Source organism: Mesorhizobium sp. P3_A2 (genome assembly GCF_056403115.1).
The window spans coordinates 1-109995 of record NZ_JBFUGC010000006.1; the positions used below are offsets into that span (position 1 = coordinate 1).

Below are 109995 nucleotides of genomic sequence, written 5' to 3' on the forward strand. Positions count from 1 at the left end.
CGCATGCGACTTTGCGCCATCCGCTATCGCGGCCTGGCCAAGGCGGCAGGACAGGTCCTCATCGCGGCCATGGCCTTCAACATGCGCCGCTGGGTGACGCTGGCCACCTGATCCTGGGTCGCACTGCGCCCCGAACCCACCGAATACGCCAACTCCTACCCTATCCGGCCGCAAACCCGCGCCGTAAAGCACCTCGCTGCGCCCCTGCAGTCCCTCCAGGCGTCCAAAGCCTAATAACGCAACAGGCCCTAGATGGGGGAGGTCGCCGCGAAGCGGCGGGTGGGGGTGGCAGCGCGACGTCCCATGCCAAAACTCGATCGGTTCAAGCTGCAGTCTGCAAAAAGGCTCCGCGCGGCGATGACAGACGAGGAGCGCACCCTGTGGCGACATCTCTGGCGCATTCCTGTCGAAGGTACGCATTTTCGCAGGCAGGCGTCGGTAGGGTCTATTTCCCTGATTTCATCTCACACCGGCTGAAGCTGATCATCGAAGTTGATGGCGTCCATCACAGTTTTGATGACCAGCAGCGCCATGACGAGCGCCGCACGAAATGGTTCGAGAGTCAGGGCTACCGTGTCATCCGCTTCTGGAACCATGAAATCAAAAACGAACTGGATTCCGTGCTCGATACGATCTATGCGGCGGTGGAAGAACAGAAATCACACCTGCATTTGCGCGATGGTGCCGAAGGTATCGGCGGCTGAGAGGCCGCCACCCCACCCCGGCGCTGCGCGCCGACCCTCCCCATCAAGAGGAGGGTGGGAGCCTGACCATGCCTGACCTGCTTCTAGAACTTCGCTCCGAGGAAATACCGGCCCGCATGCAGCGCAAGGCGGCGGGCGATCTCAGGAAGATGCTGACCGACGGGTTGGTCGAGGCGGGTCTGACCTATGACGCGGCGCGCGAATATTGGACGCCGCGGCGCCTGGCGCTCGACATCAGGGGCCTGACCGCGCGCTCGAAGGACATCCACGAGGAGATCAAGGGGCCGTCGACGACGGCGCCGGACCAGGCGGTGCAGGGATTTCTGCGCAAGGCAGGCCTTGCCTCGGTTGCCGAGGCGCATGTCCATTCCGACCCGAAGAAGGGCGATTTCTACGTCGCCCATATTTCGAAGCCGGGCAGGGCGGCGGAAGCGATCATCGCCGAACTGGTGCCGGCCATCATCCGCAGCTTCCCCTGGCCGACATCGATGCGCTGGGGGCCGGCTTCGGCCAAGCCCGGCTCGCTGCGCTGGGTGCGGCCGCTGCAGACGATCCTGTGCACCTTCGGCCCGGAGACCGAGGAGCCGGTCGTGGTCGATTTCGAGATCGACGGCATCCGTTCGGGCAACGTCACCTACGGCCATCGTTTCATGGCGCCCGGTGAAATCACCGTGCGCCGCTTCGACGATTATGTGACCAAGCTGGAAGCGGCCAAGGTCGTGCTCGATGGCGACCGTCGCAAGGAGATCATCCTGGCCGACGCCCGCAATCTCGCCTTCGCCAACGGGCTCGACCTGGTCGAGGACGAAGGGCTGCTGGAAGAAGTGTCGGGCCTTGTCGAATGGCCGGTGGTGCTGATGGGCGAATTCGAGCAGGCTTTTCTCGCCATTCCGCCTGAAGTGGTCCGGCTGACCATCCGCGCCAACCAGAAATGCTTTGTCACCCGGCCGCAGGGCGATGGCGAAAACCTCTCCAACAGTTTCATCCTCACCGCCAACATCGAGGCCAAGGACGGCGGCAAGGAGATCGCGCACGGCAATGGCAAGGTGGTGCGCGCGCGCCTGTCGGACGCGCTCTATTTCTGGAAGACCGACCAGGGCGACCTGCCGGATCTGGAGCAGCTCGAGGCATCGGCGAAAAAGTTCGGGCTCGACCTGAAGAAGCCGCTCGACCAGCGCATGGCCCGCCTCGACCATCTCAATGTCACCTTCCACGCCAAGCTCGGCACGCAAGGCGAGCGGGTGGAGCGGATCAAGCGGCTGGCCGAGGAGTTGGCGCCGACAGTGGCGCAGTCGATCTCCCCCCTTGAGGGGGAGATGGCCGGCAGGCCAGAGGGGGTCGCTTCGGCTGGCGCGACGCGGTCTGGCCTCTCGAAGAAGGAGGGAGTCAGCGCTTCACGCGAGACGCCCCCCTCTGTCGGCTTCGCCGACATCTCCCCCTCGAGGGGGGAGATTACCGCGCTCGCCGGGCGCGCTGCTGTGCTGGCCAAGGCCGATCTGACAACCGAAGCCGTGGGTGAGTTTCCCGAACTGCAAGGCGCCATGGGCCGCAAATATGCATTGCTGCAAGGCGAGCATCCGTCCGTGGCTGCGGCAATCGAGGAGCACTACAAGCCGCAAGGTCCGTCCGATCGTGTGCCGACCGATCCGGTGTCGATTGCCGTCGCGCTGGCCGACAAGCTCGACACGCTGGTCGGGTTCTGGGCGATTGATGAAAAGCCGACAGGCTCGAAGGACCCTTATGCGCTACGGAGAGCGGCTTTGGGTGTGGTGAGGATGCTGGTCGAGAACGGCATCCGTCTGGCCCTGTCGTCCATTTTCGATCGCGCTGCCGCCAATTTCAAGGACAGCGGTGCAGGCCAGTCGACCGATCTGCTCGCTTTCTTCCATGACCGCCTGAAAGTCTACCTGCGCGATCAGGGCGCCCGTCACGATCTCATCGACGCAGTGATCACGCCGCAGTCCGATGACCTCCTGCAGATCGTCCGCCGCGTCGAAGCGCTGGGCTCCTTCCTCGACACCGAGGACGGCAAGAACCTGCTCGCCGGCACCAAGCGCGCGGCAAACATTCTGGCGGCCGAGGAGAAGAAGAAAACAGTCGTCGCCGCGACCGTTGAGCCGGCGCTGTTTCGCGAGGAGGCCGAGAAATCGCTGTTTGCGGCGGTGAATCAGGCTGAGAAGCAAGCCGGCGAAGCGATTCGAAAGGAAGACTTTTCCGCCGCCATGCTGGCGCTTAGCGTGTTGCGTGAACCGGTTGATTCATTCTTTGAACGCGTTCTCGTGAATGATGAGGACCAGGCCGTGCGCGCCAACCGTCTGGCGTTGCTGGCCCGCATCCGCGCGGCCACTGACAAGGTCGCGGACTTCTCCAGAATAGCTGGCTAAAGGCGCGGGAATAACGCTAAAAATTTTCTCCCCCGCCGGCCGTTCGAGCCGGCTTACAGTCATATGGCGATGGTCTCTCCGTGGCAAAAAGGACATGTTCCCAACCCCCACGGAGGCTTCCATGAATTCCGCTCACGACATCGAAGTGACAGAAGAAACCTCGGGCACTCCCGAGGCGCTTGAATCCGCTTCCGAAAATAGTCTCGACCATGCCGCCGCCACGGCGGTCGAGGCCGCCGACCTGTCGGATGACGAGGAAGGCGATGACGAAGACAGCGACGAATCGGACCAGGAAGAAGGTGCCGAAACCATCGCTTCTTCCGACGACGATGAGGACGAGGAAGACGACGAAGATGAAGACGACGACGGCGTGAAGGCCGAAGCCGGCGGCGCTGACGAGACCGAGGAATCCGACGACGAGGAAGAAGCGGCCTGAGCTTTCAGGCAACTGACATCAAACGAAAAGGGCGGCGTTCACACGCCGCCCTTCTTGTTATCGAGGCCGACCTTGTCGGCCCTCTTGAAACCGACTCCGTCAGTCTTCCCGGAAACTGACTCCGTCAGTCTTCCCGAGGTTGACGAAGTCAATCCTCCAAAATGCTGACATGCACGCTGTCTGAATAGACGTCGACCTGGATCAGCGGCTCGCCGTTGACGATGGCGCGCCGCGTCGAGGAACTCATCGCCCCGCCGCGCTTCAGCAGGCGTTCCAGGTACGCGCGATCATCGTTGCTGCTGAACCAGTCGTCGCCCTGGTCGTCGGCGTCGCGGCGGTGGAACTTGTGCCAGTTGGCGCGGTCCTGTCGCACCATCTGCGCCGCGCTGCTCAGCTCGTAGCCGTCGCTGGCATGGTGGTCGCGATCGGAAATGCGCGCGACATAGGACCCCAGCATGTCGTCACCGGCCTGCGCGCTGCCGACGCCCAGAAATGACGCCAGCAACAGGCCGGCAATAGTCAATGATTTCGCCTTGTTCATGATACCCCCTTGCTCACTTGGAACCCGGCGCGCTCGTGCCAAAACCGATTGGCGAAATTGGGGACGCCGCCGCCAGGCCGATCGTGCGCCGGGGCGTCGATCGGCGTCAAGCGGACTGGCCGACTGTTTCGGCCGAATGGCTTACTCGGCTTTGCCGACGCCCTGGATCGGCTGCTGCGGCGTTGCCGCCGGCTGTGGCGCTGCCGGTTCCGACTCCGGCTTGCCGTTCGATGCCGTCGCAGTTCCTGCGGGTGCGGTCTCTGCCGCGGGCTTCGTATCCGCTGTGGGTGCCGCGGTAGCGGTGGCGGCTGGCTTGGCCGGCGCCGGCGAAGCGAAGGCGCCGCCGACGACGCCGCCGCGAATGATCATCGGGGCCTGTCCGTGCCTGGGCTTCTCGGGGATCGCCGCGACCTTTTCATAGGTGACGTCGGGCTGGGCATCGCCGAGCGCCACGATCGATGGCGCCGAGGCGATCTTCATCGGTTCGGGTGTGCCGACCTTGATGACCGATGGCGTGGATTTCGAGACGCCGAGAAAGACGATCGACGAGGCCTGTGCCCCACCGGTCATCGCCGCCAGGGTGAAACCAAGCGCTCCAAGCACACGCATCGACATCGAAACCAATCCCCTTGCCCAACAAGCCGGTAGCCTACCCCCAGTGGATTGACGCCGGCTTGCAGGGAAACATAGCATTTTAGGCATTGATAATTCACCAACGCCGGCTTGCCCGAAAATCACTGCCGTACTAGGTCCGGCGCCTGTGAGGTGAACAGAGTGGCTGAGATACTACCCGTCGGCGAAGCGATGGAGCGGGCGCTGGCGCTGCTCGAGGGCGGCGACGTCGTCGCCATCCCGACGGAGACCGTCTACGGACTGGCCGGCGATGCGACCAATGGCGTTGGCGTCGCCCGCATCTTCGAGGCCAAGGGCCGGCCGCGCTTCAACCCGCTGATCGCCCATGTCGCCGATCTGGCGATGGCCGAACGCATTGCGACCTTCGACCCGCTGTCGAAGCGGCTGGCCGAGGCGTTCTGGCCGGGACCGCTGACGCTGGTGCTCGCACTACGGCGCGGCAACGGCATCCATCCGCTGGTCACCGCCGGGCTGGATACGATCGCGCTGCGCATGCCCAGGGGGTTCGGGGGCGAGTTGATCGCCAGGCTCGGCCGGCCGCTGGCGGCGCCCAGCGCGAACTCTTCGGGCAAGATCAGCGCCACGACGGCCGAGGCCGTGGCGGCCGATCTCGGTGCGAAAATCCAGCTTGTCGTCGACGGCGGCGCCACCCCGGTCGGGCTGGAATCGACCATCGTCAAGGTCGAAGGCGATACAGTGCGGCTGCTGAGGCCGGGCGGGATTGCCGCCGCCGACATAGAGGCGGCCGTCGGCACCAAGTTGCTGCGCGGCGCCATATCAGGCATCGAGGCGCCAGGCATGCTGGCGTCGCACTATGCGCCGGGGGCGTCGGTGCGCCTCAATGCGCAAAGCGTGGCCGAAGGCGAAGCGTTGCTGGCCTTTGGCGCTGACCGCGCCGAAGGCTGGCAAAAGGCCGTCGCCTTGCGCAACCTGTCCGCGTCAGGGGACCTGCGCGAAGCCGCAAGCAATCTCTTCGCCTATTTGCAGGAACTCGACCGCAGCGGTGCGGCAACGATCGCCGTAGAGCCGATCCCGATCGAAGGCCTGGGCGAGGCGATCAACGATCGGCTCTTTCGAGCCGCCGCCCCACGTGACAAGCTCGACTGAGCGCCATAGTTTCTGCCCATGAACGATACCCCCTTCGATCTCGATCCCGCCCTCATCGACCGCTTCGCCGCAATCGTCGGCGACAAATATGCGTTGCGCGACCAGGTCGATATCGCGCCCTACCTCACTGAGCGGCGCGGGCTGTGGCACGGCAGGACAGGGCTGGTGCTGCGTCCCGGCAGCGTCGACGAGGTCAGCCAGATCATGCGGCTGGCGAGCGAGACCAGAACGCCGGTCGTGCCGCAGAGCGGCAACACAGGGCTGGTCGGCGCCCAGGTGCCCGACGCGTCCGGTAGCGAGATCGTGCTGTCGCTGTCGAGGCTGAACCGCATCCGCGAGATCGACGTGTTCTCCAACACGGTGACCGTCGAGGCCGGCGTCATCCTGCAGACGCTGCAGGAAGCCGCCGATGCCGCCGACCGTCTGTTTCCGCTGTCGCTTGCCGCGCAAGGGTCCTGCCAGATCGGCGGCAATCTCTCCTCCAATGCCGGCGGCACCGGCGTGCTTGCCTATGGCAATGCGCGCGAACTCTGCCTCGGCGTCGAAGTGGTGCTGCCGACCGGCGAGGTGTTCGACGATCTGCGCAAATTGAAGAAGGACAACACCGGCTACGATCTGAAGAACCTGTTCGTCGGCGCCGAAGGCACGCTCGGCATCATCACTGCCGCGGTGCTGAAACTGTTCCCCAAGCCCAAGGGCCGTGAAGTCGCCTTTGCCGGCCTGTCGTCGCCGCAAGCCGCCCTTTCACTGTTCAGCCTGGCGATGGACCGGGCAGGGGCGGCACTCACCGCCTTCGAATTGATCGGACAGCGCCCTTATGATTTCACGCTGCGGCACGCGCAGGGCGTCGCCCGGCCGCTGGCCGAAGACTGGCCCTGGTACGTGCTGATGCAGATCTCATCGGGCCGCTCGGCCGAGGACGCCAGGGGGCTGATCGAGGAGGTGCTGTCGGAAGGCCTCGAGCAAGGCATTGTCGGCGACGCGGTGATCGCCGCAAGCCTGGCGCAGGGCGACGCCTTCTGGAATTTCCGAGAGGTGCTGCCGGATTCGCAAAAGCCTGAAGGCGCCTCGATCAAGCACGATATTTCGGTGCCGGTGGCATCCATACCGGCGTTCATCGCCAAGGCTGCCGGCGCTGTCGCCTCGGTCAGCCCGCAGGCGCGTGTCGTCTGCTTCGGTCACATGGGCGACGGCAATCTCCACTATAACATCTCGCGGCCGGAGGGTGGTGACGACGAAGCGTTTCTCGACCTCTACCACGCCATGAACCATGCCGTGCACGATGTCGTGCGCGCCTTCCACGGCTCGATATCGGCCGAGCACGGCATCGGCCAGTTGAAGCGCGACGAACTGATCGCCACCGCGCCGCCAATGGCGATCGATCTGATGCGCCGGGTGAAGGCCGCCTTCGATCCGGCGGGCATCATGAATCCCGGTAAGGTTATCTGATCCTTTCAACATCTTGGGGCTGGTCTCATTCCGATAACCATCCCCTGAGATCAGCAAAATTTAACTGACTTTCTTAAGCGCAGCGGTAAGGAGCCCGCGCTACTGTTTCGCATAACGAGGCCGGGAAAACTGGCCCGGTGAGAACCGCAAAACGGCTCTCAGGAGAAACACAGGAAGGCAGTTGATGAACAGTGTACTGAAGCCCGTCTGGGCCGGGCGCAACATGCGTCTTGACCCATTCCGCCTGCCGCAAGTGGTGAGCTATGCCACGCGCGACGACTATGGCGACGTTACCTTCACCATCGACCAGCGAGGCGCCGTCATTCGCCGCACGCTCGAGATGAGCGGCCTGCCGGCGATCATCGCGCTGCCCGCCAATGCGTTTCGCGGCGTCGCCGCCCGCGCGATGGAGGATCCGGAAGGCAATGTGACGGTAACCCTGGAACTGCTGCACAACGACCCGATGCTGTCGGTGCCGCTGCTGGTGGCCGACGATCTCGACGACGTCGCCGCCGACTGGCGCGCCTGGGCCGATGCCTATCGGCTGCAGATGCTGCTGATCGAATCCGACGGCATTGCCCGCACACTGGAAGAATCGCTCGGCGCCGCCATCAAGGCGTTGCCAGCCAAGGATCGCCGCAAGGGCCGGGTCTCGACCACGCGCCGTCCGCGCTTCCTCGCCCGCCGCAGGGCCGGCGATCTCGGCCTGCGACTGGTTATTGATGGCGAAGAGATTATTTCGAGAGAGTAGTTTTTGCTTTACACGCGTTGGCGATTGGCGAAACCGCCAATGACCGCCTCTTCTCCCCGTCACTATACGGGGAGAAGTGCCCGGCAGGGCGATGAGGGGCGGCGCTGACCAAGCCGGTTGTCTACTTCAAACACCTGATCTAATGCGCGTGCCATCGCCGCTGTGCATCTCACCTTAACTGCAAAGGTTGGCGCTGCCCCTCATCCGGCTGCCGCCACCTTCTCCCCGTATAGAGACGGGGAGAAGGGAGCCTACACCAGCGGCTTCAGCGCCACCCACAGCGATCCGCCGATGAGGCCGAGGAAGATCAGCCAGCCGACCTGGTTGTTCGATTTGAACAGCCGCAGGCACTGGTCGGGATCGTTGATATCCAGAACCGCAATCTGCCGCGCCATATGCGCGCCGGCGGCAATCAGCCCGGCCAGCGCCACCACCGGCGCCTGTGCCGAGGCAAAGGCAATGGCGAAGCAGACCAGCGTGCCGCCATAGAGTCCGACCAGCCAGGTCTTGGTGTTGTCGCCGAACAGCCGCGCCGTCGAACGTACGCCGACAATGGCGTCGTCTTCCTTGTCCTGGTGCGCATAGATCGTGTCGTAGCCGATCACCCACAGGATCGAGCCGATATAGAGCATGATGGCCGGGCCATCGAGGTCGCCGAACTCCACCGCCCAGCCCATCAGCGCCCCCCAGGAGAAGGCCAGCCCAAGCACGAATTGCGGCCAGTTGGTGAAGCGCTTCATGAAGGGATAGACGGCGACGATCACCAGCGAGACGATGCCGAGCGGAATGGCGAAGTCGTTGAACTGCAACAGCACGACGAGGCCCAGCAACGCCTGGATGACCAGGAATACCCAGGCCTGGCGGCGGGTCACCTTGCCGGCCGGCAGCGGCCGCGAGCGCGTGCGCTCGACCTTGTTGTCGATGTCCTGGTCGACAATGTCGTTATAGGTGCAGCCGGCGCCGCGCATGGCGACGGCGCCGACAAAGAACAGGAACAGGAACCACGGCGACGGCAGCAGCGTCAGCAGCGGGTCGGTGGGGCGAGGATAGGCGCTGGCTGCAAGCGCTGCCGACCACCAGCAGGGCCATAGCAGCAATTGCCAGCCGATCGGCCGGTCCCAGCGCGCAAGCTGCGCATAAGGCCACAGCCAGCGCGGCAGTATCTTGTAGACCCAATGGCCGCTCGGCGCGTCAGCGACGCGGCCCTGGGCCGCTTTCGACTGGATGGTTTCCATCGTGCTGGAGTGGCAGCAGCAGCGAGCGCCGTCAAGCGGCCGCATTGTCGCTCAGGCGGTGAAAACATCGTGCGTGGCGAACCACGCCTTCGCCACCTCGATGAAGGCCAGCGCCGCCTTCGACAGCCTTTGCCTTGTGTCATGGGTGAGGATGATGCGCTGCATCGGCAGCGGATCCGACAGCGGCTTGCAGACCAGCGGCAGGCCGTCATAACTTCTGTCGCCATAGGGCCTTGTGTAACTCACCGCGACGCCGAAGCCGTTGGCCACCATGCTGCGCTGCAGTTCGAACGAACTCGTCGTCGACTGCGAGACCGGCGACAGGCCGCGGCTGAGGAACAGGTCCAGCATATGCTGCCAGCTGTGCGGCTGGTCGGTGGTGACAAGTGGATGGGTCGCCAGCTCCGCCAGGCTGACGCTGGTCTGGCTGGCCAGCGCGTGGCCTTGCGGCAGAAGCGCGTGCGGCCGCAGCTCATGCAGCAGGATGCGGGCGAAGTGCGAGGGCAGGCCGAGATCGTAGGTCAGGCCGAGATCGATGGCGGAATCGCCGAGCCGCCGGCCCAGCGTCTCGAAGGTCTCGTCGCGCACGACCACTGTGACCGCCGGGCAGCGCTGCGAAAACGCGCGGATCAGCGCCGGCGCGAAATAGGGCGCCAGATCCTCGAAGCAGCCGAGCACCAGCTCGCCGCCGACATCGGCGTCACGCGTCCCGAGCCCAACCAGTTCGTCCGCCTCGGCCAGCACCTGCTTTGCTTTGGCCACCGCGCTGCGGCCGAACGAGGTCAGTGCGATGCCGCTGCCGCGCTGGCGCACGAATAATTTCTGGCCGAGCGTCGCTTCGACATTGTCAATTGCCACCGAGATCGACGGCTGCGAGACGTTCAGCATCCGGGCGGCCGCGGTGACGCTGCCATGCCGGGCGACGGCAACGAGATAGCGCAATTGGGTGAGAGTCAGGTTCATAGGCCAAAGCTATAAGAGGGATGAAAGGTTATTATTTTACGCGATGTACGGCGGCTGCGATAGTCGGTCATCGAAACAGGGGAGACTGAGATGGCCGCCAGACATATCGGTGCCGCAGCGATTACCGACTACCAGCGCGACGGCGCCGTCTGCCTCCGCGGCGTCTTCAAGGACTGGGTCGACACCATCGCCGCCGGCATAGAGCGCAACATGCAGAATCGCAGCGCCACGGCGTCTGACATCGCCAATGGCAAGGGCAGCTTCTTCGACGATTATTGCAACTGGGAGCGCATTCCGGAATTCGTCGATGTCGTGCGCAATTCGCCGGCCGCCGAACTCGCGGCGGCAGCAATGCAGTCGCGCAGCGCCCAGTTCTTCCACGACCATGTGCTGGTCAAAGAGCCCGGCACGCAGAAGCCGACGCCCTGGCACCAGGACATCCCGTACTACTTTGTCGACGGCAGCCAGACCGTCAGCTTCTGGATCCCGATCGATCCGGTCAGGGAAGCGACGCTGCGGCTGATCGCCGGCTCGCACAAATGGGAGAAGATGGTTCTGCCGGTGCGCTGGCTTAACGATGACAATTTCTACGCCGGCGAGGGCGACTATCTCCCGGTGCCCGATCCCGACAACGACCCGTCGCTGAAGGTGTTGGAATGGGAGATGGAGCCGGGCGACGCCATACTGTTCGACTTCCGCACCGCGCATGGCGCACGCGGCAATCCGACGGCGGCACGGCGCCGGGCGCTGTCGCTGCGCTGGGTCGGCGATGACGCGCGCTATGTCGAGCGCCCCGGCCGCACCTCGCCGCCCTATCCCGGCCATGACATGAAGCCCGGCCAGAAACTGCGTGAGGACTGGTTCCCCGTCATCTACCAGAGTTGAGCGGCTCACTTCGATTGCCGGTGCGCTCGACGTTCCCGTGCGCAACCGGCAAGCAGTAGACCAAAAGTCTTGACCCGCGCCGCGCAGCGCAATAGCGCAGTCCCTGTCGTGAAATGACAAGGGACATCGGCATGCGCGTTTTGTTGATCGGCTCCGGCGGCCGCGAACATGCCCTGGCCTGGAAGATCGCTGCCTCGCCGCTCTTGACCAAGCTCTATGCCGCGCCCGGCAATCCCGGCATCGCTCGCGAGGCGGAACTGGTCAAGCTCGACATCGCCGATCATGCCGCCGTCGCCACCTTCTGCAAGAACAACGCGATCGACCTCGTCGTCGTCGGGCCGGAAGGCCCGCTCGTCGCCGGCATTGCGGATGATCTGCGCGATCAGGGCATCCGCGTCTTCGGCCCGTCGAAGCGGGCGGCACGGCTCGAAGGCTCGAAAGGTTTCACCAAGGACCTCTGCGCGAAATACGATATCCCGACCGCCGCCTATGGCCGCTTCACCGATCTCGCCGCGGCCAAGGCCTATGTCGAAAAGGTCGGTGCGCCCATCGTCATCAAGGCCGACGGGCTCGCCGCCGGCAAGGGCGTCACCATCGCCATGACGCTGGATGAGGCGCGCTCAGCACTCGACGCCTGTTTCGATGGCGCCTTTGGCGAAGCCGGCGCCGAAGTGGTGGTCGAGGAACTCATGACCGGCGAGGAGGCGAGCTTCTTCTGCCTGTGCGACGGCACCACGGCACTTCCTTTCGGTACCGCGCAGGACCACAAGCGCGTCGGTGACGGCGATACCGGCCCCAACACCGGCGGTATGGGCGCCTATTCGCCGGCGCCGGTGATGACGCCTGAGATGGTCGAGCGCACCATGCGCGAAATCGTCGAGCCGACCATGCGCGGCATGGCCGAGCTTGGCGCACCCTTCGCCGGCATTCTGTTCGCCGGGCTGATGATCACCGACAAGGGGCCGAAGCTGATCGAATACAACACCCGCTTCGGCGATCCCGAATGCCAGGTGCTGATGATGCGGCTGAAGGACGACCTTTTGGTGCTGCTCAACGCCGCCGTCGATGGCCAGTTGGCGCACAGCTCGGTGCGCTGGCGCGACGAGGCGGCGCTGACCGTGGTGATGGCGGCGCGGGGTTATCCCGGCACGCCGGAGAAAGGTTCGGTCATCCGTGGCCTCGAAGATGCCGCTGGCGACGGCGTTGAAATCTTCCATGCCGGCACCGCCATCAATGGCGGCGCGCTGGTCGCCAATGGTGGCCGCGTGCTCAACATCACCGCGTCAGGCAAGACGGTCGGCGAAGCGCAAAGCCGCGCCTACGCCGCGCTCGACCGCATCGACTGGCCGCAGGGCTTTTGCCGCCGCGACATAGGCTGGCAGGCGGTGGCGCGGGAGAAGGCCGGCGCGGCCGGTTAGTGTTGGCAGTCAGCGCTCGCGAACGAGCTCCGTCGAAGCGGTGCTGACCGGATCGGCGGCTTGGGAGAAGGCGGCCTCGAGCAGAGCGTCCGAGCGATACGCGGTCCGCTTCCAGGCGACATACTCGGCAATGCCGAAGCGCGCGCGGCGCGGCACCGTTTTGACCACCGGCATGCGGAAGGCGGCGCGGAATGTCTGCCAGCGCGCGCCGAGCACCGCCACCATTTCCTCGACGGTCGGCGGCGTCGCCACATCGGCATAGGTGATGGTGACTTTGCCGGCCAGCCCCGCCGCCCGCGAAACCGGCACCGGGATCGAGGCGAGGTAGTCGGCCGGCACATTGATCAGGCCGCCAAAGGGCCACTGCTGGCGCAGCATGGCTGCATCCATTGGCGCGACGTTGACGTCGATGTCGTTGGGCGTGCCGGCGACCCGGTAGGGGCAGCGCAAACGTCCGCAATTGGCCTGCGCCGAAAACTGCCACAGCGCATAGCCCTGCCAGTTGCCCATAGGAAAATGCACGTCGATATCGGGCTTGTAGCGCGCATACCAGAGCGGCAGCCGCGACAAGAGCCGATATTGATAGCGGTTGTCGGCGATGAACTGGGCGGTCTTGCCATTGGCGTAGAGTATCGGGAAACGGCCGATACGCCGGTGCACCTGGCGCACGAATTCCTCGGCATCGTCCAGCGACATCCACTGTGTCGGATCATTGCCTTCGAGGTCGAGGGCCATGAGATCGTCCGGCGCCGGTTCGGCAAAATCGATGAAATTGTTGGCCTGCTCAACCGGATTGCCGGGGCGGGCAAGATGATAGGCGCCCCATTTCAGGCCGAGCGCCTTGGCCACCACCTTGCGTGTCTGGAACAGCTCGCGCGTCACCGCATAGCGTCTCCACAGCGTCTTGCAGAGTTTGACCGTAAGCTCGTCGCCATAGCAGAAATAGGGCGGCGGCAGCCCGTCGGAGGCCTTGTTGATGAAGCCGATAACGCGCTTGTCGGTAGCAAGCTGCGCCCAGTCGATTGAATTGTATTCATAGGCGTCGACAACGAGCGCGCGGTCGCCGTCTCGCCACGGCTCCGAGAAATCGGAAGCTTGTGCCGCAGATATCAGCGCCATCATCGCCGCGAGAGCGATCGCTGAGCGGCGAAGAAGATGCGCCGGCGTTTTCAAACAGGGAATCCCCGCTGACCAAACACCGATCGTGAACCGGTATGGTTAAGGAAGTGCTTTCGGGGCGACAGCCGATCTCCCCCCTCGTGGGGGAGATTGCCAGCTCCGATGCTCACCGCCGCCCGACCGTCTGCACCTCGAACGGATCCGGCGCGGGCTGCTGCTGTAGCGTGCCTTCGGCGGCGCGCTTGCGGTGATGGGCAAGCGAGCATTTGGGCGAGCACAATATGCCGCGATCGGTCCAGTAGGCGGGGCCTCTTTCGAGCTCGCCGTGATAATACGAGAAGCCGTTTGCCTGATACGGCAGGCCACATTCGATGCAACGGTATGTCTCGGGTCTGGCAAGCATGTTGCCCCGGTCCAATCTGTCTTTTGTCTGCCGACGGATCATAGCAGCAGGATGTCGTTCCTTGCTGCAGAAATTTTGACAGGCAACGGCAGCGTTGCAAACAGGCTGTCGCCCCGCGATTTCGTCATTCTATGGCGAAGCAAGGAGCGAAGCGACGCGGCGCAGACCATAGAATCCATGCCGCGACTTCAAGGTGTTGCCACGGTCCAGAATTCTGCACCGCTGCATCCTTCGCGGGAGGTCGCGGCATGGATCCTCGGGTCTGCGCGTCCGCTCCGCCCGTGGATGACGAAGTTCAGTGCAAAATCCGCGTGACAAAGTTTGACGTTTACGTAAAAAGAAGGCTGGAGGCCGCCCAAAGGCGGATGGTTTTGCGTCGTCCCGGGTCCTAGGATCGAGAGGGCGAGCAGCGGAGGAGAAAGCGGCATGTACAAGGCGCCGGTCGACGACATTTCGTTCACGCTGAAGCATGTCGCCGGCCTCAAGCCGGCGCTCGACAGCGGCGCGTTCGGCGACCTCGGCGAAGACCTTGTCGACGCCGTCCTGTCCGAGGCCGGCCGCTTCGCCAGCGAAGAGGTGGCGCCGCTCTACAAGATCGGCGATGAGCACGGCGCGGTGCTGAAAGATGCAGCCGTCACCACGCCGCCCGGCTGGAAGGCGCTCTACCGCAGCTGGGTCGACGGCGGCTGGAACGCGCTGTCGGGGCCGGAAGAATTCGGCGGCCAGGGCCTGCCGACCATGCTCGGCGTCGCCGCGCTCGAAATGTGGAACTCCGCAGCCATGGCCTTCGGCATCGGCCCGACGCTGACCATGGGCGCGGTCGAGGCGCTGGACAAGCACGCTTCCGAGGCGCTCAAGGCCAAATATCTGGCAAAGCTCGTCTCCGGCGAATGGATGGGGACGATGAACCTGACCGAGCCGCAGGCCGGTTCCGATCTCGCCGCACTGCGCAGCCGCGCCGAACCTGCCGGCGACGGCACCTACCGCATCTTCGGCCAAAAAATCTTCATCACCTATGGCGAGCACGATTTCACCGACAACATCATCCATCTGGTGCTGGCCAGGCTGCCCGATGCGCCGGCCGGCACGCGCGGCATTTCGCTGTTCCTTGTGCCGAAACTCCTGGTCAATGATGACGGGACGTTGGGCGCCCGCAACGACGTCTTCTGTTCGGGCCTTGAGCACAAGCTCGGCATCCATGCCTCGCCGACCTGCACCATGATCTATGGCGATGGGTTCCGGGGTGCTGCGCCCGGCGCCATAGGCTGGCTGATCGGCGAGGAGAACAAGGGGCTCGCCTGCATGTTCACCATGATGAACAACGCCCGGCTTTGCGTCGGCATGCAGGGCGTGGCGGTTGCTGAAGCCGCGACGCAGAAGGCGATCGCCTATGCCAATGAGCGCCGCCAGGGCAAGGCGTCGGGCTATGCCGGCCCCGGCATGGCGCCGATCGTCCATCACCCGGACGTGCAGCGCAATCTGCTGACCATGAAGGCGCTGACTCAGATCGCCCGCGCCATCTCCTATTCCTGCGCCCACGCCATCGACCTGGCGCGGGTTTCGGCCGGCGATCAGGCCGCGCATTGGCGCGACCGCGCCAATCTCCTGACGCCGCTGGCCAAGGCCTTCTCCACCGATGTCGGCGTCGACGTCGCGTCGCTCGGTGTCCAGGTGCATGGCGGCATGGGCTTCATCGAGGAGACGGGCGCGGCAGCGCTCTATCGCGATGCCCGCATCGCGCCGATCTATGAGGGCACCAACGGCATCCAGGCGATCGACCTGGTAGCGCGCAAATTGCCGCTCGGCGGCGGCGAGCATGTGCATGGCTACATCGCCGAACTGAAGACCATCGCCGATGAGGTGCGGACCTCGAACTTGCAAGGGTTCGGCCGCACCGCCGAGACCCTCGACCGCGCGCTCGACGATCTGAGCGAGGCGACGCGTTTCCTGCAGAAGCTGCTGGCCGAAGGCCGTCTCGACGAAGCGCAGGCCGGTGCGACGCCCTATCTCAGGCTGATCTCGCTGGCCGCCGGCGGCGCCTATCTGGCGCGTGGCGGGCTTGCCGAGCAAAACCGCATCGCGCTTTGCCGCTTCTTTGCCGAAAACCTGCTTGGCGAAGTCGGCGCCTTGAAGGAACGCGTCATCGATGGCGCCGACAGCCTCGCCGCCGCCGGCAAGACGCTGATATCAGCCTGAATACCTAAAGCGCTCACCAGGGAAAGATGACCGTGACAGACCATATTCTCGTCGAGCGCCAGGGCGCCATCCAGATCATCCGCATGAACCGCCCGGACAAGAAGAACGCGCTGACGCGCGCCATGTACGCGACAATGTCCACGGCACTGGCCGAAGGCGACGCCGATCCGGCGGTCCGCGTCCATGTCTTCCTCGGCATGCCGGGCGCCTTCTCGGCCGGCAACGATCTCGCCGATTTCCTGGTCATCGCTACCGGCGGCGAGGGCGGCAACGAAGTCTGGGACTTCCTGATGGCGCTGGCCAAAACCGAGAAGCCGATGGTCTCGGGCGTCGATGGCATTGCGGTCGGCATTGGCACCACGCTCAATCTGCATTGCGACCTGACCTTTGCCACGCCGCGCACCGTGTTCCGCACGCCCTTCGTCGACCTCGGCCTGGTGCCGGAGGCAGGTTCCAGCCTGCTTGCGCCGCAAATCCTCGGCCGTCAGGGCGCCTTCGCGCTGCTTGGCCTCGGCGAAGGCTTTTCCGCCGAGCGCGCCAAGACTGCCGGTCTGATCTACGAGGTGGTCGAGGAGAGCGAGCTCGAAGCTGCGGTGCTGGCTGCGGCCGGCGCAATCGCCGCCAAGCCGCCTGAGGCACTGAAGATCGCCCGCGACCTTATGCGCGGCTCCCGCGACGACCTCGTCGCCCGCATCAAGGTGGAGAGCGAGCATTTTCGCGAGCGGCTGAAATCCGACGAGGCGCGCGCCGCGCTGACCGCGTTCATGACGCGGAAGAAAGGCTGAACACGCGTCAGGGATAGAGCCGCGTCTTGTCCCAGCCGCCTTCGGCGTTGCGCGAAAAGACGACACGGTCGTGCAGCCGGAACGGCCGGTCGTGCCAGAACTCGATCGCCTGCGGCACGATGCGGAAGCCCGACCAGTGCTTTGGCCGCGGGATCTCGCCGATCGGGTAGCGCGCTGTGTACTCGGCAACCGCTTTCTCCAGCGCAAAGCGGCTTTCCAGCGGCCGCGACTGCTTCGAAGCCCAGGCGCCGATGCGGCTGCCGCGCGGCCGCGTCGCGTAGTAGGCGTCCGCTTCGGCGTCGCTGACGATCTCCACCGGACCGCGTATGCGCACCTGGCGGCGCAGCGATTTCCAGTGAAAGCACATCGCGGCCTTCATGCTGCCAAGAATCTCGCGGCCCTTGGCGCTCTCGAAATTCGTGTAGAAGACAAAGCCGCTTTCATCGAACCCCTTGAGCAGCACCATACGCACATCCGGCATGCCGTCGGCATCGACGGTTGCCAGCGCGACGCCGTTGGCATCGTTGATTTCGCTCTTTGTGGCGTCCTCCAGCCAGGCGGCAAAGAGCCGGAACGGCTCGGCGGCCTCGGTAAAGTCACCAGTTGTTAACTCGGTGTCACTCATAGTTTTTCTCAAATTGTCTCGAAACTCAGGAGGTTGCCGATTGTCGCGTATCGCGCAAGCTTTTGACAGCGGTCAATGGAGCGCTTTCGCTTCGGCCAGTTCGAAAGCCGTGATCGTGATCGTCGCCTTGCCGCTTGCCGCCTGCGGCGCCGGCGGCTTCAGCCTGGAAAAAGCCGAGGTCGACCGCTCCATCGTCACCTCGAGTGCGCCGGCGCAGGCGACATCGACGGACGCCGATAACGCTTCCGACCAGACCACGATCGGCAATGCGGTCTCCTCAGCCGACTTAGAGGAGCTTCGCGGCCAGGCCGTGCCATGGGCGAATGCCGGTACCGGCTCGCGCGGCTCCATCACGGAACTCGCCGAGTTGCAGGACAATGGCCAGACCTGCCGCAGCTTCACCGCCTCGCGTGAAAGCTTCGACGGCGTCGCCTTGTTCAAGGGTGAATTGTGCATGGCCGGCGCCGGCGGCTGGCACATGCAGGACTTCAAGGCGCTTTAAGTGTTCCAGACCGCATGTGTGGCCCACATCGATAGGCGACTATGCGCCAAGAGCCGACCTCAAGTGGCCTCGACATCAATGTCTGCTTTCCGAAGGCCTGAGCGAGTCATTGGCTGTCCGTTCGGCTCGCCCAAATCCCAGTAAAGTCCTGCCATGAGCCCCAAGCCTTCTCGGGCAATGGCAACCGGCAGATGCTCATTGGGCGCGTGCTGCGAACATCCCGGATATGAATGCGGAACCCAAATGGTCGGCATTTCAAGAATTTCGGAAAAGACGTCGTTCGGCAGCGACCCGCCGAGGCTTGGCAGAATAGCGGGTTTCTTTCCCGTCGTACGGGCGATCGAATCTACCACCCAATTGACCCATGGATGGTTCGGATCGAGCCGCGTCGCGTGAAAAACTTCGTCGCGTGCTTTCGCAATCTGCACGGTCGAAAATCCGTTGCGGTCCAGATGACGGCGCAAGGCAGGGAGGATTTTCTCCACGTCCACGCCGATGACGAAGCGAAGCTGGCAACGCGCCCAGGCTCGGGATGGGATGGCGCCAACAGGCGTCCTTGGGTTCCCCGCCTCGAGAGCCAGAACCGAATATGAGCACCACGCAAAAACCTTCTCCGCAGAGGTCAGCCCAGGCTCGCCCCAATCGGGATCGATTTTGGGCTCGTCCGTGCCGTTCTCCACCTCACAGTCCGCAAGTACGCGTCGTACATCGTCGGGAATGCTTGTCGGAAGCCACTCCGGAATCCGAATTTTTCCAGTCGGCTCGGTGATGCTCGCAATGGCATGGGCAAGTTGAATGGCGGGATCCGAGAGGAGACCGCCCCAGTTTCCCGAATGATGGCTGCCCTTGCGCGCGTCGATCCAGATGTCGAAGGAGATAGAGCCGCGCGAGCCCAAAAAAACGGTCGGCCTTTCGGCGGAGAGGCGGGGACCATCCGAGGCGATCAGCACGTCCGATCGGAATAATTCCTTGTGGGTCTTGGCCAGTTCCCGCAGGCCAGGCGAGACCCGTTCTTCCCCCATTTCGAGCAGATACTTGGCATTGAAGCCGAGCCTTCCGCGCGTCTCGATCACGGCTCGAAGAGCGCCGACGTTTATCGAATGCTGACCCTTGTTGTCGGCGACGCCGCGTCCGTACCATTTGTTGTCACGTTCGGTCAGACGCCACGGGGAAAGTCCCTCGTCCCACTCGTCATCCAACCCGCGAATCACGTCGCCGTGGCCGTAGCCAAGTACCGTCGGACGTGCCGTGTCTTCTGTGCGTTCGGCGAAAAAGAATGGCCAGCCGTTCTGGCTAAGCGTTCGGCAGGCAAAGCCAAGCAGTTCGAATGTAGGCTTTATCTCCGCCTCGATATATTCAACCAGCACATGTTCGCGATCAGGGTTCTGACTTTCTGTCGGCATGCCAACCCGACGGGCCAAATCCTCCCGAAAAGCGCCTGAATCGAAGTAGGCCTCCGATCGAGCTATCGCAGCTTCGCGTGTCATGCCTTCAGCCTAGCATCGGTGGTCTTGGACGGCCAGTCGTGCTTCAATTTCGCCGTCTATGTGGCTATGCGCCACTGGAATTTCTTCCTATGCGAGCGCATATAGGGGGCAACGTGGATTCACTCTTTTTCCAGGGCAGGACGCATGCGCGACCCCTATGAGGTGCTGGGCGTTGCCAAGAACGCATCGGCCAAGGACATAAAATCGGCCTACCGCAAACTCGCCAAGAAGCATCATCCGGACCAGAACCCGAATGATCCCAAGGCGAAGGACCGGTTTGCCGCTGCCAACCAGGCCTATGAAGTGATCGGCGACGAGAAGAATCGTGCGGCGTTCGACCGCGGCGAGATCGACGCCGACGGCAAGCCGAAATTCCAGGGTTTTGAGGGCGCAGCCGGTGGCGGCGATCCGTTTGGCGGCTTTCGCCGCCAGCAGGGCGCCGGCGGCTCGCGCTTCGAATTCCGCTCGGGCCGTCCGGGCGGCGATCCGTTCGACGGCAACAGCGACATCTTCAGCCAGATCTTTGGCGACGCTTTTTCCGGCGCGCGCGGCGCCGGCGACCGCCGCCAGCCGGTGCAGGCAGCGGACCTCAACGTGACGCTCGACGTCACCATCGAGGAGATGGCGACCGCCGAAAAGGTGACGGCTATGTTCCCCGACGGCCGCAAGATCGCGGTCAAGCTGCCGGCCTATGTCGAGGAGGGCCAGACCATCCGGTTGAAGGGCCAGGGCGAGCAAGGACCGGGACAGCCGGGCGATGCGTTGGTCAAGATCCATATCCGCAGGCACCCGCGCTATCGCATCGAGGGCCGCGATCTGCATGCCGATCTGGAGGTGGCGTTGGCCGATGCGGTGCTGGGCGCCAAGGTACCGGTCGACACGCCCACCGGCAGGCTGGCGGTCAATGTCCCGGCCTGGTCGAGTTCGGACAAGGTTCTGCGTCTCAAGGGCAGGGGCTTGCCGGAAAAGGCCGGCGGCCATGGCGATCTCTACGCCCATGTCCGCATCATGCTGCCGGAAGGTGGCGACAGCGAGCTCGAAGCGCTGATGCGCGGCCGCAAGGGCTGACGCGGCTGCTTTTCGCCTGCTGGCTAGGCGTCGGGCGCTGCTTCCTCCATGCGCCGGATGGTTTCGCCGAAGCGGCGCAAGGCCTGCCGCACCGGGACATGCGAACTCTCGATCTCCAGCAGGATCATCGTCTCGCTGCCAAGGAAGGCAGCGCTGACCAGGCTGGTCACCTCGGCGGCGGAAAATGGTCCAAGGCCGCCAAACCGCCGCTCCGCCTCTTGCGCCAGTCCGTCCAGCAGTTCGAACCAGCCACGCAGGTCGCGGCGCACCGCCTTGGCGATTTCGGGGCTCGACAGGCTTGCAGCGATCATCTCGTGCAGGATGCGGACATAGCCGGAGGCCAGATCATCATCGAGGAAATCGCAGGCACGCTCCCAACGCCGCCACAGCGGCATCGGTGCTGCAAACGTCTCCGCCTGGCGCTTTAACAGCCCTTCGTTCAGATGATCGAGCAGGGCCAGGAACAGCCGTTCCTTGGAGCCGAAATGATAGTGGATTTGGCTGAGCGGAACGCCGGCGATCTCGGCGACCCGGCGCGTCGACAGATCGGCATAGCCACCTCGATACAGGCATAGTTCGGCTGCCGAAATCAGTTCGGCACGCGTGTCGCGCTTTGGCTTGTTCTGGGGTGGGGCGGCGGCTTTGACAGCGTCCGTCATACGGCGTGCCTGCCGTTGGAATCGGCACAATCTGGGCGGGTCATTGGTTCTCCTGTCCGAGGCTGGGCGTCTCACCACCATATCTCGGTCGAGCGACCGATCAAGTTGACTCGCTATCAAGTTTATGGTTTTTGACATGAATTCGGTCGACCGACCGAATTTTGATGCTTGCATGGAGGGGCAGTCATGGCGGGAGCAATCACCCTTATCTACGGCGTTGCCGCATACCTGATATTTCTCGGTTCGTTTCTCTATGCGGTTGGTTTCGTCGGCAACATTGCCGTGCCGAAATCGATCGATTCAGGGATCGTGGGAAGTCCGGTCGAAGCTGTCATCGTCAACGCATTGCTGCTCGGCCTTTTCGCCGCCCAGCACAGCATCATGGCGCGGCCGGTGTTCAAGCGCTGGTGGACGAGGATTGTCCCGCACGCGGCCGAACGCAGCACCTATGTGCTTTTGGCCAGCCTCATCCTGCTTTTGCTCTACTGGCAATGGCGGCCGGTCCCCGGCCCCGTCTGGACGGTCGAGAACCCGTTCTGGGTCGCCGTCCTCCATGGCGTGTTCTGGCTCGGTTGGGCTGTGTTGCTGATCAGCACCTATCTGATCAACCATTTCGAGCTGTTCGGCCTGCGCCAGGTCTTCGCGGCTTTGCGCAAGGGCAAACTGCCGGAGCCGGTGTTCAGGACGCCGCTTTTCTACAAATGGGTCCGGCACCCGATCTATGTCGGCTTTCTCCTGGCCTTCTGGGCGACGCCGTCCATGACATGGGGCCATCTGCTCTTCGCAGCGGGCAGCACCGGCTACATCCTGCTCGGCATCTTCCTCGAGGAACGCGATCTCGTCGCGATGTTCGGCGATCAGTACCGCCTCTACCGCAAGCAGGTGGGCATGCTCATTCCCTGGCGCAAAGTCGCGGAATAGGGTCGCATCCGGTGCCGACCGGCCGATTCGGCTGGTCGGTCGCGGACCTGTGCCGTCGAGGCGCGCTGGCCGCAGTGAACCATTTGAAGCTCACAAACACGTTACATACCCCCAATCGTTGTTTGCCCAGTGTCTGAATTGAACGCGCGGCCCGTCTGCGCTTGATGCGCCTTTCTGCCTGTGCGATAGGCACTCCAAAGCAGAACATCTTTCGGAGAGCGCTGACATGGCGGGTGGACAGGGCCTTATGGCCGGCAAGCGCGGGCTTATTCTGGGCGTCGCCAACAACAGATCGATCGCCTACGGCATCGCCAAGGCCTGCGTCGACCACGGCGCCGAGATCGCGCTGACCTATCAGGGCGAGGCGTTCAAGAAGCGCGTCGAGCCGCTGGCTGCGGAACTGGGCGCCTTTGTCGCCGGCCATTGCGATGTCACCGACCCGGCGAGCCTCGACGAGGTTTTCGCCAATGTCGCCAACCATTGGGGTGGCAAGCTCGACTTCCTCGTCCATGCCATCGCTTTTTCCGACAAGGACGAGCTGACCGGCCGCTATGTCGAGACGACTCGCGACAACTTCCTGCGCACCATGGACATTTCGGTCTATTCCTTCACCACCATCGCCAAGCGCGCCGAGGCCTTGATGACCGATGGCGGCTCGCTGCTGACGCTGACCTATTATGGCGCCGAAAAAGTGATGCCGCATTACAACGTCATGGGTGTCGCCAAGGCCGCGCTCGAAGCCAGCGTGCGCTATCTCGCCGTCGATCTCGGCGGCAAGAAGATCCGCGTCAACGCCATCTCGGCCGGGCCGATCAAGACCTTGGCTGCTTCGGGTATTGGCGATTTCCGCTACATCCTGAAGTGGAACGAGTACAACTCGCCGCTGAAGCAGACCGTCACCCAGGAAGAAGTCGGCGATTCCGGTGTCTATTTCCTGTCCGACCTGTCGCGTGGCGTCACCGGCGAAGTGCACCATGTCGATTCCGGTTACCACGTCGTCGGCATGAAGGCGGTCGACGCGCCGGATATTTCGACCGTCAAGGATTAGTTCTGCCGCTATCTCTGCCCGTCTGTCCTGCTTTCCGGAAGACCTGATGGTTCCGCTCGTCTACATCGTGCGCCACGGCCAGACGCAGTGGAATGCCGAGTTCCGGCTGCAAGGGCAGGCCGACACCGATCTCAATGAACTCGGCCGCGAGCAGGCGACCCGCAATGGGCGGCGGCTGGCCGAACTGATTCAGAATCCCGAAGATTTCGACTTTGTCGCCAGCCCGATGAAGCGGACGCGCGAGACGATGCAGCGGCTACGCTTGGCAATGCAGCTCGATCCCGACGCCTTTCGCACCGACCCGCGCCTGGTCGAGGTGCATTTCGGCGACTGGCAGGGGTTCACCTTTGCCGAACTCGAGGCACGTAGCCCCGGCTCGGTCAAGCCGCGCCGGCGCAACAAATGGAATTTCCAGCCCCCGGGTGAGGGCGCCGAAAGCTACCAGATGCTGCTCGAACGGGTGAAGCCGTGGTTCGAAGCGCTGGACCGCCAGACGGTCTGCGTCACCCATGGCGGCGTTGTCCGGACCCTGTTTCGGATGGTCGAAGGTGTTTCCGAAGACGAAGCGGCGAGGCTGGAAGTACCGCAGGACCGCGTGCTCAGGCTGCAAGACGGGCGTCTGGAGTGGCTTTAGGCTAAGCAATTCCAGGAAAAGTGTGAAACGGTTTTCCGTCCGGAATTGCGTGAATCAAAGAGATAGCCGGAGCATCGAGCGGCCGAACAAACAGGACGTCCGTCCTGTTTTGTCCGCAGGGCGAAAAACCCTGTTCGATGCTGGTCCTATTCGGTGTCGGCCTTACTCAGTATCAGGCAGTTCCATGTCGGTGACGACGTTCTCGCCATTCGTCACGTCATAGGCGATCACGATATCCATGCCGGGCTTCAGCGAGTCGAGATCGGTCTCGGCGTTGAGCTTGTAGGACTTGCCGTCCTCCAGCGTCAGCGTCAGCGCGTCCTTGTCGACCTTCTTGATCAGGCCTTCGGTCTGGCCGGCATAGGCGGCGGTGGAAATCAGCAACATGGCGGCAGCAGCGCCGATCAGGGTACGCATCGTCGTCCTCTTTGTCATTGCGCCTGCACGGGTGGCGGCGAGCTTTCAACGGGCGGATGGAAGAGAGCAGAAACCAACCGAATGTGTCAAAACTAAAACCGCCGGATCACAGTTTGACCGCTGTGGAAAACGCCAATAGAAGGCACCCTTGATCCGGTTCCGCTGCCGGGCAGGGCAAAATTCCATGTCTCACAACACGTTCGGCCATCTCTTCCGCGTCACCACCTGGGGCGAAAGCCATGGCCCGTCACTCGGCTGCGTCGTCGACGGCTGCCCGCCCGGCATCCGCTTCACGCGGGCCGAAATCCAAGCCGAACTCGACAAGCGCCGTCCCGGCCAGTCACGTTTTGTGACCCAGCGCCGCGAACCGGACGAGGTCAAGATCCTGTCCGGCTTCATCCTCGACGAGGATGGCGAGACGATGATCACCACCGGTACGCCGGTCTCGATGCTGATCGAGAATGTCGACCAGCGCTCCAAGGACTATGGCGAGATCGCCCGCCAGTACCGTCCCGGCCACGCCGACTACACCTATGACGTCAAATACGGCGTGCGCGACCATCGCGGCGGCGGTCGTTCCTCGGCGCGCGAGACGGCAGCGCGCGTGGCTGCCGGCGCGCTTGCCCGCAAGGTGGTGCCCGGCATGGTGGTGCGCGGCGCGCTGGTCTCGATGGGCGAGAAATCCATCGACCGTGCCAACTGGAACTGGAATTTCATCGGCGACGCCGAAAACCCGTTCTTCACCCCGGACCCGGCCTCGGTTCCGGTCTTCACCAGCTATCTCGACGGCATCCGCAAATCCGGCTCCTCGGTCGGCGCGGTGATCGAAATCGTCGCCGACGGCGTGCCGGCCGGCCTCGGCGCGCCGATCTACGCCAAGCTCGACCAGGATATTGCGTCGGGCCTGATGTCGATCAACGCCGTCAAGGGCGTGGAGATCGGCAATGGCTTCGAGGCCGCCCGCATCACCGGCGAACAGAATGCCGATGAGATGCGCATGGGCAATGACGGCAAGCCGGTCTTCCTGTCCAACAATGCCGGCGGCATTTTGGGCGGCATCTCGACCGGCCAGGCGATCGTCGCCCGTTTCGCCGTCAAGCCGACCTCGTCGATCCTGACGCCGCGCAAATCCATCGACAAGGACGGCAACGACGTCGATGTCATGACCAAAGGCCGCCACGACCCCTGCGTCGGCATACGCGCCGTGCCGATCGGCGAGGCCATGGTTGCCTGCGCGATTGCCGATCACTATTTGCGGCACCGAGGACAGACGGGAAAGGGAGGGGCATAGGGCAGTAAGGCAGTAGGGCAATATGTTACGCAGCCCGCCGAACACAGCCAGATTTTCCTTTTCCCTACTGCCTTACTGCCCTATTCCCCTACTGCCCTGTGAGCGAAGCGAGCCAATGCCTTACGACCAGAAGAAAATCGTCGAAGCCCTCCGCGCTTTCGAGCGCGGTGAGATCGTTGTCGTCATGGACGATGACGGACGCGAGAACGAGGGCGATCTGATCGTTGCCGCCGTCCATTGCACGCCGGAGAAGATGGCCTTCATCATCCGCCACACCTCCGGCATCGTCTGCACGCCGATGCCGCGCGAGGAGGCGAAGCGCCTGAACCTGTCGCCGATGGTCGCCGACAATGATTCCGCCCACACCACCGCCTTTACCGTCAGCGTCGATTTCAAACATGGCACCACGACCGGCATTTCAGCCGACGACCGCACGCTGACCGTGCGCAACCTCGCCAACGGCAATGTCGGCGGTTCGGATTTCGTCCGTCCGGGCCACATCTTTCCGCTAATCGCCCGCGAAGGTGGCGTGCTGATGCGCTCGGGCCATACCGAGGCCGCGGTGGACCTGTGCAAGCTCGCCGGCCTGCCGCCGGTTGGCGTCATTTCCGAACTCGTCAACGACGACGGCACCGTCAAGCGCGGTCCGCAGGTGTCGGCCTTCGCCGAAGAACATGGCCTCAAGCAGGTTTCGGTCGCCGACCTTATCGCCTACCGGCAGCGCAAGGAGACACTGGTCGAGCGCGTCGCCTGTTCCGAAATCGACACGCTCGGCGGCAAGGCGCAGGTTTTCACCTACACACTGCCCTGGGATTCCATGCACCATGTCGCGATCGTCTTCGGCGATATCCGCGATGGCGAGGACGTGCCGGTGCGGCTGCATTCCGAGGATGTGGTGACGGACGTATTCGGCACCAGCCACCGGCTCGACGGCATCATGAAGGCGATGGGCGAACGCAAGCGCGGCGTCATCGTCTATCTCAGGGAGGGCTCCGTCGGCGTCGCCCATCAGGAGCGCAAGCGGCCGCTGAGCGGCGACCGCGAGGACCATGAAGAGGCACGACGCCGCGAGAACGAATGGCGCGAGATCGGCCTCGGCGCGCAGATCCTGAAGGATCTCGGCATTTCCTCGATCAACCTGATCGCCTCGCGCGAACGCCACTATGTCGGCCTCGAAGGCTTTGGCATCCACATCGCCAAGACCGAGATTATCTAAAGCAGAAACGCCCGGTCTGTTCGAACCGGGCGTCTAGCAAGTCACTCCGCAGGAATGGCGGCCGCGTCGCATCCGTCCAGCTCGCATTCATGGGTGGCCAGGCTGCGCTGGCCGGCGAGCACCGTGACCAGTGCGATAGTGCCGGCCGCCACCGAGACCCAGAACCCGTTCCGGGCGCCGAACTCATCCACCACCGCGCCGGCGGCAAACGAGCCCAGCGCCATGCCGATGCCGATCCCGGTCATCACCCAGGTGATGCCTTCGGTCAGCATCGCTTCCGGCACGTGCCGCTCGATCAGGCCGAAGGCGGTGATAAAGGTCGGCGAGATCGCCACGCCGCTGACGAACACGGTCAGCGCCAGCTGCGGTACCGTGCCGGCTGTGAGCGGCAGCAGCGTGCCGAGCGCGACGAGGGCGACCGCGATGGCCAGCTGGCGTTGCAGCGGCGCCTTCAGGCTGACGGCGCCGACGACGAGGCCAAGCACGAACGATCCCAAAGCATAGACACCGATGACAAGGCTGGCAGCACCTGGCTGGCCGAGCTCCTTGGTGATCGCAACCGTGGTCACTTCCGTCGTGGCGAAGGTGGCGCCGACGAAGATCAGGGCGAAGGTGATGATCTGCACCGGCCGCAGCCGGATTGCCGAGCCGCTCGAGACATGATCGACCGGCCGGACTTGCGGTTCGGTCGAGCGCTGCAGGATGAAGGCTGTCGAGCCGATGGCGAGGAACAGCGTGCTCACCAGAATACCAGCTTCCGGGAACAGGGCGGCACTCAACCCCACCGACAGTGATGCCCCGGCGATGTAGACCAGTTCGTCCGCCGCCGACTCGAAGGCGAAAGCGGTGTTCATCTGCGGCCGGCCGCGAAAAATCTCGGTCCAGCGCGCGCGCACCATGGCCGGCACGCTGGGCATGGCCGCGGCCGCCAGCGCCGACACGAACAGTGTCCATACCGGCCAGTCCTGATTGGCTGCCGCAATCAGGATCGCAAAGGCGAGCACGGTGACGATGGTGGTGGGAGCAACGATGCGCGTCTGGCCGAGCCGGTCGACCAGCCTTGAGATTTGCGGTGCAACGAAAGCATTGCTCAGCGCGAAGGTCGCCGCGACGGCGCCGGCCAGCCAGTATTCGCCATGCGTTTGCGACAGCATCGCCACGATGCCGATCGGCGCCATGGCGATCGGCAGGCGGGCCAGGAAGCCGGCAGCGGCAAAGCCCTTGGCTCCTGGGGCACGAAAGATTTCGGCGTAGGGGTTTTGCATGGCTTGGTTCCTCGACAAAGGCCAATTTGACAATTACATACGATGCGTATGATTATTAGATAGAGCATACGCATCGTATGTCAATTGGCATACGACGCGTATGTTAATAAGGCCAGAACCATGCACAGACCCCGCAAGGAGATGATCGCCGAAACGCGCGCCAAGCTGATCACGGCGGCCCGCCACGCTTTCGGCACGATCGGCTATGCCGAGGCGTCGATGGACGATTTCACCGCTTCGGCCGGGCTGACGCGCGGCGCGCTCTACCATCATTTCGGTGACAAGAAGGGGCTGCTGCAGGCGGTCATCGCCGAAATCGACGGTGAGATGGCGGTTCGCATAAATGAGATCGCGTCGAAAGCGCCGACCCGCTGGCAGCATTTCGTCGACGAATGCACGACCTATATCGAGATGGCGCTGGAGCCGGAAATCCAGCGCATCATGTTCCGCGATGGTCCGGCCGTGCTCGGCGACCCGGCGCAATGGCCGAATGCCAATGCCTGCGTCGGTTCAATGACCGATCATCTGACCAGTCTGCAGCAGGAGGGCGTAGTCGTCCCCGGCGTCGATCCCGAAACCGCCGCGCGGCTGATCAACGGCGCCAGCAGCCAGGCGGCGCAGCGCATCGCCAATTCGAACGACCCCGAAGCGACGTCGAAGACCGTGGTGGCGGCCTTCAAGCAGTTGCTGGAAGGGTTGCTGAAGAAGCAGGATGCGCGGCCGGTCTGAAATCTCATCGGCCGAGACCCGGCATCTGCCGAGATTGACAATTTTCGGCCCAAGTTCATCCTCCCCACCCATCTCTGAGGGGAGATTCGGGCATGTGGGATTTCGAGATCGGCAGGTCGGTGTCCATCATGATCAGGACATGGCCGTTCATCGTCTTTCGCATGATCGTCTATTTCGGCATCACCCTGGCCTATATCGTGGCGACCGGCAGCGGCGCCTCCGTCGGCTATGGCGTCGGCCATATCTCCACCGATCCCGACGGGCCGCTTTCTTTTGCGCTCTGGGGCGGCATCGTCGGCATCGGTGTCGTTTCGATCGCGCTTTATTGGATCCGCGAGTACATCCTCTACGTCGTCAAGGCCGGCCATATCGCCGTCATGGTCCATCTGATCGACGGCCGCGACGTCCCCAATGGCCAGGACCAGATCGCCTATGCCCAGGATGTGGTGAAGGAGCGTTTCGCCGAGGCCAACATCCTTTTCGTGCTCGATCAGCTGGTCAAGGGTGCCATCCGCGCCATCACCGGCCTGATCGGCGGCATCGCCGCCTTCCTGCCCATTCCCGGCCTCAGCGGCCTGGTCGCCTTCATCAACACGGTGATCCGCCTGTCGCTGACCTATGTCGACGAGATCATCCTCGGCTACAACATCCGCATCAACTCGTCCTCGCCCTTCGAGACGGCGCGGCAAGGCGTCGTGCTCTATGCCCAGAACGGCAAGACCATGGTCAAGAACGCCGTCTGGCTGGCCGTCATCATGTGGGGCGTGTCCTTCGTCATCTTCCTGCTGATGCTGGCGCCGGCTGCCGCCATTATGTGGTTCATTCCGGGGCAGCTCGGCGGCTGGGCCTTCGTGCTGGCGATCTTGCTGGCCTGGGCCTTCAAGGCGGCCTTCATCGAACCCTTCGCCATCGCCTGCCTGATGCAGGTCTATTTCAAGACCATCGAAGGCCAGGTGCCGAATGCCGATTGGGACCAGCGGCTGGCCGAGGCGTCGTCCAAGTTCAGGGAACTCAGGGATAAGGCGCTGGCCTCGTTCGGTGGCTCGCGCTGGACGCAGCCGAGCACCTAATCCCTGTTGAACGTCGCGACAGTGCGGCGTCAAACCATGGTCAAAGCGGCCGGGCGCGCCTATATCGGGTCATGGTCACCAGGCTCTACACCCATCCGATCTTCCTCGAACATCTGACGCCGCCCGGTCATCCGGAGCGGCCAGATCGCTTGCGCGCCATAGAGCGCGTGCTCGACGACGAGGCCTTTGCCGCGCTCGACCGGGTCACCGCGCCGCAAGGCGACGAGGCCACCATCCTTTACGCCCACCCTGAGGACTTTGTCGCCCGCGTCCGCGCCGCGATCCCCGAGAGCGGCATCGCCTCGATCGATGCCGACACCAGCGCCAGCCCGAAAAGCTGGCAGGCGGTGGTCACCGCCATCGGCGCGGCCAACGCCGCCGTCGACGATGTCTTTGAGGGCCGCGTCGCCAACGCTTTTGTTGCCGCGCGTCCGCCCGGCCACCACGCCGAAAAGACCACGGCGATGGGGTTCTGCCTGTTCAACACCGCGGCCATCGCGGCGCGTTATGCGCAGAAGAAACACGGCGCCGAGCGCGTCGCTATCGTCGACTGGGACGTCCACCACGGCAACGGCACGCAGGACATTTTCTGGGACGATCCGTCGGTGCTTTACTGCTCGACGCACCAGATGCCGCTCTATCCCGGCACCGGCGCCAAGAACGAAACCGGCGCCGGCAACATTGTCAACGCGCCGCTGGCGCCACAGACCGGCTCAGACATGTTCCGCGATGCCTTGCTGTCGCGTGTCCTGCCGGCGCTCGACAATTTTGCGCCGGACCTGATCATTATTTCCGCCGGCTTCGACGCCCACCATCGCGACCCGTTGGCCGAGATCAATCTCAGCGAGGACGATTTCGACTGGGCAACCGGCCAACTGCTGGAGCGCGCCGGGCGCCACAGCAGCAACCGGCTCGTCAGCCTGCTCGAGGGCGGCTACGATCTGCAGGGACTGGCATTTTCGGTCGCCGCCCATGTCGGGCGGCTGATGAAGGGATAGAGTATGGCTGGCGAAGCAAATGAAGACGTCAAGGCGATGAGCTTCGAGCAGGCACTCGACGCGCTGGAAAAGATCGTCGATGATCTCGAACGCGGCGACGTGCCGCTCGATCAGTCGATCAGGATCTATGAGCGCGGCGAAGCGCTGAAGGCCCATTGCGACCGGCTGCTGAAGTCGGCCGAGGACAAGGTCGAGAAGATCAGGCTGTCGCGCGATGGCAAGCCGGTGGGAACCGAGCCGCTCGACGCGGAGTAATTTGTCAAACGGGGCGGGCAGAGAAAGCAGGTAAGGAGTTCAAGCATGTGCAGAAACATCAAGACGCTGTTCAACTTCGATCCGCCGGCAACCCATGACGAGATCCGCGATGCCGCCCTTCAGTTCGTGCGCAAATTGAGCGGAACGACGCGGCCCTCGCAGCGCAACCAGGCGGCCTTCGACCGCGCCGTCGAGGCGATCGCCGAATCGGCGCATGAATTGCTGCATTCGCTGGAAACCAACCATCATCCCCGCAATCGCGAAGAGGTGGCAGCCAAGGCAAAAGCCAAATCGGCGCTGCGCTTCGCCTGAGGAAATCCAGATGAGCTTCTTCCCCGGCAAGGACCCTGAGCCTGGCGACGCCTTCGCCAGCGACCAGATCGAGCTGATGGTCATTCCGAACGCCAAGGATATTGGCGGCTTCCAGGTTCGCCGCGCTCTGCCGACGGCAAGGCGGCGCCTGGTCGGTCCGTTCATCTTCTTCGACCGCATGGGTCCGGCTATATTGCGCGGCGGCCAGGCGATGGATGTGCGTCCGCACCCGCATATCGGGCTTTCCACCGTCACCTATCTGTTCGACGGCAAGATCAGGCACCGCGATTCGCTCGGCACCGAAATGGTCATCCAGCCCGGCGACGTGAATTTGATGACCGCCGGCCGCGGCATCGTCCATTCCGAGCGCACGCCCGAAGAATTGCGCGGAGCGCCGATGTCGGTCTCCGGGCTGCAGACCTGGCTGGCGCTGCCCGACGGCAAGGAGGAGGTGGCGCCGGTGTTCGAGAACACCGCGGCACTGCTTCTGCCCGAAATCGACGCCGAAGGCGTCAGCGGCCGTGTGGTGATCGGCGATTTCCAGGGACTGCGCTCGCCGGTAAGAGCCGACACCGAAACGCTTTACGCCGATCTGCGCCTGGCGCCCGGCGCCAGCGTCAAAATCCCCGCCGACGCCGAGGAACGCGCCATCTACACGCTGGACGGCGATGTCTCGATATCGGGCGACCGCTTTCCAGCCGAGCGTCTGCTCGTGTTCCGGCCCGGCGACGAACTCGTCGTCTCATCCGAACGCGGCGCCCATTTCATGCTGTTTGGCGGGGCATCGCTCGGCTCCCCACGCCACATCTGGTGGAATTTCGTCTCGTCGTCGAAGGAGCGTATCGAACAGGCCAAACAGGAATGGAAGACGGGCCGCTTCGATATCGTTCCTGGAGATGAGGAAGAGTTCATTCCGTTACCGGACAATTAACGTCAGCAACACCCGCGTCACTGACACGCATTTACATTCGGCGGGCGGAGGCATATTTCGCCCATGATCAACGCGCATGAACGAAAATAGCTGGGCAGGCTCCTAAACAGTGAACGCAACGCTGCATACGCCGCTTCTCGACAAGGTCCGCATTCCAGCCGACCTGAAGAAACTTGACGAAAGCGAGCTGCCGCAGCTGGCCTCGGAGCTGCGTGCCGAGCTGATCGATGCCGTCTCGCATACGGGCGGGCATCTCGGCGCCGGCCTCGGTGTCGTCGAGCTGACCGTGGCGCTGCACTATGTTTTCAACACGCCGGAAGACCGGGTGATCTGGGATGTCGGCCACCAGGCCTACCCGCACAAGATCCTGACCGGTCGCCGCGATCGCATCCGCACGCTGCGCCAGGAGGGCGGCCTGTCCGGCTTTACTCGCCGCGCCGAGAGCGAATACGACCCGTTCGGCGCCGCGCACTCCTCGACCTCGATTTCCGCTGGTCTGGGCATGGCGATGGCGCGCGACCTCTCGGGCGGCAACAACAATGTCATTGCCGTCATCGGCGACGGCGCCATGTCGGCCGGCATGGCATTTGAAGCATTGAACAATGCCGGCGCGCTCGATGCCCGACTGATCGTCATCCTCAACGACAACGACATGTCGATCGCCCCGCCGACCGGCGCCATGAGCGCCTATCTGGCGCGGCTCGCTTCAGGGAAGACCTATCTCGGCCTGCGCGATTTCGGCAAGAAACTGACCTCCTATCTCGGCAAGCGCGCCGATCGCGCCATCACGCGGGCGGTCGAGCATGCGCGCGGTTATGTCACCGGCGGCACGCTGTTCGAGGAGCTTGGCTTCTACCATATCGGCCCGATCGACGGGCACAATCTCGAACACCTGATCCCGGTCTTGAAGAATGTCCGCGACAATGCCGACGGCCCGGTGCTGATCCATGTCGTGACCCAGAAGGGCAAGGGTTACGGCCCGGCCGAGGCCGCGCCCGACAAATATCACGGCGTCAACAAGTTCGACGTCATCACCGGCGCGCAGACCAAGGCGCCGGCCAACGCGCCGGCCTACACCAAGGTGTTCGCCGAAAGCCTGATCCAGGAGGCGCGCGCCGACGACCGCATCGTCGCCGTCACCGCCGCCATGCCGAACGGCACCGGCCTCGACCTGTTCGGCGAAGCGTTTCCGACCCGGACCTTCGATGTCGGCATCGCCGAGCAGCATGCGGTGACGTTTGCCGCTGGCCTCGCCACCGAAGGCTACAAGCCCTTCGCCGCCATCTATTCGACCTTCCTGCAGCGCGCCTACGACCAGGTCGTCCACGACGTGGCGATCCAGAAACTGCCGGTGCGTTTCCCGATCGACCGCGCCGGCTTTGTTGGCGCCGACGGCGCCACCCATTGCGGCGCTTTCGATACCACCTTCCTGGCGACGCTGCCGGGCTTTGTGGTGATGGCGGCCGCCGACGAGGCGGAGCTTCGCCACATGGTGCGCACCGCCGCCTATTATGACGAAGGCCCGATCGCCTTCCGCTATCCGCGCGGCAACGGTGTTGGCGTCGACATGCCGGAGCGCGGCTCCGTGCTCGAAATCGGCAAGGGCCGCATCGTCAGGGAAGGCACCAAGGTGGCGCTCCTGTCCTTCGGCACGCGGCTGCAGGACTGCCTGATCGCCGCCGAGGAACTCGGTGCGGCCGGACTTTCGACGACGGTTGCCGACGCCCGCTTCGCCAAGCCGCTCGACGAGGATCTGATTCGCCGGTTGGCCCGCTCGCATGAAGTGCTGGTGACGGTGGAAGAGGGCGCTGTCGGCGGCTTCGCCAGCCATGTGCTGCAGTTTCTCGCCCATGAAGGCCTGCTGGAAAGCGGCCTGAAAGTGCGCCCGCTGGTGCTTCCCGACGAGTTCACCGACCACGCCAAGCCGGAAAAAATGTATGCAGACGCCGGGCTCGACGCCGCCGGCATCGTGCGCACTGTCTTCATCGCACTCGGCCATTCCGCTCGCGCCCAGCGCGCCTGAACAAATCTCGCGCAACGCGCCTGAATCACAATCTCACGCCTTTGAAGCGGTTTGCCGGCTTTCTTTCGTAACGTTCTGTTAACGCTTCTGTTTGGCGTTTCGCTTACCGTGTCTTTTGGCCGTTTTTCAACGCCGCCCTGCTAGAACCGGACCAAGGCAGGGAGTTAAAAACAATGCGAACGCTTCTGTGCGGCGTGGCCCTTTTGGCCGTCATCGCCGCGCCGGCCGTGGCTGAAACCCGCTATGACCGCAAGCTCGAACAGGCGGTGGTCGAGATCGTCGCCGGCAAGATGGGCAACATCAGGGGCGGCTTCTCCTACAAGCAGGTGCCGCAGTTCGTCGTCGTGCCCGACGTACCGGCTGCGCCCATCGAGAGCCCGCCCAGGCAGGCTTCTGGCGACGCCAGTGACGGGCTAACGCCTGCCGTCGAGCGGCCGGTCTCGCGCACGATTTTTTAGAACCACATATCGCGCACGCAGCGACCATCGCGTGGCAGGTCATCAAAACTGTCCAGCCCGTCGAAATGATCGATCGGCAAGTCAGCGACCGCCTCAGGCGGCGCCAGCCTGACATTGACGGCGATCCGCGTGCGCCCGCTGTCACCGCGGCGCAAGCCGCGCCAGGCAAGCACAGGTCGGGCAAAACAGAATTTCGAGCGAGGGCGTCTCCTTGCCGGCCCGCATGTAGGAACGCACCGGCCCCACGACGCGGATGCGCTCGTCGACAAAATCATAGGCCCAGAGGGTGCCGTAGCGGCGGCAAAGCGTACAGTTGCAGGCGGTGATCGGGCCGGGGTCGCCCTCCAGGCTCCAGTGGGCGGCGCCGCAATGGCAGGTTCCCGTCAGCATTGGTCCTCCTCCGTATTGCCTGACCATCCCGCCCCGGTATCTTTCAGCTGGGCATGTTCTCGAACTGGGGAAGGTCAAGTGGCTTTACCCATCCGAGACGACGCCTGGTGAACATCTCGAGTTTCGGCGCGATCAACTCAGGGCGGTCGAGACTTCCGAGCTGGACGAACACTGTGCCGGGGAAGCCTTCAAGATTGTCCGTGAATACCCGCGCCGCGCATTCCGGGCAGTAATTCCGGTCGAGCCCATTGCCCGAATTGGCGATGTAGTGAAACGCTTTCGGCTTGCCGCTGATCAGCGTGAAATCATCCTCTGGCACGGCGAAAAACGTCGCAGCTTCACCGCCGGAAGCCTTCTTGCAGTCGAGGCAGTGACAAATTGCAATGAACGTGGGATCGGTATCAAACTCGAACTTGACGGCGCCGCAGGCGCACTTCGCAGTGTACTTCTTGGCCATCACTTGGTCTCCTTGTATTGCAATGCCAGTGGTTTTAAACGTGCCACCCTGCGTTGCATGAAGCGTCGTTAGGGGTCGCCTTCAATCGTCCAGCGGGCGGCGCCGCAATGGCAGGTTCCAGTCAGCATTGGTGTTCCTCCGCAATGCGTGAGCGCCCCCGGCCATCTTGCCGGACTTGCTGTGATATTCAACCGGCCGACTGATCTGCGTCTCCGGTTCCAGTGTCGCTCTCATCCAATGTCCTTGCCTTCGCGACCGGCTTTCGCCATGAAGGCCAATGAACTCCCCTCTGCCAGCCAACACACGCCAGCGGCTCGACGAATTGCTCGTCCAGCGCGGCCTGTTTGCAAGCCGCTCGCGCGCCCGTGACGCGGTCGAGCGTGGAACTGTCTCGGTCGACGGCGTGGTCGCCCGCAAGCCCGGCCAGACCGTCCTGCCGCAATGCCTCATCGACATCGACGATCCCGCACAGGGCTATGTCTCGCGCGCGGCGCTGAAGCTGATTGCCGGGCTCGACCATTTCAGTCTCGATCCGGCCGGCAGCGAAGCGCTCGACATCGGCGCCTCGACCGGCGGCTTCACCCAGGTGCTGCTCGAACGCGGTGCGGCCCATGTCACGGCGATCGATGTCGGCCACGGCCAGATGCATCGCGATGTCTCGTCCGACCCGCGCGTCACCGTGATCGAGGGCTTGAACGCCCGCGAGCTCACCGCCGCTGATCTCGGCGGCCGCATTCCAGATTTCATCGTTTCCGATGTCAGCTTCATTTCGCTGAAACTGGCGATGCCGCCGGCGCTCGCCATCGCCAGGCCGGGAGCGCGTGCCGTGTTTCTGGTCAAGCCGCAATTCGAGGCCGGCCGCGAGGCGATCGGCAAGGGTGGCCTGCTGAAAGACCCCTATGACGCCGCCCGCGTTGCCGGTCTGCTGCAGGAATGGCTCGAAGGCGTCCCTGGCTGGCGGACATTGGGTCTGCACATGTCGCCGATCGAAGGTGGGGACGGCAACCGCGAATTCCTGCTCGGTGGGATCAAGGACCGATGAGCACGCGCTTCACCATCAAGAGATTGGGCTCGCAAGGCGATGGCGTCGCCGAGACGGAAACCGGGGAGCTGTTCATTCCTTTCACGCTGCCCGGCGAAGCCGTCACCGCGGCGCGCGAAAGGGATCGCGCCACGCTGATGGCGGTGCTGGAAGCCTCGCCGTTGCGCATCGACCCGGCCTGCCGGCACTTCACCGAATGCGGCGGCTGCGCCGTCCAGCATCTGCAAGCCGACGCTTACCAGCAATGGAAACGCGACAAGGTCGTGCACGCCTTGAAAGGCATTGCTGGCGACATCGGCGCATTGATGCCGTGTGCACCCCACACACGCCGCCGCGTCGTGCTTGCTGCCCGGCGCGCCGACACCGGCATGCTGCTTGGCTTCCATCGCCATCTGTCGCCGGAAATCATCCCGATCGAGGAATGCCCCATCTCGCTGCCGGAGATCGTCGCAGCACTCGATCGCTTGCGATCGGTCGCCGACCTGGTTTGCGCCACCACCAAGTCGTTCCGCATGGTGGTCACGGTGACGGGTTCGGGCCTCGACGTCGCGGTCTATGAGTCAGGCAAGCTGGGCGAGAACCAGCGCCGGGTCGCCTCCAACTTCGTCATGGCCAACGGTTTTGCCCGGCTTTCGATCGACGACGAGATCGTCATCGAGCCGAAAAAACCGGTGGTCATGTTCGGCACAGTCGCTGTCGCCGTACCGCCCGGCGCCTTCCTGCAGGCAACCGAAGCCGCCGAACAGGCGATGGCCGATATCGTTGGCGGACATCTGAAACGCGCCAGGAAAGTCGCTGATCTGTTCGCCGGCTGCGGCAGCTTTGCGCTTCGGCTGGCGGCGAAATCCGAGGTGCATGCGGTCGAAGGCGATGCGGCGGCTCTGTCGGCGCTCGACCGCGGCTCACGCTTCGCCACGGGCCTGAAGCGGGTAACCGGCGAACGCCGCGACCTGTTTCGGCGCCCGCTGACGTTCAAGGAACTGAACGCCTTCGATGGTGTCGTCTTCGACCCGCCGCGCGCCGGCGCCGAAGACCAGTCGAAGCAGATCGCCCGCTCCGACGTGCCGTTCGTCGCCGCCGTCTCCTGCAACCCGGTGACGCTGGCCCGGGATTTACGCATCCTCATGGATGGCGGCTACGTGCTGAAAAGCGTCACGCCGATCGACCAGTTCCTCTGGTCGCCGCATGTCGAGGCGGTGGCGCTGCTGGAGAAGCCAAAGAGACGGCGGTAGAGCAATTCCAGGAAAAGTGTGAAGCGGTTTTCCGTCCAGAATTGCGAAAAACAAGGGGCCTAGCTTGGCGACATCCGTTTCGGCGTGCCGCCGCGTTGGTTGATCGATACCCATGTATTTGGGTTCTGCTGCGACTGGCGTTTCAGGAAGTAATAGCCCGTCGCGTTCCAGGGCCTGATCTCATCGACCAGATTGTCGAGGACAAGATCGCCCTTGTCGGTCTTCACCGTCAGGATGGTGTGGCCTTCATTGTTGAGGTCGCGCACCACCGTCATCAGCAGCGCCTGCCGGGGGAATCCCGCTTGCAGAAGAAGCTTGCGCTTGTAGAGCGCGTAGATCTTGCAATCGCCCTTGCCGTCCACAGGATAGTCCCAGTGGTCTTCCATCGTGCCCCAGTGATCGAAATTGCTGACGGGCTTGATGGACCTGTTCGCCTTCTGATTGACCCGCTTGAGGATGCTCAGCTTCTGCGGGGTCAGCTTGACATCGGCGGCCGGCAGAGCGGGCACCTTGCACTCTTTTGGCCGGCGATGGCAGAAATCGACCCAGCCGTAGGGGACGCTGGTGCTTCCGCCGACAGCGGCGGCGGATTGGGTCGACCGCGCCTTGAACCATATCGACTGTGCTGCCGCCGAACCGGCTTGCAGCGCTGTCGCGCCAGTCAACGAAACGAAGCCAAGGAGGAGAGCCAGGACGCCGGGCCGCATTGCCATCACCAACACCGCAACGAGAAGGCTGGTCTGCGGGAAAGGCAGCCCAGGCAGTTAAACAGTTACTAATTTCCTAATGGAATTGTGTTCACTTCAAGGTGCCGGCTGAGATTTGAAGCGTGTTACCGGAATACGCTCAAACCCTGGTGCCGCCCACCGTCATCTGGTTCATCCTGAGATGCGGCTGGCCGACGCCGACCGGCACGCCCTGTCCGGCCTTGCCGCACATGCCGATACCGTTGTCGAGCTTCATGTCGTTGCCGATCATCGACACGCGGTGCATGGCGTCTGGCCCGTTGCCGATCAGCATGGCGCCCTTGATCGGCTGCGTCACCTTGCCGTTCTCGATCATGTAGGCTTCGGTGCAGCCGAACACGAATTTGCCTGAGGTTATGTCGACCTGGCCGCCGCCGAAGGAGACGGCATAGATGCCGTTCTTGACCGAGGCGATGATCTCGTCCGGCTCCATGTCGCCCGCCGTCATGTAGGTGTTGGTCATGCGCGGCATGGGCTGGTGCGCATAACCTTCGCGCCGGCCATTGCCGGTCGCCTTCATGCCCATCAGCCGGGCGTTCTGGCGGTCCTGCATGTAGCCGACCAGTCTGCCGTCCTCGATCAGCACGTTGCGGGCCGACGGCGTGCCTTCGTCATCGACGGTTAGCGAGCCACGCCGCTCGGGCATGGTGCCGTCATCGACCACGGTGACGCCCTTGGCCGCCACCTGCTGGCCGAGCAGGCCGGCGAAGGCCGAGGTCTTCTTGCGGTTGAAATCGCCTTCCAACCCGTGGCCGACGGCTTCGTGCAGCATGACGCCCGGCCAGCCACTGGACAGCACGATGTCGAACGTGCCGGCCGGCGCCGGGATGGCTTCGAGATTGACCAGCGCCTGCCTGAGCGCCTCTCGTGCCGCATGCTTCCAGCTGTCCTCGACGAGGAATTCGCCGAACGCCTTGCGCCCGCCCATGCCGTAGGAGCCGCTCTCCTGGCGGTCGCCATCGCCGACGACGACGGAGACGTTGATGCGGACTAGCGGGCGGATGTCGCGCACCATCTGGCCATCGGCGCGCACGATCTCGACATGCTGCCAGGACGCGGCGAGCGAAGCCGTCACCTGCCGCACGCGCGGATCCTCGGCCCGAAGCCAGGCGTCGATCTCCTGCAACAGCTTGGCCTTGACCTCGAAGGAAGGCGAGGGGATCGGGTTCTCGTCGCCGTAGAGATGGCGGTTGGTGCGGGCGGGTGCCGCGGCAAGCGTGCCGGAATAGCCGCCCTTGACGGTCGACACCGCGTCCGCCGCGCGCAGCAGTGACGCCTCCGAAAGATCGCTGGAATGGGCGTAGCCGCTCGCCACGCCGGCCACCGCGCGCAGGCCAAAACCCTGGTCGGTGTTGAAATTGGCGGTCTTCAGTCTGCCATTGTCGAACATCAGCGCTTCGCTCTCGCTGTATTCGAGGAACAGCTCACCGTCATCGGCGCCGTTAAGGGTGTCGGCGACGATCCGCTTGATACGATCGTCGGAAATGTCGAATTGGCCGATCAGGCTGTTCATGGCAGGTCCGTTCACAGGAGGAATGGTGTTGCCACGATGTAGGCGCGAAGACGCGCCTGCACAATCCGCAATGAAGATCCGCGGCCGACCGTGGAGCGCGCGGCCCTATTTCCCGTTCACGAATTCTTTGATGTCGCTCGTCATGGAATCCCAGTTCGAGAACTGCTCCTCGAGATAGGAGCGGGTAACTCCGCCTTTGAACATGACATCCATCTTGAAGTTCGACCCGTCACCGGAAAAGGACTTCACCCAGCGGAATTTCTTGTTCCATTCATTGGCCTGGTCGACCGTGAAGGCATCCGTATAGCCCGACGAGAACTGGATGGACTTGCACTTCTCGTGGTGGTTTTCGCAGCCATAGAAGTAGACGACATATTTCATGCCCTGGAGCCGCCCGGAGATCATCGGATCGCCGCCGTCGTCCTTGTCCATCTTGGCCGAGCCATAGCCCTTCGCAATCTCGAGAATGACCGCCGGGTCGGGCGCCGTGATGATTTCGATATCCTCGGCAAAGGCTACGGAAATTGCGCTGGTCAGGATCAGACCGGTCGACAGAAGCAGAGAAAAAGCGCGCATGATGACCCCCCAGCCAAAAATCAAACCCGTGGGAACTCTGCTTCGGGACCTGCCTTTTCGCAAGCATCAAGCTCAGGGCAGGGCGGCAAAACCGTCGGCGAAGCCTTTGAGGTCGACGGGGATGCCGATGCCTTCTTCCGGTGTCTGGAAGACGATGAAGGTGGCAGACGTGCCGGTCTTCAGCGTGTCGAGCAGCGGCTTTTCAAGAATGACCTCGGCATAGCAGCCATCCTGGAAGCAGCGCACGAAATAGGCGCGGCCGATATCCTTGCCGTCGACATTGAGGCCGAGCCCATTGGGCAGCAGCACGCCGAGCGGCGCCAGCACGCGCAGGATCTCGGCCTTGTTGTCGGCGGTGCGCAGCACCACGACCGAAAGTCCCATTTCCGGGCGATCCTCGGCGACGACGTTTTGCATCATCACGCACTGTTCCGAGGTGGCGCCGGCCGGCGTGTCGCAGATGATCGACCATGCGCCATGCGTCGACTTGACCGTACCGCTCGGCTGCGCTGCATTGGCAGTGCCGGTTGCGGACGAGCCGATACCGATCAGGGCGGCGAGAACGATGACCTTCGCCCCGCTTCTCGAAAGCCAGGAGTTTCTCGAAAGCCAAGAGGTCATGACGGCTCCATTAGCGAATCACGGCACTTTAAGCCGCGCCAAGGCCAAGTAAAGGATAGGGCGACCGCCGGTCAGCCCCGGCAAGCGCAATAATGCGCTTTTCCCTAGCAAATTCGCCCGAATTGCGACCGTCGGGCGCATTCCGGCCACAAGCCCGTATCGCGCATCTGTCGACGATCCGCGCCGGGCAAAAGGCCGCTGAAACGGCACGGTCGCGGTTGCGCGCAAAAATGCCGCACGGTTTTGCCCGCTCCTTTCTTGCGGAGGGAAATAGAGTATGGTTTGAACCAGCCTTGGGACTGTCCGGGATTCCCATCCCGGCATTGTTCGATATTCTTGCGCGCGATCGCGAGGAACCGGGAGATGATGAGGGCGATGAGAAAATTCCCAGCAAGCGCCAAATTGATGGCAACAGCAGGCGCTGCAGCCGCATTTTTCGCCGGCGCCTCCGCTCATGCGGCCCAGCCGCAGCCATGGGAGATGAGCTTTCAGCCGCCGGCGACCGACATGATGCGGCAGATCGAGTGGTTCGGGAACTACACGATGTGGTTCGTCGTCCCGATCACCGTCCTGGTTCTGGCTTTGCTTGCCTGGTGCATCTTCAGGTTCCGCGCCAGCGTCAATCCGGTTCCGTCCAAGACCAGCCACAACACGCTGATCGAGGTGATCTGGACCGTCGGCCCGGTCGTCGTCCTGCTGTTCATCGCCATCCCCTCGTTCCAGCTGCTGACCGCGCAATACACGCCGCCGGAAGAGGCCAAGCTGACCGTCAAGGCGACCGGCAATCAGTGGAACTGGGACTATGAGTACCAGACCGAGAACCCGCTCTCCTTCAACTCGGCCATCCTTCAGGATGCCGACCGCGCCGCGATCGGCAAGGAAGACCGCAAGGTCTATCCGCGTCTCCTGGCGGTCGACAACGAGCTGGTCGTGCCGGTCAACACCATGACCCGTGTCCTGATCACCGCAACCGACGTCATCCACTCCTTCGCCATGCCGGCCTTCGGCATCAAGATGGACGCGGTTCCCGGCCGCACCAACGAGACCTGGTTCAAGGCGGAGAAGGAAGGCCTCTATTACGGCCAGTGCTCGCAGCTCTGCGGCAAGGATCACGCCTTCATGCCGATCGCCATCCGCGTCGTCTCAGACGCGCAGTACAAGACCTGGCTGGCAGCAGCCAAGACCGACCTTCCCGGCGCCAACAAGGCGCTGATGGCCGAGGTCGACGGTACCAACAAGGTAGCGGCCGCCGGCAATTGATGCCGCGGGTTAGCAAGAATTAGGGAACGGAGCCGACCATGGCAGAAGCTGCAGCTCACGACGATCACGACCACAAGCCCTATCATGGCTGGGTCCGGTGGGTGTACTCCACCAACCACAAGGACATCGGCACGCTCTATCTGATCTTCGCGATCTTCGCGGGCATCGTCGGCGGCGCGCTTTCGGTCGTCATCCGCATGGAGCTGCAGGAGCCCGGCATCCAGATCTTCACCGGTCTGGCGCAGATGGTCTACGGCATGAACGGCGACGCCGCCATCGACGGCGGCAAGAGCATGTACAACGCCTTCGGCACCGCGCACGCGCTGATCATGATCTTCTTCATGGTCATGCCGGCGCTGATCGGCGGCTTCGCCAACTGGATGGTGCCGATCATGATCGGCGCGCCGGACATGGCCTTCCCGCGCATGAACAACATCTCATTCTGGCTGCTGCCGCCGGCCTTCATCCTGCTCATCGCTTCGGCTTTCATGCCGAGCGCGCCCGGCGCCTACGGCGTTGGCGGCGGCTGGACACTCTATCCGCCGCTGTCGACCTCCGGCCAGCCCGGACCGGCCATGGATCTGGCGATCCTGTCGATCCACATTGCCGGCGCCTCGTCGATCCTCGGCGCCATCAACTTCATCACCACCATCTTCAACATGCGCGCGCCGGGCATGACGCTGCACAAGATGCCGCTATTTGCCTGGTCGGTGCTGGTCACCGCCTTCCTGCTGCTGTTGTCGCTTCCGGTGCTCGCCGGCGGCATCACCATGCTGCTCACCGACCGCAATTTCGGCACCACCTTCTTCACCCCGGATGGCGGCGGCGATCCGCTGCTGTTCCAGCACCTGTTCTGGTTCTTCGGTCACCCCGAGGTGTACATCCTGATCCTGCCGGGCTTCGGCATCATCAGCCACATCGTCTCCACCTTCTCGAAGAAGCCGGTGTTCGGCTATCTCGGCATGGCCTACGCCATGGTTGCGATCGGCGCCGTCGGCTTCATCGTCTGGGCGCACCACATGTACACGACCGGCCTGTCGCTCGACACGCAGCGCTACTTCGTCTTCGCCACCATGGTCATCGCGGTGCCGACAGGCGTGAAGATCTTCTCCTGGATCGCGACGATGTGGGGCGGGTCGATCTCGTTCAAGACGCCGATGCTGTGGGCGCTCGGCTTCATCTTCCTGTTCACGGTCGGCGGCGTCACCGGCGTTCAGCTCGCCAATGCCGGCCTCGACCGCTCGCTGCATGACACCTATTTCGTCATCGCCCACTTCCACTACGTGCTGTCGCTGGGCGCGGTGTTCGCCATCTTCGCCGGCTGGTACTACTGGTTCCCGAAGATGACCGGCTACATGTACTCGCCGGTGATCGCCAATACCCACTTCTGGGTCACCTTCGTCGGCGTCAACCTGATCTTCTTCCCGCAGCATTTCCTCGGCCTCGCCGGCATGCCGCGCCGCACCATCGACTATCCCGACGCGTTTGCCGGCTGGAACATGGTGTCGTCCTACGGCTCCTATATCTCGGCCGTCGGCGTGGTGATCTTCCTTTATGGCGTCTTCGAAGCCTTCCAGAAGAAGCGGGTGGCCGGCGCCAATCCATGGGGCGAGGGTGCAACGACGCTCGAATGGCAGCTGCCTTCGCCGCCGCCGTTCCACCAGTGGGAACAGCTGCCGAAGATCAAATAAGGCAGCCCGAATACGAAACCGCCGGCCCGCCGGCGGTTTCGGCCAACGGAATGATTGGACTCAACTACGCATGGCCCTGGTCAACGACCCATTGATTGACGAAGCGGGCTTTCGAATTTCGGAAGCCACGGCGGGCGATTTTTTCGCCCTTCTGAAGCCGCGCGTCATGTCGCTGGTGGTGTTCACCGCCTTTGTCGGCATGGTGGCGGCGCCCGTGACCGTAAACCCGCTGATCGCGATGGTCGCAATCCTGGCGATCGCCATCGGCGCCGGCGCCTCGGGCGCGCTCAACATGTGGTACGACGCCGACATCGATGCCGTGATGAGCCGGACCGCCGGCCGCCCGGTTCCGTCCGGCCGCATCCTGCCCGGTGAAGCCCTGAGTTTCGGCCTTGTGCTGTCGGCGCTGTCGGTGATGACGCTGGGCGTGCTGGTCAACTGGCTGTCGGCGGCGCTGCTCGCCTTCACCATCTTCTTCTACGCCGTCGTCTACACGATGTGGCTGAAGCGCTCGACGCCGCAGAACATCGTCATTGGCGGTGCCGCCGGCGCCATTCCGCCGGTGATCGGCTGGGCGGCAGTGACCGGAACGGTCAGCTTCGAAAGCCTCGTCCTGTTCCTGATTATCTTCCTGTGGACGCCGCCGCATTTCTGGGCGCTGGCGTTGTTCAAGTCCGACGACTACGCCAAGGCCGGCATTCCGATGATGCCCAATGTCGCCGGCCACGCCTCGACCCGCCGCCAGATCTTAGCCTACGCATTGATCCTTGCACCGGTCGGCGTGCTGCCCTGGGTGCTCGGTTTCACCACCGCCGGCTACGGCATCGCTTCGCTGGCGCTCGGCGCCGGCTTTGTCTGGTATGCCTGGAAAGTGCTCCGCATGACCGACGACGACCGCGTCATGAAGCCGGCCAAGGCGCTGTTTGCCTATTCGCTGCTCTACCTGTTCGCGATCTTCGCCATCTATCTGGCCGACTGCGTCGTCGGTCGCGCTCTGGCCATCGGTGGAGCATGACCATGATCGACAAGAAGCTTGAACTGGTCACGCTGACCGAGCGCCAGCAAAAGGCGCGGCGCAACCGTTCGGCGGCAATAGGCCTGGCGCTGGCGGCGCTGGTTGTCGTCTTCTACGTCATCACTATCGTCAAATTCGGCCATACCGGATCGATGTGAGGCCGACGATGACCCGCCAGACCATGACCGACCCCGGGAAGAAAAACACCAACCGCGTTGTCGCCGCCGTCTGCGTCGCCTTCTTCGGCGGCATGATCGGCATGGCCTACGCCGCGGTGCCGCTCTACAAGATGTTCTGCCAGGCCACCGGCTATGGCGGCACCACGCAGCGCGCCGAAAAGCAATATGCCGGCCGCATCCTCGACCGCGACATCACCGTGCGCTTCGACGCCAACACCAATGGCATTCCCTGGCAGTTCCAGCCGGTCGCCCGCTCGGTCACCATCAAGATCGGCGAGACCACGCAGGCGCATTACAGCGCCACCAACAAATTCGACCGCGCCGTCACCGGCCGCGCCACCTTCAACGTCCAGCCGGAACTGGCAGGCCCTTACTTCAACAAGGTAGAGTGTTTCTGCTTCACCGACACGACGCTGAAGCCCGGCGAGACGCTGGACATGCCGGTCGTGTTCTATGTGGATCCAGACATCGTCAACGTGCCGGAACTGAAGGACTTGAAGACGATCACCCTGTCCTACACCATGTTCCCGGTCGAAAAGAACAAACCGGTCGCTTCATCGGCGCCGGACAGCACCACCAAAGTTTCAGATACCGAAGCAAATCTCGGGGGTTGATATGGCAGACGCGCACGCAAAACCACAACACGACTACCATCTCGTCAACCCGAGCCCGTGGCCTTTCCTGGGTTCCATCGGGGCGCTGGTCACCGCCGTCGGCGGCGTTGCCCTGATGCAGTATCTCAAGAACGGCGATTTCCCGGTCTTCGGCCACAACATCGCCAATCCGTGGCTGTTCTTCATCGGCCTGGTCATCGTCCTTTACACCATGTTCGCCTGGTGGTCGGACACGATCAAGGAAGCGCATGAAGGGCATCACACGCGTGTCGTGTCGCTGCATCTGCGCTACGGCATGATCATGTTCATCGCTTCGGAAGTGATGTTCTTCGTCGCCTGGTTCTGGGCCTATTTCGATGCCAGCCTGTTTCCGGGCGAGGTGCAGCAATATGCCCGCACCGCCTTTACCGGCGGCGTCTGGCCGCCGAAGGGTCTCGAGGTCCTCGATCCCTTCCATCTGCCGCTTTACAACACCATCATCCTGCTTTTGTCGGGCACGACGGTGACCTGGGCGCACCACTCGCTGATCCATGGCGACCGCAAAGGCCTGATCAACGGCCTGGTGCTGACCGTCGGCCTCGGTATGTTGTTCACCATGGTGCAGGCCTATGAGTACATACACGCTCCGTTCGGCTTCAAGGATTCCATCTATGGCGCCACCTTCTTCATGGCGACCGGCTTCCACGGCTTCCATGTCATCATCGGCACCATCTTCCTGCTGGTCTGCCTGATCCGCGCCATGAAGGGCGACTTCACGCCCAAGCAGCATTTCGGCTTCGAGGCGGCTGCCTGGTACTGGCACTTCGTCGACGTGGTCTGGCTGTTCCTGTTCAGCGCGATCTATGTCTGGGGATCGGCCGGCGCGCTGATCGAAGGCCACTGACGGCTTTCATCGGGGAATCAATCCCAAGGAATCAGAAAGGCGGCCGCGGCAATGCGGCCGCCTTTCTTCTTTTCAGCGCCCATCATGGCCTACGGCTTCGGCTGGCTGGGCTGGCTGCTTCAATTGGTCGACTGGACCGACGGCTGCATTGGGGTTACCGACTCCGACATGGATGAAATCTGGGCTATGGTGCCGGATGGAACGCCGATCGAAATCGAGCCGTAGAACATGAGTGAAGACAAGGCGATCTGGCCACCCATCGAACCGATTTCGGCCGGCCTGCACGGCCGCTGTCCGCGTTGCGGCGAAGGGCGGCTGTTCTCCGGCTTCCTGACCGTCGGCAAGCGCTGCATGAATTGCGGCCTCGACTATTCCTATGCCGATGCCGGCGATGGCCCGGCGGTGTTCGTCATCCTGATCATCGGCTTCATCATCGTCGGGCTGGCGCTGTGGGTGGAGGTGACGCTGAGCCCGCCGCTCTGGCTGCATTTCATCATCTGGATACCGCTGGCGGTGGCGTTGTGCCTGACGGCGCTGAGGCTGATCAAGGGCGTGCTGCTGACGCTGCAATATGCCAACAAGGCTGCCGAAGGCCGGCTGGACCACGAGCAATGAGCGAGGCGTTGGCCAAAACCACCGGCCGTTCGCGGCCGAAGACGGCATTGCTGCTCGGTCTCGGCCTGGTGCTGTTCGTCATCCTGCTGGGGCTAGGCACCTGGCAGGTGCAGCGCCTGCACTGGAAGGAAGGCCTGCTGGCGACCATCGACCAGCGCACACATTCGGCACCGCGGCCGTTGGCGGACGTCGAGAAGGAATTCGCCGCCACCGGCGATGTCGACTACACGCCGGTTACCGTCAGCGGCACATTCCTGCATTCGGGCGAGCGGCATTTCTACGCCACCTGGGACGGTGACGCCGGCTTCAATGTCTACACGCCGCTGGCGCTCGACGATGGCCGCTTCGTGCTGATCAACCGCGGCTTCGTGCCCTATGACCTAAAGGACGCTGCCAAACGCCCGCAAGGGCAAGTGACGGGCAAGGTGACGGTCACGGGGCTGGCGCGCAATCCGCTGCCGGCCAAGCCATCGATGATGCTGCCCGACAATGACGTGGCCAAGAACATCTTCTACTGGAAGGACCGCGATGCCATGGCGGCAAGCGCCGGCCTGCCCGCCGGTGCCGTGCTGGTGCCGATCTTCATCGACGCCGACAAGACGCCGAACCCCGGTGGGCTGCCGGTCGGCGGCGTCACCATCATCGACCTGCCGAACTCGCATCTGCAATATGCCTTCACCTGGTATGGCCTTGCAGCCGCCCTTGCCGTGGTCCTGATCATCAGGCTGCGCCGTCCGGCAAAAGCCGAATGATGCCGGCCGCCCTTGACAGGGTGGGGGTGCACACCTCATTTCGCCTCTGAACAACCGGCCCGGATTCATGCTTCACACCAAGACCAAGCCTCCTCTGACGATCCGGCTCTGCCAGCCGCGCGGCTTTTGCGCCGGCGTCGACCGCGCCATCCAGATCGTCGTGCTGGCGTTGAAGAAATACGGCGCGCCGGTCTATGTCCGCCATGAGATCGTGCACAACCGCTATGTCGTCGAAGGCCTGCAAAGCCTCGGCGCCGTGTTCATCGAGGAACTGTCGGAGATCCCGCCCGAGCATCGCAAGTCGCCTGTGGTGTTTTCGGCCCATGGCGTGCCGAAATCGGTGCCGGCCGACGCCCAGGCGCGCGAACTCTTCTATCTCGACGCCACCTGTCCGCTGGTGTCGAAGGTGCACAAGCAGGCGATGCGCCACCAGCGGCTCGGCCGCCATGTGCTTCTGATCGGCCATGCCGGCCATCCCGAGGTGATCGGCACGATGGGCCAGCTGGCTGAAGGCGCCGTGACGCTGATCGAGACCGAGGCCGACGCCGCAACCTTTGCGCCGGCCAACCCTGAGGCGCTCGGCTTCGTCACCCAGACGACGCTGTCGGTCGAAGACACCGCCGGCATCATCCGGGCGCTGCAGGAGCGCTTCCCGCAATTGCATGCGCCGGCCGCCGAATCGATCTGCTACGCCACCACCAATCGCCAGGAAGCGGTCAAGGACACCGCCGCCGGCGCCGATCTCTATCTGATTGTCGGTGCGCCGAATTCTTCCAATTCGCGCCGCCTTGTCGAAGTGGCGGAGCGCGCCGGCGCCACCATGTCGCTTCTCGTACAGCGCGCTGCCGAAATTCCATGGAATGACATCGCTGACATCTCGACGCTCGGCCTGTCGGCCGGCGCGTCGGCGCCGGAGATCATCGTCGACGAGATCATCGACGCTTTCCGCCAGCGCTTCGAGGTGACCATTGATCTGGCGATCACCGCGACCGAAACGGAGGATTTTCCAGTCATGCGGGTTCTGCGCGATGTCGAACTGACGCGGGCCGATATGGCCTTCGTCAACGGAGCCGCGTGAACAGCCCATGGCGGTCTACACCGATGTCAACGAGGGCGAACTCGGCGCGTTCCTCAAGGCTTATCCGGTCGGCGAATTGCTGTCCTACAAGGGCATTGCCGAAGGCACCGAGAATTCCAACTTTCTGCTGCACACATCGAGCGGTTCTTACATCCTGACGCTTTACGAAAAGCGCGTCGACAAGGCCGACCTGCCGTTCTTCCTCGGCCTGATGGGCCATCTCGCTCGTAAAGGCATTTCCTGCCCGCTGCCGGTAACCGCGCACGACGGCACCGTCATCGGCACGCTGGCCGGCCGCCCGGCGGTCATCATCACCTTCCTCGAAGGCCTGTCGCTGCGGCGGCCGACAGCGGCGCATTGCGCCGAAGTCGGCAAGGCGTTGGCCGCCCTGCATCTCGCCGGCCAGGATTTTGCGATGACCCGCGACAACGCGCTGGCCATCGACGGCTGGCGCAAGCTCTGGAATGCCTCGCGCGAGCGCGCCGACGAGGTCGAGCCGGGACTGGCTGCCGAGGTCGACGCCGATTTCACCGATTTCGAACGCCATTGGCCGCAGGGCCTGCCGGCGGGCATCATCCATGCCGACCTGTTCCCCGACAATGTCTTCTTCCTCGGGGAAAAACTGTCGGGCCTGATCGACTTCTATTTCGCCTGCAACGACCTCTACGCCTATGACGTCGCCACCTGCCTCAACGCCTGGTGTTTCGAGAAGGATTTCTCCTTCAATCTGACCAAGGGCACGGCGCTGCTGGCCGGCTATCAGAGCGTGCGGCCCTTGAGCGATGGTGAGAAGGCGGCGCTGCCGATGCTGGCGCGCGGCTCGGCGCTGCGCTTCATGCTGACCCGGCTCTATGACTGGCTGACCGTTCCCGATGGCGGGCTGGTCATGAAGCGCGATCCGACCGAATATATCCGCCGCATGCGCTTCCACCGCGCGATCAGGTCTCCTTCGGAATATGGACTGACATGACCAAGCAGATTGAAATCTTCACCGACGGCGCCTGCTCGGGCAATCCCGGTCCCGGCGGCTGGGGCGCCATCCTGCGCTTCAACGGCAAGACCAAGGAATTGTCGGGCGGCGAGGCTGAGACCACCAACAACCGCATGGAACTGCTGGCCGCCATTTCGGCGCTGAATGCGCTGAAGGAGCCGTGCGCCGTCGAGCTTCACACCGACAGCAAATATGTCATGGACGGCATCTCGAAGTGGATCCATGGCTGGAAAAAGAACGGCTGGAAGACCGCCGACAAGAAGCCGGTCAAGAACGGTGAGCTCTGGCAGGCGCTGGACGAGGCCAACCGGCGTCACAAGGTGACCTGGAACTGGGTCAAGGGCCATGCCGGCCACACCGAGAACGAACGCGCCGACGAACTCGCAAGGGAAGGCATGGCGCCGTTCAAGAAGGGCTCGGCCAGACCTGTGGCACCGAAGCCTGCAGCCGCGCTGAAGCCGGCCGCGCCGGCCAAGCAGCCGGCAACCCCGAGAGCGCGGCGCTCGACCCAGAGCTATTGAATTCAGGCTTCCCGGCAGGAAACCTCACCCGTGCCGATTGCATACTACATCACCCATCCCCAGGTTCAGATCGATGCCAACGTTCCCGTGCCGGAATGGGGACTGTCCGAGATCGGACGGGCGAGGGCGTTGGCCATGCTTGAGCAGCCATGGGTCGGCTCGATTCGGCGTGTCGTCTCGTCGGCGGAGCGCAAGGCGATAGAAACCGCTGAGATACTGGCCGGGCAGCTTGGCCTCACGGTCGAGGTGCGCGAAGGCATGCACGAGAACGACCGCTCGGCAACCGGCTTTCTGCCACCGCCGGAGTTTGAGGCAGTCGCCGACCGGTTCTTCGCCAGTCCGCACAAAAGCATTCGCGGCTGGGAGCGCGCCATCGATGCCCAGCAGCGCATTGTGAGCGAGGTCGAGGCTGTACTCGACGCCGCCGTTGGCGGCGACATTGCTTTCGTCGGTCATGGTGGCGTCGGAACGCTGCTGCTGCTTTCACTCAGCAATCGCGAGATCAGCCGCGAGGCGGATCAGCCGGCCGGCGGCGGCAACTATTTCGCCTATGAGATCGGCGCGCACAGAATTCTCCACGGATGGCGACCGATCGACGGCCGCTGATAGGGCCAGAAGCGGCAGTCCGCAGTGCAGCAATCGGATTGTAAGGAGCAAAAGGAGTATTATTTACTACCTTAGAGCAAGAGTAAGATCCTATGGCAAACGTGGAAAAGATAAGCGTGGCCGTGACTCCGCAACAGGCGGCGACCATGCGCGAGGCAGTGGAAGCGGGTGAATACGCCACCACGAGTGAGATCGTGCGCGAGGCGATGCGTGATTGGCTCACCAAGCGCGAGCTTCGACAAGAGGACGTGCGCCGGCTGCGTCAGCTATGGGATGACGGCAAGGCAAGCGGGAAGCCGGAGCCTGTAGACTTTGACGCGCTGAGAAAGGAAGCTCGGCAGCGGCTGGTGAAAGCCTCGTCGAATGGCCGCTGGTCGCCAGCGGCCAGAGCTGACCTGATTGACATCTATCTGACAATAGGCGGCGAAAGCCTTCGAGCAGCCGACCGCTATTACGACCGGCTGGAGGCGCGGGCCATGCAATTGGCCGATCAGCCACGCATGGGCGTGATGGTGTTGCGGTCAGCCGGCACGACGACGCGACCGCGGCCGATCGCGTCCTGGCTGGTCCAGTTCTCCAGCACTAGGTAGTCGAGCACGGACAGGACGTTGATCCCGGTCGACCTAAACGCAACCCCCGCGACGATGCGCAATTTTTGGTCGTCTTGCGCGCTGCGATCTGGCGGAAGAAGGACAATAGGATGGTATTGACTACAATCGGTGAAACTGAGTCCTAACCCTTGGAACAACCAGATGCTAACGCGGAATCCGTTTCCTCTTTCGGAAATTGAGACGTTCCCAACCAAGCTTCAATTGCCTGAAGGGGATGCCTCCGGCCAATACTATCTCGCTGCAATGTTGGTTATCATCCATTTCTTCGGCATTGAGTGGGCCGAAAGGTGGGTCATGGGAACGCGCGGTGAAAAGGGCGACTTTCTCCGAAATGATTGGTCGACAGTAGATAGAAGGGAGACCCATAAGCTGAGGATTTTGCAGCTTGCTGAAATGCTCATCAATCTGCAGGACGCCCCGCACTTCTGGTCTGTTTTAGAGACAATGGTTGGAACAGGTGTTGAGGCAGGCTTCAGCGAATTAGAAGCTGGTGCTCTGATGAAGCGGCGAGGGATCCGATTTGCCTTTCGTACGCCGACAGGTAATCGTGGCAATGACTATGACCTCGACATTGATCTAGACGGTTTCCACGTTTGTGGGGAAACTAAGTGCAAGGTTGAAAAGACAGCGGTAAGCGTGAAATCGCTGCTTAATTCAGTGGAAGACGCCAGAAGCAGAAATCTTCCTCCAGACCAGCCTGGCGCGGTGTTCGTCAAGATTCCACAGCCGTGGTTTGATGACGCTTCGTTTCAAGCCCAGATAGACATCGACCTACCCAATTATCTCAAGTCTGCCGGCCGGCTGGCGATGGTTGTGGTAAGTTCGTCGCCAGAGATTGCGGCAGGCCCCCTAACCGTCTCATTGTCGGCATGGAAATCTGTGATCAACAAAGATAGTCGCTTTTATGATCGTAGGCTTGAGATTTTTGATAATGCGCCAATTATAGATGGGCGTTGGATCGATTTAGTTCGGGTATGGGGTCCTTATATACCGGCACATAATCATGAAGAGCACGAAGCATTGCGCTCTTCTGTAACCAAGATTATCGAGTGGCGGCAGTCATAAGTCAGCGGATCTAGCGCCACTTAACCGATGTAGCATCGAATAACGCGTCCCAGAAAAGCAACCCCCTGCCCATGTCGCGGGGGGGGGTCGAGATAAGTCTGCTCTTGATCAGGCGGTCTTGTGAAACTTGCGGTAGCGGCTAGTGTTCACGCAAAGCCCATTCAGCCTCCGCAAGAGCCCGCGCCTCATGACCCTTCTCCGAAAGCGCCTGAATGTGCGAACCAACGGGCGATTGCGCAGCCTGTTACTTATTGAGGAGAAAGCTCAAGGCGACGTCTACATCCGAATCAAATCAGGAACGCAGGTTGGTATACCCCCAAATCACGTATTGGTTGTCCAAGACAGGTATTCAGTACATCCTTCTATTAATAGCCAAACGTACACTACGTTGAAAAAAACCGTTGAACTAGCAAATGGATTCATAAGCACGGGCGTTGCACTAACTGATGCCGTTAAACGCCAGAACGGATTTGCGCATTTATTTACCCATCGGTCGTCTGATCTAAACGCACCGGTTTATGATATCGACGATGATGGGAGGGATTCCATCATACTGGGTGATTTTGACCCGATAAAAAACGTACTTGTTTTCGGACTTTTCGTCGGACACCCAGAGACGGTCTTCGGAACAGGATCAGGTCAAGAGGCTATTGACACATTTTGCTCCAGTCGGTTTCAGTTTGTTATCTGCAGCCACTGGATTACCTTACCGGCGGCGCCGTTCGCTTGGACGATGAATAGCATCACCTTCGATCCGAACTCGTTCGAGGACGAGGCGGGTCAAGAATGGGCACACGAACTTATGAAGGGTGAAACCCCGAAAAGCTCCCTTGAACTATTCCATGGCTTGAGTGGCGAGCTGACTGTGAACTTGCTTGAGACATATTTGGCGATGGGACCAGACGAAGCGACAAGGAAATGGCTGGAAGACTTGATTGAATCCGTGCCTCGGACGCCCAGCATCAAAATGTAAAGCGCGAGCGGCGTCTTGAATGACGGGGTGGCCGATCACGGGCACCATCGTGACAGGCAATAGGGTTAGCGGATCAGCAGGGCCGTGCCGTAGAGGCCGAGCGCGAACACCGTGTGCGAAATCACGTTGAAGGCGCGGATCTGCATCGGGTTGGGGCGCTTTGAGGCAGCCCAGCCGGCGCCCAGGCCGGGCGCCAGCAGGAACCAGCCGGCGCCGATGGTGACCATGCCGAGAATGAAGGCCGGCAGGAAGGTCGGCGCGTCCAGCCACGCCTTGCCCGCCAGCGCCACCAGGGTGAAGCCGTAGACGATGCCGGTGAAATAGTGGAAGGCCCAGCCCAGCGCAGTCTCATGCGCATAGGGCGCGGCATGGGCTATATCGTCGTGGAAGACCTTGCCGTCCCTGAGGTGCCAAACCCAGCGGCCGGGCGGCCCCCAGTTCGGCCGCGGCTGGCCGAACGCCAGATGCAGGAACAGCGCCCACAGATCCATCAGCACCGTCGCACCGATGCCGATCGCAACACTGCGCCAGATGATGTCAAACATCGTCGAGGTCCCCCGGAAGCAGGCATCGCGAGCAGAGGGGCGATCGTCGCCCGCGCTGCCGCCGCGGTTTAGAGCTGGCTCAGAATGTGAGCCGCACCGGAGGTGTCGACACCTGGCTTGGTCTCGACATTGAGCGCGGTGACCTTGCCATTGTCGACGATCATCGAAAAGCGTCTCGAGCGCAGCCCCATATCGTTGCTTATGAAATCGAGGCCGACCGACTTGGCGAAGTCGCCATTGCCGTCGGCGAGATAGAGGATCTTGCCTTCACCACCGGTGAAATTGGCCCAGGCGCCCATGACATGGACGTCGTTGACCGAGACGACGGCGATGGTGTCGACGCCGCGCGCCAGGATGGCGTCGTGGTTCTCGAGATAGCCCGGCAGATGGTTGTTGCTGCAGGTCGGCGTAAACGCGCCGGGAACGCCGAACAGCACCACCTTCTTGCCCGCAAAAATCTCGGCCGAGGTGATCACCTTGGCGCCGTCGGCGGTCATTTCCTTGAAGGTCGCATCGGGCAGTTTGTCGCCAACGGCAATGGTCATGATGGTCCTCGTGTCAAAAGCAGGGGAGGTTTCTTGCGATAGCGAAATCAGGCATTTCCCGCAACCGCCAACAAGGCCCTGGATCAAGGGAAAGCCTGGATCGGGACTTGTATCAGGGGAACGGCAGAACGCCCTCGACCGCGCCTTCCCCACTTGTCAGGGTGTAATACAACCCGCCATCGGTCGGGGTCGTCGACGGCCGGTCGAGGATCGGTATGGTAAACACCAGCCGCCCGTCCTTTTCGCTGCGCGCCGGCGCCCCGAACATGTAGTCGCGTTCGCCGGCGACGAAGAAATCCGCCGCCTCCGGATCGCCGGGAAAGGTCGCCTCGACGACCAGCGTCTCGTGGTCGCCGGGCAGGATCTTGATGCCGAAATCGGCCTTGGCAGGGGCCGGCAAGGTGGCAAGGGCGGCCTTCACCAGCGCCGCATCCTCGGCATTGTCGGGATCGGCGGCGGGATCGACGCTCAGCCGCGTCTGCACCGGAATGCAGATCGTCTCGCAAATGCCGAGAAAGATGTCGGCATCGATGACGGCCGCATCCTTCGGCGATGACAGGGTGAATGTCACCGGCAGCGAAACCGGATGGTTGTAGCCGGCCCATTTGCCGTAGCCGTCGTCATGGCGCTGCGGCGGTGGGAAGGAAAACGCCGCATCGGTGATGTTGGTGCTGGCCGAGACATCGATCTGCGGTGGCACGCCGGCATCGCCCGGATCGCGCCAATAGGTCTTCCAGCCGGGCTTCAGCGCAATATCGAGCACGCCATGGATACGGCCTGCCTCGTCCGCCTTGCCTGATGTCACCAGCCGCACCTTGCCGCCTTCGCTGTTGTACCAGTCCGAAGAGGAAGCCGCGGCGGGAAGGGCTGCCCCGCATCCGACGGCGGCACCGAGCAGCAGGATTTTCAAGCTTTGCATGGCGGTGATTTGATCGTCAGTTCATGGCCGCGCAATGTTTTCATGGCGCTCTGCGTATCATATTTGCGTGACTTTTGCGCGAGGAACAGTCGAGTTCAAGCGTTCCGTCGGGGGAAATTGGTAGTCAGGAATCCGTTGTTCCAGGCATTGGGCTTTGGGCGAATCGCGCGCGGCGCACCTTTTCGGCGCTCCGGAAACGCGTTACGCTCCCGTCCATGGACTTGTTGCGCCACAAGAAGACGGCCGGCGGACGCGGCTTTCTCGACGACCAGTTCCTGATTGCCATGCCCGGCATGAAGGACGATCGCTTCACGCGCTCGGTCATCTATATCTGCGCGCATAGCGATGAAGGCGCCATGGGCCTGATCATCAACCAGACGCAGCAGATGCTGTTTCCCGACCTCCTGGTGCAGCTCGGTATCATGAATGAGCAGGAGGCGATCAGGCTTCCGGCGCAGGCCCGCGACTTCGTCGTGCGCAATGGCGGCCCGGTCGACCGCAGCCGCGGCTTCGTCCTGCACTCCGGCGACTACCGGGTAGAATCCTCGCTCACCGTCTCCGACGACATCTGCCTGACCGCCACCGTCGATATACTGCGCGCCATCTCGTCCGGCCGCGGGCCGCGGCGCGCGCTGATGGCGCTCGGCTATTCCGGCTGGGGCGCCGGCCAGCTGGAAACCGAGATCGCCGAGAACGGCTGGCTGACCTGCCCGGCCACGCCGGAGCTTCTGTTCGACGCCGACATCGAACGGAAGTACGATCGTATCCTGGCGTCGATCGGTATTGATCTGGCACATTTGAGCCTGGCGGCGGGGCACGCCTGACCTGGCAGCCACCCAGAGGCCAAACGGCCTCTAAGCCTGCGTCATCGGATACTGCTCTTTCAGCGCCTTCAGCACCTGGTCGCCGGGCATCGGTGCGCCGAACATGAAGCTCTGCACGTATTCGCAGCCCATCTGGCGTAGTTCCAGCGCATCGCTTTCGTCGGAAATGCCTTCGGCCACCACTGACAGGCCGAGCTCGTGCGCCATGTTGACCATGGATTTCAGCAGCACAGCGCGCTTTGGCGTCGCGTCGTCGACGAAACTCTTGTCGATCTTGATGGTGTCGAAGGGGAAGCGCGTCAGATAGGCGAGCGAGGAATAGCCGGTGCCGAAATCGTCGAGCGACAGGCCGATGCCGAGCTGCTTGAGCTTGGCCAGCACATGCGAGGTCTGCTCGGGGTTGTCCATAACCAGCGATTCGGTGAGTTCGAGCCGGAAGCAGCGCGGCTTGAGATTGGCGCGCGCGATGACCGAGCGGACATCGCTGACCAGGTCGCGGCGGATCAACTGGCGGCTGGATAGGTTGACCGACACCGACAGCGGCGTGTCGCCGATCTGCTTTTGCCAGCCGGCGAGGTCCTCGGCCGCCTGCTGCATGGCAAACAGGCCGAGCTGCACGATCAGGCCGCAGCTTTCGGCGACTGGAATGAAATCGCCCGGCGGGATCATGCCGCGGCGCGGATGGTCCCACCTGAGCAGCGCTTCGAAGCCGGCAATGCTGCCGTCCTCGAGCCGCACGATCGGCTGGTAGGCGAGCGTAAACTCGCGCCGCTCGATGGCGCGGCGCAGATCGGATTCGAACTGCAGACGGTCTGTGCCGACGGTGCGGAAGGCCGGCCGGAACGGCTCGATCCTGTCGCCGCCGAAGCGCTTGGCCTGGTGCATGGCAAGCTCGGCGTCCTTGACCATGTCCTCGGCCGAAGTCTGCGCCGAAGTCCAGGTGATCAGGCCGATCGAGGCAGTCAGCACGATCTCGCGCTTGGCGAAGGTGATCGGATTGTTGATCGCGTGCTTGATGGCGTCCGCCACCGCCGCGATGCGGGACGGGTCCTGTTCGGACAGCAGCATCAATGCGAACTGGTCGCCGGCAAAGCGCGACAGCGAATCCTTCGGTTTCAGCAGCCGGTGCAGCCGGCGCGCTATGGTGAGCAGGATGGTGTCGCCGGCCGAGATGCCGAGCCCGTCATTGACCTGTTTGAACCTATCGATGTCGATGACAAAGACGGTCGGGCGCACCTTCTCTTCGGTGCGCGCGATCGAGATGATGGCTTCAAGCCGGTTCATCAGAAGTTCGCGGTTGGGCAGGCCGGTCAGATTATCGTGAACGGCGTCGTGCAGCAGCCGTTCTTCGGACTTTTTCTGCTCGGTGACGTCGACCATGGTGCCGACACAGCGAATCACTTCGCCGTCCGAGCCGATCACCGGCCGCGCCCTGAGCGAGAACCAGTGGTAGTGCCCATCGGCCCCGCGCAGGCGGAAATTCTGCGACACCCGGCCGCGCCGGTGTTCGAGCACCACGTCGAGCGTGGTGCGGAACGTGTCGCGGTCGTCGGCATGCAGCACCGGCAGCCAGTTGCGGGCAGCACCGCCCAGGCTGTTGGGCGCAAGGCCAAGCTGGATGCTGACGTCGGGCTTGGTGACGACGCGGTCGCGCAGCACGTCCCAATCCCACACCGTGTCGCCGGAACCGGCCACCGCCAGCGCCTGGCGCTCGAGGTCGGAGAACAGGCCCTGATGCAGCGCGCCGCCGGCAAAGGCATGCTGCATGACGGTGAAGCCGATCAAAAGGATGATCAGGATCAGCCCGCCGCCCAGTGCCGGCTGGGCGATGTCGTTGTCGAGCATGCCGGTGATCGCCATCCACGATCCGCATAGCCAGAGCAGCACCATCACCCAACTCGGCACCAACATGATGGCGCGGTCGTAACCGCGTATGCCGAGCAGGATGATGAGGCCGAGCCCGGTCAGTGCCGTGGCGGCGAAGGACAGCCGAGCGATGCCGGCGGCGACGGCCGGATCGACGATGGCCACACCCGCAATCAGCAGCAGGCCGAGGATCCAGACCACCGCGCCATAGCTGAAATGGCCGTGCCATCGGTTGAGGTTGAGATAGGCGAACAGGAACACAACGAAGGTCGCCGCAAGCGCCACCTCCGTTCCCGCCCGCCACATCTGCTCATTGCCGGGCGATATCTCTATGATCTTGTTCAAAAAGCCGAAATCGACGCAGATATAGGCAAGTACCGCCCAGGCCAAGGCAGCTGTCGCCGGGAACATCGAGGTTCCCTTGACGACAAAAAGGATGGTCAGGAACAGCGCCAAAAGGCCGGCAATGCCGATGACGATGCCGCGAAACAGCGTGTAGGAATTGACCGAGTCCTTGTAGGCTTCCGGCTCCCAGAGATAGACCTGCGGCAGCTTGGGCGAAGCGAGTTCGGCGATGAAGGTGATCACCGTTCCCGGGTTCAGCGTCACCCGGAACACGTCGGCGTCGGGGCTTGATTGGCGGTCGAGCGCGAAGCCCTCGCTGGGGGTGATCGCGGCGATGCGGGTGGCGCCGAGATCGGGCCAGAAGATGCCCGAATTCACCAGCCGGAAATGCGGCGCCACGATCAGGCGGTCGAGCTGCTGGTCGGTGGTGTTGGCGAGCGCGAACACCGCCCAGTCACCGCTCGAGCGCGCGTCATTGGCTTCGACCTCGATGCGCCGCACGATGCCGTCGGGGCCGGGCGCGGTCGACACCTGGAAGTTTTCGCCCTGATTGACGTAGATCTCGACGGCGCGCGACAGGTCGAGCGCGATATCGTCGCGGGCAATCTTGATCGGTTCGACGGCGAAGGCCGGCAGCGCCGCGCAGAGCGTGACGACAGCCGCCAGAACGAAGGCCAACAGCGACCCGTTTCGCAGGAAATTCGTCAAAAATCAGTCCTTCGTTCCAGCGCCCGGCGGATCGTCCGCGATCCGGGCGTAGAGGTAGTGGTCCTGCCAGATGCCATTGATCCTGAGGTAGGATCGCAAAAGTCCTTCGCGCCGGAATCCGGCTTTTTCAAGCACGCGGATCGACCGGGCGTTGTCGGGAATACAGGCAGCTTCGATCCGGTGCAACCTCAGCGTATCAAAGGCGAAGCGGCAGACCACCTTGACCGCGTCGGTCATCAGGCCGCGGCCGCCAAACCGCTCGCCGATCCAGTAGCCGACATGGCCGCTCTGCGAGACGCCGTGGCGGATGTTGCCGAGCGTAATTCCGCCGGCGAGCTTGCCGCTCGCCTTCTCGAAGATGAAGAAGGCGATGGCGGTTCCCTGCGCATAATCTTCGCGGTAGCGGCCGATGCGCAGCCGCCAGGCCGTGCGGTCGAGCTCATCGGGCGTCCAGCGCGGCTCCCACGGCTCGAGGAAGCCGCGGCTTTCGCCGCGCAACGCCGACCATTCGCGATAGTCGTTGGTGTAGGGCACGCGCAGCGTGACCCGGTCGCCCTTCAGTGCCGGCAGGTCTCGGCGAAAGAAAGGGAGCGCGAACACGGGGCGCGCCTTGAGGGGACTTAGACGGCGAGCTTGCGGGCCGTGGTGTGCGTGCCCGCAAGCGAATCGAGGATCGCCTCATAGGGCGCGAGCGTACCCACGGGGCCGACGGCAGTCAGCGTCGGCTTGGTCGAAAACAGCCGTGACGACAGGTCGGTCAGCCGCTCGACGGTCAGCGCCGACAGTCGTTCCATCAACTCCTCCTTGGCGATCGGCCGGCCGAACAAAAGCAGCTGCCTGGCGATCTGCGAGGCGCGGCTGGCCGGGCTTTCCGCAGACATGATCAGTCCGGCGCGGTATTGCGCGCGCGCCCGGTCGAGTTCTTCCTGCAGGATGTTTTCGCCGGCCTTCTGCAGTTCGTCGATGATGACCGGCACCAGTTCGGCAATGTCGCTCTGTCCGGTCGCGGCATGCACGCCGAAAATGCCGGTGTCGGAAAAACCCCAGTGGAAGGCATAGACCGAATAGCACAGGCCGCGCTTTTCGCGCACCTCCTGGAACAGGCGGGATGACATGCCGCCGCCGAGGATCATCGACAGCACTTGCGAGGCGTAGAAGTCGCGCACATGATAGGCGCGGCCTTCGAAGCCGAGCACGATCTGCGCGTCCATCAGGTCGCGATCCTCACGGAAATCGCCGCCGACATACTGCGCATATTGCGGCATGGTGCTGTCGGCCTTGCTGCGGAAGCCACCGAGCTGCTTTTCCACCTCGCGCACGAAATTGTCGTGCTTGATGTCGCCGGCCGCCACAACCACCATGCGCTCGGCGCCATATTGGCGCTCGATGAAATCGTGCAGCTGTTTGGAGGTGAAGGATTTGACGGTCTCGGGCGTGCCGAGGATCGAGCGGCCGATCGTCTGGTGACGGAACGCGGTCTCGGTGAAACGGTCGAAGACGATGTCGTCGGGCGTGTCGTGCGCGGCGCCGATCTCCTGCAGGATCACATGCTGCTCGCGCTCCAGCTCCTGCGGGTCGAACTCGGACTCCTGCAGGATGTCGGCAAGAATATCGACCGCCAGCGGCACGTCGTCGGACAGCACCCTGGCATAGTAGGATGTCGTCTCGACGCTGGTGGCGGCGTTGATTTCGCCGCCGACATCCTCAATTTCCGAGGCGATTTCGAAGGCGCTACGCCTTTTCGTGCCCTTGAAGGCCATATGCTCGAGCAAATGGGCCATTCCGTGCTCTTCGTCACGCTCATTGCGAGCGCCCGACTTGACCCAGGCACCAAGGGCAACGGATTCGAGGCTTGGAAGGGTTTCGGTGGCGACTGTCAGGCCGTTCGACAGACGGCTTACCTCAACACCCATATGGCAAGTACTCCCTAACGCGCTGCCCTTGAGTGGCGGCTCACGTAATCTTCCACCATTTTCAGGTCGGATGGAAGTACCGTGTACTTTTCGTCGGCTGACATCAAGGACCCCAGCCATGCAGGCAGGGTCGGCGACACGCCGCAGGCTGCTTCGACAGCCGCCGGGAACTTGGCCGGGTGCGCCGTGCCCAGCACCACCATCGGCACTGCGCCGTCAGCCTTGCCGGCAGCGACATGCACGGCCGCGGCCGTATGCGGGTCGAGCAGATAGTTGCTGGTCTCCAGCGTCGAACGGATGGTGGCGGCAACCTCATCCATGTCAGCGCGGCCGGCGTCGAATTCGGCCCGCATCCTGGCCATTTCGGCCGTTTCGATGGTGAAGGCGCCGGACTGTTTCAGCCCGGCCATGTAGCGCCGCACCGTTTCGGCATTGCGGTCGGAGGCCTCGAACAGCAGCCGTTCGAAATTCGATGACACCTGGATGTCCATCGATGGCGACGTCGTCGCAAACACGCCCTTGGTGCGGTATTCACCGGTCGCGAAAGTGCGCGCCAATATGTCGTTGTCGTTGGTGGCGACGATCAGCCGCTCGATCGGCAGGCCCATCTTCTTGGCGGCGTACCCGGCAAAAATGTCGCCGAAATTGCCGGTCGGCACGGTGAAGGAAACAGGCCTGTCCGGCGCGCCAAGCGAAAGCGCCGAGGAGAAATAATAGACGATCTGGGCCATGATGCGGGCCCAGTTGATCGAATTGACGCCCGACAGCGACACGCCATCACGGAAGGCATGATCGTTGAACATGTCCTTCAGCAAGCCCTGGCAATCGTCGAAATTGCCCTCGATGGCCAGCGCCTGGACGTTGGCTGCGATCGATGTCGTCATCTGCCGCTGCTGCACCGGCGAGACGCGGCCATGCGGGAACAGCACGAAGATATCGGTGCGGTCGCGGCCGGCGAAGGCGTCGATGGCCGCACCGCCGGTGTCGCCCGAGGTGGCGCCGACGATCGTGGCGCGCTGGCCGCGCTCAGCCAGCACATGGTCCATCAGCCTGGCAAGCAACTGCATGGCGACGTCCTTGAAAGCCAGCGTCGGGCCGTGGAAGAGCTCGAGGATGAAAGTGTTCGGACCGGTCTGCACCAGAGGGCAGACCGCCTGGTGGCGAAAGGTGGCATAGGCTTCGCGCACCAGCCGTTCGAAAACGGGTGCGGCGATCTCGCCGCCGAGGAACGGCGTCAGCACGCGGATGGCGAGGTCAGCATAGGGCAGGCCGCGCATGGCGCGGATCTCGGCTGCCGAAAACTGCGGCCACTCTCGCGGCACATAGAGCCCACCGTCGCGTGCCAGTCCGGCCAGCACCGCGTCGGAAAATCCCAGCGCGGGCGCTTCCCCGCGAGTACTCACATATTGCATGTCACAGACCCGTTGCCGCTTGGCGTTTCCGTTCACCACAGAGTGGTTAATTTCTGCGTTGGCTCAGTCGCATTTTTGCCGCGCCATTGCTATACGTCACCAGCTTTGCGAGAGGGAAGTGCAGTTTCATGGCGTTCTATTCGTTCAACCGTCGCTTTGTCGCGGGTCTGGCGCTCACCGGCTTTATGCTTGCCGCCGCCGGCTGCCAATCGAGCGACAATGGCATCCTCAACCTCGGATTGGGCAAGAAGACCGACCCGAATGCGCCAATCCCGCCGCAGGATCCCAAGGTGCTCGCCAGCCAGCTGCAGGCCTATTGCCCGAAAGTGACGCTGCGTGACGGCACCGCCTATTTCAACACCTACGCCAAGGGCGCGTCGCAACCGAAAAAGAAAAAGGCCGACGCCGCGCAGGATGCCGAGGCCGCTGCGGCCGCACAGACGGCGCCGGATGGCACCATCGTCGATCCGAACAAGGATCCGACCAAGATCATCTATCAGGCCTCGATCAGCGATGTCAGCCGCGATTGCAGCCGTGCCAACGGCCAGCTGACGATGAAGATTGGAGTTGCCGGCAAGATCGTGCCGGGACCGATGTTCACTCCCGGCACCATCACCATGCCGATCCGCATCGCCGTCATGCATGGCACCGACGTGCTTTATTCGCAGATCCACCCCTATCAGATCCAGGTCAGCGATCCCTCGACCGCCACCCAGTTCGTCTTCACTGATCCCAATGTCGTCGTGCCCGAGCCCTCTGCCAAGGACTACCAGGCCTACGCCGGCTATGACGACACCGCGCCGGCGACGGCGGCGGACAAGAAGTCCGGCAAGAAAAAGAAGCGCGCTCCGGCGACGAACTAGCGCTGCCTGGGGCGCCGCCGCTGTTGCGGCGGTGAATGCCAACTCCTTGAAAGATCGAAACGATCCGACAATCACCTGCAGGAATGCGCCTGTTGGCGGCTGGCGTGTGCGCCCTGGATTCTGATCCATTCAATCAGCGCACTTGACTCATTCATATCCCGGCAGTTATACGTCAATCAATAGCTCGCAGGTTATTGATCCCGATGCCAGACGCCCACGACACTCTGTTCAGAACGCTTGCCGACCCGACCCGGCGGGCCATCTTCGAGCGCCTGTGCCGCCAGGGTGAGCAGACAGTGGGAGCGCTGACGGCGCAGTCCGGAGTCTCGCAGCCGGCGGTGTCGAAGCATCTGGGCGTCCTGAAGCAGGCCGGCCTGGTGCGCGACCGCCACGCCGGACGCCAGACCCACTACAGCGCCCAGCCCGCAGCACTTGGTCCGCTGACTGACTGGACGAGTGAGATGACCGGGTTTTGGGAGAGCCGCTTCGACCATCTCGAGAATCTGCTGAAAAGGATGGACCAGTGAGCAAGCCGGAACTGCGCACCGTCGTCGTCGAACGGGACATATCCTGGCCGGCGGAAAAGATCTGGCGTGCGTTGACGCAGCCGCATCTGATCGAGGAGTGGCTCATGAAAAACGATTTCAAGCCCGCTGTCGGCCACAGTTTCAATCTTCGCGGCGACTGGGGCGGCGTGCTCGACTGCGAGGTGCTGGCTATCGAACCAAACAGGACGCTGTCCTACAGCTGGGATTTTGCGCATGAGGATGCCGCCTACAATCTGAAAAGCGTGGTGACGTTCACGCTCACGCCCACGAGCACCGGGACCCATCTGCGCGTCGAGCAGTCCGGCTTCCGTCCCGATCAGAAACAGGCCTATGGCGGCGCCAGGGCAGGGTGGCAGCAATTCCTCACCAAGCTGGAGCAGCTTCTGGCGAAGCCAGATTGAGCCTGCCGGTACAAGTCTGCGCCATGCCCTGATCGTCGAGGGCGCCGAAAGCAACAAAGGAGAAATCGATGAAGATCAAGCTGACCAGCGTCTACGTGGACAATCAGGACAACGCCCTGCGTTTTTACACCGACGTGCTGGGCTTTGCCGTGAAGGCCGATTTCAGCAACGGGCGTTTTCGCTGGCTGACCGTAACCTCACCCGATGAACCCGAGGGAACCGAACTGCAACTGGCGCTCAACGACAATCCGGCCGCCAAAACCTACCAGCAGGCCCTCTTCAAACAGGGCCAGCCCGCGCTCATGCTGTTCACCGATGACATCAAGGGCGACTATGAGCGCATCAAGGGTCGTGGCGGTGCGTTCGCCATGGCGCCGACCGAAGTGACCGGCTCGAGCATCGCCCAGCTCAACGACAGCTGCGGCAATCTCATCCAGATCACCCAGCTGGCACGCTGGTAAGCGCTCGTTTTCAAGAGGAGGTGGTAATGAACCTGAGCAAATGGATACGCCAAACCCATCGTTGGCTGTCGATCATTTTCACGCTGACCGTGGCAGCCAATTTCATCACAATGGCATTCGGGCAGCCTCCGGCATGGGTGGTCTATTCGCCGCTGCTGCCGCTCTTCCTGCTGCTGTTCAGCGGGCTCTATATGTTCGTGCTGCCCTATGTCGCCCGGCCGCACGGCGAGCAGCGCGCACAAGGGTAGGGACGATGGCCAAAACGCCCGGACAATCGAAGGCCGCAAAGCCGGTCACGGCCAAGCCGGTCCTGCTTTCAGGCGGCAACCCGCAGATCGCCAAGGCCTATGGGGATGCTCCCGTGCAGGCCTACATCGCGGCCATGCCGGGCTGGAAAAGCGATGTCGGGCGCCGCCTCGACGCCCTCATCGTCGGCGCCGTTCCCGGTGTCTACAAGGCGGTGAAGTGGAACTCGCCGTTCTATGGCATCGAGGGCGAGGGCTGGTTCCTCAGCCTGCATTGCTTCACCAGATACGTCAAAGTCGCCTTCTTCCGCGGCGCCTCGCTGGATCCCATTCCTCCTGGCAGCTCGAAGCAGAAGGACGTGCGCTATCTCGACATTCATGAAGGCGAAGAAATCGACGAAGCCCGCTTCATCGCCTGGGTGAAGCAGGCCAGCAAATTGCCCGGCGAGAAGATGTGAACGGAGGAGATCATGAAGACCAGCAGTGCGAACAAGTCAGGACCCTCTGCCTCCGAGCGGATAGATGCACGAATCCGCGAGCTGGACGATTGGCGCGGCAAGACGCTCGCCAGCCTGCGCCAGACCATCCTCGACGCCGATCCTGAGATCATCGAGGAGTGGAAGTGGATGGGCAGCCCGGTATGGTCGCGCGATGGCATGATCGCTGTCGGCAACGCCCACAAGGACAAGGTGAAGCTCACCTTTTCGCACGGCGCCAGCCTGCCGGACCCCGACAAGCTGTTCAACAACGGCTTTGGCGGCAAGGTGTGGCGAGCGATCGATGTCTCCGAGGGCGAGGAGATCGATGCGGATGCGCTGCAAGAACTCGTTCGTGCCGCCATCGCCTATAACAAGGCGAAGAAGAAACCGGCTCGCGCCAAGCCGGCCAAAGCCAAGGACTGAGTTTAGGCGTCGGACCACTCCGACAGCGCGGCGATCACGCTTTTCAGTTCGGCCCAACGGCGGATGACCGTTTCGGCGCCGGCTTCGGTCAGCGCGTCGGCATGGCCGGGATAGCTGTGCGCGGCGCCGGTGAAGCCGATCACGCGCATGCCGGCGGCCCTGGCGCCGGCGACGCCATGCACCGAATCCTCGATGACGAAGGTGTTTGCCGGATCGGCGTTGAGTTTCTCCGCCGCGGCGAGGAAGACGTCAGGCGCGGGCTTGGTCTTCTTGCTCGGTATCTCCAGCGCTGAAAAAATCCGGCCGGCGAAGAACGGCAGCAGATGCACTTTCTCCAGCATGAATTCGATCCGCTCCGAGCGCGAATTCGAGCACACGCAGCGCGGCGCCGTGACCGCCGCCACCGCCTCGCGCGCACCGTCTATGGCGCGCACATCGCTGCGCAATTTGCGGTCGACCAGCTCTTCGGCGCGGTCGATCATCGAGGCCTGGAACGGGATCGCGGATTTCGCCTCGACCCGCATCATGATGTCCTTGAAGGTCAAACCGGCGTAGCTTTCCGCAATCTCCTCGGCCGATATTTCGAAGCCGGCAAGTGTCAGCAATTCGGCCTCGACACGCGCGGCGATGATTTCGGAATCGACGAGCACGCCGTCGCAATCGAAGATGACAAGATCTGGCTGGGGCATGGCAATCCGGAACGAGGGAGGGTGATGGAGGCCCGGCAGGGCTCAAGCGGCGCGACATACACCAACGGGCCGGGCTGCGCAAATTAACGACGTCAGGGCTGCTCGGTCGGTTGCGTCCTTCACCGAATATTTACGCTGATCGGTAACCATAACGGGGAGTAAACAGTAACGCGTGCTTTGGGTGTAAAAATGTCTGCCGTGCGTCTTCTCGACGACCTTTCTCACGCTCCCCAGCAATCCGAGTGGCTGGACACGATCCTCAAGGGAGATTGCGTCGCCGCACTCGACCGGTTGCCGGAAAAATCCATCGACGTCATCTTCGCCGATCCGCCCTACAATCTGCAGCTCGACGGCGACCTGCACCGGCCCGATCAGTCCAAGGTCGATGCCGTCGATGATGACTGGGACCAGTTCGAGAGTTTTGAGGCCTATGACGCCTTCACCCGTGCCTGGCTGCTGGCGGCCCGCCGCGTCTTGAAGCCGAATGGCACCATCTGGGTCATCGGCTCCTATCACAACATCTTCCGCGTCGGCGCCAAGATGCAGGATCTCGGCTTCTGGATCCTCAACGATGTCGTCTGGCGCAAGACCAATCCGATGCCGAATTTCCGCGGCCGCCGCTTCCAGAATGCGCATGAGACCATGATCTGGGCCTCGCGCGACCAGAAGGGCAAGGGCTATACCTTCAACTACGAAGCCATGAAGGCGTCGAACGACGACATCCAGATGCGTTCCGACTGGCTGTTTCCGATCTGCACCGGTGGCGAGCGGCTGAAGAACGACAATGGCGACAAATTGCATCCGACGCAGAAGCCGGAAGCGCTGCTTGCCCGCATCATGATGGCCTCGACCAAGCCGGGCGACATCGTGCTCGACCCGTTCTTCGGCTCCGGCACCACCGGCGCCGTCGCCAAGCGCCTCGGCCGCCATTTCGTCGGCATCGAGCGCGAGCAGGCCTATATCGACGCCGCCAATGAGCGCATCGATGCGGTGCGGCCGCTGGAGGGCGCCGATCTCACCGTGCTCACCGGCAAGCGTGCCGAGCCGCGCGTCGCCTTTGTCAGCCTCCTCGACACCGGACTGATGCAGCCCGGGGCCACGCTTTACGATTCCAAGAAGCGCTGGGCGGCAAAAGTGCGCGCCGACGGCACGGTGGCGATCGGCGACAGCGCCGGCTCGATCCACAAGATCGGCGCCGAAGTGCAGGGGCTGGACGCCTGCAATGGCTGGACCTTCTGGCATTATGAGCGCTCGGGCGGCCTGACCCCGATCGACGAACTGCGCCGCATCGCCAGGCTCGGCATGGAGCGGGCAGGAGCCTGATCGGCCCCTCCGCAACCGCCTGAGATCAGACTTCAATCCCAAAACGCTCAAGGTCCGCCTTGAGCGTTTTTGCATCGGTGAACAGCACCGCCTGCCAGCCGGCCGCCTTGGCGCCGTCGACATTTTTCTGGCTGTCGTCGATAAACAGCGTGGCGGACGGTTCGAGACCGAACGCGGCGACATGGTGGTCGTAGATGGCGCGGTCGGGCTTGATCTCGCGGATGTCGGCCGACACGGTCACGCCGCGCGGGCGGCTGAGAAAGTCGAAGCGCTGGCGGGCCTCGGCAAGCGTGTCGGCGGCGAAATTGGTCAGCATCGTCACGTCGTGGCCGCTCTCGATCAGGCCGAGCATGATGGCGACGCTGTCCTCATAGGCATGCGGCACCATCTCGTGCCAGTGGCGGCGGAAATTGCGGATGTTTTCGGCATGATCGGGATGTTCGGCGATCAGCAGCGCTTCCGCCTCTTCCCACGTGCGGCCACGGTCCTGCTCGATGTTCCAGTCATGCGTGCAGACATTGTCGAAGAACCACTTGCGTTCGTGCGCATCCGGGATCAGGCGGCTGAACGGAATGTTGGGATCGTAGTGAATCAGCACGCGGCCGATGTCGAACACGATGTGGCGGATTTCGGTCATTTTTATCCCTTCAATGCGGACGCTGCTTGTCGGTGCATGTCGCCCAAAAGTGTGCGGCGGTTTTAGGAAAACGACATGCACAAAACAAAGAATCCAAAGCGCGTCACGTACGATCGCGTCACGCGCGACGCGCTTTGGTCGCGCCCGGTATCGCCGCTTCGATTACCTTTTTCATGACAGTCGGCAGCGCTTCCCCGGAAATGTCATGGGCCAGCGACCAGAAATGCCCTTGAGGCGCATCACCTTTGATGTGGGCGTGAAAAACGTCGAGTTCGAGCGCGAAGTGGGTGAAAACATGCGCGATCTCACCGGCGCGCCGCCAGTCGGCGGGGAAGGGCGCTGCTTCCGCAGTCGTTGCGCCATCCACCCGAGCGGTCCAGCCAGTGGTCGGCACTTCGGTCATGCCGCCAAGCAGGCCTTTGTCCGGCCGTTTGCGCAACAGGATGGCGCCGTCGTCACGTTCCGCCACGAAGGCGGCGCCGCGCCTGAGCGGCTTCTCGGCCTTCGGCAGGCGGACCGGAAAGCGCTCGGGATCGCCCGACAGGATGGCGCTGCAATCCTCGCGCAACGGGCACAGCATGCAGCGCGGCCGCTTTGGCGTGCAGATCGTGGCGCCTAGATCCATCATCGCCTGCGCGAAGTCGCCCGGCCTTGTCTGCGGAACCAGTCTTTCAACTAGCGCGCGAATTTCAGGCTTCGCCTCGCTGAGCGGCGTTTCGATCGAATAGAGCCGCGAGATGACGCGTTCGACATTGCCGTCGACGACAGCCGCCGGGCGGTCGAAGGCGATGGCGGCGATCGCTGCCGCCGTATAGGCGCCAATGCCCGGCAATTCCCGCAAACCTGCTTCGTTGTCGGGAAAGTGTCCGCCGCGTTGCGCAACGAGATCGGCGCAAGCCTTGAGGTTGCGGGCTCGCGAATAATATCCGAGTCCCGCCCAGGCCTTCATCACATCCTCCGTCGGCGCCGCGGCGAGTGCCTCCACGTCAGGCCATTTTTCGACAAAAGCGCGAAAATAGGACTTTACCGCTTCTACCGTGGTTTGCTGGAGCATCACTTCCGACAGCCAGATGCGGTAGGGGTCTGGTCGTGCGCCGCCGGCTGCCGCACGCGGTGCGATCCGCCACGGCAACTCGCGATGGTGTGCGTCGTACCAAGCGAGCAGACGCGAAGCGATGTCTCCGTCCTCGGATGCGGCCTTGCGGGTCTGTTCGTGCAGTGCCATTGATCGCGGGCTGGCTCTAGGCTGGTGGGGAGCGTGGCTGGAGAACGTACATGGCAGGGAGAACGCCTTACGGCAATCCCGTTCCGGTGAGCGATCTCGCCACCCAGATCCTCGATCCCGTGCTGCGCAAGCGGGCCGGCATTTCGATCGGGCTGGTGCAATCGTGGGAAGAGATCGCCGGGCCGCGCCTTGCGGGCCATTCGCGCCCCGAAAAGATACAATGGCCGCGCCGCATGCATGAGGACGACCCCTTCGAGCCGGCGACGCTGGTCATCGCCTGCGAAGGCATGGCGGCACTGCATCTGCAGCACGAGACCGGCGAAATCATCAACCGGGTCAACGCCTTCCTTGGCTTCAATGCAATCGGCCGCATCAGGATCGTGCAGAAGCCGGTGCTGTCGGAGAAAGCCCGGCCGAAACCGGCTCCGAGGCCTCTGACATCGGTCGAAAAGGCCAAATTGTCCGATACGGTCGGCAAGATCGAGAATGACGGACTGCGCGCTTCGCTCGAGCGCCTGGGCGCCACCATTCTCGGCGAGAGGAAGCGGCCAGGGTAATCAGCCGGTCATGAACCCGTCACCAATCTCGCGCATTCGTGATGATGCATGTAGAGTTAGGCGATTGGAATGGGGACAGCGATGCCTTAATTCCCGCCAACTCTCGCCTTTTCTAGCCTTTGCATTGCAAAATCCAATCATAGTCAGGTGATTCGCATGAACCGTAGCTTGTCCCGCAGAAACCTCCTGTCTTCGCTGGCAGCCATTCCGGCAGTGGCACTGCTCGCCGCGTGCAGCGATTCCGGCGAGGACGCCAAGGCAGCGGACGTGAAGCCTGCGGCGCCAGCCGCGCCTGCTGCGACGCCTGCCACGCCGGCCGCCGCCAAGGCGCCGGAATCGACGGGCGACGTCAACATGGCCGAACTGCTGAAGCCCGGCGCTCTGCCCGACAAGCAGCTGGGCAAGGACGACGCCAAGGTCACCATCGTCGAATATGCCTCGATGACTTGCCCGCATTGCGCGCATTTCGCCGCGACCACCTTCCCTGAGTTGAAGACCAAATACATCGACACCGGCAAGGCGCGTTATATCTTGCGCGAATTCCCGTTCGATCCGAGCGCCGAGGCCGGTTTCATGCTGGCACGCTGTTCAAAGGACAATTATTTCCCGATGGTGGACGTGCTGTTCAAGCAGCAGGCCAACTGGGTCGGCGTCAACAACACCAAGGATGCCCTGCTGCAGATCTCCAAGCTCGCCGGTTTTACACAGGAGTCCTTCGAGGCCTGCTTGACGGACCAGAAACTTCTGGACGATGTGAGATCGGTCCAGAAGCGCGGCGCCGATGAATTCAAGGTCGACTCGACGCCGACCTTCTTCATCAACGGAAAGACCTACAAAGGTGCGATGTCGATTGAGGAAATATCGGCCATCATCGACCCTCTGCTCTGACGTCCAGGCGGCGCCGGAGCGGCTGCGCTTTGGCGTCTGCGCACCTCTGCGACCTGTAGGCAGGCGCGAATGAAGTTTTCGCGCCTTCGTCTCCTCGGCTTCAAGTCCTTCGTCGAACCCGGCGAGTTCGTCATCGAACGCGGCCTGACCGGTATTGTCGGGCCGAATGGCTGCGGCAAGTCGAACCTTGTGGAGGCGATGCGCTGGGTGATGGGCGAAAGCTCCTACAAGAACATGCGCGCGTCCGGCATGGACGACGTGATCTTTTCCGGTTCGGGAACGCGCCCCGCGCGCAACACCGCCGAAGTCACGCTGTTCCTCGACAACAGCGACCGCACCGCGCCCGCCGCTTTCAACGACGCCGATGAATTGCAAGTGTCGCGCCGCATCGAGCGCGAGGCCGGTTCGCTCTACCGCATCAACGGCAAGGAAGCCCGCGCCAAGGACGTGCAGCTTCTGTTCGCCGACCAGTCGACCGGCGCGCGCTCGCCCTCCATGGTCGGCCAGGGCCGCATCGGCGAACTGATCCAGGCCAAGCCCCAGGCGCGTCGCGCGCTGCTCGAAGAAGCCGCCGGCATTTCCGGCCTTCATACGCGCCGTCACGAGGCCGAGCTTCGGCTGAAGGCGGCCGAGCAGAATCTGGAGCGGCTGGACGACGTCGTCGGCGAACTGGAAAGCCAGATCGAAAGCCTGAAGCGCCAGGCGCGCCAGGCCTCACGCTTCAAGAACCTGTCGGCCGATATCCGCAAGGCGGAAGCCACACTGCTGCATCTGCGCTGGACGCTGGCCAAGACGCAGGAAGGCGAGGCGCGCTCGGCGCTGGCCGTTGCCACCGCGCTTGTCGGAGACCGCGCGTCGGCGCAGATGGCCGCCGCTAGGGAGCAAGGCATAGGCGCGCATCGGCTGCCCGATCTGCGCGACGCTGAAGCCGCCGCTGCCGCCGCCTTCCAGCGCCTGTCGATTGCCAAGGCGCAGATCGAGGAGGAAGCCGGCCGCATCCGCGCCCGCCAGGCCGAGCTCGAGCGCCGGCTGCAGCAGCTCGACGGCGATATTGCCCGCGAGGAGCGCATGGTGCGCGACAATGCGGACATTCTTGAGCGTCTGCGCGAAGAAGAAGCCACGCTCAATTCCGAAAATGCGGGTGCTGCCGAACGCGAAGCCACCACGCGGGCCGCTTTCGAACAGGCCGGCGCGACACTCTCGCAGAGCGAAGCCAGACTTGCCGCGCTGACCGCCGAACGGGCCGAGGCAGCCGCCTCGCGCAACCAGATCGAGCGCACGCTGCGCGAGACCGCCGAACGCCGCGACCGTTTTGCCCGCCAGCTGGCAGACGTCGACCGCGAACTGTCCGAGATCCTGTCCAAGGTCGCCGGTTTGCCGGATCCTGCCGAGAAGCGTGCCCTGGTCGAGGACGCGCTCGCCCGGCTGGAGGAAACCGAGGCTGGCGCCATATCAGCCGAACAGGCGGTCGCCGAGGCGCGTGCTGCCGAGAGTGCCGCCCGACCGCCGCTGCAGGACGCCCGAGCCGAACTCGCTGGTATCGAAACCGAAGCCCGCACGCTGGCCAAGATCCTGAATGCCGCGAGCGGCGACCTTTTCCCATCGGTGCTCGAACAGCTCAGCGTCGAGCGCGGCTACGAGACGGCCCTTGGCGCTGCGCTGGGCGAGGACCTCGACGTGTCGCTTGACCGCAGCGCGCCGGTGCATTGGGGCGAAAGCCAGGTCCAACCAAGCGATGCGGCTTTGCCGGAAGGCATCAAGAGCCTCGACAGCGTGGTGCGCGCGCCTTCGCAGCTTGCCCGCCGGCTGGCGCAGATCGGCATTGTCGACGCCACAGACGGCCGCCGGCTGCAGGCCCTGCTTGCGCCCGGCCAGCGGCTGGTCAGCCGTGACGGCGCGCTGTGGCGCTGGGACGGCTTGACGGCAAGTGCCGATGCGCCGACGGCGGCCGCGCAGCGGCTTGCGCAGAAGAACCGGCTGGCCGAACTCGATGCCGAGGCGGTGCAGGCGACGCAGATCGTGCGCGAGGCGGAAGCAGCCCTTGCGCAGGCCGAACAGGCGCTGCGCCAGGCAAGCGAGGCCGAGCGCAACGCCCGCCAGGCCGGACGCGATGCCCAGCACGGGCTGGACGCCGCCCGTAACGCACTGGCCGAGGCCGAAAAGGCCGGCGGTGAGCTGGCAAGCCGTCGCGCCGCCCTGGACGAGGCGCGCGCGCGCATCGTCGACAGCCATGAAGAGACGGCCGCTGCCTTTGCCGAGGCCGAAATGCTGCTGCAGGACGCGCCCGACCTCGGCGACCTGCAATTGCAGCTTGAACAATCCGCCGCCAATGTCGGCAGGGACCGCGCAACGCTCGCTGATGCGCGCGCCGTCCATGAGGGCCTGCGCCGCGAAGCCGAGGCGCGCACGCGCCGACTCGACGCTATCGGCGCCGAGCGCAGCAGCTGGCTGCAGCGTGCCGAAAACGCCTCGACGCAGATCGCCTCGCTCGGCGAGCGCAGGGCCGAAGCCGAGGCCGAGCGCGAAACGCTGGCCGACGCGCCCGACGAGATCGACGCCAGGCGGCGCGCGCTGCTGTCTCAGCTGACCGAGGCCGAGACTTTGCGCAAGGCCGCTGCCGACCGTCTGCAGGAAGCCGAGAACAAGCAGGCGGAGCTGGACAAGGCCGCCACCGCGGCGATCCAGTCGCTGGCCGATGCCCGCGAAACCCGCGTCCGCGCCGAAGAGCGGCTGACCGCGGCCGATGAACGCCGGCTGGAGGTTGAGGCGCGCATCCAGGAAACGCTGAACACGCCGCCGCATCTGGTCATCCGCCACACCGGTCTGGAAGCCGACAGCCCGATGCCAGAAATGGCCGAGATCGAGCGCCATCTCGACCGGCTGAAGGTCGAGCGCGAGCGGCTTGGCGCTGTCAATCTGCGCGCCGAGGAAGAGCAAAAGGAACTGTCAGACCGGCTGGAGACCATCGTTTCCGAGCGCGAGGACATCATCGAGGCGATCCGCAAGCTGAGGCAAGCGATCCAGAGCCTGAACCGCGAGGGCCGCGAGCGGCTGCTCGCCGCCTTCGACGTCGTCAACGGCCATTTCCAGCGGCTGTTCTCGCATCTGTTCGGCGGCGGTACGGCGGAACTGCAGCTGATCGAATCCGACGATCCGCTCGAAGCCGGGCTCGAAATCCTGGCACGTCCGCCCGGCAAGAAGCCGCAGACGATGACGCTGCTCTCCGGCGGCGAGCAGGCGCTGACCGCGATGTCGCTGATCTTTGCCGTGTTCCTGACCAATCCGGCGCCGATCTGCGTGCTCGACGAAGTCGACGCACCGCTCGACGATCACAATGTCGAGCGCTTCTGCAACCTGATGGACGAAATGGCCGCGACCACCGAGACGCGCTTCGTCATCATCACCCACAATCCGATCACCATGGCGCGCATGAACCGCCTGTTCGGCGTGACCATGGCCGAGCAGGGCGTCAGCCAACTGGTGTCGGTCGATCTGCAGGCCGCCGAGGCGATGCGCGAGGCGAGCTGACGCGTCAGCTTGGCAATGGCCTCAATCCCGACTTTCGACTATAGCACCAATGGAATGCAGCCAATCGCCTCTGATGGCTGGCTTGGTCATGTGTCTGGAGAACGTTGTTGCCTGTACTCGTCACCGGAGCCGCGGGGTTCATCGGAAGCCATGTCTGCCATCACCTGCTGAACCGCGGCGAAGCCGTCGTCGGCGTGGACAATATGAACGACTATTACGACCTGGCGCTGAAGGAAGGCCGGCTCGCCCGCCTCAAGCCACACAACGGCTTTTCCTTTCACCAGCTCGACATCGCCGAGCCGGGCGCTCTCGCCGATGCACTGGCCGGGCAAGGCATCGTCAAGGTCGTGCATCTGGCAGCACAGGCGGGCGTGCGCCATTCGCTTGATAATCCCAGGCTCTATGTCCGTTCCAACGTGGTCGGCCATCTCGAAGTGCTCGAATTCTGCCGCGCAGCGGTCGGCTTCGAGCATCTGGTCTATGCCTCCTCGAGTTCGGTCTATGGCGGCAACCGCAAGGTGCCGTTTGCGGAGACCGACCAGGTCGACAAGCCCGTTTCGCTCTACGCCGCCACCAAGAAGGCTGACGAGCTGATGAGCCATACCTACGCCCATCTCTTCGGCCTGCCGCAGACCGGCCTGCGCTTCTTCACCGTCTACGGTCCGTGGGGCCGGCCCGACATGGCTTATTGGCTGTTCACCCAGGCGATGCTTGAGGGCAAGCCGATCCGCGTCTTCAACGATGGCGAGATGTGGCGCGATTTCACCTATATCGACGATGTCGTGCGCGCCATCGTCGCCGTGCTCGACAAGCCGCCGGTCGAGGCGCCGCCATGCCGGATCTACAATGTCGGCAACAACCGGCCCGAGCGGCTGGACGATTTCATCACCACTCTGGAAGGGCTGCTCGGCGTAACCGCGATGCGCAACAACGAGCCGATGCAGACCAGCGACGTCGAGCAGACCTATGCCGACATGACGGCGCTGGAACGCGATTTCGGCTTCCGGCCGAGTGTCTCGATAGAGGACGGGCTGAAGAAATTCGTCGACTGGTACCGGTCGGAATGGATGACGAGGTCGGCAGACCGCTGACTGCCGAAAGCCGGCCATAAATCCAAAACGCAAGCGGCCCGCCGCGCATTCGGTGGATTTTGCTTGCCTGCAGCCGCCCGTTTATCGGAGGCCAAAGAAGCTCAGTATCGCAATCACGATGACCACTGCTCCGACGAGCCAGATTATGTTGTTCACAATATCTCTCCCGAAAATTTGTTGCTGAGAGTGAACTCGTCAGAGCCTACTAATGTTCCCGCGTTTTTCTGCGTCGAAACGAATGGCCGTCATCCGTTTCGTCTGTCGTCAGACCAAGGTCCGAACAGGGTATGACTGAAGTCCTGGCGTCAAAGCCATAGGTCGAAGGCGAGCAACCTATGCCCTCCCAATACATTGCAACCAGGCTGCCGAGTATGAGTCCCTTCATCGGCGGTCAATCGGGTGCCCGCCATTCTCCAGAGACTAGCGGGCACCCGATTGTCGTGGGACCGCCAGGCGGCGTGACGTTTCAACAACGAGGCTGATAGTGAACTTTGTCCAGAGATCCGTGCGTGAACGCGCAACCATCCGACCCGCAAACGACAACGACAGTAGTACCCCGGAAGTTTCTTCGGTCCTTGATCTCATACCGTGGGCTGACGACGACAAGGTCGCTGACCTTGTCAGGCGAACAGAGCGCCTGGCAATCGCCGTGCTTATCGCGATGGCGATTTTGCTGATCTTGGCACCGGTGGCCTACTTTGCACTTTCTTACGGAATCTGAGACGGCCTGATTGGCTCGTCCTCTTGGAAGTCCCGAGGAGACGTGTGCGACGGTCATGCTCGCCGACAGATGCTTCCCGCCACAGACCAGGATATCGAACGCGAGGACATTCGAGGGGGCGTGCGCAACGCTGCCTTGTCGAAGTTGCGCAACTCCTCGTGGTCAGCTTTGAAAGAAGCGTTCTGCCAACAAGACCTGGTGTCGCAATTCCCTCTCTCGACATGCCGTCTTGCGCGGGAGCGTCGGTCACTGATCGTGCCGCGTGAACGGAAGACGCCACCCGGAACCAAAGGGATGGGAGGTGGTTATCCCCGCGAAGGGATGATTAGCAGATGGATATATTGCAATGAAAACAATGATCGTGAGCGCTTTAGCGCTGTTCATGGCGATGCCGGCGATAGCTTCGGCAGCCGAAGCTGACGTAATCATCACGACCCACCATCGACATCACCACAAGACCGTCAAGATCATCAATGACCAGGGTCAACGCCTTCATCACCGTAAACACGGCACGGTTGCCTTCTACGACCACGGCCGCAGACATCATCGTCCGGATACTGTCGTGACCGGCTCGATCGAGCGTCGCCATCATCGGCATTATCATCCCGTCATCATCCAGGACGACAGTGACTACTGATCCTCTTCGCACGGCCCGGCTCTGTGGATGGAGTCGGGTCGCGTGGGGAGCCAGATAGCCGCTGACGGCAGCCATTCATGGCGTCTGTAAATCATTGGTTTCAAAAGGCACGTGAATTGGCTGGGGCGCCAGGACATTAATCCAAACGTTGATTTTAATAACTTATTGCTTTTATTTGTAGATTCGTCCACGACTGACCTAGACAGGTGACCTAAGTTGCACCGTCAGATCGGGATAAATGGCCCAAACATCCCACATTAAGAGACGCGGCTCGACCTACTATGCGCAGGTTGCAGTGCCACTCGATTTGCAGCCGATCATGAGCAGAAAGACCATGGACAGGTCGCTGCGCACAAAAGACCCCCACGAAGCGAAACGACTGGTTAGGCCCGTCTTAGATGAATGGGACCGCTTGTTTGACGAAGCCCGCCGGCAAGCGGCGGTCGCCATAGAACAGCGCCAGCCGCCGTCTGTCGCGCAAATAGCTATGCGCGATTACAAGTCACAGATCGCCTTCGACGCCGAGCTACGGGATAAGGACCATCGTTGGGCTCAGATTGGTGTCGACTATGACGAAGCCCGTCGTTTCCGTGACGGTTATTCCGGCATCCTTTCGGACGACCAGCTTGAAGAGATTGTTGGCGCTCGCGTCAGCCATCACATGGGTGCGCTAGGCCAACGGTCACCCAAAGGAAGCGCCGAATGGCGCACGATCGCTCAAGCCCTATGCGCTTCCACTTACGAAGCTAGGACCCGGCAGGATGAACGCGACGGCGGTGATTTCACCGGAACGCCGACACACCCGCTATTGATCGACGTAGAGCCGGAAGCGGTGGCTGCTGAAGCGGGCGAGGGGATCGTGGAGCTCTATGACCGCTACTCGCGGGAGAACGCCAAGGGCATTAGCCAGGACACGCTGACGCAAGCCCGACGTGACGTGAAGCTATTCGCCGACACGACAGGCGGTATTCCGGCTTCCAAGATCGACAAGAAATCGGTTCGCAATTGGAAGGGACTGTTGATGGATTATCCAGTGAAGGCTGCTGAGATCGGGGCTTTCCGTGGCATGACCATGAAGCAGGTTATTGAGGCAAACGTCGCGATCAAGAAACCGACCATCACCGATCGCACCGTAAATCGATATCTCTCTGCGCTCGGCGCTTTCTGCGATTGGCTTGTCCGCAACGACTATCTCGACCGCAACCCCGTTGACGGGTTCTCGCAAAAGATCGACAAGACAAAGCGCACGCAACGGCCGTTTTCCATCGACCAAATGAACACCCTGTTTGCGTCGCCGCTCTTCACTGGATGCCAGAACGACGACGATTGGCACCTTCCCGGCTGTCACGCTATCCGCGATCATCGCTACTGGTTGCCGCTGGTGATGCTCTACAGCGGCGCACGGCCGGCGGAGATCGCACAGCTTGGAATTGGCGACGTGCGCGAGCAACACGGCTCATGGATCATCCACATCACCACTGAAGGCGGCGACGACAAATCGACCAAGACCAAGGGATCTATGCGCGTTGTTCCGGTGCACCCGGAATTGGTAAAGCTGGGTTTTGTCAAATATCGTGAAGCAATGAAGGCGAAGGGAGAGACACGCCTATTCGCGAAGGCCATCCGAAACCAACGTGGCCAGATGGTCGCCGACTTTTCACGCGACTTTGGCCGCTACCTGACCCGCATTGGCATCAAGGCCGGGCGAGGCCTCTCCCTCTACAGCTTCCGGCACGGCTTTATCGACGCTCTTCGGCGGGCCGAGTATCTCGATGAAGAGTTCGGATTTCTGGTCGGCCACAAAGCCCATTCCATGACCGAGCAATACGGCAACTTGCCACAAGGTATGTTGCGCCAGCGTGTCGAGATGATTGAAGCGGTGGCTTATCCAGGGCTGGACCTCAAACACCTCTGAATTGTCGAACTGAAAGCACACGACACTTCGTTGGTCGAGTAGTTCATCGACCAATGTCGGTAACCGATGGGAAAATGCATTTCCCTATCATTCGTTGATATATATTAAGCAAGATCAACGACTTAAAGAAAGAATGCAGACATGAACAACACTGGTGGGGGTGCACGTGGCAAATCCGAAATCGCCAAATTCTTGGGCAAGCGCATCTATGATCTAAGTCACCGAAAGAGCCAGAGGGACATAGCCAGAGAGATCGGTTTTGTGAACGACAACGTCGTAGCGATGCTTAAAAGCGGGAGAACCAAGGTGCCACTTCATCGCGTCGTGAGCATCGCCAAGGCGCTAGAGACCGATCCTCGCGAGCTATTCGTAATGGCGCTCACACAGGACGGCAATGAAAAGGACCGGGCGGCTTTTCAGCAAATCGTGGGCGAGTTCTCAGAAAACGAGCTGGAGATCATTGGCGCAATCCGGAAGTTCTCCGGCGCTACGGATCCGAAGTTATCGGTCGTGTCGAAAAGGATCCTGCGCCACTATTTTGAGGCGCGGGCGGCCAGAAGTGCGTGAAAGATGGCCCCACAAGCTAGCACCTGCACCCTGCCGATGAACCCGTGGCGGATACAGTAGTCCTCGAAGCGTGGACTATTTCATGGATGGAGTTCAGTGTAAGTTAGTGGGACGCAACTTGATTGTGGATACGACCGATGTGGGTCCGGGCCGTCATTGTCTGGTTGCTTTTGCTGACTGCAGCCGACCTTTTGCAAGCAAATCTGTTCGCCGCCGACGGCAATCGGGTCGCCCTGGTTATCGGCAACAGCAAGTATGTCCATGCGCCCACGCTCTCCAATCCTGTCAGCGATGCGCGGCTGATGGCCGAAACACTGCGCAGGGTCGGGTTCAAGGTCATCGAAGGCATCGACCTCGACTATGCGGGAATGCATGACCGGTTGAACCGGTTTACCGAAGCCTCATACGACTCGGAATTGGCTGTCATCTACTACGCCGGCCACGGTATGCAGGTGAATGGCAAGAACTATCTAGTTCCGGTTGATGCCGAATTGACGTCTCCGGCGCATCTCAGGACCCGCACTATTCAGATCGACGACCTGCTTGCCGCCCTTCCGCCAGACCCTGGGGTCGGCGTCGTTATCCTGGACGCCTGCCGCGACAATCCTATGGCCAGGACGCTCGCGACTTCGCTGCCGAAGAGCCGCTCAACCGCTGGGTCAGGTCTGGCACCGATCGATGCCAGTTCGGCGGATGTCGGCAGCGGCGGGGTGTTGATCGCCTACGCGACCGACCCCGGCGCGGTCTCCTATGATGGCTCCGGCGCCAACAGTCCCTATACGACCTCTCTTGCCAAACACCTGGCCGAGCCCGGCGTCGATATCCAAAATGCGCTGACTCGTGTGCGGGGTGAGGTGACAGCCGCGACCGAGGGGCGCCAGCGGCCCTGGTATAATGCTTCGCTCGGCCGCGAGGTCTTCATCGGACCGGCAACGGCTGAAACTGAGACCGCACCTGGGCAGGCTGAGGGTGGTAACTCTGCAAACCAGGCCGCTGAGCCGAACTCGCGCGAATGGGTCGAACAGCGTGTGTGGGACGAAGCCTCGAAGCGAAACACGGTCGCCCACTACGAGGCTTATCTGAAGCAGTTTCCAAACGGCGCGTTCGCAGAGCTGGCGCGTCTCAACCTGGATCAACTCAAGAAGGCACCCGTTGTCGCGGAGGTGAAAAAGGATGCGTCGAGCTCCGGCATCCTGGCCGAATCCTCGACGGCTACTGCCGATCGCGAAAACGAAGCCGGCACGGAATTGACGGAAAGTGCCATTGGGCTCGATCGTCAGAAAAAGGTCGATCTGCAGGAGAGGCTGATGGCGATCGGTTATGACCTGGACGTTGCAGATGGCACTTTTGGCGCCTCAACGCGCCGAGCGATTGGCCTCTGGCAGAAGGAGAACGATCTACCCCCAACTACCTTCTTTACCCGCAAGCAGTATGTTCGCCTGAAACTCGATTCCGACGACGACGTAAAGAGGTATCGAGCCCAGCGAGCGTCGGAAGCGGAAAAGCAGGAAAGCGCTACTTCCCAAAAGACACTCAAGCCTGCGCCGGTCATCCGCCCGGAGCCGAGGCGTAGACAACAAGCCCGGGCGGTGAAACCGCAGCCAGCAGCAAAGCCAAAGGCCGACTCTCAAGCCCCGGTGACGCGCCAGTCCAAGTTCCGCACCTGCAGCAACTTCTTCGGCAGTTTCTCCGTTCCCGCATCGCAGAAATGTCCGACTAGCGGTAACAACAGCGGGAACTAATGAGATTCTGCTCGTTAGCGAGGTGAGGCGGGACGCTTCGACGCCAGCCGCTAACAGTCGATTGCGACCGATCGGTCGAGACCATCTATCGAAGGGACGTCTTGGTCGTAAGCGCTGTCTGGATCCCACCTTGCGGTGGTGACGATCTCGCTGCAGCACAGCGTCAGCCGTGCTGCGGGTCTCTCGATTCGGAGTTGATCAAATCAGCCCCTCTTCGATTTGGTCGTCGTCAACAGCCCACCGATGACTGCGGTGACTATCCACCCGGTCTGGAGAAGGAACAGAAGGGTGGCTTGCCCATTAGTCAGGTAAACAATGGTTCCATGATAGTTCATTGGAACCGTCGCTCCTTGTCCAGCTTGAGCGGAACGCGGCAGCGCATTTGCATAATAGTCCGTTAGAGCAAGATAAGTCATGGCGCCTATGAGCGCTAGTCCCACTAATATCCAACCAATAAGTCGCTTCATCATATCGCTCACTTCGCCGTCGCTGAGCGACTCGATCGCATCGACGAGACAAGACGCAACATGCACCCCATCTGTGCCTTAGCGACAGCCAGCAGGCTTTCGCCCTATATGCGTCCAAGCTCGAGCGCAGCTCACTAGCGCACGACGGTCAGTCCCGCTCATCGAGTGCGGTGGGTGACCTAAGAGCATTAGCAAGGCGGTTCGCCCTGGTAGCCATGTGGTGGATATTGATGCCATGAGAGGAAGCTGGCAATGCTCACCTCGGTTCCCAGGAACCAATCGACTTCATTCGCTTGAGGGGATGCCCCAGAGAGCGAAGTCCTAGGTTTGCCTTGGACAGCGATGGGGATGTCTCCTGTTGCGGCAGACAAAATTCCGACAATCCTCCGCTTTGAGTGGGAGGGCAGTCCGAAGGTCGGGCGCGAAACCGCATGTGCTGGGCGATGACCGCTTAGGTCAGTTCTTCTTAGGAACTGTTCCGAAGGAGCGCCAGGTTGACAAACGTCAACTTAACGACCCGAAACATCCCTGAAAGGACCTCACCACCCCTCATCCTGTCAACCAAAATGTAAAGCGTTCTCTTACGCTTTAAGAGCCGGCTTGACGCTAAGTTTACCTTAAGTTGACACCCAGACCCCAAAAACCAATTTTTGGCGTTTACGTTGACAAACGCAACCTGAGACGACTTCCAAGGCTCGAACACCAAAACAGACAGGGAAGCTCATCAGGCGCCAGCAGCACCTTCAGCGCAGCGATTAGCGAGATACATTACGGAAGCTATCTGGCGCTCACCCCTGGTCGATACAGCTAACGAACGGCAACAGCTTGACCAGCATCAGAATAATAGCACCGGCGTAGAGAGCGAATTAGCTAAAGAGGTGGGAGACGCACGCAGGGACCACTAGCTGCCGAGATGTAGATCGTGGAGAGGCTGAGTGCAGAGGTGTGGTGTGATGGCGAGTTGAGGTTCTTGGCTTTTCGCTTTCAATGATCGTTTATTCGCGGCCGGCCTTCTCTGAGAGACCGCGGAGAGAAATCCAACTATCCGATGTCTTGGATGGTGAATTTAGAAGCGAAAGGCACCGGGCATCTAATCGCATGCCTGAGTATCCGGGAAGGCTCATCAGAGAGTGTGGGAGGCGCCGGTGTAGCGCCTGTAAGCCGACGCTCGAGCCATCAGCGCGGCCTCGCGTGAATCGGTCACTCATTAGCCTACATATGTTTGCTGATGGTGAATTCAGGCGAGAGCCTAATTTCTCGCCTGTATCGTGCCAGACGTAGGCTTCAAGCGCACACGGGGGTGGCCTGTTTCTGACTGGCTCACTTCCAACGTTTCAATTTTGCGGACTAGATCGCTGAGCTTTTTGGAACCGTAGGTTCGTGGGTCAAAATCGGGTGCGAGATTGGCGAGTAGGTTTCCAAGCTGTCCAAGGGCGATCCACCCGTCTTCTCCTTCATTCTCGGACATGATCCTTTTTAGAATGCGCGAAGCATGAGCCAGCGTCTCTAACGGCTTCGTGGCCCCAGCCTTGGCGCCTGCAGTGGCCGTCTCTGGAAGGAGGTTCTCTGTGTAGATGAACCGCCGGCAAGCCTGCCGGAAGCTCTCCGGTGTTTTCTGCTCACCGAATCCGAAGACATCCACGCCATGCTCGCGAATTCGTGCTGCGAGGCGCGTGAAGTCGCTGTCGGACGACACCAGGCAGAATCCATCGAACCGGCCGCTATGGAGCAAATCCATGGCGTCGATCACCAAGGTGATATCAGACGCATTCTTCCCGGTCGTGTATGCGAACTGCTGCTGAGGGATGATGGCGTGCTTGGAAAGGATGTCAGCCCACGCTTTGGAGCGTGGGCTCGAGAAGTCGCCATATATCCGCCGGACGCTCGCCTCGCCGATCTTGGCGATCTCCTCAAACAGGCCATCCGCGATTTTTGCCGAGGCATTGTCTGCATCGATCAAGACAGCCAGGCGAGCTGAGCGCTGTTCTGCGGGCATGGGAGCTCCAATGCAATGTTGCCAGTGCCAGCCCTGAGGGTGAGTAGCGTCCACAATGATCTGGAAAATGACTTGAGTAGGCAACCTCCGACGGGCGTGCTCGTCAAATGGCAAGGGCTCAGGAAGCTGGACAATCCTGAGCCCTTTATAGTCTGTAGTCCTGGAGATGACGCTATGTGGTTGCCACGGAGCTGGACATTAGAAGTTACAAAATTAAAGTCAATTGAAAAATCAATCGACTCCGTTCATTACAGGAGCGTTAGCAATAGGAGCATGAGACGATGGGTCACGAACCTGATGCAGTTAACAAAGGAAGGATAGCTAACATGAGCTTCAAGATGCCAAGGGAGTGGCACCGTAGATTTAAGCTGCGCGCGTTTAAGGAGGGGATATCCATGACGGAACTCCTCAAGAAATGCTTCGCTTTTTACATACGCCACAACCCATTGTAACCGAGATCGAATAGGGTTGCCCTGCATAGGTGATCATTTTTGCCGAATAAATTGTAAATAATGCATGACTTATCTTTTCCAATTTAGACGAAAGCAAGTCTGTTCCTTTTTCGAAGAATGAAACTCAATCGTCGGCAGTTCCTCGTGCTGCATCATTCAATTCATTCTTCAGGTAGTCGGATAGGGCAATCCTCGAATCGGACCCCAAGCCGTGCCACTCGTGGAGACGCTATTCGAGACTGATGATCGACGCAGGCGCAAAGGTCGTCATCTTCTTGAGACCGCTGATCATGCCCTCACCATATCGCGGGGCGCCGATCGCGCCTTTGAGCCAGCATTGGCTCTTGCGCTTCATGTAGGTGAATCCGATGCAACGATCGTTTGCGACGCAGGCCAACCTGCACTGAGATGCGGTCACATTCCTCCCATAGGGCCTGCGTGACAGATCCCCTCCCGGCAGGTCGACGTTCTCAAACAACGCCGTCTTCGGGTCGATTACCCCCATCGAGAATGCATTAGGATCCGGATCAAGGCCGCTCAGAAACTTGCCGGAGATGGCCGCAGAGTTACCGTCCGCTCTACCTTGGCTGGCCTTCAGGAAGCAGTTTGGACCTCTCACGGCGCCCGGGTCCAAATTGAAGGTGAATGCCTTGCACTCACCGCCCATGGATAAACAATCCTTCGCACAAGTCGCAGCATCATCTGTTCGCTGGGACCTGATGTCATCGCCGTAAAGGTCCAAGCCGGTAAAGACCACCATTCGTGTCGGGCGGCGGGTGTATTCCTCTATCGACGAGAGTTTGGACAGTGACGGGCCGTCGACTGTATCCGAACTAGGAACGGGGGCTGCTGCAGGCGCGACCCCGGCAGGTGGCGGTTCCGCCGATCCTGCTGTCGAGGTTGCCTCTTTCGCAGCCGCGGCTGTGTGGTCGTCCTGCTTGCGGTCGAGCCCATAGCGCGCGACTTCGTCGGGAGTGAAGATATGCATGTCGTTCGGAGGTGTCTTGAACATCACCGTCAGCACTTCGACCGGCGTGTTGAAGCGATTGAGAACGTCGATGATGTCCGAGATGGAAAGCTGAGCGCTGACCAGATCAGTGGAGGCAGACGAGATCTGATGGACGCCCAACTCACCGTCGACTTGGCGCTCGACACCCGCAAGGAAGATAAATGCGCATGCGGAATAGCAACCTGCCTTGTTTGGAATGTAGGTCGCGAGTTTCCGCTCATGCACATCATCTGCGATCAAAAGGGCAATCTGGACCACACCGCCAGGGCTGTTTAGAACGACAAGCTTGGCGTTTGGTGCAGCCTCGGCGGCGCGGCGGAAGTTGAGCGCCGCCCCTGCATCAATCTCACCGTTGAGAGAAATAATGTCCGAATGCGCGTCATCGACCGAAAACGGTCCGAACGACTTCACTGCAGCGTGGGCGGAACATAGCTGAACCGCCAACGACAAAATGACCGGCAGCAACCGGCTGACGCAATATGAAAGCGAACTCAGCACCCTTCGCCCCCCAGCGGCGAATTTTAGCTATGAAGACACCTTGGCGACCCAACATGCAAGTGTCCTCTTGAGGATATCTCAATCGATCGACTGGACGCCCCATGGGCGAACATGTGTCACATCGGCGACCGTGTTCGTCTGGCTCTCAGTTCCTCGGCAACTTGTGAATCTCGAGCCTAACCGGTCCACCGCGGTCGCAGCTGGTGCAGAAAAGTGCCCTCTCAACCGAACTGAAAAGCGCGCCTTTGCCGTATCGCCGGATAAGACCGACGGGCTTCACTTCGGCATAGTGAGAGCAGTTCTTGCACCAGGCACGCAGCGTGTGCCATTCACGGAGGTCGCCGAGCGCGACGTCGAGGCCGGCATGCACGCTGCCTTCTACGATCGTTTGAGGGTCAATCTTGACGTCGCCAGGCGTCAGCATCTTCTCCATCACATGCCGTGCATTGTAGTGGATCAGCAACATTCCCGGCCGGCGCCGGATCGCGACGTGCCAGGCGGTTTGGCTGATTAAGAAATCTGGTGACCGGCATATCGTCTCGACGAGCTGGGTTTCGTCCCGATCCCAAACTTCTATCCGAAAATTGTCCTCTGCCGTTTTTCCCATAGCTTCGCCGGCCAGCGCGGTGACGCCTCGCCATGGTCCCTTCTTGCCTAGATCGAGGATGGAAATAAGGAACATATTCCTCCCCAGTCAAGATCATCTTGACTCTTGTGTTCTCTTTTTGTTCACTGCCGGCAGGCTTACCACAGGAGGAAGTCATGGAGCTTCGCTTAGCCATCAAGGGCGCCAAGCCCGAAGAAATCGCGCGCGGGATCGACGCGGCCCAGGCCGTTTTTGACCAGGAGGGGATTGCCGCCGACGTCGCTGCGAGCGGCGCTTTTGCGGTCTACATCCGGGATATCAAAGGATTTCTAGGAAGCGGAGAGCCGAGCGAAAGTCAAAGGATTGCGGCCAATGTCTGGAAAAAAGCCGAGCGCGCCGCTTACGAAGCCTGTTGCGCCGGATGCCGCGAACAACCGGCTGTCGGTCGCTGGGCGCTATGTCTGGGGCCAACGGAACCAAGGGTGAAGACCGCCAACCCGGCATCCTGGCCCGAAAGACAGCAGCTATACCCCAAGCTCATTGAGCGTCTCGAAGCAGCTTCCGGTCCAGATCGGCAACTCGACATCGACATCTGCTACGTGATGGGCTGGGTGAACGAGAGGGGGACGCCGGAAGAAGCCGCTGAATTGGGATTGCCATATCTCACCGGCAATTTGGCTGAGGTTGCTTCAATCACCCAGAAGTCTCTTCAGGGCTGGGTGATTGAGGTCGACCAAACACCTTGCGACGCTCGCATCATCGAGCCGAAGCGGGGCGAAAGCGATGATTTCGACAACAGGAGCGTGGCCGCGTGGCGCTGTCTTGACGGCCGGCACTATATGGAAAAGCCACCGGCCAACACCGCAATCGCTTTGACACTTGCGGCGCTGCGTCTTCAGGCCGACAGCTTTTTCGAGCAAGCATGGTAAGGCGCAGCCGAAGCATTCCGGCGCCATCGACCATCGACCAGAAATGGCCACACCAGGTCGCGCCGCCGGACGACATCTGCACCGACCGGAACCTGACTGCGATCACCAGGTTCTGTCAGGATCGCGGAATGAAGTTCCAGATCAGGCACGTCCAGGCGATATGGCCGAGTGCCCACTATGAAAACTGGAGACTGCACTGCTTCGCTGACGCCGCGAGCGCCCAGGCATTTCTTGACCACTTTAGCGGGGTGATGTTCGATCCCAAGCGTGACCGGGAGAACGGCAAGGTGCGTGGTGTCTGGCGTCGGACTGGCCGCTATGAACGAATTCTGGACCTCGGGCCGCTCCGCGTGCCGGAAATCCTTCGCAATTGAGGCTCAACCATGTGCGGACGCTACACGAGATATCTGTCGTGGTCGGAAATCCACCGGCTCTACCGTCTGACAGCACCCGCTGAGGTTGGGCGCAACGACGCGCCCCGCTACAACATTGCGCCCACTGACGAAGTCCCATTCATCACCGCCGGCGATGAAGGCAATCACAAGCTCCGGACCGGCCGCTGGTGGCTCGTTCCGTTCTGGGCGAAGGAAATGCCCAAGGCCGCGATGTTCAATGCTCGGATTGAAGGTGTCGACACGACGCCTGCCTTTCGAGACGCCTTCAAGTTGAAACGCTGTCTCATCCCAGCCGATGGCTACTATGAATGGACGATATCGCCGGCAGACGGGAAGAAGGACCCATGGTTCATTTTCCAGCCCGGCCATCCAGCGTTCTCCTTCGCCGGCCTTTGGGCCTACAATTCGAACCTTCAAATCACCAGTTGCACGATCATCACCCAGCCGTCAGCGGCGCCGGTTAATCAGATCCACGACCGCCAGCCGCTCATTCTGGACCCCGCCTTCTACGACGCCTGGCTCGATCCCAAGACGCCGGCGGGAGACCTGAAAGACATCTTGCGCCACGACATTGACGGGAGCCTGCAATTCTATCGGGTCGGGCGAGAGGTCAATGCGGCCGCCATCAACAAACAGCCCAACGACTACGCCGGGCTGATCGAACCGATCAAACTGCTATGAGCGACGAAATCAGACTCCCCAGGCAGGACCATGTCACCACGCCGGGTATCCAGCATCACTTCTGTGAGCGCTCGGGTTGCGGCAGGGACGCCGGCTGGGGATTTGCGAAGCCAAAGCAGGCACCCCATTGGTTCTGTTTCGAGCACCGCGGCGACGGTGAACGGTTTCTGTAGGAGGTTTGAATGTCGAACAACGTGCTGCCCACCCAGGCTAAGCCGAAGCTGATTGTGGTAGTTGCGTTTGATCGAGGCGAGGAAGGCGACCTGTTCACTGCCTATGGTCCGACAGATCAGCAGAGCGAAGACCGGGCGATCCGCACCGCCAAGGCGTTGGCTTCAAGCCACGTCGGCGTGATCGCATGGAGCCGCGATGCTGACCCCGCGCTGGGTGACTACGGGCCGCCGACGACCCTGTTTGTCAGCGGCGACGTCCCGGATATGGAATAGAAGCAGCCCAATAATGTTCGCTTTAGCCCGTTTGCTTGAGGCATGGCATCGACACGCTGTGAAACTCTTCAAAATGACCCGGGAAATTGCGCGCCAGATACCGCACCACCTTGGAATTATCCATCAGTCGGTCAAAATAGCGGCTGGCCGCGACCAGCTCAAGGCTCGCGGGCCCACGTCGTTCGACCGCGCTTAGAAATGCCAGGCTAAGCTTGGCTAACTCGGGCTCCATCTCCACTAGCTGGTCTTCGGAAAGACCGGCGATCTGCTTTCGCGGATCGATATCCTTGACTAGTAACGGCCGTGGCGTAAGAGCGACGAGCATCTTCACGTAGTTGAACCTCACCCGCTCCATGGCAACCATCAGCCGCGCAATCTCTATTTGCCTGGCCGGAACGACCAGCCGCAGCAAAGCAAAAAGCTTTGCGGGCCCAGTGCAGTCCTCCAGCAGATCGAGAACTTCCGGGCAAACCTCGCCGGTGGGAAGCAAGGGGGCGCTCACGACAAAGGCGGGTTGAGGTAAGTCCTGTGCGGGCGGCGAGCCTTGGATTCTCTTTGCTAATGCAATTGGCATCGTCGCGAGGCCTTCGGATGCCAGCAGCATGCGGAACTGCCTGTCGCGTGTCATCAGGCGAACCGCCACGGCGATATTGTCCAGGCGCTGTTCCAGTTCTTGAGATTCTTCAATGAAGGCGCGCTTGCGTCTGCACTCCGCGTCGTAGGTTTTGAGGAGCTTGGGGCCGAAACGACGCATCTTTGGCCCTTGGTGGTTAGGCGCAAAACGCCCAGCATTTCTGCGTTCGCTATGCAGGAGAGCCTCATAAGCAGCTTCACGGCTCAGGCGCATTACATTCATATTGCGCCCTCGATGGATACCCGCTCGGCCAATGCAATTAGCGGCTCGAGCGTGGGAAACAGATATGAATCCAGACGCGCTCCGTTGTTGGCAAGCAGTTCCCGTTTGGCTGCGATCTCACACGCGGGAGCAATCAGGTAGTCTCGAACGGTGAGGTCGCCGGGATTCATCCGGATCAGGACAAAAATGTCCGGCAGCGGCTGACGATCGGCCTTCGAAAACCAGCGTGGATAGCCGAGGCCGGAAACCCTGCAGCGTCCCACTGCGATCGCCACAGTGAACTCACAGTTGATCCGCACGAGGTCCGTCTCGGTGTCATGGGTCGCAAGCGCGCCGTGCTTTTCAACCGCAGCCAGGAGATCCTGGATCGCCTCCTGCCTCATCGTTTCCAGGCGCTGGTTCACATGGATGAAGCGGCAACTCTTGGGTGGCTGGTATCCGATCAGTTCATAGGCTTTGACGATGCTTCCGAAACGCGAGTGGTAGCGTGTGGACGGAGGGCAATCGGGTGCGGCGTCCACAATAGAGGCGGACAAGGCGCCGCGACGGGCCAGGAGCGCCTTGAGGGCCGCCAACATCTCGTCGTTTGTCATGTGGCGATAGATAGTTTTGAGGATACCCTGCGCTCGGTTAAACAGCTTGCGGTCCACGATCGGCTCCAAGACGTTTTCCGCCCGCACCCACTGTTCCGGGGGATTGCTGACATGATTGCCTTTGAGCTTGGTCGAGCTCTTGTTCCAAACGCTGTTGCCGACGTAATTTTCGTTGGTCAGCACCGAGTGCATAGACTCTCGGGTCCATGGACGCCCGCAGTCGGTCAGCACGCCGCGCTTGATTAGCAGTCTTGCGATCTGAAGCTCTGTCTTCCGTGTTTTGACAAAGTGCTCGAAAATCCATCTCACGGTCGCGATCTCGTCCGGCGGTCCGGGGACCAGAACTATACGGTCCGTCTGCAGGCTCTTGTATTCGTGGGCCGAAAGAATGCCTTTTGGACGCCCCTCTCGGTCGACAAGTAAGCGTCGCAGGCCAAGCCCGGCCTTTCCGCCCTGGCGAAATCCCATACGGATCAGCCTCACCTGACCTATGAACACTTTCTGCGAAAGCATTCGGCTATGCTCGGCCGCCATGCTGCGCTTGATGGCCTTGAGCACATCGGATCCGATGCTGCCGTCGTTTACGAACTGCTCGGCGCAAAATTCGATCCGCACCCCGGCCATCTGGCACCGGTATTCGTAGGCTGCGCTTTCATCAATGTTCTGAAAACGTCCCCAACGGCTTACATCATAGACCACGACCGTCTCAAAATCGGCCCGCCCACTCTCAACATCAGCCAGCAACTTCTGAAGACCGGGGCGCCCTCCCAGGTTTAGACCGCTGCGACCAAGGTCCTCGTAAGTGGCGACAATGTCGTAGCCCATGATATCGGCATAGTTGCGGATGGCATCCGCCTGGTTATCGATCGAGTAGGTCTGGTGTTCCGTCGACATCCGCAAATACTGGGCCGCACGCACACCCCCCCTACCTGAGGGCGCATTTAGGGCCGCTGCAACCTCGTCCATCGCTCGCTCTGTCCTGCTGGGCTTAGATGCTAACAATCAGCGACCTGTCGTTTGGTTGAAAACACCCGTCCACTTTGTGTCGAATGCCCGGCTTCTCGGTTTAGAAACCAAGGCCTTCAACTGCGGGGAAACCATGACACACTTCGTGAGCCGGCACGCCGCCGTTTGGCCGTATTGCAACAGCAACTGGCAACCATTCGCCCCCGTCCGCGTTTGGGGCTTCAAAGGAGTTCCCAGATGATTTTCAAGAAAGCCGTTCTCGCCGTCCTCATGGCCGCTGCATTGGCGGGCTGCGCGACCCAAACTGAACAGCAGCAGAGGGCGACCACCGGTGCGCTAATAGGCGGCGGCGTCGGCGCGTTGGCCGGCCAGGCGCTTGGCGGCAACACAGAGAGCACGGTTGTAGGTGCTGCAGGCGGGGCGCTTCTGGGCGCGGTGATCGGCCAGTCGACTACGCCGCAGCGTCGTGGCGAACAGCTCTGCCGCTACCAGGATCGCCGCGGCCGGATTTACACGGCGCCCTGCGACGACCGGTATTACAACGGCGATTATTGATCTAAGTTCGCCTCGTTCCAGAGGTGGGGGCGTCGTTAGACGCTCCCAGATATTCCTTGGAAATGGGAGCGCCTGCAATAGACGGCAACGAGGACCTCCGTATGGCTCGGGGCAGCCGCCTACGGCTGGGTAGCGCCCGTCTGTTGTCAGGAAACGGGTGGCGGTGGCTGTTGGTTGAGGGTGAGATTGGGTGACCCTAACAAGCGAGGTCGCCCCATGTTTTCCTTATTACGCGCGCTGCCGCAAAAATGTGGCCAGATTGCTGTTGCCGGCCCGCCGGCCGGGATGCGAGTTTCGCGGGGCATATCAGTTCGAGAGTGACGCCCATGTCCATGCACCGAATTTCCATGCACCGAATTATTTCGATGACAGCAGCGATCATGTTTGCCGCGACCGGCTTAGCCAACGCCCGGCCGGACACGCGCAAGACGAGTTGCGGAGAGCTTCAACAGATGATTCAGAGCCGCCACGCCGTGGTGCTGACCACCGGCCCGAACACCTATGACCGCTATGTCAGGCAGTTCGGCAACGAGTGCGACTGGCCGCAGGTGCCGATGTCGGCCTATGTCCAGACCCGTGATGGCCGCTGCCCACTCTACCGCTGCGACGAGCCGGTTGGCCGCATCCCATGATGGCGACTGCTTGCCATGCTGCTTTGCCGCCGCATGCGTTGATCCTGACGCGCCATTGCGCCGAGCGACGTGGCTCGGCACGACGAAAAACCAGCACCGCCTCCACGATAAAGCGAAGCCCGCGTAGTTCTGATGGGGGCTATTTAGTCTACAAGTGGCCCCGCTAATGGTATTGACCGGAAGCTGGGCCATTTTTATCCAAAGGCTCAGCCAAAGCCCGTTAGCCCGGACTCCAATCCTCTTCCCGGAAATCCTGCAGGGACGCATGGCGCAAGTCTTCCTCGCCGCGCAGATGCTTCACACGGCCGATGATGCCGGGTTTCACCCACTGCGTCGCCGGCCGCTTCATGCCCTTGGGCGCCGGCCCTGCGTGCTCCTGGAGGCGCTTCCATAACCGTTCGCGCATTTCCCGATTGGCGTTGATAAAGGCGCTTCCGACATAGCGGCCGGTTCCGCGTTCTGCCATCAGCGCAAAAGCGGGCTTGCCAGGCTCGCGCTCGACGCCGAGCAGATCGTATTCCTCGATCATGAAGGCTTTGGTCTTCAGCCAGGCAGTCGACGCTCCGCTGCGGTAGACACTGTCCTTACGCTTCGAGACCATGCCCTCAAGCCCGGCCTTGTCGACCAGTTCGAAGATGGCCTTTACATCTCCTGGTAGCGTCTGGCTGAACTGCATGCGACCGCCGGCGGTGATCATCGCCTGCAGAATCTCGCGGCGGTCCTCCAGCGGCATGTCGCGGAGATCGTGACCGTTGAGGTGAAGCAGATCGAAGGCTACGAAATAGAGGTCATGCTGGCGGCTGGTGATAGCTTTGCGCAGCGCCTTGAAGTCGGACAGCCCGGCCTCATTGGTGACGATCACCTCGCCGTCGATGATGGCGCTTTCGACCTTCATCTCACCGGCCGCCTTGGCGAGGTCGCGGTATTTGGACGTCCAGTCCAGACCGCGACGCGTGTAGATGCGCACGCCGCCAGCATCCCTAATGATTTGGGAGCGGTAGCCGTCGAACTTCACTTCGTGAATCCAGCCATCGCCCTCCAGCGGCTTCTCCACTAGGGTCGGCATCAACGGAGGTATGAACGACAGCCGGTTTCCGCCGGTTGGCTTGCGCATCGGAACCCCACGCACATCGAATTTGATTCAATATCGCATGGTTGTTTCGGTTCCGTTAGCTGACTCTTATATAAGAGAGATGGAACATTCGCTGTCGGCCACTGTTTTCCTAACCAGGAGGAACAGCCATGGCGGACGACAAGACCAAAACCGATTTCCGTGACCGCGAGCGACTGTCGGTAGACGACGGCTATGAGGTCGCCCATTTCGCAAGAGAGTTCCAACTTACGATTCCTGAAGTTCGGGAGCTCATCAGGAAGCATGGCAACGATCGCGCGACGCTTCAGCGCGAAGCCATGTTGCTGGGCGCCTAGGTGAAGCCATCTGATCCAGGACCGCCCCTTCCGAGCCAGCGACATGGCGGCGAACCGGCTGAAGAGCGGGAGAACTTTTATCAGTGCCCGACATGCGGGCAACTGGTTGATATGAGCGACCTGCGCCAGGTGCTCTGGCACGAAAAGCCAAAGCACAAGCCGCTTCTATTGCTGGTGGACTAGTTCACAGCCCGGCCACCTCGGATCGTCAGAAACGCAAAAAACCCGCCTCGGCGTGGGGCCGAGACGGGTGAGGGCCTAGGGTTGGAAATGACCAGGAACTTCCTGGCCGTAGAAAACCATCCTCGCAAGGGCGCTTCCGTCAGCAACCTTCCGTCGTCGTTTTCATCTGACCTGGCGCTGCAGATTTTGCATCTGTATCCTGTTGGCCGGGTGCCGCCTGTTTGGCGCTGCCTGTTTGTTGACCTGGCGCGCAATCCTTAGCCGAATTCGAGTTCGTCCCACTCGTTGTAGTCGAGTCGGTTCCCTGGTCAGTCGTGGTGCTCGGCATCGTCGTGGTTGTTGACGATCCGCCTGTCGTTGTCGAGGATCCGCCTGTGGTGGTGCTGGTCGATTGTGCAAAGGCGAACCCAGTTGATAATGCCGCAATGGCTGCAGCGCAAAGAAGCCGTTTCATGGTGAACTCCGTATTTCGCACGTTCCCTTCGGTGACGAAACATCTCAGCGAAACTACGGTTCCAAGAAAATCGGGAGCAACTCGGTTGCTGGCATTGAGGCACCTTTGCGGTCTGAGCAGATGCGGCCATTTGCGATAAGTTGCTGAGCTTTTACGAAATTGCTGAATTCGGCAACGTCGGGTCTTTTGCCACTGCCGGTAATGATTGGTTGGATGACCAGACTGGGGGAGTGCAGCGCGGCGGCTGGTCAGTGGATAAGGCTTAATCCCAAACCGGCTCTGCCGAAGAGCAGGCGAAAGCCCAAAGTGTAATCTCGGTCAGCCGTTGTTACTTGCCGCCACGGCGGAACAGGTTGTCAGCAGGCACGTTGCTCCAAGGCCTAACCTTGGAGAACACAAATGGACGACGACCTCCGCAGGAGACTTAAGGACCTCAGCGTCACTTTGCAAAATCGTGCGACAGAGCTCTCGCTAACCGGTGCTAGTGGTGACATAGCCATCCTCATGTCAGGAGTAGCGATCACACTTGAGGCTTTGCTCGTCGTAGCCGAAGAGGCCAGGACCCCACGCTCCGGCCCATCCGTTGCGCCTGACGCCGGATGAACATCTCCTAGGCCTGGAGAGGTTCAACCGATGGCTATTACCGAGTGCTGAAGGCCGCCAGCCTTGCGTTAGCAGCCGGCTCGCAGGAGCAAGGAGCAACGGGAACCGCCCGCCTACTCTTCTGCCTCCTTCAGCGCGTCACGGTGCGCCTGCTGTTCGCGCTCCCATCTTTGGCTCTCGTTGGCTTCCTCTTTGTCCAGCTCCTCTCGTCGCTGTCCGATGGAGTTCGTCGTGCTCTCATGGCGGCTACGAGCGCGCGCGAAGGCGGCATTTGCCTTGGCGATCATCCGCTCGCGTTGCTTCTTCGCACGCTCGCTCCTGGCCTCCGCCTTTGCGCGATCCAGGGCCTCATGTTTTCTTTCCCTTTCGAGAGCGGCCGCCGCGTTCCGTTTCGCTTTCTCGTCGGATTTCATTTCGACTTGCTTGCTGGTGTCCGCGCGCTGCGCACGACCCTGCGGAGCCCGCTGGACCCCCTCGAGTGCTTTCGGAAGCACAGCCTTTTCAGTGAATTTCCCATGCGATCCGACCGGCCGCCGCAACACGACGCCTGGTGCGGCCATTGTTGCCTCGACCACTTTGGGGTCTTCTGTCGGTTTCGCGAATCCCCGTTTAAAGATGTCGGGATCGGCACCCCAGGCCTCTGCGGCGGCTTTCATCGATGGCGCTGCGATGACAAGGTCAAAGAAGCCGATCGAGGTTTGATAGACTTTGAGTTTCTTCGCCATCCGATAGAGACCTTTACAAGTGTCCTTTCTGGATTGCGCTTTAATGGACCTTTGCGCACCGGAGGCAATAGTGAAACACTGCTAGTGGTGCAGAGCAACCTATGGTGTCGCCATCGGTCGATGGCTGCCCATTCAGCCGGCCCGCTTCGAAGGCGTGGAGCCACGACGAAAGCATTGGCGAATGCCACTCAAAGCATTTCGCCCAGCTTCTAATCCGATACGGGATCGGCCTTGGACCCGGTGACCGACCGGAGCTGGAGGGATTGCCGCCTGGCCAAGAACCGACGAAGCGGGGGTTGGAGTGGTGTTCCGGCCCAGATTTCCAGAGCGCGACAGGACGGTCGTGGGATCCAGTAGGCTCACAGCCGGCACTAGAGCCTTAAAGGGGTTTGAGCCCGTGACTTGGAGGTGGCCCCCAACCGGAACATCGGAAGTTCTGGCGCATTGCTAATGGACGCCGTTTCAACTCACTGCCTGCGGAGACAAAGTGCGACCCTCAATCACAAATCTATGGGACTTGGTGCGAGAAAGCGTAGTCGGCTTCATCAACGACAATGCTCTTGGTCATGGCGCTGCGATGGCTTTTTATGCTGCCACGTCGCTGGCGCCGATCGTGCTGATTGTGGTCGCTATCGCAGGTCTCGTTTTCGGTCATGATGCCGCGCAATTGGCTTTGTCTGCCCAGATCTCCGGGCTGATGGGGCCAGAAAGCGCCGATCTCCTGCAGACTGCGCTGGAGAGCGCATCTAGCAAGCTATACGGAACCTGGGCCGCCGTGATCGGGCTATTCACCTTGTTGGTGGCTGCGTCAGGCGTGTTTGGCGAAATGCAGCAGTCGCTGAACACGATTTGGAGGGTCGAACCGCAGGGCAATTCCTTGTCGCGTCTGGTGCGGGCACGTGCCGCTAGTCTGGGGTTGGTGGCTTCGCTAGGTTTCCTCTTGCTGGTCTCTCTCATAGCGAGTGCTGCGATTTCGGCGCTGGGTAATCTCATCAACGCCCATCTGCCGTTCGGCACGATCATCCTCAGCATGATCAATGCCGTCGTTTCCTTTGCCCTCATCTCCCTGATGTTCGCATCCATTTACAAAGTTTTGCCCGATCGAAGGCTCGAATGGCGGGATGTAGGGATTGGTGCTGTTGTGACCGCTGCCCTGTTCACGCTCGGAAAATCACTCATTGGGTGGTATATCGGCACCAGTGCGATTGCGTCCTCATATGGTGCCGCTGGTGGACTGCTCGTCATACTTCTCTGGGTTTACTACTCATCGGAAATCTTTCTTTTCGGCGCCGAGTTCACGCGCGCCTATTCCGTTCGGCACGGCAGCAGGTCCGATCTGGACGCGCTGGTTCATAGTGCTTTGCCTGCAAGAGATGTTCCATTTCGCGCAAAGAAAACGTCCAGCCCTCCCGGCGTTGTCGCGCTGATAGCGGTGGCGTGCGCGAGCGCAACGTTGACCACCCTTATGCTGGGTCTTCGCCGGCCGTAAACCTCGCGGCAGGCGCTCGGCAGGCATGCCAAGACAAGGAATGGCGAGACAATGGATTCTGATGATCTCATGTCGGCTAGGCCCGGCGGCCGAAACACCGCACCCCAACCGCCTCGACCCGGACCGATGGATGTGTCTTTCGACTGGCCACAAACGCCTTGCGCTTCCTCGCGCTTTCCTGTGGACGCAAGCTGCCCGCCTGGCGGCGGCCGGTGCCAAAGTGGCGTGACAAGCCGGACGCCTATATGCTTCGGCGGAATGTAGGGGAGCCACAATGGCCTACACTGTCATCTGGTATGGAAGACAGGGCATCATCGACAAGGTGACTTTCGACGCCGAGAAGGTCGCGAAAGACTATGCAATCTCCATGTTCCAGACCCGAAAGGGCGACGATGGGATTGTGTCCGTTGAAGTTCGCAAGGACGACGGCGCTGTCGTCTTCAGCCACGCGGAGAATTAGGAAGGCCCGCGTCTCGCGCGGCCTGGCGCACAAGCCATTTGGCGGCTTTTCGCGGCGGGCCTTGCCCTGCTTCTGCTGGTCGCGTGTTCGCTTGTTGCAAACCCCGAAACATAAGCCGTTTGAAAATGCGAAGGGAAAAAGCCCGCTGCCTGGGCGGGTGGGCTGTTGGGGCGGCAGCGGGCTTCGTTGCTAGGCAACATCGAGACCATGAGCCGGCGCTAATGCGGAAGACCTTAACGGAACCCGGACAATTTTACCGATCGGCCCGTCGCCTGTGGATACTGGGCAAACGCTGTGTGGCGACCGTCTATTGCCGCTCGGTGCACCGGTCGGGCTGGGGTCCTGGGTATAGATCGACCCTACTCTCTTGCCGCCACACTTGGCACATTTCAGCTTCGGAATAAGGTCATTATTGCCGGTGGGTCGGGCCCGAACCGACCAGCCGCTCGACATAGCGCGGGCTGATGACCCTACAATCCTTCTTGCCGTCGCAGCATTCATAGCCGGTTACCGGATCATGGTAGCCGGAATACCAGTTACGGGCGACGGCAAGCGCGATCAAAAAGAGGTTCATGTCCCCCTAGTCTTAACATGGCCAACAACCTACTCGCTCGCTTGCCGGGCCGCTTGCTGAATGAAAAACCTCGCCGCTCCATTCGCGAAGCGGCGAGGCCCCAACCGCCCCAATTGCCGGGCCCAACACCCGGCGCTTCTGACACTGCAAATCTGGTGCCAGCGGCAAATGATCCATTGTGGGGCAGGGTCACCGCGCGTTAGTTGTTGTCGTTCCGTGCCGAGCCTCACCAGCGCGCTTCGGCCGGCTGCTGTCCTCCTGCAGGGAAGCGCGCGCGCGTCCTGGCGCGTCCCTGTGGCTGTTCTTAGGCTATAAAATGCGCCGGCAAGCCCGCGCACTAATTGTGGTTGTCCAACAAGAGGGCAAGCTTTCTGGCTGCGGCGCTTTCTACAATCAGTTCCTCTAGACTATTGTCGCCGACGCGCGATTTGTTGACGCGACGCCTGATTACACGGAGCGCTTCAGATATCGAAACTGCGGTAGTCGTCGCGTGACAATCCAGATGTCGGCCCAAACAGCCAGATCAACGCGAGCTCCTGCCAAGCTGAGGACCCACATTTCGCGATAGCAGAAGTCGGGGTCGGAAATCAGGCGCTCCGGTTCTTCTCCGACAGCTTGCCATTGCCGAAGATCGGCTTCTGGCAGGTCGCGCGTTCGGGCCAGGCCGGATAAGAATGCGAGATTGTTGCCGATGTATTCGCGCTCCACAGACCGCAATGGTTGGCGACGTTCGGCAAGCGTTGTGATGGCGGAAACGTTCTCAAGGCCCGCCGCGCGAAACCAGGCTGACAAGCGAGTTCCCCTCATGGCGCCGGAGATCTGTGTATCATCGGATAGCGCATCGAGTAGGCGCCACATCAGTTTGGGGTCTTGGGGCTGATACTGCCAAACCGAGATATCGACCTCCTTCACGGCAACAAGCCCGCCGGGTCTTACGACGCGGCGGAACTCCTCGATTGCCCGGGTGAGTTGTTCGTCACTCAGATACTGGGTGGAGTTCGCGCTCCAGACCGCATCGAACGTGCCGGTCTCATACGGCAGCGAAGTCATGTCGCCGATTCTGGTGCTTATCGGACAGGCAAACTGTTGGCTTGCAATCAAGCTTTCGATTGCTTCGACATTTTCCTCCGCCAGATCCAGAGCCTCGATATGTCCGTCGGCACCCAGCAGATCCGCCATCAAAGGCAGGAAGACACCATTCCCTGCACCCGCGTCCAGCACTGACCAGCCGGGTCGGATGCCGGCAGCACGAAGGGTGGCATCATACTCGTCCTTCAGCGCAAGGTAATGGACGTCAAGATGTCGGCCGGCGCTGAGCTTGTGCCCAGCTGATGTAATTAGTTCGGAATTTGAGGCGTTGTTCATTTGTCCCCCAGGTCTTTGATCCGAATGGCGCGTTTATCTGACGCGTAGTTGCCCCTCTCAGGCAAGATCCTAGTCAGGCAGTTGGGACGGGGGGGCGGCGTAGTGCGTTTGCACCGCCTCGCAAACCTGCTCGAACATCCATGTCAGGCCGGCATCTGTCATCACCGCTTTCTGGGCGATAACGGAGATCGGGACGTGGCCAGTATGGAGCGGAAGGTCGACGCTGACCAGGCCGAGGCGCGGACCCTGCCTCGCCGCCAGCACGGCCGGCACGGCGGCGATGAGGTCGGACTCGGCGACCGCTGCCAGCGCCATGGTGTAATTGGGCACCGTCAGCACCACACGTCTCGCTAGGCCGCAGGCTTCCAGAGTTTCGTCGATCGGCCCCTTCCTCTCGCCGGTGAACGACACCACCAAATGGCGCATAGTGCAGTAGCGTTCCAGCGTCGGTTGCTCGGCAAAGGGATGACCGGCGTGCATCACGATCACGAAACGTTCCTTGAGCATAGCGCGCAGGGTGAAGCGCGCCGGCACGTCGTCCAGAGGCGCCACGGCGATATCCACCAGGCCGGCGTCGATTTCCGCAAGAACCGGCCGCCAGGTCCGTTCGATAGGCCCGCCTTTGCGATAGGGCAGCATTTGCAGCACCGTGAGGTCGATATTGGGCGCGGCTGTGGCCAGCTTCTCGACAAGTGGCGGCAGGAACACTGCCGAAAGCGCGTCGGCGGCGCTGATGGTGAAGCGCCGGTTCGACGTCTCCGGACGGAACGGCTCGACCGCCACAACCACTCGCCGGATCTGCGCCAAAATATTGGCGATAGGCTCGGCCACCTCCAGCGCGCGCGGCGTAGGCACGACGCCCTTCGGCGTCTTCAGGAAGAGCGGATCGTCGAGTAACTTGCGCAGCCGGCGCAGGCCGTGGCTGATCGCCGAGGGAGACAGCTGGAGACGGTCGCCGGCCCGCCCGACATGGCGCTCCTGGAGCACCACCTCGAACAGTTTCAGCAAATTGAGATCGGCGCGGGATAGGTCGATTTCATTCAGCATGGTGATGAATTGATATCATTGGATTCATCAGAGCCCAAGCACGATACTGGCGTCACTAGGGTTCCGTGGGGGGTATCCATGCAGGAATCGGGTGGCGGGGTGCGACGCACTCTGATGAGTTGGCTGATCGGCCGCGAACCGGGCCTAGGGCTCGTCCGGCACCTCGGCGAGCGCTGGCTGGCGGAGCAACCTTTTTCGGGTGAATTGTGCGGTGTCTCACTCGAAACGGAGGAGGGGACAAGCGGCATGGCAAGATCATCCGCCTACAAGCTCGATGTCGATCAGGGCGAGAAGTTGCGCTTCAGCGGTGCCGATTTCCTAGTCAAGGCCGCAGCCGACACCACGGGCGGCGCCTTCTCGATCGTCGAGGAGATCGATCCGCTCGACACGCCCTTGCACAAGCACGCCAACGAGGACGAGCTCTTCTACGTCATCGCGGGCGAGCATGTCTTTCACTGCGGTGACCAGGAATTCCGCGTCGGGCCAGGCGGAATGATGTTCGCGCCGCGAGGTGTGCCGCATGCGCATAGGCGCGTCGTGCCGCGCATCGGCCGGTTTCTCACCATGACCTCACCGGCCGGCTTCGAAGGCTTCTTCCGTGAGCTATCCGCCGCCGAGGCGAGGGGTGCCGCGATGCCCGAGGCCTACGCGGCGGCGTCGCGCAAATACGGGATCGACTGGCTATAGGAGATATCGTCATGACACTGGACGCGCTGATCCTCGACCCGATGCTGCATGCCTTGGAGAGCCAGCGGCCTTCCGCAACGGAGGATGCCGGTCTGGGCGAGGCTTCCACAAGCGAACTCTTCCAGCGGGCAGCCGATCACGCCACGCGTTTTCGCGACGCCATTGCCTCCGGGCCGCAGAGGCCGCTGATGTCGTATCGGCAGGCGTTGGACAGTTTCCGCGAGCCACTTCCCGAACGAGGCAGCGCTGGGCTCGGTGTGGTTGACGAGCTTGCCGCGAAGGCTGAGCCCGGCCTGCACAGGATGACAGGTCCGCGCTTCTTCGCCTGGGTTTGCGGCAATTCGCATTCGGTCGGCGTTTGTGCCGACTGGCTGACCAGCACCTGGGGCCAGAACACCGGCAATCACCACGCCACGCCGTCGGCCTCGGCCGTCGAGACAATCGCCGGCGGCTGGCTGCTCGAGTTGCTCGACCTGCCGCGCGAAAGCTCCATCGGCTTCGTCACCGGCGCGACCATGGCCAATTTCGTCTGCCTGGCATCGGCGCGCGGCGCGGTCCTGCGGCAGGCCGGCTGGGATGTCGAGGCGCAAGGCCTGTTCGGCGCGCCGCCGATCACGGTGCTGATTGGCGACGACGCCCATGCCACGGTTTTCTCTGCACTGCAGTTCCTCGGTCTTGGCCACGACCGCGTCCGGCGTGTGAACACAGACGACAATGGTCGCATTGCGGTGGCCGATTTTGCCGTGGCCGCCGCTCAGGTCTCCGGCCCCTGCATCGTTATCCTGCAGGCGGGGCAGATCAACACCGGCGTCTTCGACGATTTTGCTGGCATCGTTCCCATCGCCCGGCGGATCGGTGCCTGGGTGCATGTCGACGGTGCCTTTGGTCTCTGGGCGCGTGCCTGCCCCGAACGCAGCCATCTGGCCGAGGGCGCGGATGCCGCAGACTCATGGGCATGCGACGGCCACAAATGGCTGCAGACACCCTATGATTGCGGCTACGCCATCGTGCGCGACGAACAGGCCCATCGCCGTGCCATGACGATCGCGGCTAGCTATCTGCCGCCAACTTTCGAGGACGAGCGCGACCCGAGCCATTACGTGCCCGAACTGTCACGACGGGCGCGCGGCTTCGCCACCTGGGCGATGATCAAGCATCTCGGCCGCGACGGCATTGCCGCGATGGTCGCTCGCCATTGCAAAGTGGCGGAAGCGATGGCGGAAAGGCTGCGCGCCGACAACGCCATTGCCGTGCCCAACGACGTGGTGCTGAATCAGTTCGTCGTGCGTTTCGGCGCCGACCGCCCGGACGAGGAGGCCGACCGGCTGACGCTGCAGACGATTGCCCGACTGCAGGCCGACGGCATCTGTTTTGCCGGCGGCGCCAAATGGCACGGCCGCCAGGTCATGCGGGTGTCGGTGATTTCCTGGTCAACCGACGACAGGCAGGGCGAAATTGCCGCCGACGCCATGATCGCGGCGTGGCGGGCAGTAAGGTAGGCGAGGGCTCGTCGCGATCGGCTTGCCCTCGGACGTCTACCCGGTGGTGTCTCAGTTTGAAATTTTGCGCTCTTGAGGGGCGTTTGAAGTCCTCGGCAAGAGTGGCATACTCCGGGCATGACGAAACACCCCAAGCGTCGGCGCGATCCGACCGGGCAAAGCGCGAGTGCTAAAAGAAGCGCATCTCCGCTTAGAGAACCTTTCGGGGCGGTCTGTTGTGCCTAGAGTCGTTCGGCAGATGGCGCTCACAGCGGAGCTTGTCGCTCGGGCCGCTCGCTTGGTTGAGGATGCGGGGCCTACTCCAGGCGCGGTCTACATGACCGATGACGATTATGTCATCGCAATACAAAACGTCCTGACGAACACGCCAGAGGGTGACATTTGGCTCTTTGGCTACGGCTCCCTGCTCTGGAAACCTGCATGTGAGTTCGTCGAAAGTCGGATGGCCACCGTTCAAGGGTGGCACCGGGCGTTCTGCTTTCGGGTAGCGCGGTTTCGAGGGACGCGAGACAAGCCCGGATTGATGCTTGCTCTTGATCGGGGCGGTAGCTGCAAGGGTATGATTTTCAGGCTTCCTGCCGAACAGGTCGCGGCAAGCTTGGACACCTTGTTTCGGCGTGAATTGATGATCAAACCATCGGTAAATGTGCCCCGTTGGATGACGGCTGAGACTGTCGACGGTCCGATCCGGGCGCTCGGTTTCGTCGTAAACCGACAGAGTCCACATTATTCTGGCCAGGTGTCCCTGGATGCGGCCGCCGATATTCTTGCGACGGCAGCAGGGCATTGGGGCTCTAGCGCAGAGTATCTAAGAGAGACGGTTTTTCGGCTGGAGGAACTGGGCATTCACGACCGATCCCTGTGGCGACTCCAGGCTCTTGTCGCGGAACGGCTCGCAGCCGGAATCAGCCTCGAAATTTCAAACTGACCCACTACCGTCAACCCTGTCGGCTGGCCTTGTATTCAAGGAAATGCTAATGTTGGTCGGGCCGGCGAATGCCATTCCATCTTCGCGCGGCTAATGGCGGCAGCTGGCGTCGAGGGGACGGCATGCGGATCGCAATGATAGGAGCGGGCGGCATCGGCGGCTATCTCGGCGCAAGGCTCGCCGAGGCCGGGGGCGACGTCAGCTTCATTGCTCGCGGTGCCCATTTGCAGGCAATGCGCCAGGGCGGCCTGCGAATTCAAAGCGATCTCGGCAACGTCTTTCTCCCCAGGGTGTCCGCCAGCGACGCGCCGGCCGACATCGGTCCCGTCGATCTCGTGATTTTTGCGGTCAAGCTTTACGACAGTGAGAAGGCCGCCGCAGCGCTGGGACCGCTCATCAGCAGGAATACGCGTATCGTGACGTTGCAAAATGGCATCGACAGCGTCGAGACGATCGGCCGTCATGTTCCTGGCGACCAGGTGATTGGCGGAGCCACCTACTTGTCGGCATTCATCAAACAGCCGGGAGAAGTGGTTCATGCTGGCGGGCTGCCTCACATCCTCGTCGGCGGGCACCGCGAGCCTCTCATCAAGGACCTTCAGGCGCTCTGCGATCGTGCTCTGGGGCTGGAGCTGAAGCCGGTTGCGGACATCGACGATGTGCTGTGGGAGAAGTTCGTGACGCTCGCGGCTTTTTCCGGAGGGACGTCGCTCATGCGCTCCGGGATCGGTCCGATCCTCGACGACCCCGAGGCACGTATCTTCATCGAGCAACTGCGCGACGAGGGGATGGCGGTCGCGGCGGCGGCTGGCCATCCGATGGCCGAGGGGTTCGAAGGGCGCGTCACGACCAGATGGACCGCATTCCCCCCGCACATAAAATCGTCGATGGCCAACGACCTCGAAAGGGGCAAGCCAATCGAGGTCGCCTGGCTGTCCGGGCGGATGCACGAGTTGGGCATCAAGTTCAGTATTGCGACCCCTGGCCACACGGCAGTCTTCCGCGCCTTGCATCTCTACGCAGCGGGTGCCGCCCCTTAGCGACATCTCATCGAGTTCCTGGGGACGTGACCAACTCCCGATTACTCGCAGGCGACCGTCGGATTGTTGAAAAGGGCGCGTCGACGAACAACTGGCGGTTGATCGTGCGTTTTACGGAATGATCTTTGATCCTGGAGGCGAGCTATGGAACATCAGCCGACCGACACAAAACGCCGCTACGAATATGAACTCGGCCACACTGATCGGGAGTTGAAGAGGCTGGCGACGCAAGCGGCGTTGGTTGACCCGTTCACACGAAGTTATTTGCAACACGCCGGGATTGGCCAGGGCATGCGCGTGCTGGACGTCGGCAGCGGTGCCGGCGACGTCGCGTTTCTAGCCGCGGGGTTGGTCGGACCAACTGGGGAGGTTGTCGGAACCGACCGATCGCCAATGGCGGTTGCCGCTGCGACCGGGCGGGCGAAGGCGCAGTCGCTGAGCAATGTCGGCTTCGTCGAAGGGGATCCGGCGAAATTGACGTTTGATACGCTATTCGATGCGATCGTCGGCCGGTATGTGCTGATGTTCTCGCCTGATCCCGTTGCGATGCTGAGGGAGATCGTCAAGCATTTGAGACCTGGCGGCGTCATCGTCTTCCACGAGGTGGACTGGACGGGGGCCGGCTCTTTTCCACCGGCGCCGACATACGACCGCTGTTTCCGATGCATCGTGGAGACGTTCCACAAGGTGGGCACGAATCCCTACATGGGCCTCGGTCTTCATGCGGCCTTCATCAAGGCCGGTCTGCCTGCACCGACGATGGCGGTCAGCGCCCTGGCCGGTGGTGGCTCCGACAGACTGAGCGGCATCGACCTCATTGCCGATCTCGCCGTGACCATGGCACCAGTTATGGAACAGACCGGTGTTATCGACGCCTTGGACCTCCAACCCGAAAGCCTGCAGGATCGGATACGCGACGAGGCCACCACCAACGGAAGCGTCGTAGTCGGTCGCTACGAGGTGGGAGCGTGGACTCGTGCCACGAAATCGCCCCCGACTGGCCGATAAAACAATACGCTTCCACAACGCATTTCGCGTGTCTCACTGGCGGAGATTTCCTGTGCATGCTGGTGGATTGGCCCAGCCAGTGGGAGACTCATGTGCGTTCGTTCGGGGGGCAAAAAGCGTAAAGAAAAAGGGCCGCAAATCATCGTCGCGCCGAGGTGGCGTCGCGCCATTCTTATCCCCGATTGCCGCACCGGCACATGTTAAAATCTATGATACTTGCGGTGGCAGCGCGCAATAATTCCTGCTGATGCAAATGGAAAGTCCGGAGGGCGTGGGGCGATGTTGTCGTCCCAGTAAAGCTAACCAGTGGACAAAGAGCGACGGTGCGGGTCACACCGCACTCTCGTCAAACGGGTCGTAGCAATATGAAGGGCCGGAAGCGAAGCGCCGGAGTTCTACGCCCCGCCTTTCCAGCGCAACAGCCGCATGGCGTTGGCTGTCACCAGGACCGTCGCGCCGGTGTCGGCCAGAATGGCCGGCCACAGACCGGTTATGCCGGCCATGGTGGTCACCAGAAACACCGCCTTCAGCCCCAGAGCCATGGTGATGTTCTGCTTGATGTTAGCCATGGTCGCTTGAGACAGCTTTATCATCGAGGCGACGTCTCCGACGCGGCCATGCAACACAGCCGCATCCGCCGTCTCCAGGGCGACATCGGTGCCTCCGCCCATCGCAATGCCGATATCGGCAGCCGCAAGTGCAGGCGCGTCGTTGATACCGTCGCCGACCTTGGCGACGATGAGCCCCTGGCCTTTCAACTCACCGACAATGCGCTGCTTGTCCTCCGGCAACAGTTCGGCACGCACCTCGATGCCGAGTTGCTTGCCGATGGCGCCCGCCGTGCGCTGGTTGTCGCCGGTCAGCATGAGCGTCTTGATACCGGCATCGCTCAAGGCCTTGAGGCCGGCCAGCGCGTCCGGCCGGGGTTCGTCGCGCATGGCGATGAACCCGGCCAGGGCACCATCAATGAGCAGAACTGACACTGACTGGCCTTCATCATTGAGTGCCGCGATCCGTGCCGACTGGTCGGCCGGCAGGGGGGCCTTTTCACCAGCGGCGGTCGGAGAACCCAGAAATACGCTCTTGCCGCCGACGCGCCCGACGACGCCCTTGCCGCCGAGCGCCTTGGCTTCCGCTGCCGGCGGCACCGGCACGCGGTCAGCCCTGGCCTTTCGCAGGATGGCCAGGGCCAGCGGATGGCTTGACCCGGTTTCCAGCGCGGCAGCAAGCGACAGCACCTCTTTTTCGCTGACGGCGATCGCCACGACATCCGTTACCTTGGGCCTGCGCTCGGTCAGCGTTCCAGTCTTGTCGAGGGCCACGGCGGTGATCTTGCCGAGACCTTCCAGAACCGCGCCGCCTTTCATCAGCAGACCGCGCCTGGCGCCGGCCGAAAGCGAAGCCGCGATGGCCGCCGGCACCGAGATGACTAGCGCGCAGGGACAGCCTATGAGCAACAGCGCGAGGCCCTTGTAGATCCATTCGTTCCAGTCGCCACCGAAGGCCAGCGGCGGAACGACTGCGACCAGAGCCCCCACGGCGACGACGGCGGGCGTATACCAGCGTGAGAAACGGTCTATGAAGCGTTCCGTTGGCGCCTTGCTTTCCTTCGCCTCCTCGACCAGCTTGACGATGCGGGCGATGGTGTTGTCGGACGCCGATGCCGTCACGGTGATGCGCAACACGCCGTCGCCATTGATAGTGCCGGCGAATACGTTGGCGTCGACACCCTTCCGCATCGGCACGCTTTCTCCCGACACCGGCGATTCATCAATGGCGCTTTCGCCCTCGATAATCTTGCCATCGGCTGGAATGCGATCGCCGGGCCGCACCAGAATTACGGCGCCGACCCGGAGGGTGACGGCCGGAACTTCCCGCGTTGCGCCATCCTCTTCCAGCAAGGCCATCTTGGGCACCAGCGTGGTCAGCGCCTGGATGCTGGAGCGCGCCTTGCCGGCAGCTACTCCTTCCAGCAACTCGCCGACCAGGAACAGGAAGACCACTGTGGCTGCTTCCTCCCCGGCGCCGATGATGACGGCACCGGTGGCCGCGATAGTCATCAGCATTTCGATGGTGAAGGGGATGCCGGCGAGCGCGGCCATCACCGCCCGCCGTGCAATCGGCATCAGACCGATCAGCATGGCGCCAATGAAAACCCATAGGCCGGTGGCCGGCCAAATCGTGTGAGCCGCAAATGCCGCGGCTAATGCAGCGCCGCTGGCGATTGTCAGACGCCCTTTGGCACTGTTCCACCATGGCCCAGAGGGCGGCGTGTGGTCGTGGCCGTGCAGGTCCTCCATGTCGTCGTCATGATTATCTTTGGCTGTGCCGGCTTGGTCGTGGCCGGCGTGGTCATGACCCTCGTTGGCGCCATGGCCCGCCTGCTTGGCATTCTGTCCGGCTTCGCTTTGGAGCTGAGCCACTAAATAGCCGAGGCCTGTCACCTTTTTCTCGATCGCGGCGAGATTGCTTTCTGCAGTGTGCCTAACGGTCATGGTGCCGGCTGTGACCGAGACGCTCACATCCTCGACGCCATGCATGCGCCGCACGGCGCTATCGATTTTCGTCGCGCAGCCGGCACAATCCATGCCTTCGACGCGATAACGGGTTTGTGCGGCGGTTGCAGCCATCGTCTCACTCCTTGAACCATTTCAGCGCGACGCTACATTCTCTAGCGACTAGAGGAGCAAGCAAAAAATGATCCCAATTGGCGAAGCGGCACGACAAAGCGGGGTGAAAGTGCCGACCATTCGCTACTATGAGCAGATCGGCCTGTTGCCTGCGCCGAACCGCAGCGAAGGCAATCGCCGGCACTATGAGACGAGCGATTTGCGCCGGCTGGCCTTTATCCGCCATGCACGCGAGCTGGGGTTCGATATCGAAGCCATCCGCACCCTTCTGACGTTGCAGGACAACCCCAGCCAGCCCTGCGCCACCGCCGACAGCATTGCCCAGGCGCGGCTGGCCGACATGGTTCAGCGGATACGCAGCCTCACGGCTTTGAAGGCCGAACTGGAACTCATGATCGAAGGCTGCCGACACGGAAAAGTCGGCGAATGCCGGGTCATCGAGGTGCTG

General features: G+C 62.0%; 113 protein-coding genes and 5 pseudogenes (2 of these 118 cut by a window edge). 79 read left to right on the forward strand and 39 right to left on the reverse strand.

The genetic code is table 11. The features are described from left to right. The 4 genes and pseudogenes from AC1DXM_RS15005 to AC1DXM_RS15020 all read left to right on the forward strand — a co-directional run. Positions 1 to 111 (forward strand): annotated as a pseudogene (locus tag AC1DXM_RS15005) (IS5/IS1182 family transposase); the annotation flags it as partial. Positions 112 to 357: 246 nt separating this feature from the next. After that, positions 358 to 704, forward strand: a pseudogene (locus AC1DXM_RS15010) (endonuclease domain-containing protein). Between the two features lie 68 nt (positions 705 to 772). Further along, on the forward strand, positions 773 to 3088 hold the full coding sequence (gene glyS, locus AC1DXM_RS15015; protein ID WP_477233748.1) for a glycine--tRNA ligase subunit beta: 2316 nt from the start codon (positions 773 to 775) through the stop codon (positions 3086 to 3088). Between the two features lie 121 nt (positions 3089 to 3209). After that, entirely contained in the window at positions 3210 to 3524 is a 315-nt protein-coding gene (locus AC1DXM_RS15020; protein ID WP_477233750.1) for an ATPase, read from the forward strand. Between the two features lie 148 nt (positions 3525 to 3672). On the opposite strand, the gene AC1DXM_RS15025 is transcribed toward AC1DXM_RS15020, so the two are convergent. Beyond that, the gene (locus AC1DXM_RS15025) at positions 3673 to 4065 is read right to left on the reverse strand and encodes a hypothetical protein (RefSeq protein ID WP_477233752.1); all 393 of its coding nucleotides are present in this window, start codon (positions 4063 to 4065) and stop codon (positions 3673 to 3675) included. A 141-nt stretch (positions 4066 to 4206) separates the two neighbouring features. Continuing rightward, the gene (locus AC1DXM_RS15030) at positions 4207 to 4680 is read right to left on the reverse strand and encodes a hypothetical protein (RefSeq protein WP_477233754.1); all 474 of its coding nucleotides are present in this window, start codon (positions 4678 to 4680) and stop codon (positions 4207 to 4209) included. Positions 4681 to 4839: 159 nt separating this feature from the next. On the opposite strand from AC1DXM_RS15030, the gene AC1DXM_RS15035 reads away from it, so the two are divergent. The 3 genes from AC1DXM_RS15035 (at position 4840) to AC1DXM_RS15045 (ending at position 8005) form a co-directional block, all read left to right on the forward strand. Further along, positions 4840 to 5805: an L-threonylcarbamoyladenylate synthase gene (locus AC1DXM_RS15035; RefSeq protein WP_477233756.1), complete on the forward strand. Its 966-nt coding sequence runs from the start codon at positions 4840 to 4842 to the stop codon at positions 5803 to 5805. A gap of 18 nt (positions 5806 to 5823) precedes the next feature. Next, entirely contained in the window at positions 5824 to 7254 is a 1431-nt protein-coding gene (locus AC1DXM_RS15040) for an FAD-binding oxidoreductase (RefSeq protein ID WP_477233758.1), read from the forward strand. A gap of 184 nt (positions 7255 to 7438) precedes the next feature. Then, entirely contained in the window at positions 7439 to 8005 is a 567-nt protein-coding gene (locus tag AC1DXM_RS15045; protein ID WP_112563807.1) for a DUF6101 family protein, read from the forward strand. A gap of 251 nt (positions 8006 to 8256) precedes the next feature. On the opposite strand, the gene ubiA is transcribed toward AC1DXM_RS15045, so the two are convergent. Together ubiA and AC1DXM_RS15055 are read right to left on the reverse strand one after the other, a co-directional pair. Further along, positions 8257 to 9240 (reverse strand): 4-hydroxybenzoate octaprenyltransferase, encoded by a 984-nt coding sequence (gene ubiA / locus AC1DXM_RS15050; protein WP_477234359.1) that lies wholly within the window; start codon positions 9238 to 9240, stop codon positions 8257 to 8259. 51 nt (positions 9241 to 9291) lie between these two features. Then, complete coding sequence (locus AC1DXM_RS15055; protein ID WP_477233760.1) at positions 9292 to 10203, reverse strand: LysR family transcriptional regulator; 912 nt, start codon at positions 10201 to 10203, stop codon at positions 9292 to 9294. A 90-nt stretch (positions 10204 to 10293) separates the two neighbouring features. Between AC1DXM_RS15055 and AC1DXM_RS15060 the strand changes: the two genes are divergently transcribed. Further along, entirely contained in the window at positions 10294 to 11088 is a 795-nt protein-coding gene (locus AC1DXM_RS15060) for a phytanoyl-CoA dioxygenase family protein (protein ID WP_477233762.1), read from the forward strand. 131 nt (positions 11089 to 11219) lie between these two features. Continuing rightward, positions 11220 to 12506 carry a phosphoribosylamine--glycine ligase gene (gene purD, locus AC1DXM_RS15065; protein WP_477233763.1) on the forward strand — a complete coding sequence of 429 codons (1287 nt, stop codon included), beginning with the start codon at positions 11220 to 11222 and terminating at the stop codon, positions 12504 to 12506. A gap of 9 nt (positions 12507 to 12515) precedes the next feature. Here the strand turns inward: purD and AC1DXM_RS15070 are convergent, their stop codons facing one another. Both AC1DXM_RS15070 and AC1DXM_RS15075 read right to left on the reverse strand, forming a co-directional pair. Continuing rightward, complete coding sequence (locus tag AC1DXM_RS15070; RefSeq protein WP_477234361.1) at positions 12516 to 13628, reverse strand: glycoside hydrolase family 25 protein; 1113 nt, start codon at positions 13626 to 13628, stop codon at positions 12516 to 12518. A gap of 163 nt (positions 13629 to 13791) precedes the next feature. Further along, positions 13792 to 14028: a hypothetical protein gene (locus AC1DXM_RS15075; protein WP_477233765.1), complete on the reverse strand. Its 237-nt coding sequence runs from the start codon at positions 14026 to 14028 to the stop codon at positions 13792 to 13794. Between the two features lie 426 nt (positions 14029 to 14454). On the opposite strand from AC1DXM_RS15075, the gene AC1DXM_RS15080 reads away from it, so the two are divergent. Both AC1DXM_RS15080 and AC1DXM_RS15085 read left to right on the forward strand, forming a co-directional pair. Further along, on the forward strand, positions 14455 to 16224 hold the full coding sequence (locus tag AC1DXM_RS15080; protein WP_477233767.1) for an acyl-CoA dehydrogenase family protein: 1770 nt from the start codon (positions 14455 to 14457) through the stop codon (positions 16222 to 16224). 32 nt (positions 16225 to 16256) lie between these two features. Beyond that, entirely contained in the window at positions 16257 to 17009 is a 753-nt protein-coding gene (locus AC1DXM_RS15085) for a crotonase/enoyl-CoA hydratase family protein (RefSeq protein ID WP_477233769.1), read from the forward strand. A 7-nt stretch (positions 17010 to 17016) separates the two neighbouring features. Here AC1DXM_RS15085 and pdxH read toward each other — a convergent pair whose 3' ends face one another. Next, positions 17017 to 17634, reverse strand: coding sequence for a pyridoxamine 5'-phosphate oxidase (pdxH, locus tag AC1DXM_RS15090; RefSeq protein WP_477233771.1), 618 nt, complete (start codon positions 17632 to 17634; stop codon positions 17017 to 17019). Positions 17635 to 17674: 40 nt separating this feature from the next. Here pdxH and AC1DXM_RS15095 point away from each other — a divergent pair, with 40 nt between their 5' ends. Beyond that, positions 17675 to 18136, forward strand: a complete 462-nt coding sequence (locus AC1DXM_RS15095) for an RT0821/Lpp0805 family surface protein (protein ID WP_477233773.1) — start codon at positions 17675 to 17677, stop codon at positions 18134 to 18136. A 59-nt stretch (positions 18137 to 18195) separates the two neighbouring features. On the opposite strand, the gene AC1DXM_RS15100 is transcribed toward AC1DXM_RS15095, so the two are convergent. Next, positions 18196 to 19623 carry a M20 family metallopeptidase gene (locus tag AC1DXM_RS15100; RefSeq protein WP_477233774.1) on the reverse strand — a complete coding sequence of 476 codons (1428 nt, stop codon included), beginning with the start codon at positions 19621 to 19623 and terminating at the stop codon, positions 18196 to 18198. Positions 19624 to 19767: 144 nt separating this feature from the next. Here AC1DXM_RS15100 and AC1DXM_RS15105 point away from each other — a divergent pair, with 144 nt between their 5' ends. Then, positions 19768 to 20691 carry a DnaJ C-terminal domain-containing protein gene (locus AC1DXM_RS15105; RefSeq protein ID WP_436258855.1) on the forward strand — a complete coding sequence of 308 codons (924 nt, stop codon included), beginning with the start codon at positions 19768 to 19770 and terminating at the stop codon, positions 20689 to 20691. A gap of 23 nt (positions 20692 to 20714) precedes the next feature. Here AC1DXM_RS15105 and AC1DXM_RS15110 read toward each other — a convergent pair whose 3' ends face one another. After that, a complete protein-coding gene (locus tag AC1DXM_RS15110) occupies positions 20715 to 21350 on the reverse strand; it encodes a TetR/AcrR family transcriptional regulator (protein ID WP_477233777.1) in 636 nt (211 codons plus the stop codon). Between the two features lie 186 nt (positions 21351 to 21536). Between AC1DXM_RS15110 and mddA the strand changes: the two genes are divergently transcribed. The 3 genes from mddA (at position 21537) to AC1DXM_RS15125 (ending at position 23953) form a co-directional block, all read left to right on the forward strand. After that, positions 21537 to 22271, forward strand: coding sequence for a methanethiol S-methyltransferase (gene mddA / locus AC1DXM_RS15115; RefSeq protein WP_477233779.1), 735 nt, complete (start codon positions 21537 to 21539; stop codon positions 22269 to 22271). Positions 22272 to 22497: 226 nt separating this feature from the next. After that, positions 22498 to 23319: an enoyl-ACP reductase FabI gene (gene fabI / locus AC1DXM_RS15120; RefSeq protein ID WP_203279085.1), complete on the forward strand. Its 822-nt coding sequence runs from the start codon at positions 22498 to 22500 to the stop codon at positions 23317 to 23319. A gap of 46 nt (positions 23320 to 23365) precedes the next feature. Then, positions 23366 to 23953 (forward strand): histidine phosphatase family protein, encoded by a 588-nt coding sequence (locus AC1DXM_RS15125; protein ID WP_477233781.1) that lies wholly within the window; start codon positions 23366 to 23368, stop codon positions 23951 to 23953. A gap of 162 nt (positions 23954 to 24115) precedes the next feature. Here AC1DXM_RS15125 and AC1DXM_RS15130 read toward each other — a convergent pair whose 3' ends face one another. Then, positions 24116 to 24370: a DUF1344 domain-containing protein gene (locus AC1DXM_RS15130; protein ID WP_023747552.1), complete on the reverse strand. Its 255-nt coding sequence runs from the start codon at positions 24368 to 24370 to the stop codon at positions 24116 to 24118. A gap of 184 nt (positions 24371 to 24554) precedes the next feature. Between AC1DXM_RS15130 and aroC the strand changes: the two genes are divergently transcribed. After that, on the forward strand, positions 24555 to 25661 hold the full coding sequence (aroC, locus tag AC1DXM_RS15135) for a chorismate synthase (protein WP_477233783.1): 1107 nt from the start codon (positions 24555 to 24557) through the stop codon (positions 25659 to 25661). Between the two features lie 115 nt (positions 25662 to 25776). Then, a complete protein-coding gene (gene ribB / locus AC1DXM_RS15140; RefSeq protein ID WP_477233785.1) occupies positions 25777 to 26877 on the forward strand; it encodes a 3,4-dihydroxy-2-butanone-4-phosphate synthase in 1101 nt (366 codons plus the stop codon). Between the two features lie 41 nt (positions 26878 to 26918). On the opposite strand, the gene AC1DXM_RS15145 is transcribed toward ribB, so the two are convergent. Further along, positions 26919 to 28142: an MFS transporter gene (locus AC1DXM_RS15145; protein WP_477233787.1), complete on the reverse strand. Its 1224-nt coding sequence runs from the start codon at positions 28140 to 28142 to the stop codon at positions 26919 to 26921. Positions 28143 to 28262: 120 nt separating this feature from the next. Between AC1DXM_RS15145 and AC1DXM_RS15150 the strand changes: the two genes are divergently transcribed. The 8 genes from AC1DXM_RS15150 (at position 28263) to AC1DXM_RS15185 (ending at position 34918) form a co-directional block, all read left to right on the forward strand. After that, positions 28263 to 28871 (forward strand): TetR/AcrR family transcriptional regulator, encoded by a 609-nt coding sequence (locus AC1DXM_RS15150; RefSeq protein WP_477233789.1) that lies wholly within the window; start codon positions 28263 to 28265, stop codon positions 28869 to 28871. Between the two features lie 92 nt (positions 28872 to 28963). After that, positions 28964 to 29941 carry a hypothetical protein gene (locus AC1DXM_RS15155; protein WP_477233791.1) on the forward strand — a complete coding sequence of 326 codons (978 nt, stop codon included), beginning with the start codon at positions 28964 to 28966 and terminating at the stop codon, positions 29939 to 29941. 71 nt (positions 29942 to 30012) lie between these two features. After that, a complete protein-coding gene (locus tag AC1DXM_RS15160; RefSeq protein ID WP_477233793.1) occupies positions 30013 to 30939 on the forward strand; it encodes a histone deacetylase family protein in 927 nt (308 codons plus the stop codon). A 3-nt stretch (positions 30940 to 30942) separates the two neighbouring features. Continuing rightward, positions 30943 to 31194, forward strand: a complete 252-nt coding sequence (locus AC1DXM_RS15165) for an exodeoxyribonuclease VII small subunit (protein WP_142866766.1) — start codon at positions 30943 to 30945, stop codon at positions 31192 to 31194. Between the two features lie 45 nt (positions 31195 to 31239). Further along, positions 31240 to 31506, forward strand: coding sequence for a DUF2277 domain-containing protein (locus AC1DXM_RS15170; RefSeq protein ID WP_112563862.1), 267 nt, complete (start codon positions 31240 to 31242; stop codon positions 31504 to 31506). A 10-nt stretch (positions 31507 to 31516) separates the two neighbouring features. Continuing rightward, entirely contained in the window at positions 31517 to 32437 is a 921-nt protein-coding gene (locus AC1DXM_RS15175; RefSeq protein WP_477233795.1) for a pirin family protein, read from the forward strand. A gap of 109 nt (positions 32438 to 32546) precedes the next feature. After that, positions 32547 to 34460: a 1-deoxy-D-xylulose-5-phosphate synthase gene (gene dxs, locus AC1DXM_RS15180; RefSeq protein WP_477233797.1), complete on the forward strand. Its 1914-nt coding sequence runs from the start codon at positions 32547 to 32549 to the stop codon at positions 34458 to 34460. Between the two features lie 173 nt (positions 34461 to 34633). Further along, complete coding sequence (locus tag AC1DXM_RS15185; protein WP_477233799.1) at positions 34634 to 34918, forward strand: hypothetical protein; 285 nt, start codon at positions 34634 to 34636, stop codon at positions 34916 to 34918. Here the strand turns inward: AC1DXM_RS15185 and AC1DXM_RS15190 are convergent. Together AC1DXM_RS15190 and AC1DXM_RS15195 are read right to left on the reverse strand one after the other, a co-directional pair. Continuing rightward, a pseudogene (locus AC1DXM_RS15190) lies at positions 34915 to 35308 on the reverse strand (GFA family protein). The gene AC1DXM_RS15185 and the pseudogene AC1DXM_RS15190 sit on opposite strands and share 4 nt — an antisense overlap. A 43-nt stretch (positions 35309 to 35351) precedes the next feature. After that, positions 35352 to 35765: a GFA family protein gene (locus tag AC1DXM_RS15195; RefSeq protein ID WP_477233801.1), complete on the reverse strand. Its 414-nt coding sequence runs from the start codon at positions 35763 to 35765 to the stop codon at positions 35352 to 35354. A 277-nt stretch (positions 35766 to 36042) separates the two neighbouring features. On the opposite strand from AC1DXM_RS15195, the gene AC1DXM_RS15200 reads away from it, so the two are divergent. Both AC1DXM_RS15200 and AC1DXM_RS15205 read left to right on the forward strand, forming a co-directional pair. Then, a complete protein-coding gene (locus AC1DXM_RS15200; protein ID WP_477233803.1) occupies positions 36043 to 36807 on the forward strand; it encodes a TlyA family RNA methyltransferase in 765 nt (254 codons plus the stop codon). Beyond that, positions 36804 to 38039, forward strand: a complete 1236-nt coding sequence (locus AC1DXM_RS15205) for a class I SAM-dependent RNA methyltransferase (protein ID WP_477233805.1) — start codon at positions 36804 to 36806, stop codon at positions 38037 to 38039. Before AC1DXM_RS15200 ends, AC1DXM_RS15205 begins: the two co-directional genes overlap by 4 nt. A gap of 59 nt (positions 38040 to 38098) precedes the next feature. On the opposite strand, the gene AC1DXM_RS15210 is transcribed toward AC1DXM_RS15205, so the two are convergent. From AC1DXM_RS15210 to AC1DXM_RS15225, 4 genes are all read right to left on the reverse strand, one after another. Then, positions 38099 to 38752, reverse strand: a complete 654-nt coding sequence (locus tag AC1DXM_RS15210; RefSeq protein ID WP_477233807.1) for a transglutaminase-like cysteine peptidase — start codon at positions 38750 to 38752, stop codon at positions 38099 to 38101. A gap of 133 nt (positions 38753 to 38885) precedes the next feature. Continuing rightward, entirely contained in the window at positions 38886 to 40298 is a 1413-nt protein-coding gene (tldD, locus tag AC1DXM_RS15215; RefSeq protein WP_477233809.1) for a metalloprotease TldD, read from the reverse strand. Positions 40299 to 40403: 105 nt separating this feature from the next. Beyond that, positions 40404 to 40874 (reverse strand): YbjN domain-containing protein, encoded by a 471-nt coding sequence (locus AC1DXM_RS15220; RefSeq protein WP_477233811.1) that lies wholly within the window; start codon positions 40872 to 40874, stop codon positions 40404 to 40406. A 72-nt stretch (positions 40875 to 40946) separates the two neighbouring features. Continuing rightward, positions 40947 to 41495 carry an invasion associated locus B family protein gene (locus AC1DXM_RS15225; RefSeq protein ID WP_112563882.1) on the reverse strand — a complete coding sequence of 183 codons (549 nt, stop codon included), beginning with the start codon at positions 41493 to 41495 and terminating at the stop codon, positions 40947 to 40949. 375 nt (positions 41496 to 41870) lie between these two features. Between AC1DXM_RS15225 and coxB the strand changes: the two genes are divergently transcribed. The 17 genes and pseudogenes from coxB (at position 41871) to AC1DXM_RS15310 (ending at position 54349) form a co-directional block, all read left to right on the forward strand. After that, the gene (gene coxB / locus AC1DXM_RS15230; protein WP_477233813.1) at positions 41871 to 42755 is read left to right on the forward strand and encodes a cytochrome c oxidase subunit II; all 885 of its coding nucleotides are present in this window, start codon (positions 41871 to 41873) and stop codon (positions 42753 to 42755) included. Positions 42756 to 42793: 38 nt separating this feature from the next. Then, a complete protein-coding gene (gene ctaD / locus AC1DXM_RS15235) occupies positions 42794 to 44446 on the forward strand; it encodes a cytochrome c oxidase subunit I (RefSeq protein ID WP_352584617.1) in 1653 nt (550 codons plus the stop codon). Positions 44447 to 44516: 70 nt separating this feature from the next. After that, positions 44517 to 45461 (forward strand): heme o synthase, encoded by a 945-nt coding sequence (locus AC1DXM_RS15240; protein WP_477233816.1) that lies wholly within the window; start codon positions 44517 to 44519, stop codon positions 45459 to 45461. A 2-nt stretch (positions 45462 to 45463) separates the two neighbouring features. Next, entirely contained in the window at positions 45464 to 45619 is a 156-nt protein-coding gene (locus AC1DXM_RS15245) for a hypothetical protein (RefSeq protein WP_162712272.1), read from the forward strand. An 8-nt stretch (positions 45620 to 45627) separates the two neighbouring features. Then, entirely contained in the window at positions 45628 to 46254 is a 627-nt protein-coding gene (locus tag AC1DXM_RS15250; RefSeq protein WP_142866751.1) for a cytochrome c oxidase assembly protein, read from the forward strand. A 1-nt stretch (position 46255) separates the two neighbouring features. Beyond that, the gene (locus AC1DXM_RS15255; RefSeq protein ID WP_142866750.1) at positions 46256 to 47137 is read left to right on the forward strand and encodes a cytochrome c oxidase subunit 3; all 882 of its coding nucleotides are present in this window, start codon (positions 46256 to 46258) and stop codon (positions 47135 to 47137) included. A 93-nt stretch (positions 47138 to 47230) separates the two neighbouring features. Next, positions 47231 to 47362 (forward strand): annotated as a pseudogene (locus tag AC1DXM_RS15260) (L,D-transpeptidase family protein); the annotation flags it as partial. 3 nt (positions 47363 to 47365) lie between these two features. After that, positions 47366 to 47752 (forward strand): DUF983 domain-containing protein, encoded by a 387-nt coding sequence (locus AC1DXM_RS15265; protein WP_477233818.1) that lies wholly within the window; start codon positions 47366 to 47368, stop codon positions 47750 to 47752. Further along, positions 47749 to 48504: an SURF1 family protein gene (locus AC1DXM_RS15270; RefSeq protein WP_477233820.1), complete on the forward strand. Its 756-nt coding sequence runs from the start codon at positions 47749 to 47751 to the stop codon at positions 48502 to 48504. Before AC1DXM_RS15265 ends, AC1DXM_RS15270 begins: the two co-directional genes overlap by 4 nt. A gap of 67 nt (positions 48505 to 48571) precedes the next feature. Further along, positions 48572 to 49582, forward strand: coding sequence for a 4-hydroxy-3-methylbut-2-enyl diphosphate reductase (ispH, locus tag AC1DXM_RS15275; protein ID WP_477233822.1), 1011 nt, complete (start codon positions 48572 to 48574; stop codon positions 49580 to 49582). 7 nt (positions 49583 to 49589) lie between these two features. After that, positions 49590 to 50552: a homoserine kinase gene (locus AC1DXM_RS15280; protein ID WP_477233824.1), complete on the forward strand. Its 963-nt coding sequence runs from the start codon at positions 49590 to 49592 to the stop codon at positions 50550 to 50552. Next, positions 50549 to 51094 carry a ribonuclease HI gene (gene rnhA, locus AC1DXM_RS15285; RefSeq protein WP_477233826.1) on the forward strand — a complete coding sequence of 182 codons (546 nt, stop codon included), beginning with the start codon at positions 50549 to 50551 and terminating at the stop codon, positions 51092 to 51094. The genes AC1DXM_RS15280 and rnhA overlap by 4 nt, the downstream gene beginning before the upstream one ends. Before the next feature lie 30 nt (positions 51095 to 51124). Next, complete coding sequence (locus tag AC1DXM_RS15290; protein ID WP_477233828.1) at positions 51125 to 51700, forward strand: histidine phosphatase family protein; 576 nt, start codon at positions 51125 to 51127, stop codon at positions 51698 to 51700. Between the two features lie 92 nt (positions 51701 to 51792). Then, positions 51793 to 52071: pseudogene (locus AC1DXM_RS15295) on the forward strand (ribbon-helix-helix domain-containing protein); the annotation flags it as partial. Further along, positions 52048 to 52290 (forward strand): type II toxin-antitoxin system RelE/ParE family toxin, encoded by a 243-nt coding sequence (locus AC1DXM_RS15300; protein ID WP_477234363.1) that lies wholly within the window; start codon positions 52048 to 52050, stop codon positions 52288 to 52290. The pseudogene AC1DXM_RS15295 and the gene AC1DXM_RS15300, both read left to right, overlap by 24 nt. A 162-nt stretch (positions 52291 to 52452) precedes the next feature. After that, positions 52453 to 53376: a hypothetical protein gene (locus AC1DXM_RS15305; protein ID WP_477233830.1), complete on the forward strand. Its 924-nt coding sequence runs from the start codon at positions 52453 to 52455 to the stop codon at positions 53374 to 53376. Positions 53377 to 53563: 187 nt separating this feature from the next. Then, complete coding sequence (locus AC1DXM_RS15310; RefSeq protein WP_477233832.1) at positions 53564 to 54349, forward strand: hypothetical protein; 786 nt, start codon at positions 53564 to 53566, stop codon at positions 54347 to 54349. Between the two features lie 65 nt (positions 54350 to 54414). Here AC1DXM_RS15310 and AC1DXM_RS15315 read toward each other — a convergent pair whose 3' ends face one another. The 3 genes from AC1DXM_RS15315 to AC1DXM_RS15325 form a co-directional block, all read right to left on the reverse strand. Continuing rightward, positions 54415 to 54894, reverse strand: a complete 480-nt coding sequence (locus AC1DXM_RS15315; RefSeq protein WP_477233834.1) for a DUF2938 domain-containing protein — start codon at positions 54892 to 54894, stop codon at positions 54415 to 54417. A 68-nt stretch (positions 54895 to 54962) separates the two neighbouring features. Continuing rightward, a complete protein-coding gene (locus AC1DXM_RS15320; RefSeq protein ID WP_477233836.1) occupies positions 54963 to 55439 on the reverse strand; it encodes a redoxin family protein in 477 nt (158 codons plus the stop codon). A gap of 112 nt (positions 55440 to 55551) precedes the next feature. Then, a complete protein-coding gene (locus tag AC1DXM_RS15325; RefSeq protein WP_477233838.1) occupies positions 55552 to 56358 on the reverse strand; it encodes a protein-disulfide reductase DsbD domain-containing protein in 807 nt (268 codons plus the stop codon). Positions 56359 to 56573: 215 nt separating this feature from the next. Between AC1DXM_RS15325 and AC1DXM_RS15330 the strand changes: the two genes are divergently transcribed. Further along, on the forward strand, positions 56574 to 57182 hold the full coding sequence (locus AC1DXM_RS15330) for a YqgE/AlgH family protein (RefSeq protein WP_023668405.1): 609 nt from the start codon (positions 56574 to 56576) through the stop codon (positions 57180 to 57182). Between the two features lie 30 nt (positions 57183 to 57212). Here the strand turns inward: AC1DXM_RS15330 and AC1DXM_RS15335 are convergent, their stop codons facing one another. The 4 genes from AC1DXM_RS15335 to thrC are packed head-to-tail and all read right to left on the reverse strand — an operon-like array spanning position 57213 to position 63426. After that, positions 57213 to 60101 carry an EAL domain-containing protein gene (locus AC1DXM_RS15335; protein WP_477233840.1) on the reverse strand — a complete coding sequence of 963 codons (2889 nt, stop codon included), beginning with the start codon at positions 60099 to 60101 and terminating at the stop codon, positions 57213 to 57215. 3 nt (positions 60102 to 60104) lie between these two features. Continuing rightward, positions 60105 to 60701 carry a GNAT family N-acetyltransferase gene (locus AC1DXM_RS15340; RefSeq protein ID WP_192256360.1) on the reverse strand — a complete coding sequence of 199 codons (597 nt, stop codon included), beginning with the start codon at positions 60699 to 60701 and terminating at the stop codon, positions 60105 to 60107. Between the two features lie 20 nt (positions 60702 to 60721). Continuing rightward, a complete protein-coding gene (locus AC1DXM_RS15345) occupies positions 60722 to 62014 on the reverse strand; it encodes a M16 family metallopeptidase (RefSeq protein WP_142866738.1) in 1293 nt (430 codons plus the stop codon). Between the two features lie 14 nt (positions 62015 to 62028). Continuing rightward, positions 62029 to 63426, reverse strand: a complete 1398-nt coding sequence (gene thrC, locus AC1DXM_RS15350; RefSeq protein ID WP_477233843.1) for a threonine synthase — start codon at positions 63424 to 63426, stop codon at positions 62029 to 62031. A 128-nt stretch (positions 63427 to 63554) separates the two neighbouring features. On the opposite strand from thrC, the gene AC1DXM_RS15355 reads away from it, so the two are divergent. The 7 genes from AC1DXM_RS15355 (at position 63555) to AC1DXM_RS15385 (ending at position 66846) form a co-directional block, all read left to right on the forward strand. Continuing rightward, positions 63555 to 64289, forward strand: a complete 735-nt coding sequence (locus AC1DXM_RS15355) for a hypothetical protein (RefSeq protein WP_477233845.1) — start codon at positions 63555 to 63557, stop codon at positions 64287 to 64289. A 203-nt stretch (positions 64290 to 64492) separates the two neighbouring features. Next, positions 64493 to 64816, forward strand: a complete 324-nt coding sequence (locus tag AC1DXM_RS15360) for an ArsR/SmtB family transcription factor (protein ID WP_477233847.1) — start codon at positions 64493 to 64495, stop codon at positions 64814 to 64816. Next, entirely contained in the window at positions 64813 to 65238 is a 426-nt protein-coding gene (locus AC1DXM_RS15365; protein WP_477233849.1) for an SRPBCC family protein, read from the forward strand. The genes AC1DXM_RS15360 and AC1DXM_RS15365 overlap by 4 nt, the downstream gene beginning before the upstream one ends. 68 nt (positions 65239 to 65306) lie before the next feature. After that, entirely contained in the window at positions 65307 to 65699 is a 393-nt protein-coding gene (locus tag AC1DXM_RS15370; RefSeq protein ID WP_477233851.1) for a VOC family protein, read from the forward strand. 26 nt (positions 65700 to 65725) lie between these two features. Next, the gene (locus AC1DXM_RS15375) at positions 65726 to 65947 is read left to right on the forward strand and encodes a hypothetical protein (RefSeq protein WP_192256371.1); all 222 of its coding nucleotides are present in this window, start codon (positions 65726 to 65728) and stop codon (positions 65945 to 65947) included. A gap of 5 nt (positions 65948 to 65952) precedes the next feature. Next, positions 65953 to 66402 (forward strand): DUF1801 domain-containing protein, encoded by a 450-nt coding sequence (locus tag AC1DXM_RS15380; protein WP_477233853.1) that lies wholly within the window; start codon positions 65953 to 65955, stop codon positions 66400 to 66402. A gap of 12 nt (positions 66403 to 66414) precedes the next feature. Beyond that, positions 66415 to 66846 carry a DUF1801 domain-containing protein gene (locus tag AC1DXM_RS15385; protein WP_477233855.1) on the forward strand — a complete coding sequence of 144 codons (432 nt, stop codon included), beginning with the start codon at positions 66415 to 66417 and terminating at the stop codon, positions 66844 to 66846. A 2-nt stretch (positions 66847 to 66848) separates the two neighbouring features. Here the strand turns inward: AC1DXM_RS15385 and AC1DXM_RS15390 are convergent, their stop codons facing one another. Continuing rightward, complete coding sequence (locus AC1DXM_RS15390; protein WP_477233857.1) at positions 66849 to 67535, reverse strand: HAD family hydrolase; 687 nt, start codon at positions 67533 to 67535, stop codon at positions 66849 to 66851. Positions 67536 to 67724: 189 nt separating this feature from the next. Between AC1DXM_RS15390 and AC1DXM_RS15395 the strand changes: the two genes are divergently transcribed. Then, entirely contained in the window at positions 67725 to 68858 is a 1134-nt protein-coding gene (locus AC1DXM_RS15395) for a DNA methyltransferase (RefSeq protein ID WP_477233859.1), read from the forward strand. A gap of 25 nt (positions 68859 to 68883) precedes the next feature. Here AC1DXM_RS15395 and AC1DXM_RS15400 read toward each other — a convergent pair whose 3' ends face one another. Both AC1DXM_RS15400 and mutY read right to left on the reverse strand, forming a co-directional pair. Next, positions 68884 to 69495 (reverse strand): HAD family hydrolase, encoded by a 612-nt coding sequence (locus tag AC1DXM_RS15400; protein ID WP_477233861.1) that lies wholly within the window; start codon positions 69493 to 69495, stop codon positions 68884 to 68886. A gap of 118 nt (positions 69496 to 69613) precedes the next feature. Then, a complete protein-coding gene (gene mutY / locus AC1DXM_RS15405; protein ID WP_477233863.1) occupies positions 69614 to 70720 on the reverse strand; it encodes an A/G-specific adenine glycosylase in 1107 nt (368 codons plus the stop codon). Positions 70721 to 70770: 50 nt separating this feature from the next. Here mutY and AC1DXM_RS15410 point away from each other — a divergent pair, with 50 nt between their 5' ends. The 9 genes from AC1DXM_RS15410 (at position 70771) to AC1DXM_RS15450 (ending at position 82366) form a co-directional block, all read left to right on the forward strand. After that, complete coding sequence (locus AC1DXM_RS15410; protein WP_477233865.1) at positions 70771 to 71277, forward strand: DUF721 domain-containing protein; 507 nt, start codon at positions 70771 to 70773, stop codon at positions 71275 to 71277. A 156-nt stretch (positions 71278 to 71433) separates the two neighbouring features. Beyond that, positions 71434 to 72165: a DsbA family protein gene (locus tag AC1DXM_RS15415; RefSeq protein ID WP_477233867.1), complete on the forward strand. Its 732-nt coding sequence runs from the start codon at positions 71434 to 71436 to the stop codon at positions 72163 to 72165. Between the two features lie 69 nt (positions 72166 to 72234). Beyond that, positions 72235 to 75693, forward strand: a complete 3459-nt coding sequence (gene smc / locus AC1DXM_RS15420) for a chromosome segregation protein SMC (RefSeq protein WP_477233869.1) — start codon at positions 72235 to 72237, stop codon at positions 75691 to 75693. A 107-nt stretch (positions 75694 to 75800) separates the two neighbouring features. After that, entirely contained in the window at positions 75801 to 76784 is a 984-nt protein-coding gene (locus AC1DXM_RS15425) for an NAD-dependent epimerase/dehydratase family protein (RefSeq protein WP_477233870.1), read from the forward strand. A gap of 484 nt (positions 76785 to 77268) precedes the next feature. Next, positions 77269 to 77505: a hypothetical protein gene (locus AC1DXM_RS15430; protein WP_477233872.1), complete on the forward strand. Its 237-nt coding sequence runs from the start codon at positions 77269 to 77271 to the stop codon at positions 77503 to 77505. Positions 77506 to 77851: 346 nt separating this feature from the next. Next, positions 77852 to 78142 carry a hypothetical protein gene (locus AC1DXM_RS15435; protein WP_477233874.1) on the forward strand — a complete coding sequence of 97 codons (291 nt, stop codon included), beginning with the start codon at positions 77852 to 77854 and terminating at the stop codon, positions 78140 to 78142. A 238-nt stretch (positions 78143 to 78380) separates the two neighbouring features. Continuing rightward, entirely contained in the window at positions 78381 to 80057 is a 1677-nt protein-coding gene (locus AC1DXM_RS15440) for a DUF6538 domain-containing protein (protein WP_477233876.1), read from the forward strand. 141 nt (positions 80058 to 80198) lie between these two features. Then, positions 80199 to 80624 (forward strand): helix-turn-helix domain-containing protein, encoded by a 426-nt coding sequence (locus tag AC1DXM_RS15445; RefSeq protein ID WP_477233878.1) that lies wholly within the window; start codon positions 80199 to 80201, stop codon positions 80622 to 80624. Between the two features lie 137 nt (positions 80625 to 80761). Beyond that, entirely contained in the window at positions 80762 to 82366 is a 1605-nt protein-coding gene (locus tag AC1DXM_RS15450; RefSeq protein ID WP_477233880.1) for a caspase family protein, read from the forward strand. A 1716-nt stretch (positions 82367 to 84082) separates the two neighbouring features. Here AC1DXM_RS15450 and AC1DXM_RS15455 read toward each other — a convergent pair. From AC1DXM_RS15455 to AC1DXM_RS15465, 3 genes are all read right to left on the reverse strand, one after another. Continuing rightward, positions 84083 to 84829: an NYN domain-containing protein gene (locus tag AC1DXM_RS15455; protein WP_477233882.1), complete on the reverse strand. Its 747-nt coding sequence runs from the start codon at positions 84827 to 84829 to the stop codon at positions 84083 to 84085. 681 nt (positions 84830 to 85510) lie between these two features. Beyond that, a complete protein-coding gene (locus AC1DXM_RS15460) occupies positions 85511 to 86788 on the reverse strand; it encodes a PAN domain-containing protein (RefSeq protein ID WP_477233884.1) in 1278 nt (425 codons plus the stop codon). Positions 86789 to 86933: 145 nt separating this feature from the next. Then, entirely contained in the window at positions 86934 to 87470 is a 537-nt protein-coding gene (locus tag AC1DXM_RS15465; protein WP_477233886.1) for a hypothetical protein, read from the reverse strand. A gap of 80 nt (positions 87471 to 87550) precedes the next feature. Between AC1DXM_RS15465 and AC1DXM_RS15470 the strand changes: the two genes are divergently transcribed. From AC1DXM_RS15470 to AC1DXM_RS15485, 4 genes are all read left to right on the forward strand, one after another. After that, a complete protein-coding gene (locus AC1DXM_RS15470; RefSeq protein WP_477233888.1) occupies positions 87551 to 88303 on the forward strand; it encodes a hypothetical protein in 753 nt (250 codons plus the stop codon). A 128-nt stretch (positions 88304 to 88431) separates the two neighbouring features. Further along, complete coding sequence (locus tag AC1DXM_RS15475) at positions 88432 to 88677, forward strand: hypothetical protein (protein ID WP_477233890.1); 246 nt, start codon at positions 88432 to 88434, stop codon at positions 88675 to 88677. A 9-nt stretch (positions 88678 to 88686) separates the two neighbouring features. Next, a complete protein-coding gene (locus tag AC1DXM_RS15480; protein WP_477233892.1) occupies positions 88687 to 89379 on the forward strand; it encodes an SOS response-associated peptidase in 693 nt (230 codons plus the stop codon). Between the two features lie 182 nt (positions 89380 to 89561). Next, positions 89562 to 89825 carry a hypothetical protein gene (locus AC1DXM_RS15485; protein WP_477233894.1) on the forward strand — a complete coding sequence of 88 codons (264 nt, stop codon included), beginning with the start codon at positions 89562 to 89564 and terminating at the stop codon, positions 89823 to 89825. A 22-nt stretch (positions 89826 to 89847) separates the two neighbouring features. Here AC1DXM_RS15485 and AC1DXM_RS15490 read toward each other — a convergent pair whose 3' ends face one another. Beyond that, positions 89848 to 90579: a plasmid partitioning protein RepB C-terminal domain-containing protein gene (locus AC1DXM_RS15490; RefSeq protein ID WP_477233896.1), complete on the reverse strand. Its 732-nt coding sequence runs from the start codon at positions 90577 to 90579 to the stop codon at positions 89848 to 89850. A gap of 98 nt (positions 90580 to 90677) precedes the next feature. Then, the gene (locus AC1DXM_RS15495; RefSeq protein WP_477233898.1) at positions 90678 to 92240 is read right to left on the reverse strand and encodes a recombinase family protein; all 1563 of its coding nucleotides are present in this window, start codon (positions 92238 to 92240) and stop codon (positions 90678 to 90680) included. Between the two features lie 237 nt (positions 92241 to 92477). On the opposite strand from AC1DXM_RS15495, the gene AC1DXM_RS15500 reads away from it, so the two are divergent. Together AC1DXM_RS15500 and AC1DXM_RS15505 are read left to right on the forward strand one after the other, a co-directional pair. Continuing rightward, positions 92478 to 92795, forward strand: a complete 318-nt coding sequence (locus AC1DXM_RS15500; RefSeq protein WP_477233900.1) for a YMGG-like glycine zipper-containing protein — start codon at positions 92478 to 92480, stop codon at positions 92793 to 92795. A 365-nt stretch (positions 92796 to 93160) separates the two neighbouring features. Continuing rightward, positions 93161 to 93427, forward strand: coding sequence for a hypothetical protein (locus tag AC1DXM_RS15505; protein ID WP_477233902.1), 267 nt, complete (start codon positions 93161 to 93163; stop codon positions 93425 to 93427). A gap of 220 nt (positions 93428 to 93647) precedes the next feature. On the opposite strand, the gene AC1DXM_RS15510 is transcribed toward AC1DXM_RS15505, so the two are convergent. Then, positions 93648 to 94541, reverse strand: a complete 894-nt coding sequence (locus tag AC1DXM_RS15510; RefSeq protein WP_477233904.1) for an ATP-dependent DNA ligase — start codon at positions 94539 to 94541, stop codon at positions 93648 to 93650. A 128-nt stretch (positions 94542 to 94669) separates the two neighbouring features. On the opposite strand from AC1DXM_RS15510, the gene AC1DXM_RS15515 reads away from it, so the two are divergent. Both AC1DXM_RS15515 and AC1DXM_RS15520 read left to right on the forward strand, forming a co-directional pair. Continuing rightward, on the forward strand, positions 94670 to 94855 hold the full coding sequence (locus AC1DXM_RS15515) for a DUF3606 domain-containing protein (protein ID WP_477233906.1): 186 nt from the start codon (positions 94670 to 94672) through the stop codon (positions 94853 to 94855). 270 nt (positions 94856 to 95125) lie between these two features. After that, positions 95126 to 95299, forward strand: a complete 174-nt coding sequence (locus tag AC1DXM_RS15520; RefSeq protein ID WP_477233908.1) for a hypothetical protein — start codon at positions 95126 to 95128, stop codon at positions 95297 to 95299. Between the two features lie 909 nt (positions 95300 to 96208). On the opposite strand, the gene AC1DXM_RS15525 is transcribed toward AC1DXM_RS15520, so the two are convergent. Then, a complete protein-coding gene (locus tag AC1DXM_RS15525; protein WP_477233910.1) occupies positions 96209 to 96820 on the reverse strand; it encodes a cell envelope biogenesis protein TolA in 612 nt (203 codons plus the stop codon). Positions 96821 to 97307: 487 nt separating this feature from the next. Here AC1DXM_RS15525 and AC1DXM_RS15530 point away from each other — a divergent pair, with 487 nt between their 5' ends. Both AC1DXM_RS15530 and AC1DXM_RS15535 read left to right on the forward strand, forming a co-directional pair. After that, positions 97308 to 98309 carry a YihY/virulence factor BrkB family protein gene (locus AC1DXM_RS15530; protein ID WP_477233912.1) on the forward strand — a complete coding sequence of 334 codons (1002 nt, stop codon included), beginning with the start codon at positions 97308 to 97310 and terminating at the stop codon, positions 98307 to 98309. 274 nt (positions 98310 to 98583) lie between these two features. After that, the gene (locus tag AC1DXM_RS15535; protein ID WP_477233914.1) at positions 98584 to 98769 is read left to right on the forward strand and encodes a hypothetical protein; all 186 of its coding nucleotides are present in this window, start codon (positions 98584 to 98586) and stop codon (positions 98767 to 98769) included. 409 nt (positions 98770 to 99178) lie between these two features. Here the strand turns inward: AC1DXM_RS15535 and AC1DXM_RS15540 are convergent, their stop codons facing one another. The 3 genes from AC1DXM_RS15540 to AC1DXM_RS15550 all read right to left on the reverse strand — a co-directional run bounded on the left by AC1DXM_RS15540 (position 99179) and on the right by AC1DXM_RS15550 (position 101755). Then, positions 99179 to 99343 carry a hypothetical protein gene (locus AC1DXM_RS15540; protein WP_477233916.1) on the reverse strand — a complete coding sequence of 55 codons (165 nt, stop codon included), beginning with the start codon at positions 99341 to 99343 and terminating at the stop codon, positions 99179 to 99181. Between the two features lie 447 nt (positions 99344 to 99790). Further along, positions 99791 to 100708 (reverse strand): methyltransferase domain-containing protein, encoded by a 918-nt coding sequence (locus AC1DXM_RS15545; RefSeq protein WP_477233917.1) that lies wholly within the window; start codon positions 100706 to 100708, stop codon positions 99791 to 99793. A 69-nt stretch (positions 100709 to 100777) separates the two neighbouring features. After that, positions 100778 to 101755, reverse strand: coding sequence for a LysR family transcriptional regulator (locus AC1DXM_RS15550; protein WP_477233919.1), 978 nt, complete (start codon positions 101753 to 101755; stop codon positions 100778 to 100780). Between the two features lie 246 nt (positions 101756 to 102001). Here AC1DXM_RS15550 and AC1DXM_RS15555 point away from each other — a divergent pair, with 246 nt between their 5' ends. The 5 genes from AC1DXM_RS15555 to AC1DXM_RS15575 all read left to right on the forward strand — a co-directional run bounded on the left by AC1DXM_RS15555 (position 102002) and on the right by AC1DXM_RS15575 (position 106917). After that, positions 102002 to 102442, forward strand: coding sequence for a cupin domain-containing protein (locus AC1DXM_RS15555; protein WP_477233921.1), 441 nt, complete (start codon positions 102002 to 102004; stop codon positions 102440 to 102442). 41 nt (positions 102443 to 102483) lie between these two features. After that, positions 102484 to 103941 (forward strand): pyridoxal phosphate-dependent decarboxylase family protein, encoded by a 1458-nt coding sequence (locus tag AC1DXM_RS15560; RefSeq protein ID WP_477234365.1) that lies wholly within the window; start codon positions 102484 to 102486, stop codon positions 103939 to 103941. A 316-nt stretch (positions 103942 to 104257) separates the two neighbouring features. Then, positions 104258 to 104869, forward strand: coding sequence for a gamma-glutamylcyclotransferase (locus tag AC1DXM_RS15565; protein WP_477233923.1), 612 nt, complete (start codon positions 104258 to 104260; stop codon positions 104867 to 104869). 122 nt (positions 104870 to 104991) lie between these two features. Continuing rightward, complete coding sequence (locus tag AC1DXM_RS15570; RefSeq protein WP_477233925.1) at positions 104992 to 105909, forward strand: ketopantoate reductase family protein; 918 nt, start codon at positions 104992 to 104994, stop codon at positions 105907 to 105909. A 144-nt stretch (positions 105910 to 106053) separates the two neighbouring features. Next, the gene (locus AC1DXM_RS15575; protein ID WP_477233927.1) at positions 106054 to 106917 is read left to right on the forward strand and encodes a class I SAM-dependent methyltransferase; all 864 of its coding nucleotides are present in this window, start codon (positions 106054 to 106056) and stop codon (positions 106915 to 106917) included. A gap of 395 nt (positions 106918 to 107312) precedes the next feature. Here the strand turns inward: AC1DXM_RS15575 and AC1DXM_RS15580 are convergent, their stop codons facing one another. Next, positions 107313 to 109547, reverse strand: coding sequence for a heavy metal translocating P-type ATPase (locus AC1DXM_RS15580; protein ID WP_477233929.1), 2235 nt, complete (start codon positions 109545 to 109547; stop codon positions 107313 to 107315). A gap of 67 nt (positions 109548 to 109614) precedes the next feature. On the opposite strand from AC1DXM_RS15580, the gene AC1DXM_RS15585 reads away from it, so the two are divergent. Next, positions 109615 to 109995 carry the 5' portion of a MerR family transcriptional regulator gene (locus AC1DXM_RS15585; protein WP_477233931.1) on the forward strand. Its footprint extends 36 nt past the window's final position, so only the first 381 of its 417 coding nucleotides appear in the window; it begins with the start codon at positions 109615 to 109617; its stop codon lies off the right edge, out of view. Continuing rightward, positions 109982 to 109995: the 3' end of a class I SAM-dependent methyltransferase gene (locus AC1DXM_RS15590; RefSeq protein ID WP_477233933.1), read on the reverse strand. The gene runs 706 nt beyond the window's last position; 14 of the gene's 720 nt are visible here — the last part of the coding sequence; its start codon lies beyond the right edge, outside the window — the gene reads right to left on this strand; its stop codon occupies positions 109982 to 109984. The genes AC1DXM_RS15585 and AC1DXM_RS15590 overlap by 50 nt on opposite strands.

Excerpts from the sequence above, each read along its gene's own strand:
- AC1DXM_RS15075 (WP_477233765.1), bottom strand. The coding sequence starts at position 14,028 with ATGCTTGCCAGACCCGAGACATACCGTTGCATCGAATGTGGCCTGCCG.
- aroC (WP_477233783.1), top strand. The coding sequence starts at position 24,555 with ATGTCTCACAACACGTTCGGCCATCTCTTCCGCGTCACCACCTGGGGC.
- AC1DXM_RS15485 (WP_477233894.1), top strand. The coding sequence starts at position 89,562 with ATGTCGAACAACGTGCTGCCCACCCAGGCTAAGCCGAAGCTGATTGTG.
- AC1DXM_RS15465 (WP_477233886.1), bottom strand. The coding sequence starts at position 87,470 with ATGTTCCTTATTTCCATCCTCGATCTAGGCAAGAAGGGACCATGGCGA.
- AC1DXM_RS15045 (WP_112563807.1), top strand. The coding sequence starts at position 7,439 with ATGAACAGTGTACTGAAGCCCGTCTGGGCCGGGCGCAACATGCGTCTT.
- AC1DXM_RS15580 (WP_477233929.1), bottom strand. The coding sequence starts at position 109,547 with ATGGCTGCAACCGCCGCACAAACCCGTTATCGCGTCGAAGGCATGGAT.
- AC1DXM_RS15370 (WP_477233851.1), top strand. The coding sequence starts at position 65,307 with ATGAAGATCAAGCTGACCAGCGTCTACGTGGACAATCAGGACAACGCC.
- AC1DXM_RS15490 (WP_477233896.1), bottom strand. The coding sequence starts at position 90,579 with ATGCGTCGTTTCGGCCCCAAGCTCCTCAAAACCTACGACGCGGAGTGC.
- AC1DXM_RS15325 (WP_477233838.1), bottom strand. The coding sequence starts at position 56,358 with ATGCAAAGCTTGAAAATCCTGCTGCTCGGTGCCGCCGTCGGATGCGGG.
- AC1DXM_RS15500 (WP_477233900.1), top strand. The coding sequence starts at position 92,478 with ATGATTTTCAAGAAAGCCGTTCTCGCCGTCCTCATGGCCGCTGCATTG.
- AC1DXM_RS15450 (WP_477233880.1), top strand. The coding sequence starts at position 80,762 with ATGTGGGTCCGGGCCGTCATTGTCTGGTTGCTTTTGCTGACTGCAGCC.
- AC1DXM_RS15145 (WP_477233787.1), bottom strand. The coding sequence starts at position 28,142 with ATGCAAAACCCCTACGCCGAAATCTTTCGTGCCCCAGGAGCCAAGGGC.
- AC1DXM_RS15270 (WP_477233820.1), top strand. The coding sequence starts at position 47,749 with ATGAGCGAGGCGTTGGCCAAAACCACCGGCCGTTCGCGGCCGAAGACG.
- mddA (WP_477233779.1), top strand. The coding sequence starts at position 21,537 with ATGGCGGGAGCAATCACCCTTATCTACGGCGTTGCCGCATACCTGATA.
- AC1DXM_RS15220 (WP_477233811.1), bottom strand. The coding sequence starts at position 40,874 with ATGCGCGCTTTTTCTCTGCTTCTGTCGACCGGTCTGATCCTGACCAGC.
- AC1DXM_RS15155 (WP_477233791.1), top strand. The coding sequence starts at position 28,964 with ATGTGGGATTTCGAGATCGGCAGGTCGGTGTCCATCATGATCAGGACA.
- AC1DXM_RS15225 (WP_112563882.1), bottom strand. The coding sequence starts at position 41,495 with ATGACCTCTTGGCTTTCGAGAAACTCCTGGCTTTCGAGAAGCGGGGCG.
- AC1DXM_RS15265 (WP_477233818.1), top strand. The coding sequence starts at position 47,366 with ATGAGTGAAGACAAGGCGATCTGGCCACCCATCGAACCGATTTCGGCC.
- tldD (WP_477233809.1), bottom strand. The coding sequence starts at position 40,298 with ATGAACAGCCTGATCGGCCAATTCGACATTTCCGACGATCGTATCAAG.
- fabI (WP_203279085.1), top strand. The coding sequence starts at position 22,498 with ATGGCGGGTGGACAGGGCCTTATGGCCGGCAAGCGCGGGCTTATTCTG.
- AC1DXM_RS15415 (WP_477233867.1), top strand. The coding sequence starts at position 71,434 with ATGAACCGTAGCTTGTCCCGCAGAAACCTCCTGTCTTCGCTGGCAGCC.
- ispH (WP_477233822.1), top strand. The coding sequence starts at position 48,572 with ATGCTTCACACCAAGACCAAGCCTCCTCTGACGATCCGGCTCTGCCAG.
- AC1DXM_RS15040 (WP_477233758.1), top strand. The coding sequence starts at position 5,824 with ATGAACGATACCCCCTTCGATCTCGATCCCGCCCTCATCGACCGCTTC.
- AC1DXM_RS15455 (WP_477233882.1), bottom strand. The coding sequence starts at position 84,829 with ATGCCCGCAGAACAGCGCTCAGCTCGCCTGGCTGTCTTGATCGATGCA.
- AC1DXM_RS15540 (WP_477233916.1), bottom strand. The coding sequence starts at position 99,343 with ATGAACCTCTTTTTGATCGCGCTTGCCGTCGCCCGTAACTGGTATTCC.
- AC1DXM_RS15070 (WP_477234361.1), bottom strand. The coding sequence starts at position 13,628 with ATGATGGCGCTGATATCTGCGGCACAAGCTTCCGATTTCTCGGAGCCG.
- AC1DXM_RS15505 (WP_477233902.1), top strand. The coding sequence starts at position 93,161 with ATGACAGCAGCGATCATGTTTGCCGCGACCGGCTTAGCCAACGCCCGG.
- ubiA (WP_477234359.1), bottom strand. The coding sequence starts at position 9,240 with ATGGAAACCATCCAGTCGAAAGCGGCCCAGGGCCGCGTCGCTGACGCG.
- AC1DXM_RS15475 (WP_477233890.1), top strand. The coding sequence starts at position 88,432 with ATGAAGTTCCAGATCAGGCACGTCCAGGCGATATGGCCGAGTGCCCAC.
- AC1DXM_RS15510 (WP_477233904.1), bottom strand. The coding sequence starts at position 94,541 with ATGCGCAAGCCAACCGGCGGAAACCGGCTGTCGTTCATACCTCCGTTG.
- rnhA (WP_477233826.1), top strand. The coding sequence starts at position 50,549 with ATGACCAAGCAGATTGAAATCTTCACCGACGGCGCCTGCTCGGGCAAT.
- AC1DXM_RS15555 (WP_477233921.1), top strand. The coding sequence starts at position 102,002 with ATGGCAAGATCATCCGCCTACAAGCTCGATGTCGATCAGGGCGAGAAG.
- mutY (WP_477233863.1), bottom strand. The coding sequence starts at position 70,720 with ATGGCACTGCACGAACAGACCCGCAAGGCCGCATCCGAGGACGGAGAC.
- AC1DXM_RS15310 (WP_477233832.1), top strand. The coding sequence starts at position 53,564 with ATGACCCTTCTCCGAAAGCGCCTGAATGTGCGAACCAACGGGCGATTG.
- AC1DXM_RS15080 (WP_477233767.1), top strand. The coding sequence starts at position 14,455 with ATGTACAAGGCGCCGGTCGACGACATTTCGTTCACGCTGAAGCATGTC.
- AC1DXM_RS15560 (WP_477234365.1), top strand. The coding sequence starts at position 102,484 with ATGCTGCATGCCTTGGAGAGCCAGCGGCCTTCCGCAACGGAGGATGCC.
- AC1DXM_RS15525 (WP_477233910.1), bottom strand. The coding sequence starts at position 96,820 with ATGGCGAAGAAACTCAAAGTCTATCAAACCTCGATCGGCTTCTTTGAC.
- AC1DXM_RS15175 (WP_477233795.1), top strand. The coding sequence starts at position 31,517 with ATGAGCTTCTTCCCCGGCAAGGACCCTGAGCCTGGCGACGCCTTCGCC.
- glyS (WP_477233748.1), top strand. The coding sequence starts at position 773 with ATGCCTGACCTGCTTCTAGAACTTCGCTCCGAGGAAATACCGGCCCGC.
- AC1DXM_RS15250 (WP_142866751.1), top strand. The coding sequence starts at position 45,628 with ATGACCCGCCAGACCATGACCGACCCCGGGAAGAAAAACACCAACCGC.
- ctaD (WP_352584617.1), top strand. The coding sequence starts at position 42,794 with ATGGCAGAAGCTGCAGCTCACGACGATCACGACCACAAGCCCTATCAT.
- AC1DXM_RS15380 (WP_477233853.1), top strand. The coding sequence starts at position 65,953 with ATGGCCAAAACGCCCGGACAATCGAAGGCCGCAAAGCCGGTCACGGCC.
- AC1DXM_RS15060 (WP_477233762.1), top strand. The coding sequence starts at position 10,294 with ATGGCCGCCAGACATATCGGTGCCGCAGCGATTACCGACTACCAGCGC.
- AC1DXM_RS15020 (WP_477233750.1), top strand. The coding sequence starts at position 3,210 with ATGAATTCCGCTCACGACATCGAAGTGACAGAAGAAACCTCGGGCACT.
- AC1DXM_RS15320 (WP_477233836.1), bottom strand. The coding sequence starts at position 55,439 with ATGACCATTGCCGTTGGCGACAAACTGCCCGATGCGACCTTCAAGGAA.
- AC1DXM_RS15375 (WP_192256371.1), top strand. The coding sequence starts at position 65,726 with ATGAACCTGAGCAAATGGATACGCCAAACCCATCGTTGGCTGTCGATC.
- AC1DXM_RS15030 (WP_477233754.1), bottom strand. The coding sequence starts at position 4,680 with ATGTCGATGCGTGTGCTTGGAGCGCTTGGTTTCACCCTGGCGGCGATG.
- AC1DXM_RS15195 (WP_477233801.1), bottom strand. The coding sequence starts at position 35,765 with ATGGCCAAGAAGTACACTGCGAAGTGCGCCTGCGGCGCCGTCAAGTTC.
- AC1DXM_RS15575 (WP_477233927.1), top strand. The coding sequence starts at position 106,054 with ATGGAACATCAGCCGACCGACACAAAACGCCGCTACGAATATGAACTC.
- AC1DXM_RS15125 (WP_477233781.1), top strand. The coding sequence starts at position 23,366 with ATGGTTCCGCTCGTCTACATCGTGCGCCACGGCCAGACGCAGTGGAAT.
- AC1DXM_RS15345 (WP_142866738.1), bottom strand. The coding sequence starts at position 62,014 with ATGGGTGTTGAGGTAAGCCGTCTGTCGAACGGCCTGACAGTCGCCACC.
- AC1DXM_RS15565 (WP_477233923.1), top strand. The coding sequence starts at position 104,258 with ATGACCGATGACGATTATGTCATCGCAATACAAAACGTCCTGACGAAC.
- AC1DXM_RS15385 (WP_477233855.1), top strand. The coding sequence starts at position 66,415 with ATGAAGACCAGCAGTGCGAACAAGTCAGGACCCTCTGCCTCCGAGCGG.
- AC1DXM_RS15200 (WP_477233803.1), top strand. The coding sequence starts at position 36,043 with ATGAACTCCCCTCTGCCAGCCAACACACGCCAGCGGCTCGACGAATTG.
- AC1DXM_RS15185 (WP_477233799.1), top strand. The coding sequence starts at position 34,634 with ATGCGAACGCTTCTGTGCGGCGTGGCCCTTTTGGCCGTCATCGCCGCG.
- AC1DXM_RS15210 (WP_477233807.1), bottom strand. The coding sequence starts at position 38,752 with ATGGCAATGCGGCCCGGCGTCCTGGCTCTCCTCCTTGGCTTCGTTTCG.
- smc (WP_477233869.1), top strand. The coding sequence starts at position 72,235 with ATGAAGTTTTCGCGCCTTCGTCTCCTCGGCTTCAAGTCCTTCGTCGAA.
- AC1DXM_RS15410 (WP_477233865.1), top strand. The coding sequence starts at position 70,771 with ATGGCAGGGAGAACGCCTTACGGCAATCCCGTTCCGGTGAGCGATCTC.
- AC1DXM_RS15535 (WP_477233914.1), top strand. The coding sequence starts at position 98,584 with ATGGCCTACACTGTCATCTGGTATGGAAGACAGGGCATCATCGACAAG.
- AC1DXM_RS15255 (WP_142866750.1), top strand. The coding sequence starts at position 46,256 with ATGGCAGACGCGCACGCAAAACCACAACACGACTACCATCTCGTCAAC.
- AC1DXM_RS15360 (WP_477233847.1), top strand. The coding sequence starts at position 64,493 with ATGCCAGACGCCCACGACACTCTGTTCAGAACGCTTGCCGACCCGACC.
- purD (WP_477233763.1), top strand. The coding sequence starts at position 11,220 with ATGCGCGTTTTGTTGATCGGCTCCGGCGGCCGCGAACATGCCCTGGCC.
- AC1DXM_RS15100 (WP_477233774.1), bottom strand. The coding sequence starts at position 19,623 with ATGACACGCGAAGCTGCGATAGCTCGATCGGAGGCCTACTTCGATTCA.
- AC1DXM_RS15170 (WP_112563862.1), top strand. The coding sequence starts at position 31,240 with ATGTGCAGAAACATCAAGACGCTGTTCAACTTCGATCCGCCGGCAACC.
- AC1DXM_RS15205 (WP_477233805.1), top strand. The coding sequence starts at position 36,804 with ATGAGCACGCGCTTCACCATCAAGAGATTGGGCTCGCAAGGCGATGGC.
- AC1DXM_RS15105 (WP_436258855.1), top strand. The coding sequence starts at position 19,768 with ATGCGCGACCCCTATGAGGTGCTGGGCGTTGCCAAGAACGCATCGGCC.
- AC1DXM_RS15025 (WP_477233752.1), bottom strand. The coding sequence starts at position 4,065 with ATGAACAAGGCGAAATCATTGACTATTGCCGGCCTGTTGCTGGCGTCA.
- AC1DXM_RS15515 (WP_477233906.1), top strand. The coding sequence starts at position 94,670 with ATGGCGGACGACAAGACCAAAACCGATTTCCGTGACCGCGAGCGACTG.
- AC1DXM_RS15165 (WP_142866766.1), top strand. The coding sequence starts at position 30,943 with ATGGCTGGCGAAGCAAATGAAGACGTCAAGGCGATGAGCTTCGAGCAG.
- AC1DXM_RS15390 (WP_477233857.1), bottom strand. The coding sequence starts at position 67,535 with ATGCCCCAGCCAGATCTTGTCATCTTCGATTGCGACGGCGTGCTCGTC.
- AC1DXM_RS15110 (WP_477233777.1), bottom strand. The coding sequence starts at position 21,350 with ATGACGGACGCTGTCAAAGCCGCCGCCCCACCCCAGAACAAGCCAAAG.
- AC1DXM_RS15150 (WP_477233789.1), top strand. The coding sequence starts at position 28,263 with ATGCACAGACCCCGCAAGGAGATGATCGCCGAAACGCGCGCCAAGCTG.
- AC1DXM_RS15245 (WP_162712272.1), top strand. The coding sequence starts at position 45,464 with ATGATCGACAAGAAGCTTGAACTGGTCACGCTGACCGAGCGCCAGCAA.
- ribB (WP_477233785.1), top strand. The coding sequence starts at position 25,777 with ATGCCTTACGACCAGAAGAAAATCGTCGAAGCCCTCCGCGCTTTCGAG.
- AC1DXM_RS15440 (WP_477233876.1), top strand. The coding sequence starts at position 78,381 with ATGGCCCAAACATCCCACATTAAGAGACGCGGCTCGACCTACTATGCG.
- AC1DXM_RS15130 (WP_023747552.1), bottom strand. The coding sequence starts at position 24,370 with ATGCGTACCCTGATCGGCGCTGCTGCCGCCATGTTGCTGATTTCCACC.
- AC1DXM_RS15055 (WP_477233760.1), bottom strand. The coding sequence starts at position 10,203 with ATGAACCTGACTCTCACCCAATTGCGCTATCTCGTTGCCGTCGCCCGG.
- AC1DXM_RS15355 (WP_477233845.1), top strand. The coding sequence starts at position 63,555 with ATGGCGTTCTATTCGTTCAACCGTCGCTTTGTCGCGGGTCTGGCGCTC.
- AC1DXM_RS15480 (WP_477233892.1), top strand. The coding sequence starts at position 88,687 with ATGTGCGGACGCTACACGAGATATCTGTCGTGGTCGGAAATCCACCGG.
- AC1DXM_RS15520 (WP_477233908.1), top strand. The coding sequence starts at position 95,126 with ATGACCAGGAACTTCCTGGCCGTAGAAAACCATCCTCGCAAGGGCGCT.
- pdxH (WP_477233771.1), bottom strand. The coding sequence starts at position 17,634 with ATGAGTGACACCGAGTTAACAACTGGTGACTTTACCGAGGCCGCCGAG.
- AC1DXM_RS15315 (WP_477233834.1), bottom strand. The coding sequence starts at position 54,894 with ATGTTTGACATCATCTGGCGCAGTGTTGCGATCGGCATCGGTGCGACG.
- AC1DXM_RS15435 (WP_477233874.1), top strand. The coding sequence starts at position 77,852 with ATGAAAACAATGATCGTGAGCGCTTTAGCGCTGTTCATGGCGATGCCG.
- thrC (WP_477233843.1), bottom strand. The coding sequence starts at position 63,426 with ATGCAATATGTGAGTACTCGCGGGGAAGCGCCCGCGCTGGGATTTTCC.
- AC1DXM_RS15570 (WP_477233925.1), top strand. The coding sequence starts at position 104,992 with ATGCGGATCGCAATGATAGGAGCGGGCGGCATCGGCGGCTATCTCGGC.
- AC1DXM_RS15495 (WP_477233898.1), bottom strand. The coding sequence starts at position 92,240 with ATGGACGAGGTTGCAGCGGCCCTAAATGCGCCCTCAGGTAGGGGGGGT.
- AC1DXM_RS15550 (WP_477233919.1), bottom strand. The coding sequence starts at position 101,755 with ATGCTGAATGAAATCGACCTATCCCGCGCCGATCTCAATTTGCTGAAA.
- AC1DXM_RS15400 (WP_477233861.1), bottom strand. The coding sequence starts at position 69,495 with ATGACCGAAATCCGCCACATCGTGTTCGACATCGGCCGCGTGCTGATT.
- AC1DXM_RS15160 (WP_477233793.1), top strand. The coding sequence starts at position 30,013 with ATGGTCACCAGGCTCTACACCCATCCGATCTTCCTCGAACATCTGACG.
- AC1DXM_RS15545 (WP_477233917.1), bottom strand. The coding sequence starts at position 100,708 with ATGAACAACGCCTCAAATTCCGAACTAATTACATCAGCTGGGCACAAG.
- AC1DXM_RS15470 (WP_477233888.1), top strand. The coding sequence starts at position 87,551 with ATGGAGCTTCGCTTAGCCATCAAGGGCGCCAAGCCCGAAGAAATCGCG.
- AC1DXM_RS15445 (WP_477233878.1), top strand. The coding sequence starts at position 80,199 with ATGAACAACACTGGTGGGGGTGCACGTGGCAAATCCGAAATCGCCAAA.
- AC1DXM_RS15330 (WP_023668405.1), top strand. The coding sequence starts at position 56,574 with ATGGACTTGTTGCGCCACAAGAAGACGGCCGGCGGACGCGGCTTTCTC.
- AC1DXM_RS15240 (WP_477233816.1), top strand. The coding sequence starts at position 44,517 with ATGGCCCTGGTCAACGACCCATTGATTGACGAAGCGGGCTTTCGAATT.
- AC1DXM_RS15305 (WP_477233830.1), top strand. The coding sequence starts at position 52,453 with ATGCTAACGCGGAATCCGTTTCCTCTTTCGGAAATTGAGACGTTCCCA.
- AC1DXM_RS15280 (WP_477233824.1), top strand. The coding sequence starts at position 49,590 with ATGGCGGTCTACACCGATGTCAACGAGGGCGAACTCGGCGCGTTCCTC.
- coxB (WP_477233813.1), top strand. The coding sequence starts at position 41,871 with ATGAGAAAATTCCCAGCAAGCGCCAAATTGATGGCAACAGCAGGCGCT.
- AC1DXM_RS15395 (WP_477233859.1), top strand. The coding sequence starts at position 67,725 with ATGTCTGCCGTGCGTCTTCTCGACGACCTTTCTCACGCTCCCCAGCAA.